The organism is Vibrio sp. T3Y01, from assembly GCF_013114525.1.
In the GTDB taxonomy this organism is placed as follows: domain Bacteria; phylum Pseudomonadota; class Gammaproteobacteria; order Enterobacterales; family Vibrionaceae; genus Vibrio; species Vibrio chagasii_B.
In genome coordinates this window covers 346,029-461,371 of the sequence record NZ_VTXJ01000001.1, presented here as the reverse complement: position 1 = coordinate 461,371, position 115,343 = coordinate 346,029, and the positions used below count along the sequence as shown (strand labels likewise).

The 115,343-nt window shown below is 43.6% G+C and carries 100 protein-coding genes, 2 pseudogenes and 1 riboswitch (2 of these 103 cut by a window edge); of the genes and pseudogenes, 34 read left to right on the top strand and 68 right to left on the bottom strand.

The genetic code is table 11. The features are described 5' to 3' along the window. Positions 1-575, bottom strand: partial view of an NADH:flavin oxidoreductase gene (locus F0232_RS01970; RefSeq protein ID WP_105058308.1) — the 5' portion only. The gene continues 538 nt to the left of window position 1, outside the view; 575 of the gene's 1,113 nt are visible here — the first part of the coding sequence; the start codon lies at positions 573-575; its stop codon lies off the left edge, out of view. Between the two features lie 254 nt (positions 576-829). Continuing rightward, complete coding sequence (locus F0232_RS01965) at positions 830-1,465, bottom strand: SDR family NAD(P)-dependent oxidoreductase (protein ID WP_105058309.1); 636 nt, start codon at positions 1,463-1,465, stop codon at positions 830-832. A gap of 101 nt (positions 1,466-1,566) precedes the next feature. Between F0232_RS01965 and F0232_RS01960 the strand changes: the two are divergent. Beyond that, positions 1,567-1,947, top strand: a pseudogene (locus tag F0232_RS01960) (aminotransferase class I/II-fold pyridoxal phosphate-dependent enzyme); the annotation flags it as partial. A gap of 111 nt (positions 1,948-2,058) precedes the next feature. On the opposite strand, the gene F0232_RS01955 reads toward F0232_RS01960, so the two are convergent. The 7 genes from F0232_RS01955 to F0232_RS01925 all read right to left on the bottom strand — a co-directional run bounded on the left by F0232_RS01955 (position 2,059) and on the right by F0232_RS01925 (position 11,311). Next, entirely contained in the window at positions 2,059-2,748 is a 690-nt protein-coding gene (locus F0232_RS01955; protein ID WP_105058310.1) for a hypothetical protein, read from the bottom strand. Then, complete coding sequence (locus tag F0232_RS01950; RefSeq protein ID WP_105058311.1) at positions 2,748-3,908, bottom strand: OmpP1/FadL family transporter; 1,161 nt, start codon at positions 3,906-3,908, stop codon at positions 2,748-2,750. The genes F0232_RS01955 and F0232_RS01950 overlap by 1 nt, the downstream gene beginning before the upstream one ends. Positions 3,909-4,001: 93 nt before the next feature. Further along, positions 4,002-4,814: a crotonase/enoyl-CoA hydratase family protein gene (locus F0232_RS01945; protein ID WP_105058312.1), complete on the bottom strand. Its 813-nt coding sequence runs from the start codon at positions 4,812-4,814 to the stop codon at positions 4,002-4,004. A 223-nt stretch (positions 4,815-5,037) separates the two neighbouring features. After that, positions 5,038-7,032: a Fe(3+)-hydroxamate ABC transporter permease FhuB gene (fhuB, locus tag F0232_RS01940; protein ID WP_105058313.1), complete on the bottom strand. Its 1,995-nt coding sequence runs from the start codon at positions 7,030-7,032 to the stop codon at positions 5,038-5,040. After that, positions 7,032-7,985: an iron-siderophore ABC transporter substrate-binding protein gene (locus F0232_RS01935; protein ID WP_105058314.1), complete on the bottom strand. Its 954-nt coding sequence runs from the start codon at positions 7,983-7,985 to the stop codon at positions 7,032-7,034. The genes fhuB and F0232_RS01935 overlap by 1 nt, the downstream gene beginning before the upstream one ends. An 86-nt stretch (positions 7,986-8,071) precedes the next feature. Continuing rightward, positions 8,072-10,195 carry a TonB-dependent siderophore receptor gene (locus F0232_RS01930; protein WP_105058315.1) on the bottom strand — a complete coding sequence of 708 codons (2,124 nt, stop codon included), beginning with the start codon at positions 10,193-10,195 and terminating at the stop codon, positions 8,072-8,074. A gap of 207 nt (positions 10,196-10,402) precedes the next feature. Then, positions 10,403-11,311 carry an AraC family transcriptional regulator gene (locus tag F0232_RS01925; protein ID WP_061032385.1) on the bottom strand — a complete coding sequence of 303 codons (909 nt, stop codon included), beginning with the start codon at positions 11,309-11,311 and terminating at the stop codon, positions 10,403-10,405. A gap of 219 nt (positions 11,312-11,530) precedes the next feature. Between F0232_RS01925 and F0232_RS01920 the strand changes: the two genes are divergently transcribed. Further along, the gene (locus tag F0232_RS01920) at positions 11,531-12,289 is read left to right on the top strand and encodes a siderophore ferric iron reductase (protein ID WP_061032384.1); all 759 of its coding nucleotides are present in this window, start codon (positions 11,531-11,533) and stop codon (positions 12,287-12,289) included. 97 nt (positions 12,290-12,386) lie between these two features. Next, the gene (locus F0232_RS01915) at positions 12,387-13,172 is read left to right on the top strand and encodes an ABC transporter ATP-binding protein (protein ID WP_105058316.1); all 786 of its coding nucleotides are present in this window, start codon (positions 12,387-12,389) and stop codon (positions 13,170-13,172) included. Positions 13,173-13,274: 102 nt separating this feature from the next. On the opposite strand, the gene F0232_RS01910 is transcribed toward F0232_RS01915, so the two are convergent. Next, positions 13,275-14,468 carry a multidrug effflux MFS transporter gene (locus F0232_RS01910; RefSeq protein ID WP_105058317.1) on the bottom strand — a complete coding sequence of 398 codons (1,194 nt, stop codon included), beginning with the start codon at positions 14,466-14,468 and terminating at the stop codon, positions 13,275-13,277. A 267-nt stretch (positions 14,469-14,735) separates the two neighbouring features. Between F0232_RS01910 and F0232_RS01905 the strand changes: the two genes are divergently transcribed. From F0232_RS01905 to F0232_RS01885, 5 genes are all read left to right on the top strand, one after another. Further along, the gene (locus tag F0232_RS01905; protein WP_105058318.1) at positions 14,736-15,827 is read left to right on the top strand and encodes a PQQ-dependent sugar dehydrogenase; all 1,092 of its coding nucleotides are present in this window, start codon (positions 14,736-14,738) and stop codon (positions 15,825-15,827) included. Between the two features lie 445 nt (positions 15,828-16,272). Then, the gene (locus F0232_RS01900; protein ID WP_004737278.1) at positions 16,273-16,482 is read left to right on the top strand and encodes a cold-shock protein; all 210 of its coding nucleotides are present in this window, start codon (positions 16,273-16,275) and stop codon (positions 16,480-16,482) included. 556 nt (positions 16,483-17,038) lie between these two features. Further along, positions 17,039-17,587, top strand: a complete 549-nt coding sequence (locus F0232_RS01895; protein WP_061032380.1) for a hypothetical protein — start codon at positions 17,039-17,041, stop codon at positions 17,585-17,587. A gap of 348 nt (positions 17,588-17,935) precedes the next feature. Then, the gene (locus F0232_RS01890) at positions 17,936-18,475 is read left to right on the top strand and encodes a YaeQ family protein (RefSeq protein ID WP_061032379.1); all 540 of its coding nucleotides are present in this window, start codon (positions 17,936-17,938) and stop codon (positions 18,473-18,475) included. After that, complete coding sequence (locus tag F0232_RS01885; protein WP_061032378.1) at positions 18,468-19,067, top strand: hypothetical protein; 600 nt, start codon at positions 18,468-18,470, stop codon at positions 19,065-19,067. The genes F0232_RS01890 and F0232_RS01885 overlap by 8 nt, the downstream gene beginning before the upstream one ends. A gap of 757 nt (positions 19,068-19,824) precedes the next feature. On the opposite strand, the gene folE is transcribed toward F0232_RS01885, so the two are convergent. Beyond that, positions 19,825-20,478 (bottom strand): GTP cyclohydrolase I FolE, encoded by a 654-nt coding sequence (folE, locus tag F0232_RS01880; RefSeq protein WP_004737232.1) that lies wholly within the window; start codon positions 20,476-20,478, stop codon positions 19,825-19,827. 216 nt (positions 20,479-20,694) lie between these two features. On the opposite strand from folE, the gene moeA reads away from it, so the two are divergent. From moeA to F0232_RS01845, 7 genes and pseudogenes are all read left to right on the top strand, one after another. Beyond that, positions 20,695-21,930, top strand: coding sequence for a molybdopterin molybdotransferase MoeA (moeA, locus tag F0232_RS01875; RefSeq protein WP_061032377.1), 1,236 nt, complete (start codon positions 20,695-20,697; stop codon positions 21,928-21,930). Positions 21,931-21,942: 12 nt separating this feature from the next. Continuing rightward, positions 21,943-22,692 carry a molybdopterin-synthase adenylyltransferase MoeB gene (gene moeB, locus F0232_RS01870; protein ID WP_061032376.1) on the top strand — a complete coding sequence of 250 codons (750 nt, stop codon included), beginning with the start codon at positions 21,943-21,945 and terminating at the stop codon, positions 22,690-22,692. Positions 22,693-22,944: 252 nt separating this feature from the next. Further along, a pseudogene (locus tag F0232_RS01865) lies at positions 22,945-25,080 on the top strand (LruC domain-containing protein). A gap of 11 nt (positions 25,081-25,091) precedes the next feature. Further along, positions 25,092-25,700, top strand: coding sequence for a hypothetical protein (locus F0232_RS01860; RefSeq protein ID WP_105058320.1), 609 nt, complete (start codon positions 25,092-25,094; stop codon positions 25,698-25,700). Between the two features lie 161 nt (positions 25,701-25,861). Beyond that, complete coding sequence (locus F0232_RS01855) at positions 25,862-26,176, top strand: hypothetical protein (RefSeq protein WP_105058321.1); 315 nt, start codon at positions 25,862-25,864, stop codon at positions 26,174-26,176. Between the two features lie 50 nt (positions 26,177-26,226). Continuing rightward, a complete protein-coding gene (locus F0232_RS01850) occupies positions 26,227-27,075 on the top strand; it encodes a sulfurtransferase (RefSeq protein ID WP_105058322.1) in 849 nt (282 codons plus the stop codon). Between the two features lie 328 nt (positions 27,076-27,403). Beyond that, a complete protein-coding gene (locus tag F0232_RS01845) occupies positions 27,404-29,704 on the top strand; it encodes a bifunctional diguanylate cyclase/phosphodiesterase (protein ID WP_105058323.1) in 2,301 nt (766 codons plus the stop codon). A 155-nt stretch (positions 29,705-29,859) separates the two neighbouring features. Here F0232_RS01845 and F0232_RS01840 read toward each other — a convergent pair whose 3' ends face one another. From F0232_RS01840 to F0232_RS01780, 13 genes are read right to left on the bottom strand one after another with little or no spacing between them, the layout of a single operon-like run. Then, the gene (locus F0232_RS01840; RefSeq protein WP_061032348.1) at positions 29,860-30,426 is read right to left on the bottom strand and encodes an OmpA family protein; all 567 of its coding nucleotides are present in this window, start codon (positions 30,424-30,426) and stop codon (positions 29,860-29,862) included. A 1-nt stretch (position 30,427) separates the two neighbouring features. After that, positions 30,428-31,744, bottom strand: a complete 1,317-nt coding sequence (locus tag F0232_RS01835) for a TadE/TadG family type IV pilus assembly protein (RefSeq protein ID WP_116871397.1) — start codon at positions 31,742-31,744, stop codon at positions 30,428-30,430. Between the two features lies 1 nt (position 31,745). Next, on the bottom strand, positions 31,746-32,330 hold the full coding sequence (tadF, locus tag F0232_RS01830) for a tight adherence pilus pseudopilin TadF (RefSeq protein ID WP_061032347.1): 585 nt from the start codon (positions 32,328-32,330) through the stop codon (positions 31,746-31,748). Then, on the bottom strand, positions 32,320-32,856 hold the full coding sequence (locus F0232_RS01825) for a TadE/TadG family type IV pilus assembly protein (RefSeq protein WP_061016700.1): 537 nt from the start codon (positions 32,854-32,856) through the stop codon (positions 32,320-32,322). The genes tadF and F0232_RS01825 overlap by 11 nt, the downstream gene beginning before the upstream one ends. Continuing rightward, entirely contained in the window at positions 32,853-33,983 is a 1,131-nt protein-coding gene (locus tag F0232_RS01820) for a lipopolysaccharide assembly protein LapB (RefSeq protein ID WP_081090324.1), read from the bottom strand. Before F0232_RS01820 ends, F0232_RS01825 begins: the two co-directional genes overlap by 4 nt. After that, positions 33,980-34,846: a type II secretion system F family protein gene (locus tag F0232_RS01815; protein WP_061032346.1), complete on the bottom strand. Its 867-nt coding sequence runs from the start codon at positions 34,844-34,846 to the stop codon at positions 33,980-33,982. The genes F0232_RS01820 and F0232_RS01815 overlap by 4 nt, the downstream gene beginning before the upstream one ends. Further along, positions 34,846-35,760: a type II secretion system F family protein gene (locus F0232_RS01810; RefSeq protein WP_061032345.1), complete on the bottom strand. Its 915-nt coding sequence runs from the start codon at positions 35,758-35,760 to the stop codon at positions 34,846-34,848. The genes F0232_RS01815 and F0232_RS01810 overlap by 1 nt, the downstream gene beginning before the upstream one ends. Then, positions 35,757-37,022, bottom strand: coding sequence for a CpaF family protein (locus F0232_RS01805; RefSeq protein WP_061032344.1), 1,266 nt, complete (start codon positions 37,020-37,022; stop codon positions 35,757-35,759). Before F0232_RS01805 ends, F0232_RS01810 begins: the two co-directional genes overlap by 4 nt. After that, positions 37,019-38,212, bottom strand: coding sequence for an AAA family ATPase (locus tag F0232_RS01800; RefSeq protein WP_060980417.1), 1,194 nt, complete (start codon positions 38,210-38,212; stop codon positions 37,019-37,021). Before F0232_RS01800 ends, F0232_RS01805 begins: the two co-directional genes overlap by 4 nt. Positions 38,213-38,214: 2 nt before the next feature. Beyond that, positions 38,215-38,676: an ATPase gene (locus F0232_RS01795; RefSeq protein WP_105058324.1), complete on the bottom strand. Its 462-nt coding sequence runs from the start codon at positions 38,674-38,676 to the stop codon at positions 38,215-38,217. Next, the gene (locus tag F0232_RS01790; protein WP_061032341.1) at positions 38,676-40,001 is read right to left on the bottom strand and encodes a type II and III secretion system protein family protein; all 1,326 of its coding nucleotides are present in this window, start codon (positions 39,999-40,001) and stop codon (positions 38,676-38,678) included. Before F0232_RS01790 ends, F0232_RS01795 begins: the two co-directional genes overlap by 1 nt. Position 40,002: 1 nt before the next feature. Beyond that, on the bottom strand, positions 40,003-40,779 hold the full coding sequence (locus F0232_RS01785; RefSeq protein WP_061032340.1) for a hypothetical protein: 777 nt from the start codon (positions 40,777-40,779) through the stop codon (positions 40,003-40,005). A gap of 54 nt (positions 40,780-40,833) precedes the next feature. Beyond that, on the bottom strand, positions 40,834-41,046 hold the full coding sequence (locus F0232_RS01780; protein WP_061032339.1) for a Flp family type IVb pilin: 213 nt from the start codon (positions 41,044-41,046) through the stop codon (positions 40,834-40,836). 211 nt (positions 41,047-41,257) lie between these two features. Here F0232_RS01780 and F0232_RS01775 point away from each other — a divergent pair, with 211 nt between their 5' ends. After that, positions 41,258-41,716, top strand: coding sequence for a prepilin peptidase (locus tag F0232_RS01775; protein ID WP_061032402.1), 459 nt, complete (start codon positions 41,258-41,260; stop codon positions 41,714-41,716). Here F0232_RS01775 and F0232_RS01770 read toward each other — a convergent pair whose 3' ends face one another. The 3 genes from F0232_RS01770 to F0232_RS01760 all read right to left on the bottom strand — a co-directional run bounded on the left by F0232_RS01770 (position 41,717) and on the right by F0232_RS01760 (position 47,434). Next, complete coding sequence (locus F0232_RS01770) at positions 41,717-42,601, bottom strand: LysR family transcriptional regulator (protein ID WP_061032338.1); 885 nt, start codon at positions 42,599-42,601, stop codon at positions 41,717-41,719. A gap of 568 nt (positions 42,602-43,169) precedes the next feature. Continuing rightward, positions 43,170-46,187 carry a M6 family metalloprotease domain-containing protein gene (locus tag F0232_RS01765; protein WP_105058325.1) on the bottom strand — a complete coding sequence of 1,006 codons (3,018 nt, stop codon included), beginning with the start codon at positions 46,185-46,187 and terminating at the stop codon, positions 43,170-43,172. Positions 46,188-46,441: 254 nt separating this feature from the next. After that, positions 46,442-47,434 carry a sugar-binding transcriptional regulator gene (locus F0232_RS01760; protein WP_008216278.1) on the bottom strand — a complete coding sequence of 331 codons (993 nt, stop codon included), beginning with the start codon at positions 47,432-47,434 and terminating at the stop codon, positions 46,442-46,444. 458 nt (positions 47,435-47,892) lie between these two features. Here F0232_RS01760 and tal point away from each other — a divergent pair, with 458 nt between their 5' ends. Further along, positions 47,893-48,843, top strand: a complete 951-nt coding sequence (tal, locus tag F0232_RS01755) for a transaldolase (protein ID WP_105058326.1) — start codon at positions 47,893-47,895, stop codon at positions 48,841-48,843. Between the two features lie 78 nt (positions 48,844-48,921). After that, on the top strand, positions 48,922-50,913 hold the full coding sequence (tkt, locus tag F0232_RS01750) for a transketolase (protein WP_105058327.1): 1,992 nt from the start codon (positions 48,922-48,924) through the stop codon (positions 50,911-50,913). 93 nt (positions 50,914-51,006) lie between these two features. On the opposite strand, the gene F0232_RS01745 is transcribed toward tkt, so the two are convergent. The 3 genes from F0232_RS01745 to F0232_RS01735 form a co-directional block, all read right to left on the bottom strand. Beyond that, the gene (locus F0232_RS01745; protein WP_258166815.1) at positions 51,007-51,555 is read right to left on the bottom strand and encodes a hypothetical protein; all 549 of its coding nucleotides are present in this window, start codon (positions 51,553-51,555) and stop codon (positions 51,007-51,009) included. A 272-nt stretch (positions 51,556-51,827) separates the two neighbouring features. Then, entirely contained in the window at positions 51,828-53,390 is a 1,563-nt protein-coding gene (locus tag F0232_RS01740; protein WP_105058328.1) for a PAS domain-containing methyl-accepting chemotaxis protein, read from the bottom strand. 166 nt (positions 53,391-53,556) lie between these two features. After that, positions 53,557-54,024, bottom strand: a complete 468-nt coding sequence (locus F0232_RS01735) for an Lrp/AsnC family transcriptional regulator (RefSeq protein WP_105058329.1) — start codon at positions 54,022-54,024, stop codon at positions 53,557-53,559. A gap of 153 nt (positions 54,025-54,177) precedes the next feature. On the opposite strand from F0232_RS01735, the gene F0232_RS01730 reads away from it, so the two are divergent. The 3 genes from F0232_RS01730 to F0232_RS01720 all read left to right on the top strand — a co-directional run bounded on the left by F0232_RS01730 (position 54,178) and on the right by F0232_RS01720 (position 58,774). Next, the gene (locus F0232_RS01730; protein WP_061032334.1) at positions 54,178-55,143 is read left to right on the top strand and encodes a hypothetical protein; all 966 of its coding nucleotides are present in this window, start codon (positions 54,178-54,180) and stop codon (positions 55,141-55,143) included. Between the two features lie 537 nt (positions 55,144-55,680). Continuing rightward, on the top strand, positions 55,681-55,980 hold the full coding sequence (locus F0232_RS01725) for a hypothetical protein (RefSeq protein ID WP_061032333.1): 300 nt from the start codon (positions 55,681-55,683) through the stop codon (positions 55,978-55,980). A gap of 37 nt (positions 55,981-56,017) precedes the next feature. Then, positions 56,018-58,774: an immune inhibitor A domain-containing protein gene (locus F0232_RS01720; RefSeq protein ID WP_105058330.1), complete on the top strand. Its 2,757-nt coding sequence runs from the start codon at positions 56,018-56,020 to the stop codon at positions 58,772-58,774. A 247-nt stretch (positions 58,775-59,021) separates the two neighbouring features. Here F0232_RS01720 and F0232_RS01715 read toward each other — a convergent pair whose 3' ends face one another. Beyond that, complete coding sequence (locus tag F0232_RS01715) at positions 59,022-60,197, bottom strand: MFS transporter (RefSeq protein WP_061032331.1); 1,176 nt, start codon at positions 60,195-60,197, stop codon at positions 59,022-59,024. Between the two features lie 263 nt (positions 60,198-60,460). Here F0232_RS01715 and F0232_RS01710 point away from each other — a divergent pair, with 263 nt between their 5' ends. Next, positions 60,461-61,351 carry a LysR family transcriptional regulator gene (locus F0232_RS01710; RefSeq protein ID WP_105058331.1) on the top strand — a complete coding sequence of 297 codons (891 nt, stop codon included), beginning with the start codon at positions 60,461-60,463 and terminating at the stop codon, positions 61,349-61,351. Positions 61,352-61,423: 72 nt separating this feature from the next. Here the strand turns inward: F0232_RS01710 and F0232_RS01705 are convergent, their stop codons facing one another. From F0232_RS01705 to F0232_RS01680, 6 genes are all read right to left on the bottom strand, one after another. Beyond that, on the bottom strand, positions 61,424-66,325 hold the full coding sequence (locus F0232_RS01705; RefSeq protein WP_105058332.1) for a transporter substrate-binding domain-containing protein: 4,902 nt from the start codon (positions 66,323-66,325) through the stop codon (positions 61,424-61,426). A gap of 25 nt (positions 66,326-66,350) precedes the next feature. After that, positions 66,351-67,376, bottom strand: a complete 1,026-nt coding sequence (locus F0232_RS01700; protein ID WP_105058333.1) for an HD-GYP domain-containing protein — start codon at positions 67,374-67,376, stop codon at positions 66,351-66,353. 276 nt (positions 67,377-67,652) lie between these two features. Then, a complete protein-coding gene (locus F0232_RS01695) occupies positions 67,653-68,417 on the bottom strand; it encodes an ABC transporter ATP-binding protein (protein WP_061032327.1) in 765 nt (254 codons plus the stop codon). Positions 68,418-68,429: 12 nt separating this feature from the next. After that, a complete protein-coding gene (locus tag F0232_RS01690; RefSeq protein WP_105058334.1) occupies positions 68,430-69,380 on the bottom strand; it encodes an iron chelate uptake ABC transporter family permease subunit in 951 nt (316 codons plus the stop codon). Then, positions 69,373-70,326, bottom strand: a complete 954-nt coding sequence (locus tag F0232_RS01685; RefSeq protein WP_105058335.1) for an ABC transporter permease — start codon at positions 70,324-70,326, stop codon at positions 69,373-69,375. The genes F0232_RS01690 and F0232_RS01685 overlap by 8 nt, the downstream gene beginning before the upstream one ends. A gap of 97 nt (positions 70,327-70,423) precedes the next feature. Further along, positions 70,424-71,356 (bottom strand): siderophore ABC transporter substrate-binding protein, encoded by a 933-nt coding sequence (locus F0232_RS01680; RefSeq protein ID WP_061032324.1) that lies wholly within the window; start codon positions 71,354-71,356, stop codon positions 70,424-70,426. 955 nt (positions 71,357-72,311) lie between these two features. Here F0232_RS01680 and F0232_RS01675 point away from each other — a divergent pair. Next, entirely contained in the window at positions 72,312-72,521 is a 210-nt protein-coding gene (locus F0232_RS01675; protein ID WP_008216316.1) for a hypothetical protein, read from the top strand. A 315-nt stretch (positions 72,522-72,836) separates the two neighbouring features. On the opposite strand, the gene F0232_RS01670 is transcribed toward F0232_RS01675, so the two are convergent. Further along, positions 72,837-73,430: a hypothetical protein gene (locus F0232_RS01670; protein WP_061032323.1), complete on the bottom strand. Its 594-nt coding sequence runs from the start codon at positions 73,428-73,430 to the stop codon at positions 72,837-72,839. Positions 73,431-74,073: 643 nt separating this feature from the next. Here F0232_RS01670 and F0232_RS01665 point away from each other — a divergent pair. Continuing rightward, positions 74,074-74,613: a DUF3332 domain-containing protein gene (locus F0232_RS01665; RefSeq protein ID WP_008216319.1), complete on the top strand. Its 540-nt coding sequence runs from the start codon at positions 74,074-74,076 to the stop codon at positions 74,611-74,613. Positions 74,614-74,683: 70 nt separating this feature from the next. On the opposite strand, the gene F0232_RS01660 is transcribed toward F0232_RS01665, so the two are convergent. Genes F0232_RS01660 through F0232_RS01645 form a run of 4 tightly spaced genes read right to left on the bottom strand, consistent with a single transcriptional unit; the run spans position 74,684 to position 78,599 of the window. Next, positions 74,684-75,343 carry a potassium channel family protein gene (locus F0232_RS01660; protein ID WP_061032322.1) on the bottom strand — a complete coding sequence of 220 codons (660 nt, stop codon included), beginning with the start codon at positions 75,341-75,343 and terminating at the stop codon, positions 74,684-74,686. Next, positions 75,344-76,444: an AI-2E family transporter gene (locus F0232_RS01655; protein WP_061032321.1), complete on the bottom strand. Its 1,101-nt coding sequence runs from the start codon at positions 76,442-76,444 to the stop codon at positions 75,344-75,346. A gap of 24 nt (positions 76,445-76,468) precedes the next feature. Beyond that, positions 76,469-77,488, bottom strand: coding sequence for a DUF2955 domain-containing protein (locus F0232_RS01650; RefSeq protein WP_061032320.1), 1,020 nt, complete (start codon positions 77,486-77,488; stop codon positions 76,469-76,471). After that, the gene (locus F0232_RS01645; RefSeq protein WP_061032319.1) at positions 77,478-78,599 is read right to left on the bottom strand and encodes an HlyD family secretion protein; all 1,122 of its coding nucleotides are present in this window, start codon (positions 78,597-78,599) and stop codon (positions 77,478-77,480) included. The genes F0232_RS01650 and F0232_RS01645 overlap by 11 nt, the downstream gene beginning before the upstream one ends. A 158-nt stretch (positions 78,600-78,757) precedes the next feature. Between F0232_RS01645 and F0232_RS01640 the strand changes: the two genes are divergently transcribed. Next, positions 78,758-79,753 carry an AraC family transcriptional regulator gene (locus F0232_RS01640; RefSeq protein ID WP_105058336.1) on the top strand — a complete coding sequence of 332 codons (996 nt, stop codon included), beginning with the start codon at positions 78,758-78,760 and terminating at the stop codon, positions 79,751-79,753. An 82-nt stretch (positions 79,754-79,835) separates the two neighbouring features. On the opposite strand, the gene F0232_RS01635 is transcribed toward F0232_RS01640, so the two are convergent. Both F0232_RS01635 and F0232_RS01630 read right to left on the bottom strand, forming a co-directional pair. Continuing rightward, on the bottom strand, positions 79,836-80,897 hold the full coding sequence (locus F0232_RS01635) for a sensor domain-containing diguanylate cyclase (protein WP_061032317.1): 1,062 nt from the start codon (positions 80,895-80,897) through the stop codon (positions 79,836-79,838). Positions 80,898-81,015: 118 nt separating this feature from the next. Then, positions 81,016-82,020, bottom strand: coding sequence for a Solitary outer membrane autotransporter beta-barrel domain (locus F0232_RS01630; protein WP_105058337.1), 1,005 nt, complete (start codon positions 82,018-82,020; stop codon positions 81,016-81,018). Between the two features lie 379 nt (positions 82,021-82,399). Between F0232_RS01630 and F0232_RS01625 the strand changes: the two genes are divergently transcribed. Beyond that, positions 82,400-82,867: a hypothetical protein gene (locus F0232_RS01625; RefSeq protein ID WP_105058339.1), complete on the top strand. Its 468-nt coding sequence runs from the start codon at positions 82,400-82,402 to the stop codon at positions 82,865-82,867. Between the two features lie 97 nt (positions 82,868-82,964). Here the strand turns inward: F0232_RS01625 and F0232_RS01620 are convergent, their stop codons facing one another. From F0232_RS01620 to F0232_RS01600, 5 genes are all read right to left on the bottom strand, one after another. Then, positions 82,965-84,164 carry a carbohydrate porin gene (locus F0232_RS01620; protein ID WP_105058340.1) on the bottom strand — a complete coding sequence of 400 codons (1,200 nt, stop codon included), beginning with the start codon at positions 84,162-84,164 and terminating at the stop codon, positions 82,965-82,967. Positions 84,165-84,329: 165 nt separating this feature from the next. Then, complete coding sequence (locus F0232_RS01615; protein ID WP_061032314.1) at positions 84,330-84,995, bottom strand: DUF3299 domain-containing protein; 666 nt, start codon at positions 84,993-84,995, stop codon at positions 84,330-84,332. An 86-nt stretch (positions 84,996-85,081) separates the two neighbouring features. Then, entirely contained in the window at positions 85,082-86,458 is a 1,377-nt protein-coding gene (locus tag F0232_RS01610) for an amidohydrolase family protein (RefSeq protein ID WP_061032313.1), read from the bottom strand. 351 nt (positions 86,459-86,809) lie between these two features. Beyond that, positions 86,810-87,790, bottom strand: a complete 981-nt coding sequence (locus tag F0232_RS01605; protein ID WP_105058848.1) for an AraC family transcriptional regulator — start codon at positions 87,788-87,790, stop codon at positions 86,810-86,812. Positions 87,791-87,985: 195 nt separating this feature from the next. Next, positions 87,986-88,414, bottom strand: a complete 429-nt coding sequence (locus F0232_RS01600) for a PACE efflux transporter (protein ID WP_061032312.1) — start codon at positions 88,412-88,414, stop codon at positions 87,986-87,988. 137 nt (positions 88,415-88,551) lie between these two features. Here F0232_RS01600 and F0232_RS01595 point away from each other — a divergent pair, with 137 nt between their 5' ends. Both F0232_RS01595 and F0232_RS01590 read left to right on the top strand, forming a co-directional pair. Further along, entirely contained in the window at positions 88,552-89,454 is a 903-nt protein-coding gene (locus F0232_RS01595) for a LysR family transcriptional regulator (protein ID WP_061032311.1), read from the top strand. Positions 89,455-89,835: 381 nt separating this feature from the next. Then, the gene (locus F0232_RS01590; protein ID WP_004738871.1) at positions 89,836-90,180 is read left to right on the top strand and encodes a hypothetical protein; all 345 of its coding nucleotides are present in this window, start codon (positions 89,836-89,838) and stop codon (positions 90,178-90,180) included. 99 nt (positions 90,181-90,279) lie between these two features. Here the strand turns inward: F0232_RS01590 and thiE are convergent, their stop codons facing one another. Then, on the bottom strand, positions 90,280-90,897 hold the full coding sequence (gene thiE, locus F0232_RS01585; protein WP_105058341.1) for a thiamine phosphate synthase: 618 nt from the start codon (positions 90,895-90,897) through the stop codon (positions 90,280-90,282). Between the two features lie 262 nt (positions 90,898-91,159). Between thiE and F0232_RS01580 the strand changes: the two genes are divergently transcribed. Further along, positions 91,160-93,103, top strand: a complete 1,944-nt coding sequence (locus F0232_RS01580; protein WP_105058342.1) for a methyl-accepting chemotaxis protein — start codon at positions 91,160-91,162, stop codon at positions 93,101-93,103. A 136-nt stretch (positions 93,104-93,239) separates the two neighbouring features. Here the strand turns inward: F0232_RS01580 and thiM are convergent, their stop codons facing one another. The 11 genes from thiM to F0232_RS01525 all read right to left on the bottom strand — a co-directional run bounded on the left by thiM (position 93,240) and on the right by F0232_RS01525 (position 103,408). Beyond that, entirely contained in the window at positions 93,240-94,025 is a 786-nt protein-coding gene (thiM, locus tag F0232_RS01575; protein WP_105058343.1) for a hydroxyethylthiazole kinase, read from the bottom strand. Between the two features lie 28 nt (positions 94,026-94,053). Further along, entirely contained in the window at positions 94,054-94,734 is a 681-nt protein-coding gene (gene tenA, locus F0232_RS01570) for a thiaminase II (protein ID WP_105058344.1), read from the bottom strand. An 8-nt stretch (positions 94,735-94,742) separates the two neighbouring features. Beyond that, positions 94,743-95,699: an ABC transporter substrate-binding protein gene (locus F0232_RS01565; RefSeq protein WP_105058345.1), complete on the bottom strand. Its 957-nt coding sequence runs from the start codon at positions 95,697-95,699 to the stop codon at positions 94,743-94,745. Positions 95,700-95,819: 120 nt separating this feature from the next. Next, positions 95,820-96,635 carry an ABC transporter permease gene (locus F0232_RS01560; protein ID WP_105058346.1) on the bottom strand — a complete coding sequence of 272 codons (816 nt, stop codon included), beginning with the start codon at positions 96,633-96,635 and terminating at the stop codon, positions 95,820-95,822. Then, on the bottom strand, positions 96,628-97,392 hold the full coding sequence (locus F0232_RS01555) for an ABC transporter ATP-binding protein (RefSeq protein WP_061032304.1): 765 nt from the start codon (positions 97,390-97,392) through the stop codon (positions 96,628-96,630). The genes F0232_RS01560 and F0232_RS01555 overlap by 8 nt, the downstream gene beginning before the upstream one ends. Beyond that, positions 97,382-98,266, bottom strand: coding sequence for a bifunctional hydroxymethylpyrimidine kinase/phosphomethylpyrimidine kinase (gene thiD / locus F0232_RS01550; RefSeq protein WP_061032303.1), 885 nt, complete (start codon positions 98,264-98,266; stop codon positions 97,382-97,384). Before thiD ends, F0232_RS01555 begins: the two co-directional genes overlap by 11 nt. A gap of 98 nt (positions 98,267-98,364) precedes the next feature. Further along, positions 98,365-98,476, bottom strand: a riboswitch (TPP riboswitch). Positions 98,477-98,573: 97 nt separating this feature from the next. Further along, the gene (locus tag F0232_RS01545) at positions 98,574-99,491 is read right to left on the bottom strand and encodes a DMT family transporter (RefSeq protein ID WP_105058347.1); all 918 of its coding nucleotides are present in this window, start codon (positions 99,489-99,491) and stop codon (positions 98,574-98,576) included. Between the two features lie 85 nt (positions 99,492-99,576). Continuing rightward, positions 99,577-100,305, bottom strand: a complete 729-nt coding sequence (locus tag F0232_RS01540) for an AraC family transcriptional regulator (RefSeq protein WP_105058348.1) — start codon at positions 100,303-100,305, stop codon at positions 99,577-99,579. A 173-nt stretch (positions 100,306-100,478) separates the two neighbouring features. Further along, a complete protein-coding gene (locus tag F0232_RS01535; RefSeq protein WP_105058349.1) occupies positions 100,479-101,507 on the bottom strand; it encodes a DUF4382 domain-containing protein in 1,029 nt (342 codons plus the stop codon). 421 nt (positions 101,508-101,928) lie between these two features. After that, entirely contained in the window at positions 101,929-102,180 is a 252-nt protein-coding gene (locus F0232_RS01530) for a DUF2999 family protein (protein WP_105058350.1), read from the bottom strand. 130 nt (positions 102,181-102,310) lie between these two features. Beyond that, complete coding sequence (locus F0232_RS01525; protein WP_105058351.1) at positions 102,311-103,408, bottom strand: YdcF family protein; 1,098 nt, start codon at positions 103,406-103,408, stop codon at positions 102,311-102,313. A gap of 496 nt (positions 103,409-103,904) precedes the next feature. On the opposite strand from F0232_RS01525, the gene F0232_RS01520 reads away from it, so the two are divergent. Beyond that, complete coding sequence (locus F0232_RS01520) at positions 103,905-104,579, top strand: glutathione S-transferase family protein (protein ID WP_105058352.1); 675 nt, start codon at positions 103,905-103,907, stop codon at positions 104,577-104,579. 446 nt (positions 104,580-105,025) lie between these two features. Here the strand turns inward: F0232_RS01520 and F0232_RS01515 are convergent, their stop codons facing one another. Next, complete coding sequence (locus tag F0232_RS01515) at positions 105,026-105,997, bottom strand: hypothetical protein (RefSeq protein ID WP_105058353.1); 972 nt, start codon at positions 105,995-105,997, stop codon at positions 105,026-105,028. A gap of 455 nt (positions 105,998-106,452) precedes the next feature. On the opposite strand from F0232_RS01515, the gene F0232_RS01510 reads away from it, so the two are divergent. Next, positions 106,453-106,776 carry a hypothetical protein gene (locus F0232_RS01510; RefSeq protein WP_061032296.1) on the top strand — a complete coding sequence of 108 codons (324 nt, stop codon included), beginning with the start codon at positions 106,453-106,455 and terminating at the stop codon, positions 106,774-106,776. Between the two features lie 215 nt (positions 106,777-106,991). After that, positions 106,992-107,978 carry a hypothetical protein gene (locus tag F0232_RS01505; RefSeq protein ID WP_105058354.1) on the top strand — a complete coding sequence of 329 codons (987 nt, stop codon included), beginning with the start codon at positions 106,992-106,994 and terminating at the stop codon, positions 107,976-107,978. A gap of 59 nt (positions 107,979-108,037) precedes the next feature. Here F0232_RS01505 and F0232_RS01500 read toward each other — a convergent pair whose 3' ends face one another. From F0232_RS01500 to F0232_RS01485, 4 genes are all read right to left on the bottom strand, one after another. After that, on the bottom strand, positions 108,038-109,081 hold the full coding sequence (locus tag F0232_RS01500; protein ID WP_061032294.1) for a GMP reductase: 1,044 nt from the start codon (positions 109,079-109,081) through the stop codon (positions 108,038-108,040). 776 nt (positions 109,082-109,857) lie between these two features. After that, a complete protein-coding gene (locus tag F0232_RS01495; protein ID WP_008216396.1) occupies positions 109,858-110,298 on the bottom strand; it encodes a PAS domain-containing protein in 441 nt (146 codons plus the stop codon). Between the two features lies 1 nt (position 110,299). Beyond that, a complete protein-coding gene (locus F0232_RS01490; RefSeq protein ID WP_032498090.1) occupies positions 110,300-111,304 on the bottom strand; it encodes a response regulator in 1,005 nt (334 codons plus the stop codon). 293 nt (positions 111,305-111,597) lie between these two features. Next, positions 111,598-111,843, bottom strand: a complete 246-nt coding sequence (locus tag F0232_RS01485) for a hypothetical protein (protein WP_061032293.1) — start codon at positions 111,841-111,843, stop codon at positions 111,598-111,600. 212 nt (positions 111,844-112,055) lie between these two features. On the opposite strand from F0232_RS01485, the gene F0232_RS01480 reads away from it, so the two are divergent. Then, complete coding sequence (locus F0232_RS01480; RefSeq protein WP_061032292.1) at positions 112,056-112,493, top strand: Spy/CpxP family protein refolding chaperone; 438 nt, start codon at positions 112,056-112,058, stop codon at positions 112,491-112,493. 125 nt (positions 112,494-112,618) lie between these two features. Here the strand turns inward: F0232_RS01480 and F0232_RS01475 are convergent, their stop codons facing one another. Further along, entirely contained in the window at positions 112,619-113,971 is a 1,353-nt protein-coding gene (locus F0232_RS01475; RefSeq protein ID WP_061032291.1) for an MATE family efflux transporter, read from the bottom strand. A 100-nt stretch (positions 113,972-114,071) separates the two neighbouring features. Here F0232_RS01475 and F0232_RS01470 point away from each other — a divergent pair, with 100 nt between their 5' ends. Further along, positions 114,072-115,046 carry a LysR family transcriptional regulator gene (locus tag F0232_RS01470; protein WP_105058355.1) on the top strand — a complete coding sequence of 325 codons (975 nt, stop codon included), beginning with the start codon at positions 114,072-114,074 and terminating at the stop codon, positions 115,044-115,046. A 105-nt stretch (positions 115,047-115,151) separates the two neighbouring features. Here the strand turns inward: F0232_RS01470 and F0232_RS01465 are convergent, their stop codons facing one another. Beyond that, on the bottom strand, positions 115,152-115,343 hold the end of the coding sequence (locus F0232_RS01465) for an alpha-amylase family protein (protein WP_105058356.1). Its footprint extends 1,209 nt past the window's final position; the window shows 192 of its 1,401 coding nt (coding positions 1,210-1,401); the start codon falls outside the window, past its right edge — the gene reads right to left on this strand; it ends in the stop codon at positions 115,152-115,154.

Genomic DNA, 115,343 nt, shown 5'->3' with positions numbered 1-115,343 from the left:
TCCAAGCTACCACCGTATTCATCTTCACGCTGGTTGTAATAAGGACTCAAGAACTGGTTAATTAGGTAAGTGTGAGCGGCATGAATTTCAACGCCATCAAAGCCTGACTTTTGTGCTCTCAAAGACGCTTGAGCAAACGCATCAACAATGTAGTCGATCTCGTCTTTGGTCATTGCTTTACCGAGTGTTTGAGTCCCTTTTTCAGGAACCTCACTCGGTGCGAAGATCACTCGCTCCCCAAGGTCATACGTGGTTTTCGTACCGCCATAAGCCAATTGCATTACGATTTTAGAATCGTTGTCATGTACCAACTGAGTTAGCTTTTTATACTCCTCGATAAACGAGTCGTTATACATACCCATCATGCCAGCATTCGGTTTTTCTTCTTCAACGATGTTCGCGTAACCCGTCACGATCAAGCCAACCTCACCTTGAGCTAGCTCTTCATAGATAGCGTAAAGTTTATCTGTCATATGACCATCTTCAGTCGCCATATTTTCCCACGTTGCACTTCTCATAAAACGGTTCTTCAGTGTCATGGTGCCAATGCGGGTTTCTGCAAACAAAGTACTCAAATCTAATCCTCATTTAATCGTGTTACGCCATTGCCCCATCTAGTGTGAGGCTGATTGCGCGGATACTACAGAGAATAAGACAGGCAAAACTTAATCTAGATTAAGAGAGAGGCACTCTCATATAAGAAACAGGCAACATTTGCTTAGAATGGAAGTCGTTGAGGACAGAAAACAAAAAAAGCCGTTCAGTGAGACTAAACGGCCTTAAAACTTTTCACTAGATAGGAATGCCTTCAGAAAGCAATGCCGGGCTTTTATCCATACTTAACCGTAGGATCAATACATTGATACACTTGCCCGATACTCGCGTCGTTTGCCAGTAAGGTTTCGATAAGACGAGCCACTTCTTGTCGGTAAATCACACCATGTACTTCCACTCGTTGAGAAAGCTCACCGTTACCCGTCACTTCACCGTCTAACAAGCCACCGGGACGTAAAATCGTGTAATCCAGCGAGCTCGACATTAACCACGCTTCCGCCAACGATTTTTCACGAACGGCGGCGCCGAACCCTTTTCTAGAGCGTTCTGATAGGTACTGCCATGAATCACCACAACCTAAAGACGTCACCAGCACAAAGCGTTTGATTTCATTGGTTTCCAGAGCATCAATCACATGTCGGTGACCAATGTAGTCAACCGGAACATCCGCTCTAAAACTGCCCATACTTGAAACCACCAAGGCCGATTTTGGTAACTCAGCCACCGTCTTTTTCACTTGTTGCTTGTCGGTCGCATCGCAGCTCAGTGTTGTTACGCCAAGAATAGCCAAGCGAGGGTTCTTTTCTGGATTTCTAGCAATCGCAATCACTTCAAAATCTTGCTGATGAAAGTGCTCAACCATTGCTGCGCCCAAGCCACTCCCCGCTCCCCATATAACGACTGTACTCATAAATACCTCACAAAAATCATGTTGTTCCTAATACTAACGACACAATCTAATCGGTTCTTTCGCTCAGATCAATTAATGCGAATAATTCTCAATATTAAATTTATAAGCGCTTAGCAAAGCAAATCGTGCGTCGTCGTTACCATACATTGATGGAGAAGAACTTAGCCGCTCCGATCATCGCAGAGGGCGATCAAACAGGGGCATTTTACTATGTAGAAATTGATCTCAAAGAAATCGCTCAAACCGTTCATAGCGAAGGCTTCTTTACCTGGTTGGAGGAAATGTATGAGCCTTTAGATTTCTTGGTTCGCCTTGCCGAAGAGCATGGCGTGATTGTGATGCCAGGTGCGGGATTTGATGCGCCAACGTGGTCCCTGCGCGTCTCTCTCGCGAATCTAGAGGAAGCACAATACGCAAATATCACCAAAGCGATGAACGCGGTAATGCAAAGCTATGTTGAACGTTACCAAGCGGCTTGCTAGCACGGCTTCAAACTAAAAAGATCCTAGAAAAGCGATAAGTTCTGAGTGTAGATTCACTAAATCAGTGGGCCTACACTCAGTTCTTTTATCTAAGATGATATGTGAGAATAACTATTTGAATTCATAGGTGTAAGAAGCGCCAACACTGTTATTTTCACCGAAGTCATCCTCAGCAAATATAGTGAAAAAGTTGAAGGATTGAGCATCACTCAACTTGTAGCTAGCGCCGACGCCAGTCCAGTAACCTGAATAATCATCAGAACCCATTGAACCACCACCAAAGGCCATAATCGACCACTCATCCGTAATCGCTTTTAAGCCAAACGCGCCAATGTAACCACCGTGTGTTGCACTCGGCATCAATACATAGTCAGAGCCAACGTTATCATCATCGAAAACCGCCACTTCGCCATCATTATAACTGTAGCCAGCCATAGGGAAGATTTGCCAACCGAACGGCTCAATGTCGAAATAGCTCAGTGGTATAAACGTACCAATACTGTAGTTGTTCTTGTAAGCATCGTTATCATACTCAGAGCGACTAAAGTTGAAATTGACGATCCCCATAGGCAACAGCCATGAACCGCCTATTCGCCACTCTTCGCCATCTGCGTTAACACGAGCATTGATCATTCGTGCTTCATCTAGCCCAATAGACCCAGAGAACTGCAAATCTTCGTTATAAGCAACGCCCGCTTTGGTTACGATTTTAGTCGGATCATCAGGGTGCTTCTCTTCAGCCAAAGCACCCGTTGAGCCCAGTATTACCGAAGTAACAATTAATAGATTACGTAGTGTCATTAGAAGGTCGCGCTAACACCAACAAAGTGGATACGGCCATCGAATGAACCGTCAACCATGAATCGGTCCATATCTACTGAACCCAAGTCAGCATATTCGTAGAACACATCAATTAAGATGTCATCCCAATAGGTAGATGCACCCACTGAGTAGCGATACTGCTCACCAACGGGAAGATCAACATACTGCATTGTCGGGTCGTCTTGTGGAGAAGTTTCGTAAGAGAAACCGGCTTTCAAACGCCAGTCTGAGTTAAGTTGGTAATCTGCGCCAACCGCGAATTTCCACACATCATCCCAATCGCGTTCAATTGGAATTCCACCCAATTGAGTGCCAAAGTCTAGAACTGTCGTATCCCATTCGCTCCAACGATGTAATTGAACACTAGCTAATAGATCAAGCTGAGAATTCAATGCATAGCTCGCACTCACATCAACAATTTCAGGAAGTGCTATGTCGGTAGACAAAGAGCTGAGCAATCCAAACTCTGTAGGGCCATTTACATCGTTATTGAACTCATGCTCGAGCTTAGAACGATAGCTGGCGCCAAGCTTAAGTTTGTCTGTTGGTGTGTACATGACACCTAAGTTATAACCGTATGCCCAATCAGTATCTTGCTTTATCGTTAATGCAGACGTCGTTTGTTGTAACGCGGCCCAACTTAACTGAAGACCTGCACCAACCGACCACTGATCATTCATCTTATAACTTAGTGATGGGTTAACTTGCATTGCAGTGAGAGTGATATCTTCTAAAAGTGCTGCACCCGCCCAATTGCTGCCGTAATCTAAGCTAGAGCCACCAACAGCACCAAGTGCAATACCAAGGTGTAATTTGTCAGTGACTTGATGAGCGTGGAAGGCACCAAACGAAGGCATCACTGTATGTGCTTTACCGTCTTGCTTATTGCCGTTGTCTTGATACTGCATCTCAAGATCGAACGCCATGGTGTTGATGGTCGTCTTACTTTCGCCCATGTGAGACATAGTGGCAGGGTTTGTCCACATCGCCGCTGCAGATCGAGTGTAAACACCGTCGCCAGCACCAGTAGTACCAGCGTTGGCAACGACAGCTTCTTGCAAAAACAGGCCACTTGCGAATGCATTTAAGCTCGTAAAAATTGCAGTGGCAGCTAGAGAGTAAGTAAAAGTTTTGTTCATCAGAGCGCTCATTTAGCCTTAGACATTAAATTGCTCTAAGGTTACCGCAAAGCCCCATAAACAAAGGGAATATCGATTATTCCTGTACAAGCGTTATTTGAACTTTCTTGCTAAGTAAGAGCGTGGCTTATCAGGATGAATTTCACGCTGTGCTGCTATCGCCCTGTTCTTACCTAACCCAACCTTTATCTGATACCAGGTCTCGTAGAACACAGCCATACCCGGGCTTAACCACCAAGTCTTGTTGTAGAGTTTCTTATTAGCAGCGACAACATCTGGTGACCGATTCGCGCACTCAAGTGCCAAGGCATAGGCTTCAGCGTAGGGGTCTTCAGCAATCTTGGTCACCAACCCATATTCTTTCGCGGTTTCACAGTCGATCACTTTGGCCGTCATCGCCATTTCTAAGGTGTGATCTTTACGCATCAGCTCTCTAAATGCGATTGCACCTCCCATGTCTGGAATTAGCCCCCACTTTGCTTCCAGTATCGAGAAGTTCGCATCAGGGCTAGCAATTCTAAAGTCACCGCCACTGACCAATTGCAGACCGCCTCCCCAACACCGACCATGAATCGCAAAAACGACAGGGCATGGAATGTCTCGCCAACCCAATGAAAAGCGTTGTGCGGCATTAGGCAATGTCGGAAGCCATTTAAACAACAGCTTCATCGCCCCAGACTTACTGGTTAAAAGAGACTTAACATCAAGCCCTGAACAAAAATCAGGTCCCTCGCCCTTCACTATTACAGCTCGAATCTCGGTGTTCTTTTTCAACTTATTGACCATGTTGTTCACACCTTGGAACATTGCCATATCAATAGCATTCAGCTTATCGGGTCGATTCAACACAACCGTCGCAATTTGGTTTTCATCGATAGAACAAGTAATACGAGCGAGGTTTGGCATGGTGGCTACCTTATGAGTGGTCAGACCTTTAGATTATACATTTTATTAACATATGCCAAACTTGCACATTAAGAAGCGAGACCTGTGTTGCTTAACACCTCCTCTTTGCACAAACGATACGAACAAAAAAGCAGTGATGGATCGCTCCACTCACTGCTTTTTTATTCATAGCTTTGATTGCCAGTAGCTTTGAATACCAGTGGCTTTAGGTCATGAGCAAAAGCTATGTTGTTCGAGATTTCAGTAACAAGAAAATGAAATAACTGCCACCAATAATGGAAACCAACGTCCCTGCCGCAAGTTGCGCTGGGAACACCACCACTTGCCCTAACCAATCAGCAAATAACATCAATGCCGCACCAATCAAAAACGATAAGATGATCTGTTCACGAACCAAGCGAGCACCCACCATCGCCGCAATATGTGGAGCCAGTAGACCAACAAAAGCGACAGGCCCCATGGTGGTTGTCACGACCGAACATAAGATCGCAACAATACATAACAATGCCACGTAGGCGACATTGATATTCAACCCTCTGGCACTCGCGAACTGACGGCCCGTCGCAATTAAGGTCACCCAACGACTCAACAGCAAAGCAGCCCCGATAGAAGCCGTTATCACCATGGTCATAATCATTGCTGACTCTGGTTCAACACGATACGTAGATCCTGCCAACCAAGCCAATAAGGTGTATTTTCCCTCTCCCACTCGCGTTAAAGAGAATTGCACCAAAGCTTCCAATACCGCGGTCAGCGAAATACCAGTAAGGATCAATATCGAAGGGGCGAACTGATGCTTCTTGCCAAGAAATAGCAATATACAGAGTGCAATCGCGCTGCCTAAGAAAGCAACCCAAGGGCTTAGCGAATGAATCGAGTATCCCATAAACAGGCTACTGAATATCAACGCCAGAACCGCACCTGCAGACACACCCAGAATGTCCGGGCTTGCGAGCGGGTTGTAGACCAATCTTTGTAAAATCACACCCGCCACTGCTAGGCCGCCACCAGCGAATATTGCGGTTAATATTCTCGGCCAGCGAATCGACCAATCAAATGCGTCTGGGATAACAAAATAGCCCATATCAGAAGATGGCTGTGACAGCGTGCTTAACGCCAACAAACCAAAGATCATCGCGCCCAACAAGAAATAAGCCACAGGTGAAATAAACTTTGGCCCTTTAGGCATCGAGAAAAATAACTGATCTTGAGCAGATAACTGCTTTCTCGCAATAATAATCAACGCAGGAGCACCGATCACCGCGGTTGCCGTCCCTGTTGGAATCATATCCAAAGACCATTGCGCCAAGAAAATCGCCAAGCTGTCGGTCACACAAAGCAACAGTGCACCTAACACGCAGCTTGCGATGAGTTCAGATTTCGCCTTTAAAAAGCCCAAATGTCTCGCGATGTTTGGCGCAATCAATCCAATAAAACTGATCACACCCACCGAGGTAATCGACACGGAAACCAGCCAAACGCCGATTGCCATTAACACAAAGAAGGTCGTGCCAATATCAAGCCCGCGTGCTGCTGCCCCTTCATTGCCAATAGAAAGCAGAGTCAAAACTCTTGGAGCCAACAGGAAAATAGCAAAGATTGGCAGTAACTTAGGCATAAGCCAAAGCACTTGTTCCCAACCGTTCTGTCCGAGATCACCCGCTCCCCATACAAACAGGTTCTGCGCATATTGGTCGTTAAGCAAAATAATCGCAGTCGCGAATGCGCCCAGCAGTAAGTTAACCGCCATGCCCGCCAAAACAATCGGTAAACCGCTCATGTTTTTGATGCCAACAATCGAAACAATCAGACCCATTGCAAGCAGCGCGCCTATCAGCGCAAACCAAACCGAATATTGAGCAACCAACATCGGCGCGACCACATTCAGAATGACCAGACCAAGCCACGCCCCTGATGATGTACCGAGTGTAAGGGGAGACATCATGCGGTTTTGCGTTAACTGTTGGAACAAACTACCTATGGTGCCGAGTATTCCACCAACCAGAATCGCCATCACTAAACGAGGTAAGTTGACATAGATTAATGCCATCAACTCGAATGAATCATCGACCATTTTATTGAATGTAACGATGTCACTGATCTGTGAGGCTTGCTGAAGCAACTCACCAATAGGGCCAAATTCAGACTGACCTAACCATAAATGAATAAGGGCGGCGATAAATAACGCCGCTCCCATCATCAAACCACTGGATTTCATTACTGCTCCGCTAGCGTCAACAACGATTGCGCCATAGCTTCTGCGTTATACAAAATAGACATAGCACCGCCGTAACTCCAACTTGCTGCTACAGGGCTAAATTGACCATCGCGAACAAAGGGCATGCTCTTCCAAACCGGAGAGCGATCTAACTTGTCTTGATATGGGAAAGGTTCAAAGTACAGCGCAATGCCACCCTTAACGTTCTTAAGCTCAGTCATACGCTTTTGACTGATGCCCCACTGACTCACAGGAAGATCCATCGCATTTTCGAAGCCTAGCTGCTCAAGCGCATATTGAGGAATCGAGTTATCACCGTAAATGTAAACCGAAGTAGTACTCGCAAAGCGGAAAGATGTCACTTTCGGCTTGTCTCCCGAATACGCTTTATCTAGTGCAGCCTTAAGAACATCAAGACGCTCATCCATCGCAGCGAGTTTCTTGTTCGCTTGTTCTTCTTTACCAAGCAATTGGCCTATCTTCTTGAAGTTCTCAATAGCAGCTTCAGCATTACTGTGCTGTTCACTGTATGTTTGGTAGTAAAGCACGGGGGCGATTTCAGAAAGTCGCTCATGAAGATCTTTCTGGGGTGACGCGATAAGAATCACATCTGGGTTGAGTTTCTTAAGCGCAGAAAAGTTAGGTTCAGTTCGAGTACCAATATCCGCCACGCCTTCTGGTATCGCAGGTTGCACAACCCAATCGCTATACCCTGCAATATCAGGTACTGCGACGGGTGTTACACCGAGTTCAATCACTTGTTCAGCAATGTCCCAGTTCAGTGCTGCCACTCTAACGGGTTGAGCTTCAAGGGTTTTAACCCCCTCGCTGTCTTCAGCTTGGTAATTAGCCATTGCATTTAACGATAAAGCACTCGCTAACATCGTTAGAACGAGTTTTGTATTCAAATTTTTTACTTTAGAAAAATGAGAAGCTATTGATTTTAAGCTCATATATTTGCCTACTTAATCTAAATTCTATATTTCTTCAAACGACAAAAGCAGCCTTGTGAGGCTGCCTTATTAAGACTCTAACTTAGTTAGAACTCGTAGTTCACGCTTAGCTCTACAGACTGCTCAGCACCGAACCAACAGTTCGATTGGTCGTAACACGCGTAATATTCTTCGTTGAAAATATTGTTCACCGCTAAGTTAGCAGTTGCACCAGATAGTGTGTCGCTGGCTGCGCCTAAATCATAACCCACCGACAAATCAACAACCGTGTAAGACGGTACTTTGCCTTGCGTGTTGCTTGCATCCATTTGCATTTCGCCTACGTAACGAGCGCCTGCACTGAATCGAGAACCCGCTAGTATGCCGTTAAATACGTTGTAGTTAGCCCACACATTAGCCGTATGTTCCGGTACATAGATCGGTGTCGTACCCTCTAAACCGTTACTAGAGTCTTCAGTGATTTCCATGTCAACATATGTGTATGCACCCGCAATATCGAAGCTTTCTGTCGCGAACCAACGTCCTGATAGTTCCGCACCTTGCGATACCACTTCACCCACTTGGATTCTTGGGCCATAAACGTTAGTCGGGTCTGTCATCAACATGTCTTGCTTAACGATATGGAATAAAGAAACCGTTGCTTCTTTCGACATATCGTCAGACAGGTATTTCACACCAATCTCTGCTTGTTGTGCGTTCTCTGGATCAAACTCATTGCCTGCTTTATCAACGCCCGGAGCTGGTTCAAAGCTCGTCGCATAGCTTGCAAACGGTGCTAAACCATTATCAAACTGGTACAAACCACCTAAACGGTAAGTGAACTGCTTGTGATCAGATTCATGGGCGTAGTAATCACTCTCAGATTTGTAGTGATCAAATCGCGCACCGGCAATCAGTACTAATGCATCCAGACGAACTTGGTCTTGAACGTAGAACCCCAGCTGGCTTGACGTCGTGTCATCTAGATATTCACCCGTCTTAGTCACATCACTGCGGTCTAGTAGATCATTGTTCGGATTCAACGGATCAAAGCTATTAAACCCGCTGCCATTCGCACTATACGATGAGTAGTTAACATTACCGTCTAGATCTTGGTAATCGATACCAAGCAACAAGTTATGCTCTACTGAACCAACATCCACAATACCGCTCAATTGGTTATCAATAACAAACCCTTTAAAGCTCTCATCGGTAGAGTACAAGTATCGATCCAGCTGATTAGGTGTGCTTGGGTCGTAACTCACATGATAAGTGTTCTCTTGGTATAAGGAAGCATCGGTATAGCGAGCGTTCTGTAGGAATGTCCAATTGCTATTAAACTCATGGTTGATTTTATAGCCGACCATAAGAACTTCACGCTCAAATTTGCTCCAGTTCTTGTCACCCATAGAAACCGATGGATCGCTTGCTTTCAACACGTCTAGTGGCATTGACGAGTTGATACCCATTGAAGGATCATTTTGGTAGTACAGGTTGAAGTTAATCAACGTACTGTCTGTTGCTTGCCAGTCCACAGAAGGAGCAATTAGGTAACGCTCTTCTTCTGCATTATCAACTTGACTGTCCTGCTTACGAGCAAGTGCGATCAAACGGTAAGAAAAATCGCTATCACCAAACTGACCAGTAGTATCGATCGAAGCTTCTTGTAAATTACGTGAGCCTGTCGCAACGCCAACTTTAGTCGACGGTTCCGTTTGTGGCGCTTTAGCGATCATATTCACCATACCACCCGGTGGCATCGCGCCATAAAGTACAGAGGTAGGCCCTTTGAAGATCTCGACTTGCTGCATTGCAATCGGATCTATCTGTGGTTGTAGGTTCCAACCATTTAAGAATTGAAGCGAAAGACCATCGTAGTAGTTAACGTTATTCGTGCTAAAACCACGAATAGAATAAGAGTCAAACATTGCTACCGAGCTACCACGGTTTTCAGTTACAACACCCGGTGCATAACGAAGGGCTTGATTCAGAGATTGAACACCACGTTGCTCTAACTGTTCTTCATCAATAACGGTAATACCTTGAGGCGTTTCTTCTGGCTCAAGTGCCGACTTAGTCGCGGTATTACGATACGCCTTGCCCATAATTGTGACAGTTTCTACATTCGAATCTGCCGCTGTAACGGTTTCTTCCGCCAACGCTTGCGCTGAAAATGCAGTGAGCAATGCAACTGCAAGTGATGAATACTTAAAACGAGTGTGAGTGGTCATGATTCCCTCGGTACCAATGCTTATTGTAAATAATAATAAATATCATTTGCATTGTATGTATCTATAAAAGGGATAATTAACAATTTGGTGCAAGTTCACGAAGAACTTGGCCGATTTATAACGAAAAAGGGTCAATTGATGATTAAAAACACAATTGACCTTATTGAGTAAGAGGCTTTACAAAGAATACGTAAAACACAGATATGACTACGATTTAATAATGGGAACCCAGTATTCCATAACTGCATCTGTGGCATGAGCTTGATAGGCTAATGGGTATACTTCGAGCTCATAACCATCGACACCTCGATAGCCAGAACTCGGTAGCCAGTTAAGTACAAACCAACTCAGAGTGTGTCTAAGGTTCTCAATCGGACCACAGTGTTTGACCACGGCATAGGTTTGCTTTGGAATGGTTAATACGTCTAACTTATCAGAGATAATGCTCGGCAATTGAGGAATTGAAATCTCATCATTAAGCTCTACTCCCGCCCAATAGTGAATATTGGTACCATCAAAGCAAGACTGAGTAAGGTCAATAACACCAATAAACTGAAGTGCGTTATCGTCTGGCAGGCTCACTTCGCCTTCCAAGCGCGACCACAATTGAGGGACTTTCTCTGCAAAATCTTGTGTCAGTGAAAATAAGCCACTTATTTCTGAGGTAATACCTTTAACAAGGAATGACTCTCTCTCATCAATGCGTACCTCAACAAAACTGAGTGGACCGTTATCAGCAGCGCTTACCGTTTCAGATACTTGTATCGGTTTTCTAAGCCCTGCTCTTTTGCCCGCTTTTCTATACTGACTGGGGCTGGAGCCAAACATCTGCTTAAAAGAACGACTAAAGCTAATTTCTGAATTGAATCCGAGTTCAAGTGCGATATCGATCACTCGCTTTTTGCTGTCCAACAGTTCTTCAGCCGCTTGGCTTAGCTTTAGCTCCCTCACGTAGTTTGCCACGGTCAGTCCCGTTTCAGCTTGAAACACTCTTTGCAGCTGCCAGCGAGACCAACAGCTCTGTTTCGCAATATCTTCTAGCGATAGTGCCGAGCTAAGGTTCGCATGGATATAAGCCAATACGCGGCTGATACGGTCAAATGCAGGAGTGTTCATAGTCACGCTTTTATAATCTCGATAGTGGTAACAATTAAGTCTATACAGGAATACTTTTTAACATTTAAAGCGACTTTTATCACTCAATAATGGCCAAGGCGTATTCAATTTATAAATTTTTCAAGCCAAGAGTTCTCTGAAGAGATGCACCATTTTGTATGGTTATCGTCAATGAGGTTCGCTATGATAACGCAACTGATTATCATTTAATGGTTTAAAATGCTTTCCCAGCTGCACAATATTGCCACTCGTCGCAGAGCCCCCTCCCTGCACCAGAAAATCTTCGCTTACTCAAAACAAATAACGCCTTATCTAAGCGGAAGTTATGGCTCTCTGAGCAGCAAAAGCATCGCAATGACAAACGATAAGAGCCATATCGAGATCAAACGTGTTTACGATGGATTAGCGGAAAATCACACAGAAGCAGGCAAAGCTTATTGGTTAACCAGAACTTGGGATCTAGTCTGCTGGCAACCCATCTATGTGACCTTCATTTCTATCTACGGCCTTCACTCGTTGCCTGATATTAAGAATATCGGTCAGTTTAGGTACAAAGAGTTCGTCGCAGGATACCGATTCTTTAATGGTGATCATCAACACGGTTCACCTGAGGAATTGATACCTAAAGCGGGCGAAGCCATACTTGCACTTACTGAGTTTTATCGCAGCCAAATAAGTGAATGGACACGCATCCGCCCTGGCTTTACTAACCATTTGTTGGCGGATCTACTGTTAGGCAGTCTGATCAAATTACAGCAACATGAGCCCAGCCTGACCAACGAATACATCACCACACAAGCTAAGCTTTGGTTAGAAGCATGCCAATTACCTGAGAGTCACTTAGACAGCCTAGAGGTCGATTCCGATTCTGGAATGCTTAAACTGATTAGAGTCAGCTGCTGCCTAGTCTACAAATGCGACTCCGGTAAATATTGTGACGATTGTCCTAGACACCCAAACAACAAGAAAACCGTTTAATTTCACCATCTATTTTTAGAGACCAGTAAAGCTGCTTTTAGAGACTAATAAGGCTGCTATTATTGAGCAGCTTTATTGGTCTAGAGACAGGACTGACATGTTTCAGCTTTCAAACATCAAAATCGTTCGTGATGATCGAACCATTCTCTCAATTGACGAGCTTTCCATCCCGACCAATGAGCTTACGGTAGTTCTTGGTCACAATGGCTCTGGTAAATCGACATTGGTTAACTTGCTTTCAGGACAGATGTCACCAGACTACGGCACTGTTGAATTAAACAATGCATCTCTTTCTTCATTAAAAAGCAGAGACTTAGCAAAGAGGATTGCGTATTTGCCACAAAAGCTCCCAGCTTCTGCAGGATTAACAGTGGAAGAACTGGTTCGTTTAGGGCGCTTTCCTTGGCGAGGTGCGTTAGGTCGTTGGAACTCAGAAGACAAATCCATCATCCAACAAGCAATGGAGAGAACGGGCGTTGCTCAGTTTTCACAGGCGCTAGCGGACGATTTATCCGGCGGTGAACGCCAACGTGCTTGGGTTTCTATGTTGCTTGCTCAACAGTCTCCGGTATTGATCCTCGATGAGCCAACATCAGCACTGGATATTCATCACCAATTCCAACTGATGGGTTTACTGTCTGAGCTGAACAAAAAGGAAGACGTTGGTGTTATCGTGATTCTTCACGACTTGAACCTTGCACTGCGCTACGCAACACACATAGTCGCTCTAAAGAAAGGTCAGATTGCCTTTGAAGGCAGCGCCGATAAGTTACTTGATGAACAAGTACTGTCTGCCCTGTATGAGTCCCCGATCCGACTGATCGACCACCCGGTTCCAGCCAAAACAGCCGCAAGCGAGAAAGTCGCCGTGGTCTGCGAATAGCCAATATTCTGGCAATTTAAACCAAAACGCTGAACATTAAAAAAGCCATTGAAATTCATCACTTCAATGGCCTTTTTAATTTGAGTTCGCTAGCTAATTTGACTAGCTAAGCTGTGCGTCTCTGGCTTCTTGGCTACTAAAACCTCGAAGGATATTAAACAGCGTAATCACAGTGAATAACGCAATGACCAGTGATAAATGCCATGCCTCTCCTAGGCCAAGCTTAACCAGCCCCATACTGACAATCGAAGACACAACCATTTGACCACCGCCCGACATCGCAGCCGCCGCGCCTGCATTCTTCTTGTAAGGCAGCATCACCAAAGCTTGAGCACAAGGAAGCGCAATACCATTACCGAGTATCATTAAAAACTGACCAATCATTAGATATAAAGGTTCAAGTGGGCAAAAGAAAAGCCACAACGCAGCTGAGATGTGTAGCACTGGCGTACATAACAGTGTTTTCTTATTGCCTAACATTGGGCGAATACGGTTACACAAGCTGGTACCACCTAACATGCCCAACGCAGGTATCACCGCCCACATCGCGTACTCGTCAGACGTCATGCCGATCTGGTTCTGCATGATAAACGGCATCACCGACACAGTGGTGATCATCAAACTAAAATTAAGCCAGCCAATGCTTGCAAAGCTCATAAAGTAGCGAGAAGTGAGTAGCTCTTTGTATTGCAACGCCATTTTCTTCGGTGAGGGAATCGCTGAGAACTGAGTGACGGTTTCTTTGAATTTGAACGCCAATACCCCCCAAGCCAATGAGACATACCCAAGTAACGAGATGAATACCATACTCCAGCCAAAGTGGAAGTTGATAAACCCACCGATAACAGGCGCAATCAGGGGAGTAATAGACGCTACCATGGCGATATAGGACATCGCCAAGGGTAAGTCAGATCCGCTGAATCTATCTCTTGTGGAAGCGCGAGCAAGCACCGCACAACAACCTGTTCCTAATCCTTGCAGGAATCGACCCAACACCATGCTGGTAAATGAATGGCTGAAGAAGATGATCATCAACAGGCCAAGCATGGCGAGCAACAAACCACTCAGCAGCACTTTTTTACGCCCTAAAGCGTCTGAAATAGGTCCATAAATAAACTGAGATGGACCAAACCCCAACAAATACACACTCACCAGAAGCTGAGCTTGCTCTAGCGAGACATCAAAATCTTTCGCGATCCAAGGTAAAGACGGAAACACCAAACCCATACTGAGTTGGCCGATACTGATGACCAAACACGCCAGTAAGATCGACTTAAAATCAAATCGACGGCTCATGATGTGGTACACGTAGTTAAAAGGCTTGGAATATCAACCAAACAACATTGAGGTGTAGAAGATAGAGAGAATGTTGCAGGTGTGGTATTCATGGTGCTCCGAAAGGATCAATTAGAGTATGGCAGGGTAAACATACGTGAGCTTGTATAATCATACAATACTGACTGAACTAAATATGTGAATAGTCACTTTTCACACTCCTTAACTTTCCGCCTGTCGCTGACACACGCTAGACTAACACTAGATCGTAATAATGAAGGGGCTTCAATGAACACTTATCACCGCATTCTCTCCTCTGCTTTGGCACTTATTGTGTCTGGTCCCCTTGCCTCAACAACCGCTTTTGCTTGGCAAGCTGAGAAGATCACCGACGGTCTCGTAATCCCATGGGGCCTAGCTTATGTCAATGACGACTCTATGCTTCTCACAGAGAAAGCAGGCGTTATTAAACACGTTAATTTAAAAACGGGTGACCAGAGCACGCTGTTCAGGCTCCCTAATATATGGGCAAAAGGACAAGGTGGTCTGTTGGATATCACGCTATCACCTTTCGAAGAAGATAAGTTCTATGTTACCTACAGTAAAGACATCGATGGCGAAGGCGTAACCACACTCGCTTCTGCTACATACAAAGGCAATGAAGTGTCCAATTGGCAAGATGTGTTTGTTTCCAAGTCGAGAACCGACACAGGTCGTCACTTTGGAAGCCGCATTACCTTCGATGATAACCACATCTACTTTTCCATTGGCGACCGTGGTGACCGAGACAACGGTCAAAACACCCTAACTCATGCTGGTTCGATATTGCGCCTGAATGCTGACGGGAGCACACCAAGCGATAACCCATTTGTAAATAACGACAAGGTTCTCGACGAGATTTGGAGTTTCGGTCACCGCAACCCACAAGGACTTTTCTATGATTTCCCAAGTCAAAAGCTTTGGTCTATTGAGCACGGCCCTCGTGGCGGTGATGAAATTAACCTAATAAAAGCAGGAGCCAACTACGGGTGGCCTGTCACATCACATGGTAAAGAGTATTGGGGCCCTATCAGCGTTGGTGATTCGGAAACCAAAGAAGGCATCGAAGCGCCTAAAAAGGTCTACATCCCCTCAATTGCACCTGGCAGCTTAGTGGTTTATCAAGGGAATAAGTTTCCTGAACTCAAAGGGAAACTGTTAGCGGGGGCACTTAAGCTTACTCATATCAATGTGGTGACGGTCAATGAACAAGGTGAGGCAATAAAAGAAGAGCGCCTACTAGAAGAGTTAGGTGAACGAATAAGAGACATAGAAACTTCACCAAACGGGGACATTTATTTTAGCACTGACAACGGCAACCTTTATCGACTGAAAAAGTAAGAATAGCTCCTATACGAGAAGACAATATTCGACAATGATTTTATAAATGAAGCCGTTAAATACTGGGGTTCAAAGCAGTTTAACGGCTTTCTTGTCTCAAAGCAGAACGTACCAAAACCGTGCAACGACTCTAATTTTGTCATCAAACATACCTATGTTTTTCACAAAAACGACAAGAAATCACCATACAACTGTAACTACATGATATTTAAGGAATGCAAAGTTTGACTACCTCCAAGTTTCTGCAACCTTTCCCTATGTATTCGATTGACTATCCCCTGATTTGATTTAGACTCGATTCCGGCTAGAAAGAAAGTTCTTTGTATATAAACATTTCGTTGGATTACTAGTAACCCCGTTGTGTTGTACGCAATAGCAATAAACTTTTCCACGCTATCAGTGCCACAATTGGCTCACTATAAAAATTAATTTTAGGGATAACATCATGTCTAACACAGTTACTGGTACAGTAAAATGGTTCAACGAAACTAAAGGCTTCGGTTTCATTCAACAAGAAAACGGTCCAGACGTATTCGCACACTTCTCTGCAATCACTGGCGAAGGTTTCAAAACTCTTGCTGAAGGCCAAAAAGTTGAGTTCGTAGTATCTCAAGGTCAAAAAGGCCCACAAGCTGACAGCATCAAAGTACTTTAATTTAGTATTTTAAAGCTTTCTAAAAATAGCCAGCCTCTGCTGGCTATTTTTTTACCCGGCCAATCGTTTGAGTGACAATTAAGACAAGGCATTATGCGCTGAGACCAAACCATAGCCCGGAGAACAAAAAACCAAACGAAAACCTCTGGTCAAAGCCGCTACTAAGTCAAAGCTCCTTTATCTAACATCTAAAGTTCACCTCAATATTCATCACTTAACCACCACGTAAAACTAAGCCTAGTTCATTACATTTGGTCGCCAGCACAGTAAAAATATTCGACCACCCTCACAACTCACTCAAAGGTAGGAAATCAGCATATGGGCGGCTGTTTGTTTGTACTTGCGCTCACTTTAATCCCTGCCTGTTATTCCTAGAAAACCTAGAAAATTGTACTGAGGATACGAATATACAACGAACGTTATACATGTATGTTAAAAATTAAGCATTAAGCATTAAGCATTCATTTTATAAATTCACCTTCAATCAACATATTAATCTTGATATGCTACCAGGTGAATAACTGAATAAAAACATCAATAAAATGAGTGCATTAGTATGAAAAAAACAATATTTACCCTTTCTATTACCGCTTTATTTTCAGTCGCCGCTGTTGCTGCAGACTCTATGTTAGGTGAACCTAGAGAACTTTTGCCAAATGAAGATATCAAGAGTTTTTCAATGGTAGATCTTAACGGTGACAACATTGAGGAGCTGGTTTTCGTTACTGAAAGTGGTCAACTAAAATATTCGCCGCTGACTGGCCTTGGACAGGGTTTGGTTGATTCTAGTGCTTATCAGCGCTTTAGAGACCGCCGTGGGTCGTATACCATGAATATCTCGCTGAAAGGAGGTAGAAGCTCAAATCCGAAACTCGGCGTATTAAGAAATAGTATACTTGGTATATCTTTCAATTCAGGCTACATGTGCGAGGCTAGAATGTCTTTAAAAAATAATAAAATCGTCGCTAAAGACAGTTCATTCTATGATGCAGCCTATGAAATAACATATATTTCTGATGATTACATAGCAGGAAAAGTGAGATGCTCAGGTCCCAGTGGTTTAGAGCAAAATGAATTCGTGCCATTTACAGCGACACGTAATTAATATTAGTTAAGAATAACCTAGACTTACCAAGAAGTGTCAATACCTTCAATGTTGACACTTCGTGTTTACTTATACTTCTGCAATTCTTTTGTATGACTCGGGGGCGATCACTTCTCAGTCACATAATCGTTAAACGCTCACGTCATAACCACCTAAGTTGACCCCGTGTTCTTCATTGTTAGTTCACCACAAGTGCTTAAAATAATTATGGTGTAACGAAAGCCTCATCTTGCTAGCCAACTGCTCTACTTCGTTTATACTAGGCGCAACTTACCTATAGGCTGTGATTTCAAAAAACGCATTGGTACAGCTATAGTACACCTAATCCGATTGGAACCCTTACATCATATGGCCCTCAAACCGACAATCTACAAGTTTCGTATCTCTTTAACTGATATGAACCGCGACTATTACGACTCTTTTAATCTAACGATTGCACAGCATCCTTCTGAAACAGAACAGCGTATGATGGCTCGCATCATGGCTTTTTGTATCAATGCTTCACCGGAGCTTCAATTTACTAAAGGGTTGTCGACTATCGAAGAACCTGATTTGTGGCAAAAGTCTTTAGATGACCAGATCCTAGAATGGATCGATGTGGGCGAACCTGACGCTGAACGTGTTAAGAAAGCCACTCGCCTATCAAAGTCTGTTCGTGTGTTCAGCTTCAATACTAAATCAAACGTTTGGTGGGAGCAGAACAAAGGTAAATTCGGTTACCTTAAAGCCCAAATTGTTCGTCTAGACAATGATGGTATTGAGCAATTAGCTGCAATGACAGAGCGCACCATGGACCTTTCAGTTATGCTGACGGGCAACTCTGCATTCGTGAATAGCGACACGCAATCAGCTGAAGTTACGTGGGAAGAGCTACAGAGTAATGACTGAGCTTCCAACCAGTAATCAGCAAAAGCTTGAAGAAAACCAACAAGCTAGAACCAAACTTCACGTTTGCTTGAAGGAGTCTGGCTTAGATTCGGTAACGGCGATTGCAACGGGTTTCGAGAAAGAGCTCTCGTCTTTTATCGACGAAAACCACGCTCTGTTTAAACATGCTTGTGAGAATAAGCCTGATAATTCAGCACGTCAGACACTGCTTGGCCTACTGACAAAAGAACATATCGATGCCAGCTATCGTTTTGAGAGCAATAAAGACGCTAGCGAAGCGATGCAAAATGTCTTCGACAATACGGTAGGCAGTGAGCATAGCGACAAGTTTCAAAACTCTAGCTCTCTGCAGTTAAAGTTAGTGACACATTTATGGTTGTTCATTCAAGGTCGACTAGGCATGGATTACAGCCTAGCCAATGATCACGCAGCAGCGACTGCCAAACTGCTGTCTCGCTTATCAAGAAGCACAGATGATGAAATCCGTGTTGACTTCATGGCAAGTTTTTACGATGGCTTGAACACCTACCAAGCAGAGAATAAGCCGTCCGGTTTCATTCATAGCTTAAAGCGTTTGTTTAACCTGTCATAAGCACCCCACCAGCTAAAATCAAATTTGCGCTTTGCACTGTGTAGAGCGCATCTCTTTCCAACCATTTTTCCCACTATGACCTCTGAGCATGAGATTCCCTATTACACTCGTCCCTCGCTATAGGGAATGACGGGGTTATGTGCTCAAAACTTCTTGAGTGCGTTTCACGCAGACACTTTCGCCAGTATTCTAAAGATTCACCTGAATTAACTCGTCGAAATTCTCCGTCACCCTCAACATACTCTTGAGTCAAATCCCCCAATATTCTCCGCCATCCCCGAGAAGTAGGAACGACTGAGTCGGGGATCTCATACCGAACCATAGATACAAAAATAGATTCCCTACTACGCTCGTTCCTCGCTATAGGGAATGACGGGGTTATGTGCTCAAACGTATTGAGTGCGTTTCACAAAGGCACTTTCACCACTGTTCTCAAGATTTATCTGGATAAACTCGTCGAAATTCTCCGTCACCCTCAACATACACTTGAGTCAAATCCCTTAATATCCTCCGTCATCCCCGAGAAGGAGGAACGACTGAATCGGGGATCTCATACAAAGTCAGAAAACTGCGCAGACAAGCAGGTCCCCTACTCGTTCATTCTTCATTCTTCATTCTTCATTCTCGGTAATGACAACATTCGTAGTCATTGCAATTAACTTTTCTACAAGCACAAAAAAGCCCCGCTGAGAGCGAGGCTTAGAATCTTGTTTGCCGATTTACTGAAGCTAAATCGTACTTATCATATCACTGGAGATTAACGTAGACCGTGCAAGAACTCGTGACGTGTCGCTGGGTTAGATTTGAAGATACCGCCCAGTGCTGTAGTGGTGGTTTCACTGGTTGCGTCCATTACACCGCGTGATTTCACACAGTAGTGAACCGCATCCATGGTTACAGCAACATCTTCTGTTTCAAGCAAGGTTTGCAAAGCGACAAGGATCTGCTGAGTCATACGTTCTTGAACTTGTGGACGCTGTGCAAAGAAGCGCACGATACGGTTGATCTTAGACAGACCAATGATTTTACCACGAGGGATGTAAGCGACAGCTGTCTTACCATCAATCGTCACCAAGTGGTGCTCACAAGTACTGGTCACGGTAATGTCTTTTACACGTACCATCTCACGAACGCCCATCTTGTTTTCAATTACGGTAATTTTAGGGAAATTTGCGTAATCTAAACCAGAGAAAATCTCATCCACATACATTTTAGCAATGCGGTGTGGCGTTTCTTCCAGACTATCATCCGTAAGATCAAGTTCGAGTAGAGTGAGAATCTCACGCATATGGTGCTCGATTCGTTCCTTTTTCTCTTCTCGGCTAACCTGGTTAGGACTCATTGGCGTCTCTAAACCGCGGCTTGCTAGCGCATCTTTAACCAACTTCGCTGATTCGCTAAGACCTGACATTGAACTTCCTCTTTTGTTACCCCTTCTGGATGGTAAACAAGGATACTCGGAATTTTGAATAAATACACCCATATTTTAAGGGAGGTCATTATTTACGGGGGCTAAACTGTGCTAAAGTGGCTTCAATTTCGTTGACGAAAAGCGTGTTTTAATCATTATTGAACCACCATTGCCAACCACAAAAATCAAAACAATAACGATCAAAGGATTTCAATTATGGGCTGTTGCGACGCTCCGGGCTTAATGCCAATTGAAGAAGCACTAGATAAGCTGCTGTCACCAATCAAACCTATTCAAACGACTCTAACTCTGCCATTGGCAGATGCTTTGGGCTACGTTCTTGCTGAAGACATACTCTCCCCTATTTTTGTACCTCCTTTTGATAACTCAGCAATGGATGGTTACGCACTGCGTTTAGCAGACCTAGAGAATGGTAAAGTACTGCCATTGGCGGGTAAGTCTTTTGCGGGTCAGCCGTTTGAAGGCGAATGGCCAGCAAACACCTGCGTGCGCATTATGACTGGCGCTAAAATCCCGGAAGGTTGTGATGCAGTCATCATGCAAGAAAATACTCGTGAAACCGATGCAGGTATTGAAATTCAGCAAGACGACATCAAACTGAATAATAACATTCGCCCTACGGGTGACGACATTAAGCAAGGTGACATCGTTCTTAGCCGCGGTGAACGTTTAACGCCTCGTGACATTCCAATGATCGCTTCACTTGGTGTGAGCCATGTGATTGTTGCACACAAACCGAAAGTCGCTTTCTTCTCTACTGGCGATGAGCTAAAACCGCTAGGTCAGCCTCTTGAAGATGGTCAGATCTACGACAGCAACCGCTACGGTATCAAACCACTGATTGAAGCGTTTGGTTGCGAAGCCATTGACCTAGGTATTATCCCTGATTGCCCTGCAACGCTTAAAGAAACCTTTGTAAAAGCGCAAGAATTGGCAGACGTAGTTGTCACTTCCGGTGGCGTAAGTGTCGGCGAAGCGGATTACACCAAAGACATTCTCGAAGAGCTTGGCGAAATCGGCTTTTGGAAATTAGCAATCAAACCAGGTAAACCATTCGCATTTGGTGAGCTAGACAACGCTTGGTTCTGTGGCCTACCGGGTAACCCAGTGTCTGCAATGATGACGATGTACGTGTTAGTTCAACCTATGCTGGCTAAACTTGCCGGTCATACTGCGTGGACAGCGCCAGAATCTATTCCTGCAACGACTAAGTCTGCATTCAAAAAAGGCCCTGGCCGTACTGATTACCAACGTGGTATCTACTCGATTGAAAACGGTCAATTTGTCGTAGAAACAACAGGTAACCAAAGCTCTGGCGCTTTCCGCTCAATGAGCTTAGCAAACTGCTTTGTGGTACTAGAGCGCGAACGTGGTCGTGTTGAAGTCGGTGAAACGGTTCAGATTCAACTGTTTAACTCGACGCTTTACTAACGAGGCTTGCTGATGGAAATTTTGTCTGATGCGGAAATGCTTCGCTATAACCGCCAGATCATTCTCAAGCAGTTTGATTTTGAGGGTCAAGAAGCGCTGAAACAGAGCTCGATTTTGGTGTTAGGTGCAGGTGGCTTAGGCTGCGCCTCTGCTCAATACCTTGCGACTGCAGGCATTGGTAAGCTGACATTGATCGACGATGATATTGTTGAGCTTTCAAACTTGCAACGACAAGTGCTTCACACCGATGCTGATATTGGTAAGAAGAAAGTCGTTTCAGCCGCTGAATCATTACAGGTTTTAAACCCACACCTTAGAGTTGAAACGGTCGACCACAGACTTGATGACGAGGCACTAGCAAAGCTCATTGAAGCGCATTCGTTAGTACTTGATGCCAGCGACAACGTTGAAACGCGCAATCAATTGAACCGCTTATGTTACGCATCTAAAACGCCTTTAGTTTCTGGTGCTGCAATTCGCATGGAAGGTCAGATTAGCGTATTCACTTATCAAGATGACAATGCACCTTGCTACCAGTGTTTGAGCGCTCTGTTCGGCAACGCTGCACTTAGCTGTGTGGAAGCTGGTGTAATGGCTCCTGTTGTCGGTATGGTGGGCGCAGCTCAAGCTTTGGAAGCGATCAAAGTTATCGCTAAGTTTGGACAACCAAAACAAGGCAAACTTTTGATTCTCGATGCCATGTCTCACAGCTGGCGTGAGATGAACTTAATGAAGATGCCTAACTGTTCGGTGTGTGGATAGACTAAACCATATCCCCCTATCGAGAGCCTAAGCCTTGACGATAAGTCAGGGCTTTTTTATGTCTGAAGTTTAGCTTCTACTCAAGGTTATCAAATTGAAATAGTTATTAAGAGATTAGTTTCATTTGAATTCTCATTTTGAGAAAACAACAAAAACTTGAATTATCAAAAATAAAAAGCATTAAAATCAACAACTTAAAAATGGCACATTACTTGATTAAGTATCTAGACCTTCCATCACAAGGATGTAGATATGAGAATTACAACGTTAAGTTTGCTATTGAGCGCGCCACTGGTCGCCAACGCAGCGCCATTCGATACTTGCCCGAGTAAGGCATACCTCTTTCAATCCACCCCCGTTGAAGTTTGGGGCGTTAACCTAGTGACTGGTTCAACGACCCTTCTCGAAGACGACACGGGGATGAACGCTAACATTAACGGTGTCGGTTTTGATTTCGAAGATAGATACATATACGGTTATGACACCACCAACAAACGTTTGGTGCGCCTAGGCAAGGATTTCCAAGCAGAAGTCATCAACACCAGTGGACTGCCAACAGACCATACCTTCTATGTGGGTGACGTTTACGATCATGTTTACTACCTGTACCGCACTGGTAAAGGGCTGTTCACGGTTGATCTATCGCCTTTAGATACCGATCCAAATGCGACAGTTACCGTTAACAAAATTGTAGGCAGCCCAGCAACTGTCAAATTAACTGATTTCGCTTTCCACCCAAGCGATGGCTCTCTATATGGTATCGATAATAACTCTGGTGGCTTATACAGCTTCAACCCTACAACTGGTGCCGAAACCTACATCGGCGACACCGGCGAGTTAGGTACGTTCGGTGCTGGCTATTTTGATGTCAATGGCTACTATTACGTATCTCGAAATCAAGACGGTAAAATTTACCGAATCAACCTATCTCCCGACAACGCTGCCAATATCGCAGCAGGTATTGTTCCAGCCGATGAATTTGTACCGAATGGCCCAATTTCTGGTCAAAACGATGGTGCTCGTTGTGCTAATGCACCTGTTGTTGATGAAGACTCAAACATCGACTTCGGTGACGCGCCAGACAGCTACCTAACTCTTCTCGCTAGCAACGGTCCTCGACATGAGCTTGATGGCATCACATAGTTAGGTACAACGCCTCCAGATGCGGATTTGGATGGTTATGTCACACCTCAATCAGATGAAACCGTTGGAGTGGATGATGAGTGGGCGAACGGTGGTATCGGTTTTGTAACCGCACTTGAAGCTGGCCTCGATTCGAAGGTAATTATTGAAGCTTCAACAACGGGCTATCTTTCAGCTTGGATAGATTGGAACCAAGACGGTAGTTTCGACGGCGCCAACGAACAAGTCTTTACCGACTACTTATTGGCGGCCGGTGAGAACGACTTATTCTTAAATGTCGATATTAATGCCTTAACAGGTACCACTTGGGCTCGATTCAGATTCAGCCAACAAACTAACCTGAGCTACTTTGGCGGTTCTACCTCTGGTGAGGTGGTCGATATTCAAGTCGATGTTCTTAATGATGGTGCAACGGCTCGTTACTTCCCAAGTGCTTCTGGCTACGCCACCCTAGCATATGAAGACAATTGGCCTTATAAAGCCGACTATGACATGAATGATGCCGTTATCATGTATCGCATCACTGAGATCTTAAAAGACGGTAAGGTTGTTAAGTCTACCATCGATGGTCGCCTAGCGGCTGTAGGGGCAACCTACAAAAATGGCTTTGCGATTCGCCTACCAAACCTTGCACCAAGCTCGGTAGATACCGTTAACTCATACATGAAACACAATGGCGTATTCACCGATTTAGGTATGGAAGACGGTCGTAGTGAAGCTATCTTTATCGCCGCTGAAGATTTGTCTGAAAAAGCGAATACTTCATGCGCCTTCTACCGTACAAGCAACGCTTGTAAAGAAGATGAACAGTTCGCATTCCAAATCGGTATCAACTTATCAGGCGACGGTGTGAGTACTGCGTCGTGGACAGACATGCCTTACGACCCCTTCATTTTTGCAACACCGGGCTACTATCACGGCGACAACCTACCGATGCACCCAGGACGTAGTTGGGAAGTTCACTTGCCAGACCAAGCACCAACCGAGGCCTTTGACACAGTGAACCTATTTGATTCTGGAATCGGTGTTGACGATAGCGACCCAGCAACAGGTAAATATTTCAAAACAGCAGAAAACCACCCTTGGGCACTGATTATCACGTCAACAGAAGAGTGGGAATGGCCACAAGAATACGTGGATATCGTAACTGCTTACCCAGAGTTTAAGCAGTGGGCAGAGTCAGGTGGTGACAATAACCAAACTTGGTACACATCACCAGCAGACAACCAATGTTACGAGCCATAAGGAGAGACGTCATGAGTATCAAAGATAAACATAATCGCGAACATCATAACGTTGAGTTGAGAAGCAACCTCTCTAAGGAAAATAATATGTCTGCACAAAGCTCTTGGAACATGAAGAAAACAATGACCGTAGTTTTAGCTACAGCCCCACTCCTACTTGCAGGTTGTGGTGGGGGCGGAGGTGGCGGTGGTGGCAGCACGGCTTCTCCTTCACCATCATCACCGGCGACACCTGCAACGCCAGTAACTGCAACGCCATCACCGTCTCCAGTAGCCAGTGCAGCAGCGGAACCAACTTACACTATGAGTGATTTAGTGGTACCCGATGGTTTTGATTACAGCTCTGTCGAGCAGTTCGATATCGACATCGACATCAGTAGTATTTCAACAGACCGTTCATTTGTTACCGTGTATAGCCGTTTTAGTGCTCGTGACGACTCGACATTGAAACCAGACTACTCAAGCAAAGTGATTGCAGGATCATTAAACAATGGTGTGTTCGCCTCTAACTTCGCGAGCCCAGTCAACCACGATTCACTTCTCGTTGAGATTTGGTTTTACGATGGGCAGCCACCTCTACAAAAAGTAGTATCGAGCAGCAACTCTCAGATCGTGTGGTAATGAAAGTTTAGTTTCGAATATCAGCAACTAAAAGTGAGCAGCAATGCTCACTTTTTTGATCGTTTCAAACCAATAACACTGAAAATTATCTGATAGGCGTTCATTCACTTTATTTCGAATCTAACTTATATTTTCAAGATAACCTTCAAAGACTTACTCTCATGAAACAGTTAAAAATAGGTCTACTTATTTTAATGTGTGGTGTCGGCGTATTAATTGCCCTTACCCATTTCCCGTTAACGTCAAAGACGGGGCAACGTATTGAAGCCAAAGTGATTTCGAATACACTCACTCAGTCATTAGATGGCCACAGGCGCTATCTTACGGTTCAAACTCGAGACAACAGTGTATTTCGCGTATCCATTGCACCGACCACAGACTGCCCTATTGATTCTGTAGTCTCACTTGATACATTAAGTAACCAAATCACCGGACAAAGCAGCTATCAGTTCATCCACTGTAGAGCTGCACCTTAGCCGTCGATATAACAACAGCTATAACTACAACAAGAATGGATACAATAAGAATGAATCAGCCACTCATTTCACCAGAACAACTTCAACAACGTTTGTTAGAGCAAGACAACATCATCCTCCTAGACGCCAGTATCGAATTTCAAATTCCAAGTGAGTCTGAAAAGATCAAAGGGCAAATGATTCCCGGAGCAATTCGTTTCGACTACGACAAAGACTTCAGCAACAAACACACCCTACTTCCTCACATGTTCCCTTCCGAAAAACACTTCAACACTCGTGCACGTGAAATTGGTATCAACCAAGACAGCACCATTGTGGTTTACGATAACTCGGGTACTTTCGCTTCGCCTCGCGCTTGGTGGATGTTTATGGCAATGGGACATCAGGATGTTTACATCTTAGATGGTGGCTTACCTGCATGGATTGAAGCGGGTTACGCAACAGACACATCGTACAGAGCAGAAGTCACGCCAGGTAATTTCGAAGGCAACATTCAAGACAACTACTTCGTGGATGCAAAGCAAGTCCTAAGCTATTCAGAGGAGAAAAGTGCCAATATTCTAGATGCGCGGTCTCAAGCTCGTTTCGATTCAGAAGTGCCTGAGCCAAGAGCAGGATTACGCAGTGGACATATTCCAAACTCAGTTTGTCTACCATTCGCACAAGTGCTGAATAACGGTAAGTTGAAACCTCAGAGCGAGCTTGTGGAGGTCTTTTCTACGTTGGACTTAACACCAACTCAACCGATGTTCTTTAGCTGTGGTTCAGGTGTGACTGCCTGCATCATTTTGTTAGCCGCTAAATTGGCGGGATACTCGGGCGAAATGGGAGTTTACGATGGCTCATGGACAGAATGGGGCGCTAACGAAAACCTGCCTATCGCCGTAACTAACCAGTAATTCAACTTCGCTTACTGCCACTATTAGAATATACTTCGCATGCATAATGAGCTTACTCCAAACATGGGTAAGCTCTTTGTTATTATATCGTAACGGCTCTCGGCTAAACTCCCAGTAATGCACCAACAATAAACTTCGATTAATCAAACACTAACCATTATTGTTGATATGAATGTTAATTTTTTACTCAAGAATCCCGATATCTAGTCGTTACACTATTTAATCATTAGTCATTATCGATGTGTCTTACAAACTTAATACATCATATTGGCGCCCAATAGTTTGTCTCGTGCACTCTGTTCAAAGTCGTAACCAAAAAAGGCATTCCATGGCTCTATTTAAGAAAAATATCTGGTCGCTGTACGCTCTAGTCGTACTGCTCACCTTGATACTTTTCACTGTGCTAGGTGTAACAAAGTGGCAAGCCAATAGAGAAGACTTCATTGAGCAGCAGCATATCCAAGTAGAGCTGTTTTCTAGCTCTGTCAGTTCACTGCTCACAAGCCAAGAGGCACTCCTAGAAGTCGTTGGACACCAATTGGCCCAACAGTCTGACTTCACTCGTACCGCCGCTATTCAGATTCGTCCAATATTGGATAAGTTGCTTGAGACTCATCCAGCGATTGCTGCATTTGGCCTACTTAACACACAGGGCGATTACTTATCTGTTAGCTCAAACCTCAAACTGGCAGACCAAGACAACTTACTTGAGCTTCCACAAACTCGAGACTCCTTTCTAGAAGCGCTTTCAAGTGACAGGATGGTTTTAGGGCGAACCTATTTTCAAAAGTCCCTAGATAGCCTAGTGATTCCGTTAAGAAAATCGATTTCAGTGGATGGTAATAGCATTGATGCCGTGATGACCGCGGGATTACGTTTAGATAGCACCATAGTATTTGAAAACAACGCGCATGCTGGCAGTTACAACACACTGACCTTGTTACGACAAGATAAGTACCGTCAGTTCTTTTCTAGTGACATCGAGTCTCTTGATGCTTACCTAAAACCAGTAGACAGCGACCTGCTTCAGCGCGTGAGCGTTAACTTTTCAGAGCAAGTCAGCGCTACTGTACAAGAAGCGAAAACGGGAAAAGAGACCTACTCATTTGTTGTTAGTGATAATAAATTCCACTCTCTACTGAGCGCTAAGTACCTGCCGGATTATAAGCTTTGGGTCGTTGGTCGCACCGACCTCGCACACGTCGATACCGTCTTTATCGAAGAATTTGGCATTCTTTTCATTATTTTTATTTTGATCCAGTGTGGTTTCTACATTTTGGTTAAGTCTATTGCGAAGAATGAGCAGCGCACTCGCAGCCAACTTATCTACCAAGCGAACCACGACCCTCTCACTACGCTGCCAAACCGTTTATACATGCGTAAGAACATCGATAAATGGGTGGCAAGTGAGTCAGAGCAATTCTCACTGCTGTTCATCGATATCGATAACTTTAAATGCGTAAACGATACGCACGGGCATGATTTTGGTGACAAGGTTCTTAAACAAATAGCGTTACGTTTAATGCGATTCCGCTCTCGATTGAGCCTATTGGTACGTGAATCGAGCGACGAGTTTCTGTTTTTAACTCCAATAACCAGCGAGTCTGAAATTAAACGACTCGCAGAGCGTATCATCGAGGTACTTTCTCAACCCTATGAAGTGCAAAACTCTCAATTCCTATTGGGCTGTAGCATCGGAATTGCACGTTTCCCTGAGCATGGTAAAGATCTCGATAGTCTGCTTCGCTCTGCCGACATCTCAATGTACAAAGCCAAACAGCAGCAAAACTCATACAGCATTTTCACTACAGCAATGCAAGATGCCCACCTCTACAAGATGAAAGTTGAACAAAGGCTGCGTATTGCTATCGAGAAACAGACACTGTTTATGGCTTTCCAACCTTTAGTACGAACAGATGAGAGTATTGATGGTGTGGAAGCTCTTGTGCGCTGGGTTGATGACGAGTTAGGTTTTGTTCCACCCGATGTGTTTATCCCCGTCGCAGAGAGCACTGGCTTAATGCATAAACTCGGCACGTTTATAATCGAGTCAAGTATTATGCAAATCGCTCATTTGCATAGAACGACCGATCAAGAGATCGGGTTATCGATCAACATCTCGGTTAGGCAGTTCTCGCATAAATCGTTCTCTGAACACCTGTTATCCACGCTTGAGAAATACCAGTTCTCACCAAGCTGTTTAACGCTAGAAATCACAGAGAGCTTGTTCATCGAAGATGTTAATTTGGTTAAACCAATTTTCGAAGGCCTCAAAAAGAACCACATTAAGATCTCTCTGGATGATTTTGGTACCGGTTATTCATCATTGAGTATGTTGAAAGCACTGCCTATCGACGAGCTTAAAATCGATAAAAGCTTCATAGAGAATATTGCGATAGACCAGCAATCATTGACTATGGTGCAGAACATTATTGCTATCGGTAAGAACTTCGGAATGGTGGTGTTAGCAGAAGGTGTGGAATCGAGCGAACACTTCGCGATCCTTAAAGACTGCGGTTGTGATTTGATGCAAGGCTACTACTTCTCACGCCCTATCCCATACGAAGAGCTGTGCCAATATCTTGCGCCCTCAGAGTCAATTCAAGAGCAAGCAGAGCCTATGGCTTAGTAGCTTAGTAGCTTAGCGGTGTAGTAATTCACAGATATAATAAGACTAAAAAGGGAGCCTATATTTGCCCCCTTTTGGTAGATTCGAGTATCGTTATACACCACTCAAGGCCGCAGCCCAGAGAATAAAAACACAGACAATGAAAACAAAACCCATTATGACTTAACGGTGATGACAACTCGTCGATTGCAACCTGTTGCCTTGTTGTCCGCAACCTTACATATCGGCGCACTTTCTCCGTAAGCATATTCGACGATGCGAGTTCCTTGGCGAAGATCTTCCTTTAAGTAGCTAGCGACCTGCCCCGCACGACGTGACGAAAGGGCTTTGTTGTAGCTTTCACTACCAAGACTGTCAGCGTGCCCTTCAATAAAAATCTTTGACTTATCGCCGACTAAACTTAGGTATTGTTCTAGTACTTGTTTATGACTTTCATCCAACTGATACACGTTGATTGGATAATTAAGTACTAGAGATTGTGTCGCTTTATCATAGAAACACACATCGTCTTGAGCCGCGACTTGGATCACCTCGCTCTCTTTATTGAGCAGCTCATTCTTCGGTCTTTCATCACGCTCTAACAATTTACCCGTTACTTGAGTTGTCACAACATGAGAAGAGACTAACGTGGTCGATGTTATGTACTCATCGACATTGCCCAAGCAATTCGCATAGCCCATTGGAGAGAGCAACATCATAGAAATCATCACTAGGTATCTCATGTTAATCCTTAAGTTTTCCTGTTTCTTCATTAATCAAATTCAAAATATACTTGTACACATCTTCACCATCTTTGGCGTGATAAATGTTTTTCTTGCCGAAGCAGTCTCCAAAACCATCACTTGCTTGGACGCGGTAGTTAATACCAATAACACCCATTGTCACTTTCGTTTTCTCAGCTTCAGTTGGCGCATTGCTTTGGAAACGATTCCGTTTCGCTGAAATGGTTGAGCGCAGCTTTTTACATAACCCCTGATCCACTAACTTCTGTAAATAGGTCTCGTCGCTGTCACTACCATCGGATAACACAATGAACACCTGTTCAGGGTTAAGGTTGGTCGCTTTATTGGCTTCTTGTGCCGCAGCAATGATTCCATTCCAAGAAGAGGTACCTCCACCAGCTTTCAACTGAGTGCTCATTAACTGAGCTCGAAAATTGTCATAATCCTCAGTCAGTGGAATATCGTAAAACTTGTAGTAATCATCAAAATCATTGTTTCGCTTATAAAGTCGCTCTACTTCATATCGACTCATTCCATACGATGGTTCGATGATCTCGTCATACAAGATTGGTTTATCAAACATTCGTCTCACTGTTGTCCCGGGAGAGTTTCGAGCGTAGTCATAAGCGTATTTCTTTCTCCAGGCGCTCCGATAGCCATAAGCGTTAAGCCTCACTATCTCATCGTCTTGTTTAACATGAAGAGGGTTGTACCCAAGCAAGGCGACTCTGCTTTTTTCTTCGGTATTAAACTCTTCAATATCATCAACGACTCGCTTAATGGTTTCTTTCACGACATCTAACTTCATTTTGCCGTTCTTCCACGAGTTGCCCATAGATCCACTAAAGTCACCAATAAAGTAGACGTCTACTGGCTGAGGAAGATATTTGCGCGTCACAGCTCGGCCACTGACTGAAAATTCAGGCTTTAAATTTACGTCTTCGTATGCAATCCAAGACGTGTATTTGGCCGTCGCACTCACCACAAAGTCGCTGAACGGTGCAAGCTCACCACTTGCTTGTACACAACCATCTTTGTACTCACATTTACTGGTATACACCGCTACATCGACATCATCTGTATTATCGACAACATAACGATCAACTAAGTAGCGTGCATACTTAACGTTGTTCTCTTCATCCTCTCTAGGGCTTGCGATAAGAGCAAGGCTCGCTACCTCTGCCGCTTCCAGTAACCTGGTATGCGCAAGCATCTGTTGCGACATCTGCATCGAAAACGCCATAAAAATAACCATCATTGGTAACAGGCCGACGAACAGAATACCCGCTACTCCCTTATTTCTTTTTATTGAACGCACCTTAAACCCTCGCAAATGAATAAGAAGAGCTCACAAGACGGAAGACCTCACCGTTCGCGATACCAATCAGGTTTGTTGGGATCTCATAGCACAATGAAACCTGATACATGGGTAATCTGCGCCCTCTGGAAGTGACGGGAAGCATTTCAATCGCTTTTTCTTTGGTGATATCGCTCATATCAGGAAAATCACAACCCTGTATGTTTCCTTTGCTTAGTGTCTTTTGAACCCTTCGGTAGTTCACTTTACTTCCAGAAACAGCAGTCTCTTCGAGCCTTATCTCATCAATGCGCATTCCGAATTTGGTTTTGTCAAAGTTCGGAATCATCCGCTTCATCGAAGCCGACGCAATTGCAAAGGCGTTGTGTTCTGTTTTCCTGCAATCACCTGCGCAAATGTCCATGTTGGCGTTAAATAACTGCTTCCGCTCTGCGAAAATCGTGGTCATTGAATATGTGGCTCTGTCCAATTGGCCTTTCTTGTTAATCGCTAGCATGTGGTTCACTACAACTAAGAAAATGCCAGAAGCAAAGACAAGCACCATCGCCAGTTCAACCGCAAACGATCCTTTTTGTTTAACTTGCACAGCCTGCCCCCTGACCAATTTTGAAAGAGCACCTTTCATACTCTTGGATCGTAATAACTTCACGCTTTATCGGCATATCAGGGAACCAAATAGACACAATGGGATCGTAAGTGTATTCCAAAGCGTAAACTGCAAGTGCCATGTCTTCTGGTTCATCTTTCTTATCCGGGCACTTGTCTGCAGAGGCATAGGTGTCAGTGCATTTCAGAAAACCTTCGTAGTCTCGGAAATAGTTCACATGAATGATGACGCTACCCTCTTTAACGACGTTACTCCATAATGCTCCACCGGCTTTGTTCAACTCATCTTTGATCATTTGCCCGTAGTTAATGGATTGACTACTACTTGAGTCACCCGCTTTTTTGGTTCGCATCACTGCCGTCGTTAATGCGTGGTCAGTCATACTCATAGAAAACGTCAAAATGCAGATCTCAACCCATCCGAAGACAATCGCGAGGAAAATCGGAATACCCATAGCGACTTCAACCGTCAATGCACCCTTTTGCTTTCGTTTAAACGATCTCATAAACGGACATACCTTTTCTTGGTGTAATCAACAACAAATGCTCCTTTGATATCAATGCTATTGAGAAACGCCTTGGCTTCATCCAGATTATTGAAATCACCAATGCAGTAACGCTTCCACAGCCCGTGTGTATAGGAATAGACAGAGCCATAGTTTGTTTTTAAATAATTCAAAAAGTCTGAAGGAATCGCAGTGTACGTTGCCAAAACTTGTACGCGATAAATTGGCTTTGCGTTTGGTTTAAGTTTTCTAGGATCAAGTACCGAACCGTCCACACTGTGTTTAGACGCTTGAAAGTCTTTGGTAGCATCAAGCTTGCTCACACGTGATGTTGGGGCAACAAAGCCACCTGAATTAGCTTGAGAGCCAATAAGCTGTTGTTCCATCTCTATTGTTGACTGTGTCACGGTCTTGTTCCCTCCGCTTTTAGATATTGACCTCATTAGCGCCTTGAGTTGCTTACGCGCTTGTTCATCACTATTTGAATGTTTCAAAACCTCGAGTGCGATATCTGGCCTTTGAGATTTAACTGAAGAAAGAATCAAGTTAGAGCTCACTCTTTGATCATTCGGATTCGAAAGATATAGGTCATATAAAATGTCCGTCGCACCTAAATAATCAGCCTGCATTATTTTCACCACGGCAATGTTATTACCGGCCTCTCTATCAGATGCACCTTGTTTACGACTCTCTTCAAAGTGTTCGATGGCTTGGACAAACTGCTTCTGCTGAGCCAAAATTTTTCCGGTTAAAAGTTGATACTCATATTCGGTACCACCCTCGTCACGGTATTTATTTAGTTCTTCTAGCGCGCGTTCAAAGTTCTTTTTCTGATAGTAAATACGAGCATTAGTTAGTATGTATTCCGGATCATCAAGGTTGCTCTCGCTATAGGTATTGCGATATAGCTCCGCCGACTTGATATCCTTTAGGTCTAAATACAGGTTAACGAGTTTTACTTTATATATAGGGTCAGACTGTATGTTTGCTTTGTAGAACTCGATAAGTTTCTGCGAATCGCCGGCCCCTATGAGTAGTTGTTCTTTGGTCTCAAGTTGATTATTCACGGTTGTACAACCAGAGAGTAAAGCGAAGAGCACAGTGATAAATAAATACTTTTTAATCACATCAACATCCTTAAAATACCTGGGGCAGCAATGAGAACAACAATAGGAACCATGATAAAAGCGATCAGAGGGATGGACATTTTTGCCCCCATCTTCCCAATTCTTTCTTCCAGATCCATCATGTTCAATTCTCTAATATCGGTCGCTAGCGTTGCCAATACAGGGCCTACAGATGAACCAAACTGCAAGCTCTGCACCATGGTCATCACAAAGCTTTGCGATTCACTGGTTGGTACAAGGTCGTAAAACTCCTCTAGCGCCTTTTCCAAGCCAACAAGACGTGAGCGTTCCACCGTAACTCGAACGACGTGCGCAAGGTTGCTATCGACCGAATGAAGTTCCTTAGCTAAGTATTCCAGGCTCGATTCGATAGTCATCCCGGTATGAACACACACATTCATCAGGTCGAGTAAAAAAGGTAATCTCGAACTAATGTGTTTGATATTGGCTTTACCCCGAGCAGACACATAAGTATCGGGCGCAATAACAAACGCTAATAACGCGCCCAATAAATACAACAAAGAAAACAGTACTTCGGTTTCTCCGCTATAAAAATCAAAGCCAATAAGAATCAAGCAGATACTAAAAGGAACGATTTTAAGTAGGTAATAAGCATCAGCGAGAAAGTCACTATAAAAACCCGCGGCCACTAACTTGCGTTTAGTTTCATCTTTATTAAAACTGATTCGAGATAATATCGATTTAAATAAGTCGGTTCGTTTCTTCTCTTCGCGTGTCGAACCAATGATCTTTCGGGTTTCAATATTTGCTCTGGTGTTGTCCCAAAATCGCAAGCAGTACGTGGCAAGCACCATTGAAACTATAAATATCGCCCCCCAAATGCCCAGGGTTTTCATGTCCATTAGTTAACACCTCGCAATATCAGCCAAATGCAAAAGAACCCGAGCAACTCACTTACTAGAACGTAATAAAAAATCGGCTGACCAGCTTCTTCGAACATAACGAAGCTATAGTTCTCTGGGCTAGTGAACTTTAAAATGATCAGGAATATTACTGGTAAGCAAGCAATAATCTTTGCTGATGCGCGCGCTTCAGAGGTCAACGCATTCTTTTTCTTCTCCACCGCCCTCGAATCAAACATAAGTCGGTTAATTTTGTTGATCACATCTTTCAGCTGACCACCTCGTGCTAGGTTGATCCGGATTGTTGAAGCGAAGAAAAAATATTCTAAATAAGGGAATGTATTGCTGCTTCGTTCCAGTACGTCATCAGGGTCCTCACCTATCAGTAGGCGCTCGGCCATAAATTTGAACTCTTTCCCTACCTCGTTATCAAGTTGCTTACCAACATATTCAAATGCATGGATAATACTTTGCCCAGAAGATATCGCCCCACTCAAAATGTTTAAGGCATCAGGAAAGTTGGTTTTAAACCGGTCCATCTGTCTCTGCTTGAGCTTGTTATAAAAAACGAAGAACAAAACGGGCTCAGCGATCATCAGGCAAACAAGGTAATCCTGTCTTAAGAAGAACTCATTGATGGCATACACCGCTGACGCAGAAACACAGACAAACAGAATAAGCTTCAGCGACATATTAGGCTGAAATACCTTGACTATCTTCTTGTAGCTTTTCCGGAATCTGGCTTTGTAGCTCTCTTCAAACTGCTGAGAATCAATAACAGATCGAACGCCCTTTACCCCTTCGAATTCAGCCTCCATCTCGATCAAGCTACTCAACTTTTTGTTTTGACGAGAGCGATGAATAAGAAAGTAGATCAGCAACGCGCTCCATGACGCAATCAGAATGAATGTCATGAGAAGATCTCCCTGACCGCTTGCTCTAGCCCGAAAAACTTAGCACGTTCATAAATGACAGAGCGGGTAGATAAGCCAGGCGTTCTAAACTCACCGACCATTTTCCCATCTTTAAAATCGGAGCTCGCCTCGTAACGAAAAATATCTTCCATCACTACGCTATCCCCTTCCATGCCGATAATTTCCGAAATATACATCACCTTACGGCTGCCATCATGAAGACGCTTTACCTGAACAATCAGGTCTACTGCACTCACGATGGTTCTGCGTATTGCAGATATCGGCAGGCTCGCGGTTGCCATCATCACCATGCTTTCAGTACGAGCAATCGCGTCGCGTGGCGTATTGGCGTGCAATGTCGACATAGACCCATCATGGCCAGTATTCATTGCTTGAAGCATCTCGAACGCTTCTCCGCCACGACACTCACCCACAATGATTCTGTCTGGGCGCATACGAAGAGCGTTGATCACGAGATCGCGCGCAGTAATTTCTCCCGTACCTTCAACACTGGCTTGTCGAGTTTCAAGCCTAACGATATGCGGTTTTTGAAGCTGCAATTCGGCAGCATCTTCTATGGTAACGATACGTTCGCCTTCACCGATGAAACCAGATAACGCATTGAGTAGCGTTGTTTTACCTGAACCTGTACCACCAGAGATCAATATGTTGCATTTACAGTGGCTAGCAATCGACAATAGCTTTGCCATCTCAACAGACATAGCACCAAACTCTGCAAGATTCTCGAGCTTAATTTTCTGCTCTTTGAACTTACGAATAGAAATGGAAGTACCATCAATCGCCAGCGGAGGTATTACGATGTTGACACGGCTACCATCCATTAAACGTGCGTCACAAAGTGGCTTAGATTCATCAATACGACGCCCTACGTTAGAGGCGATCCGCTTAGCTATAGTGTTTAACTGCTTTTCGTTAACAAATTGAATCGGCGACTGTTCTACCTTGCCATTGATTTCAATGAAAATATCCGAAGGCCCGTTGATCATAATATCCGAGATATCATCGTTATCGACTAAGGCTTGCAGTGGTCCCAAGCCTTTCAGTTCATCAAGCAGTGCCTTAACCAAATCAACCCGTTTCAAGGAGCTGACTTGCAACTGCTTCTTATCGATCAAGATATTCACAGAGTCTTTAAGCTGGTCTTCGAGCTCTTGATTACTGATTTCGACGAGTGTCGCCGCATCCAACGCATCGAAAATTTCATCGCGAAGTTGAATGTAGATTTCTTTTAATTGATTCATTTTCTAAACAAACTAAAGCGTGATTTAGGTTTAATTTTCTTACCCGTCAATGTCGCGACCATACTCAGCACAGCGGACGAGGACTTGGATTTAAGCAACTCATTGATACCTTGCTGGACCACCATCTTCTCAAGCGACGGTTCATACATGAAGTCAATGCTGTCTTTGGCTTTGATCCGCTCTTTAGCGCTAGCAAGCGTCACCATAAAGTCCTTTGCTGGCCTATTTAAATTGAAAATGATTTGGTGTTCAGATTTACCTATCTTTTTCTTCAAAGAGTTATAGGAGCGCAATGAAGACACCGACGGTTCACAAACAATAAAGATGCGATGGTACTTATCTGACAATTCCTGATCGTGCATCTCTTCGTAACAAGACAGCGGCGCTGAATCGATAATAAAGTTATATTGATCAATCAGTTGATTAGAAAGGTTGTAAAGCGTTGACGCGTGATCAGAGAGGCAAGCGACGTTCTTCTCTAACACCAAATAATCAAGCTTGTCTTTCACCGGATGTACGTAGGTCTTGGCGATGGCACTGTCGATATCAATTTGATTCAAATCGATACTGTTGTGTTTGGCTTTTAATCCTTTCACACCAATATAAATGTCGCTATTCAAAGCCCCTGAGTCATGATCGACCAAAAGCGTTTTTAAATTCGCTTGTTCAGCCAAAGAGTGAGCCAAGACTGAACTAACACACGAAACACCAATTCCACCCTTTGTTCCGAGTACTAAAATACGCTTAGCAACACGCGTTTTTTTAACGGTGCTTTCCCCCTCTTGCGTCGACTTAATTGCCGCAAGTAACGCATCAAGTTCAGAATCCCACAGCACATATGTCGCACCTAAAGCGTGCACTTGGTTACGCAGCTTTATCGAGTCAACATCACATAGAACGAGTAAAGAGATGTTCACATCCAGTCGAACCGAAATCTCTGAGACTTGCTCTATTACGTTTGGTGCACTGCGAAGGTCCAATACAACATGGTTCAACTTGATGTTTGACTGATTCCAAGCGCCGTCCAAATCAATATCAGTCACTTCAAGAGGTTTGGGAAAGCCTTCGATTGCGTAAAGATCTTGGATCGATTCAGTTAACGTGCTGTCGTCAGAAACAACCAAGTCTGTCGCTTGAACCGACGATTTCATTTTCGACGACGAGTTACGAAATAAAATATCTAAGTCCATCGCTACTTCGCCTTTTTGATTGGGTTAACCAAACTAATGTTGCGGTTGTGCTCAACACTACAGCCAAATTGGTAGTCTTCACGTTTCGAAAACACCATCACGCCACAGTCACTGCTTTTAATGCGGACGTATCGCCCTATGATCAGGATATTTTTCTGCTGATCGTCAGCGGCAAGTTCGACTTTGTATCTGTCTTTGGCAATCGACTCCGATTTAAACCTGTCTCGTAACTTAGCCACGAACTCACTCGCATCTGGTTTGTATTTGACGTAGAACGTTGACTTAGGCTCTCTTGCATTAAGCTCTCGAATAAAAGCCACAGAGCGTGACATTGAATCTTCGCTGCTCGTCGTATCAAACTCGAAGCGTTCTTCTAGCTGCTCAATAATACTGGTGTTCGTGCTATCAACATGTGAACAAGCTGAGGCAAGCAGTGCTAGTAGAGTAATAGCGATCCATTTCATCAGTTGAACCCTCCTTGGTTAATTGTGTTTTCTAGCTCTGGCTCATCAAGTTCAGAAAGGTCGATTCTCAGGAGTCGTTCAAGGTCGCTGGTACGCCTAAAGCTCGGCAGCTTGACCTGCTCTTGCTCAACTGGATCGACTAAATTAACTGTAGCGACGATAATGAGTTCAGTTTTAGAGCGGTTAGTAGAGGTGTGACTAAACAGTGCACCCAAGATTGGGATGTCCCCCAAAATTGGAATCTTGGTTAACGATTCGCGCTCTTCTGATGTCAGTAATCCAGCGAGTACAAAGCTTTGTCCATCTTTCAAATGGACCGTGGTTTGGGCTCTTCTGGTGCGTAACGAAGGCACGGAAATAAGCCCTGTAGTGGTCTTGTTTGATTCATCAATTGAACTCACTTCAGGTATCAAGGTTAAGCGGATGTTCTCTGTATCCGTGACCTTCGCCACCATCGCCAATTTAACACCATACTCTTTATAGGAGATGGTAATGCCGTCTTCGTCTCGCACCGCGATTGGGATTTCACCACCCGCTAAGAAGCTAGCCTGTTCGCCAGAAATAACGGATAGATTTGGCTCTGCCAGTACGCGCCCAATCTTGTCATCACCGCTCGCAGAAATAACAGCAACAATATCTTGAGCAGTAAAGTCGAGCAGCTTATTAACAAAAGTACCTGGCTCACCGCTGTCACTATAAGTCACACCCAATTCTGTTAAAAATGAACTCGAGACTTCCGCAACCGTTAGTTTTACGTTGATCTGCTCGGTAGTAAGCACTTTCAAGTTATTAATCACTTGGTCGTAGTTATATTGTGCGGTGTACTCGAGTTCGTCTAGCGCTTCGCCGTCTCCATCTTTGAGTTCGTAAGCGGCACGACGACGTTCTTTATTAAGCATTTCACCAACAAGGCGATTAATCTTCTGTTTAATCTCTTCGCTGCCAACAATGCCATCGAGTACAACTTGATCACCGACATTGGAAACCACTACGTTTTCATCAGGGAATCGCGCGATTAGCGTCTGCTTTAGTAGCCTTAAGCTTTGATTCACCACCAATTCAGCATTGTAAATTTCGTTTCCTCCACGATCATAAACAATCACTGAGGTAGTGCCTTGGCCAACGCCATAAACGACAACCTTGTTTTCATCAATAATTTTATAGTCAGCGATCTCTTGGTTCGCTACAAATACTGTCGATATCTGTCTCTTTAAATTAATGGTCTTCGCCGCACCTTGATCTAAGTTCATCAATTCAGATGCGAGCAATGGGCAAGAGAGAATTGCAGACAATAGCAAGGCTATATGTTGTTTGTTTAAATTCATGTTAGTCCTTACCACGTAGTTCTCTGACACCAAACTGTGTTTCTAATAAGTCACTACTGCGAATAGATAAATAACGGTTTTCAATTTCTGAAGGAATGATATTTACATCCCCAATTTTTTGAGCCATTTCGAGTTTCAATACACTGCGCATATTTAGAGCAATAACTAAGCTGTATTTTTTATCTTCAGCATCTTGTGAGTCGGTATCTTCGCTACCTTTAATCACCTGTAATACTCGCGCTCCACTAATAATGACTCGACTGACCAAATCACCGATGTCTCCATATCCACTCTCTACGAGGTTTGATTTTGAAGATGTAGTAGAAACAAAGCTCACTTTATCGCCAGGAGTGAGGGTCGATGTTTGTACAACCCCAATGCCCGTTACTTCATAAAAATAAGGTAATTCACCATCATTAAGCGACAGATACATATAATCTCGGTCGCCCGGGTTTGAAATCATCTCTTGTGTTAAATAAGTACCTTCCCTGATGTCTTCTTTAAAAAGAGCCCCAGGTTGAACAACGATGTCTTTTTCTAAGGTATAGTAATAGCCGTCTAAGTCCGATATATGGACAAACTTCTTCTCGTAAAAATTGGGAGTCAAGGGTTGAGAGCGTTTGATCTCTTTTTGAGCGACTAAAATACTCACTTTGGGTTCTTCTTTTTTCTGGACTTGTTGTGGCTCTTCGTCCGATGAAATATAGTTGCTGTTGATATATATCAATGTTGAAAAAATAGAGAAAGCGATAAGAAGGAGAATGATAATTCTGTTCATATTAAGCCTAAAATAGGGGCCAAAGCCCCTTAATATATTATTCTTAGTGGCCGTTTATTTGCCTGTAGTCGCAGTAGTCAAGTTGGTTGTAACCTTGGTCAAGGCACCAGTAATTGCATTTTTAAGCGCATCAGTTTGAAATGCAGCAAGTACTAAAGCTGACATTACAACAGCAATAATTGCATATTCCACCGCAGTAACACCGCGAATATCATCTTCGAACTTCATTTTTAGTTCAGCTAGTTTTGCTAAAGTTTTGTAGTACATAGTAATCCTCTAAAAAGTATATCGACCATTGGTCTTATTGAAATTGCGAAATGAAAGTTACCGGATTGAAAAATATACATCCAATTAATAGTTATTATGATCGCATAACAGAATCTTATTTAAGAAATAGATAAACTATTTTTATGACTTCATAATGATTTTTAATTACAATTTTATTGATATGAGACATAATCATAGATACCCTTTATTTATGAATATAGAAATAATCAATTACTCATTTTTAATCGCTCTAAATCTCTCAATATTTTCTTGTGTATGCATTTTTGATTGGAAACACAGGAAAATACCAAACAACTTAAATAAAATTGCATTGGTAGTTAACCTGGTTGTAGCCTTATCAAACGGTTATTTGGCTTCATCCCTGCCGATCTCTATTGTGTGTTTCGTTGTTGGAGTTTTACTTTGGTACCTCAAGGTAATCGGTGCTGGCGATGTTAAGTTACTGACAGCATTGGTCGTTGGGATTCAACCTAATTTAGTCATTGCAACCTTGATTTCTATAGGTTTTATGGGAGGGGGGTTAGTTTTAATAATGTATATAATCGGTAAGATAAAGCGTTTCAATAGCTACAAAAAAGGTATCCCTTATGGGATACCCATTGCTTTAAGTTGTTTTATTTTCAGCACAATTTCAACACTATCAAATTAGTCACATAATATTATGCTTTATTCCCGGTTCGGAAATATCACTAATCTGAAAAATTTGCTGTATTTTATCTTTTATCCCTAAAGTTTCTAGTTCTTGTGAAATTTCATCACTGCACCAGACATACATATTAACTTTCTGACGTAACGGGATTGTCTTACACTTTTCATCACATACCGACCACTCAGGAAATATTAAAACCGTCCCATTGGTCTCGAGTTCATTTTTAAGCAACTGGCATGAACTTGTTTTAACCCAACTCGTTACGTGAGACGAATCAATATTATAATTGTTAAGTAATTCTTGAACATATGACTTAGACAAAGAGCTACAGAAAACAACTCTCTGTGGATAGCACTCATAAGGGTCAAGTGAATTTGAATGTGCGATCACATAGTTTACCGTTTTTAATTGATAAGATTTTCCGTTTCCTTGTGAAATTCTATCCATAGTGAATATTAAGTCATAACGCGACAGGTCCAACGAAGAAGACTTAGTAAAACTGTTTATGGACAAGTCGATGTTGTTCAGCATCCGAAATTCATTAATGACTCGATTGACCATATCGAAACAAAACGACTCAGCGATCGCTATGTTAAATTGATCTCGTAGTTCAACTTTTTCTAGGTCTTCAAATAACCTTTCATACATGGACATGGTTTGGTCAGCATAATCCAGTAATACTTTTCCATGTTTAGTCAGTAAAAATCCTTCTTTTCGGTCAAAAATACTTGCCCCTATTGTACTCTCGATCTTTTTAATGTGCTGGGATACAGCAGGCTGTGTCATAAACAAAGACTCAGCAGCAGCTGTAAAACTTTTGTGCTTAGCAACGTGTGAAAATGTTCTTAAATATTTTACGTCGATAGACCTGTTGACGTTTTTCATGGTGCAAACTACCCCGATGTTGCGTTCTTTTATTAATTATTCTTATTAAAAATCAGCGTAAAAGTAACAATAGTGCCATTGAGATACAAAAAAACATTATTTATAAAGTCATAAATAATGTTTATATGCATCTCAATAAATACAGATATCTTTTTGCAACAACAACTGATTCACAAGTCCTTATGTGCTTTTACAAACAACATATTTTATTTGTCATTTGTCCACCAGGCCCCTTACAGAACACCTCCTCCAGACAAATGACAATCAACACAATTATAACCAAAACGTATGCAGTCACCACCTTAAAGCGCTACAAAAGCTTTGAAATTTATGCAAAAAGTCGACATTTATAAGACTTCAGGTCAAAAATCACTCAAGAGAATGATTGTTCAAATTTGTGATCTAGATTGCCATCAAATGAAACTAAACACCTATTAATATTACTTAATTCCAGAAAATGCGACAAAATACGCTGTTTTTACTCTGAAATGAGGTTAAGTCAGGCGCAAAAAAAAGGGCTGATAACTATAGCCCTTTCGTATATGCATAATTATTTTATGGTTTTATTTCAGCGTTTCGTTCGTAATCTAGAGAGTAAACAAAGTATAAAAAGAATAGACAATGAAGAGCTGCCTCCTGACGATTCTCCTTGATTCAATGTCACCTCTGATTCGTTGGAAACATTAGGCAAAACTTCTATATCAAAAGAACCAACCCACTCATCACCACCGGACAATAAAACCTTATATTTAATATTGTCATATAAAGCCAGCCTGCGCTCTGCAGGCGCATTATAAACAATCTGAGCATCGATTATATTAGCTACCCCATTACGCGGGGCTTCAAGAATATTTAATGCTTTCACCTCACCATTAATATTTGGAAACAATTGGACTTCATCACCATATTTGACTTGTAGAGATTTCGTTTCCAACAACAATGCCTTCTTTCTTCGCACATCAATAGTGACCGACTGTTCGGCATATCCACCTACGGGGTCCGCCACCTTAACACTCAATCGATACTTTTCACCTTCCAACGCTCCGTCTGGTACATGTATAGTCAATGTTTTCGATTGTGTACCACCCAATACTAATCTAGCACCTTCTGTCTGAGTCCAAGTGACCTGATGTTCAGCTGAATCAACATCCGTAATCGTCGTTACTTCGAATACCACTTTCTCACCAGCTACAGCACCAACCTGAATCTTATTGAGCTTAAATTGGGGAACATCATTAACCGGCCTAATTTCAACCTCAACAGTCGCGTAATCACTTTGGTATCCACCACCATCAACAAGACGATAAGTAAAACTATCTCGTCCAAACTGGTTGTTCGAGGGGAAATATGTAATACCTCTGATAACACCTTTAGCTGGCTTACGACCTATCTCAATTGAATACGGGTGAGATCTAGGCAAGTTGAGGTCATTGGCCAATAAGTTGAGCATAAACGGACTGTCTTCTTCCGTAACGACAGAGTCATCTACCACAATAGGCTTGGATTGGCTTGGTTGTTCAAAAAGTACCGCAAAAGGGAAGTTTTGGCCGAAGCCACGGCTCAAACCTCGAGTTTTATACTCAGATATTGCGCCTAAGAATTGCGTTTTCCTCTGTCCGTCACCCAAGTAAGCATCTAAAAACTGTGTTGAATATTCAGGTGTCCCGTTTTCAATTTCTAACACCAGTAACTTGGATCCAAGTCCAAGCTTTACAGGCTCATCAAAAATAATCTGCCCACCACCTTGCTGCGCAACACCTCGATGCAATAGACGGCCAGCAGCTTCATTAATCACTGCATTACCAAACCTTGATTGAAACGGGTATTCAACCAGGCGATAAAACATCGGCATAGCAAAACTCGTCGCCTTAGCGTAGAAGTGCAGCCCTACGATATCCTCACGCCCCTCAACAACGTCAATGGCGAACCCAAGTACGTTTGTATTTGTACTATAACGTGGATAAGTTCGGCCAAATGACGTGACCCAAGACGACTTAGTGGTCGCATTGGGAATAGCTAACGAAAATGTCGCCTTATCAGCATCACTACTAATATTTGAGATAGTTACATCGGTACTTCTTCCCGCAGTAATGTCAGTCAAAGATGGTTCAGAATCATCAGAGAGATTCGTCACTGTCTCTCTGCCGGGGAAAATATCGCCCGAGTCACCGGATGAAAACCCACTCTCGAGTTGCCCATCGCCATCAGCCTGAAATATCTGAACCTGCATCGGCCCATCACTATTGAACTGGTTATCTATATTTACCGCCGTAATGAGCAAGCCTTCGCCACGAAGTGCTTGGTCATAATCGGTTTTGCGTCGGTTCTCTATATAAGCTCGAGGCCCAAACTGCTTTAAGTATGGGTCAAGGTGAATCACACTTTCTCCCTTAATAGTGTCAATTTGGACCTGGCCATTCTCCGAAAGAACGGTTGGCTTAAGAAAACCTGACGCCTCTTTACTCCATGCCAGCATGTTTACTGGAGTCTGACCTGCGTACTCGTCGCTAGGCTTTCTTGCCCAGCTTCCGCCTCCCATCAACCCCCAATGTCCAATTGAGCCGTCATGTTTATAAGAGTAAAGATCCGGCAAACCCAACATTAAATGCCCAAGTTCATGCGCTATTACTCCCATGGTTGACTGATGGTCGTCTTGATAATCAGCAAACAAGCAATAAGTGCTGATTCGCTTTCCATCAATCTCGACGGTACTGTGAGCGTACTTATGAGGCCAAATCGTTGGAGTCTTTCGTGTACCGCTAGATTTATCATTACCCGCAAAGACGAACATAACGGAGAGTTCTTGAGGCGAGATGCTGCCGTCATTGTTCGAGTCGTATTGAGCAAGATTGAAATCCACGTCTAAAGCTTCATACGCTTTTTCAAACACATTATTGAGTTTAGTTTGGCAATTACGCTCTGATTTGGAGTGGCAGTTTGGATGTTCAATATCTAGAGTGACATTAATGACACCGTCATTCTTTGTTCCTTCACCCTCTTTCGCTGGAACAACTTTATAGTTACCGTAGCTATTTTTTAGAAAGTAATCTTGGACGCTTTGTTGATTGATTCCAAATATCGTCGACTGAAAGTCATGGTCCACTTTTTCGTTTGAAAAGCTAACCTGTACCACTAATAATGGCTGCTCTATTGTTTTATTATTTAAAGCTCGACTTTCATGCGAACTTTGGTTCCTTATATAATTAAACCTCTTGTTGTTAGCCGCGGGTGATTGAATTAGCTCATTGAAGTATGTTGGCTCTATTTTTATATGCCTAACATTAGATTCAGAAGGTACATCTGTCTCACTCGAAGCTAGAACTCCAGTGGAAACTATTCTGCCTTGCTCTTCTTCATTCTTTTCATATCTAGCAAAATACCATTGACTGTCAGAGTCTTGGATATAGAGGCTACCTGTTTGGTCTTGATACCAAAACATATGCTGAGAGCCCATTAACCGCAGTTCTTTAGAACTGCCGTCAACAAAAGTTATCGTATGCCAAATTGGTGCAGGTAAAGTGCTTGCTTGTACTGTGCTAACAGCTAATAACGCTGTTATGAAGGTACAAATTAGTTTTGTCCTCATTAGGATAATCCCATTAATAATTCTTTCTCAATAAGAGATAATTGATGCGTTAAATGCAACGCGACTTTATCAATGGGGATTTACGTAAACCAATTAAGTTTCTAACTAAACCTATAAATAATAATTATACCTAATCTTATATAAATTTAATTTATAGCAATATAAATAATATAGTTAAATGGGTAGGCTAAATAACCCACCCATTTTTAATCAGAATAAAAGCGCATTAAAAAGGAAGAACAACAATAAATAATTTATTTATCAATTAATGTCATCTGCTCATCTAAGTTCAGTACGGTTAGTGCATTACTTACGCTGGTTGCTATTACATCAACCACGCCAGTTCTTAGAGCACCTAACAACGCGAGCGGCTTACTGTTCTCGGCAGCTATCGCAATCACCTCAGCGATTGGGCGAAACTCTTCTAACCCTAAGCCGATGACTCGGTCACTCATAACGGTGTTTGCCGCTTTACCGTGAACGTCAAAAAAGTCATAGCCAGCAAAGTCACCAACAACGCCCTGTAATAAACGAGATTGAACCACTTCGCCTGCGGTAAACCAACCTAGGTCAACCATGTAACTGTTTTCGCTCATGTCTCCGATACCCACTAAAGCAACATCTGCCTTTCGAGCGAGATCGAGTGTTTGCTTTACTGTGCTGTTTTCCATAAAGGCGGTTTTTTGCGCTTTATTCTCTGCATAAGCAGGCGCATACAAAGTTTCAGACGAACCACCGTACTTTTTCGCTAGCTGTCGACAGATGTGGTCAGCATTGAACATACCGCCTCTAGGGTGAATGCCGCCTATGCCACACACGAACTTACAATCACGAGGGGTAATTACACCAGTATGGTGAGCAACAGAAGACACGTTACGACCTTGGCCTACTGTTACCACCATGCCGTTTTTTAGTGTACTGGTTAGGTAGTTAGACACTAAGCCTGCGACCTGAAGTCGTTGTTGCTCTTCATTCGGCTGATCCAGAGCGACAAGTGCACGCTTAACACCAAAACGTTCAATTAAGCGTTGCTCGATTTTGGCGCTGAAGACTGGGTGGTACTTAACGGTTATCTCAACAATACCTTCATCACGGGCTTGCTTGAGCATACGACCAACCTTTGCACGAGAGATAGAGAACTTTTTCGAGATCTCTTCTTGGGTGGCACCGTCCTGATAATAAGCAACCGCGACTTCAGTCAGGAGATCAGTGTTTTCTTCGGAAACATCTTGGATATTCTTACTCATATACCACTCAACCTATATTTAACAATTATTTTACCTGCTTGAAGAACAAATGTTCGATGGCTAAGCAAGTGATACACAAGTTTACACCCTGAACATATGTAACAACAAGGAACATTTGCTCAAGGTGATAGCCATGGTTTTATTGTTGATTAATTCGCCTCACTCCGCGTATTAAACGTTTGCTTGCATAGCCCATGATTACTAGAGCGAAATATATTTGACTGAAGTCACCATACCGCACTATTTATCGTTGACTTTGGTGCTAGATCGGATAAATATGGCTACATCATTTACTCATCGAGCGATCAAATGTTCTGTGCAAATGTTCGTTCGAAGAAAAATTTAAATTAATGTAAGTTTGGCTCACTGGAAACTCCACTGAGAACTTCATTAGTTAGCTTGCAAATGCCCACATCTCTCTTCTCACGAGATGTAATGCGATAGATAGGATGATCAAAATGAGCAACAAATTAGAGCAACTTCGTAAACTAACGACAGTAGTAGCAGACACTGGTGAAATTGATGCAATCAAAAAGTACCAGCCAGAAGACGCAACAACTAACCCTTCTCTGATTCTTAAAGCGGCTCAAATCGAAGAGTATGCACCGCTTATCGATGCTTCAATTGAATACGCTAAAGCACAAAGCTCTGATAAAGCACAACAAGTTCAAGACACTTGTGACATGCTTGCAGTAAACATCGGTAAAGAAATCCTGAAAACAATCCCAGGTCGTATTTCAACTGAAGTTGATGCTCGTCTTTCTTACGACACTGAAGGCAGCGTTGCAAAAGCACGTCAACTAGTAAAAATGTACAACGATGCTGGTATCACTAACGATCGCATCCTAATCAAACTAGCTTCAACTTGGGAAGGTATCCGCGCTGCTGAAATCCTAGAGAAAGAAGGCATCAACTGTAACCTAACGCTTCTATTCTCTTTCGCACAAGCTCGTGCATGTGCTGAAGCTGGCGTATTCCTTATCTCTCCATTCGTTGGTCGTATCATGGACTGGTACAAAGCGAAAGAAGGTCGCGACTTCGAAGCATCTGAAGATCCAGGCGTAATCTCAGTAACTGATATCTACAACTACTACAAAGAGCACGGCTACAACACGGTTGTTATGGGCGCAAGCTTCCGTAACATTGGCGAGATCCTAGAACTTGCTGGTTGTGACCGTCTAACTATCGCTCCTGCTCTTCTAGCTGAACTAGAAGCTGCTGAAGGTGAAGTTGTAGAGAAGCTAGTTGACTCTAAAGGCTCTAAAGAGCGCCCAGCTCCAATGACTCACGCTGAGTTCTTATGGGAGCACAACCTAGACGCAATGGCCGTTGAGAAAGTTGCAGAAGGTATCCGCAACTTCGCAGTTGACCAAGGCAAACTAGAAGACATGATCGCAGCTAAGCTGTAATCACAAAGAATTAAAAAAGGGGAACGTTTGCGTTCCCCTTTCAATTTCCAATCCAATATTTAAACACTGGTAGTTATTATGGACCGTAAACATTTAGCTAATGCTATTCGTGCTCTAAGCATGGACGGCGTACAACAAGCAAACTCTGGCCACCCAGGCGCACCTATGGGTATGGCTGACATCGCTGAAGTTCTTTGGCGTGATCACCTAAACCACAACCCGTCAAACCCAGAGTGGGCTGACCGCGACCGTTTCGTTCTTTCAAACGGCCACGGCTCTATGCTGATTTACTCTCTGCTTCACCTAGCAGGCTACGAGCTATCAATCGAAGACCTTAAGAACTTCCGTCAACTGCACTCTAAGACTCCAGGTCACCCAGAGTACGGTTACGCTCCGGGTATCGAAACGACAACGGGTCCACTAGGCCAAGGTATCACTAATGCTGTTGGTATGGCGCTTGCTGAGAAAACTCTAGCTGCACAATTCAACAAAGAAGGCCACGACATCGTTGACCACTTCACTTATGCATTCATGGGTGACGGCTGTCTGATGGAAGGTATCTCTCACGAAGCATGTTCTCTAGCAGGTACGCTAGGTCTTGGTAAGCTTATCGCTTTCTGGGATGACAACGGCATCTCTATCGATGGTGAAGTGGAAGGTTGGTTCTCTGATGATACGCCTAAGCGTTTTGAAGCTTACGGCTGGCACGTAATTCCAGCAGTAGATGGCCACAACGCTGAAGCAATCAACGCAGCAATTGAAGCTGCTAAAGCGGACCCACGCCCTACTCTAATTTGTACTAAGACTATCATCGGTTTTGGTTCTCCAAACAAATCTGGTTCACACGACTGTCACGGTGCACCACTAGGCGCTGAAGAAATTGCAGCTACACGTAAAGAACTTGGTTGGGAGCACGGTCCTTTTGAAATTCCGTCGGAAGTTTACGCAGAATGGGATGCGAAAGAAGCAGGCGCAGCTAAGGAAGCAGCGTGGAACGAGAAACTTGCAGCTTATGAAGCAGCACACCCTGAGCTGGCAGCTGAATTCAAACGCCGCGTAAACGGTGAGCTTCCTGCACAGTGGGAAGAGAAAGCAAACCAAATCATTGCTGACCTTCAAGCTAACCCAGCAAACATCGCATCACGTAAAGCGTCTCAAAACGCACTAGAAGCGTTCGGTGCTATGTTACCTGAATTCCTAGGCGGCTCTGCTGACCTTGCACCTTCTAACCTAACTATGTGGTCTGGTTCTAAGTCTGTTTCTGCTGAAGATCCAGCGGGTAACTACATCCACTACGGTGTACGTGAATTCGGTATGACTGCGATCATGAACGGTATCGCTCTGCACGGTGGTTTCGTACCATACGGCGCGACGTTCCTAATGTTCATGGAGTACGCTCGTAACGCAATGCGTATGGCTGCTCTGATGAAAGTTCAGAACATCCAAGTTTACACGCACGACTCTATCGGTCTTGGCGAAGATGGCCCAACTCACCAACCAGTTGAGCAAATCGCTTCTCTACGTCTGACGCCAAACATGAGCACATGGCGCCCATGTGACCAAGTTGAGTCTGTAGTCGCTTGGAAATTGGCTATCGAACGCAAAGACGGCCCAACGTCTCTAATCTTCTCTCGTCAAAACCTTGCACAGCAAGAGCGTAGCGAAGAGCAAGTAGCTAACATCGCGAAGGGTGGTTACATCCTGAAAGATTGTGAAGGCAAGCCAGAGCTAATCCTTATCGCGACAGGTTCTGAAGTTGAGCTAGCGGTTAACGCTGCGGCTGAACTGACAGCTGAAGGTAAGAAGGTACGCGTAGTATCTATGCCTGCAACTGACGCATTCGACAAGCAAGACGCTGAGTACCGTGAATCTGTACTTCCTTCTGAAGTAACAGCGCGTATCGCAGTAGAAGCTGGCATCGCTGACTTCTGGTACAAGTACGTTGGCTTCGGTGGCAAGATCATCGGTATGACAACGTTCGGCGAATCTGCACCTGCAGGTGAACTGTTCAAGATGTTCGGTTTCACTACTGAAAACGTAGTAAACACAGCGAAAGAGCTTCTAGCTTAATCTTGATTCAATTGTCTCGCCTTGAAATAGGTTGATGCATACCAAAAGCCCTACATTTTCATGTAGGGCTTTTTTGTATCTCGCCTTTCACCGTTAAAACGTAAACCTTGCCCCAAGACGAAGCGTGTTCTGGTTTAGGCTTTTACTATAAGTGTGTTCATACCCAGCATCGACCGCGAGCCAAGAAAGAACGTCAACCGAGCTCACAATCCCAAAGTTGTTTAAGCCATGCTTATGCGTGTCAGAATAGCTATAAAATGGTTGCAACGACCAACGCTCGTTAATCGAAACAATCGCCCCAGCCTCACCGATAAAGCCCTCATCGTAGTTTTTGGTGGTTTCTCTATCACACGGTCCAAGGATAGTGTCATTTCGGCACGAAGAACGCCTCTGCGGCCTAACCCAATTCACCCCACCAGAAGCGTAAAGCTCAACCTGCGAAGTAATAGGATGATACCAGCCCAACTGAACAGACAAATCAGACAGTGTCGTCGAAGAGCGTGTGGTCACAGAAGAGTCGAAACCGACGAAAAAAGTATCCTTTAAGGCATAGTTACCGCCGACATAGCCACCGTAAAGCTGCTTACTCCCCGAGTTATTGTAAGCACCATCAAAGTAATCTTGAAAACCATCGTCGCTCACCCTCGTATTCTGATATCCCGTATAGAGATAATTTGATCCTTTGGAGGCTATACAAGGAACACTAATAAAACTTAAGCAAATGGTGGTAACAATAAGGGGGCGCATGCTGATGCTCTGTCTTTTGATTGGAATATGAGAAGTGTAACTCAACCTCAATTGAACGGTGTTTTATTTTTGTTTCAAAGCTTTTCTAACCTTCACTTCACCTACAAAAAAGCCCTGCACATCATGCAAGGCTTTCTTTTATTTTTTCATAAAGTTATTTAAGGTCGCTACTTTTCTTCAAAACGTTTAGCTAACTGATAGAACTCGTTTACTTGTTCTTTAAGCTCAGTCGAATGATCCTTCACTGAGTGAGTAGCAACTAAATTCTGCTCTGCTGTCGACGCGATAGATTGCATGTGAAGATTCACCTCACTCGACAGTGTGCGTTGCTTATGGGCTGAGTTTTCTACCGACTGCATCAACTCGTTCATAGATTGCATCAAGTTTTCAACTTCAGATAAACGCTCTGCGCTCACCTTAGCCACATCACCGCACGCATCGGTCTGCTCTCTGTTCGCCAGTATGTCTTTCTGCCAACCTTCAATGGTAGTGAGCATGGTTTCGATGCTCTCTTTGATTTGTACTGTCGCGTTCGAAGTACGCCCAGACAGCGCACGTACTTCATCAGCCACTACGGCAAAGCCTCGACCTTGCTCACCCGCTCTCGCCGCTTCTATTGCTGCGTTGAGCGCCAGCAGGTTGGTTTGCTCCGCAATGCCACCAATCTCTTCCATTATCTTACTGACACTTTGCGCTTGATCGCTCAGTTGGTAAGTCGTTTGTGTCGCTCTTTCAGCTTGTGAAGCTAAATTTTCAAGGTTGCGATGAGTTTGGTTAATGCTCTCTTTAGCGCCAGCACAAGTCTCTAGAGTCACATCGACAATCCGATGCGCTTCTTCTGTACGAGACGAAACTTCATTCGCGGTTAATTCAACCTCTTCGGTTGCCTCACGTACTTGCAGAATGTCTTTGGTTTGTTGATCTAACGCTTCAGACACTTCAAACGACGTAGCATTAAGATTGTCAGCCAAATCTTGCAATGGTTTCGCTGAGTCAGTCATTCGACCTAATACAGTGCGTATACGAGCAGACAGAAGTTTTAAGTGAAAATCAGCCACAGAAAACTTACTGTTCCCTGAATAAACTAGGCGGCTCACGCTATCGAACTTTGATTGCAGTTTTTTCAGCTGTAAAGGTGTGTCGATGAGTTCTTGGCGGAACAACAGCGCAAGAGCAGAGACAGGTAGTAAACTCAGAAGCCATTGGGACACTTGCCCTACTTCGACAAGGTTTGAAATCAGCGGTGCAGCCAGAGAGCCCAGCAACACAGCATAACGAACACTATCACTGATCTGTAATGACCATTGGCGACCAGATTTCTCAGCCTTCAATAAACCTTGGTATGCTTTATCGGCAACTTGTACCCATTCGTTTTTAGGCTTCACACGTACCGATTGGTAACCACTCACCTTCCCATTATCGTAAATTGGCGTCACATAAGCATCGACCCAATAGTATCCACCCGATTTGGTTTTGTTTTTTACGATACCCCGCCACGCTTTGCCTTGCTTAAGGTTTAACCACATATCGGCAAACGCCGCTTTAGGCATATCGCCATGCCTAACGATATTGTGGTGTTGCCCTAGTAACTCTTGCTGGCTGTATTCTGCGATACGACAAAAAGCATCATTACTGTAAGTAATCACGCCTTTGAGGTCCGTCGTGGATACGAGTTGTTCGTGTTCGCTGAGTAACGTTTCACGAGATAGAGAAGATGAGCTGACAGTCATTATTATTAACTTTGGTTAATTATTATTTTAGGCGAGGAATATATACAATTATTAAAGTTATGACAAAATGTGAACGTCACATTTTGCGTAAATGCCTGCTATTTATACGAATTTAAGCTAGTTACCTCACATAGCTGCAATTTTGTACTAAACGTCCTACTCTCGGTTACGCCTCTTCTAAATTCAATTCAGTACTAAACTTCACCGTTCTCATTGATACAGAGGTGTGGAACTTACGAATATTGAGATCTTTGCGTAGCACTCGCTCAACAAAGTCTTCGTAGGCTTGGATATCTTTAACAGTCACGATAAGCATAAAGTCATAACTGCCTGAGATCTGATAACACTGCGTCACTTCTGCAGCCTTCGAGATAGAATGGCGAAAAATTTGATAAATATCGCCTCTATCTCTCTCCATTTCGACAGACACGACCAAAGTCATCTTATGACCAGCAAGCTCAGGGTTAATAATAGATACATCGCCCACGATCACTCCCTCCTCTCTCAAACGTTTTACACGCTTTAAACAGGCAGGCGGTGACAAACCAACAAGCTCGGCCAATGCTAAGTTGGGAATACGATTATTCTTTTGAAGTTGGATAAGAATGCTTCTATCTATGCGGTCGATTTCCATAATTTCTCAAATCCATTATTTATTGACTAATAATTTCTCAATTAAAGGTAACTAAAAAATTATAGCCGAATTTATAACGAGATTTAGAAATCACGATCACAGCAATCACGATAAGATCTTCTTAAATCAAACAGTCGCAACATGGACGTATCAATGAAATCCACTTATCAATTTTTTAAAGAACTCTTAAAAGAGATTTTCGATGTTACCTCAACGCTTTTTCGGATCATGATTCCAATTATCATCGTCATAAAAGTCGTAGAAGAGCTTGGCGGCATAGTGATTCTGAGTGAATGGTTAAGCCCAATAATGGAAAGCGTTGGGTTACCAAAAGAGATGGGCCTAGTGTGGGCTACTACCATCCTCACCAATATATACGCTGGCTTAATTATTCTCATCAACTCCGATGTTTCTTTAACGGTTGCTCAAGCTTCTGTGTTAGGCAGCATGATGCTGCTCGCTCATTCGCTACCAATCGAAGGCGCAATCGCGAAAAAAGCAGGGGTAAGTTGGCTTGCCACCTTATCAGTCAGAGTCGGCGGCAGCTTGGTATTGGCATGGCTACTGAATCTCAGCTATCAATACGGAGATTTACTCAACTATCCAGCAACCGTCTTATGGCAGCCAGAAGTATCGTCAGATAACAGTTACATCGGTTGGGCTATCGAACAACTCAAAAACTTTGCAGTGATATTCATGGTGATTTCAGCACTGCTACTGTTACTTAAAGTTTTAAAGGTTCTTGGCATCGAGAAGTTAATGGCTCTGCTGCTACGACCATTTTTAAGACTACTAGGCATCAGCAAAGATGCGACCAATCTAACCATCATAGGGATCACGCTCGGTCTTTCGTTCGGAGGAGGTCTATTGATCAACGAAGCAAAGAAAGGACATATAGCCGCAAGAGACGTGTTTACCGCCATTATGCTACTCAATCTGCTCCACAGTTTGATTGAAGACACCTTGTTGATCTTACTGATCGGGGCTGATTTTTACACCATATTCTGGGGAAGAATCGTATTCTCAGTTCTCATCGTCGCTTTAATTTCGCACGCTATTAAACGTGTCAAACCAACGATTTGTGAGCGTTACTTTTATCGCGACGTATCCCAATCATAACAGCGAAAACTCACCTTAAACCTTTTAGTAAAAGAGCCGGCACACAGGCTCTTTAATCATCAGCTTTTTCACTACCCAACTTGTTCGCCACTACCACCAGCCGCTCCAACCCAAAAATTTGCGTAACATTGCGCCCACAAGCGCTTTCACCTCTCCTCAATCGAAGAAATCGTGATAATTCGAGTGAAAATAATTTAAACACGAATAATCCATCATTGGGCTGACAATAAAATTCATTATTCTTATATCAACACAAAGTATAACGGTATTTTTATTACTATCTAAAGCCTTACCTCTATTAACATGAGAGACAATAACCATATTATCTACACTGATACTTACTATTAAAACCATCAACTATAAATTCACCAAAATTCAATAAATAAGTGACAATAAGATAATTACCTGAGGGTATTTGATATTAACTCTTAATGTTGAAAATAGGATAGACAATAACTTGTAAAAATTTACAGTTTGATTGGTTAATTTTATAAATATATTTTGTTACATAATCGAAACAAATGGCTAATTATAACAATGTCTCATAAAACAATGGCTTTAATGGTTCTGTCCTTATCCTCACTGTCACAGGCTTACACTATAGAGAATGATGAACCATTGCTGAAGTCATTGATTGAACAGGGCATTATCTGTCCAGGCTTAAATTATGAGGAAAACCAAGAAGCTTTGCGTATCTATCTCAATGCCAAAGCAAATAAGAACCATCAGCCTAATCTCGATTTAAATAAAGATATAGAAAACCAACGTCAGGTAAATAAAGCACCAAAAGAGTGCATTAGACCAATATCGGTGAATAACACCGGTGAAGGAAGTTGATATTAATATCGACATGGAAATATAAAAAGGAAATGTAATGAAGATAATGAGAAAGACGTTGCTGGCTTCAGCAATGATTACTCTATTTAGCGTCAACAGTTATGCTAAAACACCTATTGATTTAGGTGTTGTTAATGAAGATAAGCTAATTGAAATGCTAGTAAGACAAGGCTTAGTAGATGAAAACGCTAGCAATCAAGAAAAACACAGCGCCCTTGATCGTTACCTAAAAAATAAAATCAATTCGGGTTTTAAAGGTGATGCGCAATTTGGCAAAAAAGCCATGGAGCTGAGAGCAAAGATTCTAAAAGCCATCGAAAAAGAGTCCGGCGTCAAAAAAGCGAGTGTTTTCGCACTGGAAGTGGGTACCAAGCGCACGGACAAAGTACTCGCGCTGCTTGTCGACTTCCCTGATCTAAACTGGGACGATAACAAGCTCACTAAAGAGCACACACAAATGCTCTACGAGAGCTACAACCCAGAACACTACCAAGAGTTACTGTTTTCTGATTCGGGCTATACCGGACCAAATGGTGAAAACTTAATCTCGATGCGCCAGTATTATCAAAGTGAGTCAGGCGACAGTTACAGTGTGGCGGGTCAAGCCGCAGGTTGGTATCGAGCTTCTAAGCCAGCAGCTTTCTACGGTGGTAACTCCCCGACTACGGATAACGACCTAAATGCTCAAGAGCTCGTTCGCGAAGCCCTCAACCAGTTAGCTCAAGACCCTAGCATCAACCTCGCTGATTACGATATTGAGGATCGCTACGATTACGATGGTGACGGAGACTTCCGTGAGCCAGACGGCGTAATTGACCACCTAATGGTGTTCCATGCTTCTGTAGGTGAAGAAGCCGGTGGTGGCGTGTTAGGTCCTAATGCAATTTGGTCTCACCGATTCAACCTTGGACGCACACATGTGCTAGAAGGCACCTCTAGCTCGCTTCCAGACCGCTTTAATGGCCAGTACGCGGCGTTTGATTACACGATTCAACCGATTGACGCAGCAGCCGGTGTTTGTGCTCACGAATATGGCCATGATTTAGGTCTTCCAGATGAGTACGACACGCAATACACGGGCAAGGGTGAACCAGTCTCTTATTGGTCTATAATGTCTTCTGGCAGCTGGGCTGGTCAAATTGGCGGTACTCAACCAACCGCATTCAGTTCTTGGGCAAAACACTTCCTACAGAAGTCTATTGGTGGTCGTTGGATTAATGATGACCAAATCTCAATTGATGACCTGGAAGACAATCCACAAATTTACACCTTGTTCCAAACGACAGATAACTCCCGTCCGAACATGATTAAGGTCGACCTTCCAGAGAAACAAATCGAAGGTTTGAAACCGTTCGAGGGTGAGTACTCATTCCACTCTCAAAAAGGCGACGACCTGAAAAATAGCATGACCCGTAAGCTGAAAATCCCGGCGGGCGATTCTGCAATTCTTACCTTCAAAACTTGGTACCAAATCGAGAAAGACTATGACTTTGCTCGTGTCCTTGTGAACGGGCAAGCCATCGCAGGCAACATCACCTCTATGGATGACCCCTACAACACCGGCCTAGTGCCTGCGGTAGGTGGTGAGTCTGACGGGTGGATTGATGCTGAATTTGATGTTTCTCAATGGGCTGGACAAGAAGTCGAGCTTTCGTTCGAGTACATCACCGATGGCGGCTTAGCCATGGAAGGTTTCTACTTAGACAACCTGAGCCTTATCGTTGACGGTGACACAGTTGCGCTAGATGACGGCGAAGATAACTCTAGCTTTGCGCTTAATGGCTTCAAATTGAGCAATGGTTTCCATCAAGCTCAACACTACTACCTACTGCAATGGCGCAGTCATATGGACGTGGATGAAGGCTTGGCTAATATCAAGCGCATGGGCCAGCTCATGTCGTTCGATCCAGGTCTGATCATTTGGTATGTCGATGAGTCGCTCACTGATAACTGGGTAGGCAAGCATCCAGGAGAAGGCTGGTTAGGTGTGGTCGATGCAGACCAAAATGCCATGATTTGGCAAAACTCAGGAAAAGTCGCTCAAACACGTTACCAAGTCCGTGATGCCGCGTTTTCACTGAAAGATCATACTCCTATGCGTCTTGTGAACAGTGACAACGATGTGCTTCAGGACACAAGCCTAGTGGGTACAGCGAGCTTCTCTGATGACCAAGATTACACATCACCACAAGCTCCTGATTCGGGTCGTATTTTGACTAAGTTTGGCTTGGTGGTAGACATTGTTAACCAAAGCGATGTCAACGAATACGGTGTAGTACGTCTGTCGAAAGTAAGCCAACACAACATCGCGCCAACAGCGAACTTCGAACTCAATACAGATGGGTTGAACGTCTCAGCTCGCAACTTCAGTTCGGATCAAGATGGCGAAATCATCAGCTACCTATGGGACTTCGGCAACGGCGCAACAAGCAGTGAAATCGCGCCAACATGGACTTACCAAGAAGCCGGCGAATACACAGTCAGCCTTACGGTAGTCGACGACAAAGGTGCTAACGCATCGTTTAGCTCAATCGTTAATGTTGAGGTTCCAAACGCGCTTCCTCAAGCAAGTGCGAAGTACATTCACTTAGGTCGTTGGGTCACTATGTGGTCAACAAGCTCAGACAGTGATGGGCGAATTGTCGATACAGAGTGGACATTACCAAATGGAAAAGTGAAACGAGGTCGTACATTCACTTCTATCTTCCCTTCATACGGAAAGCATGAAGTGAAGCTAAAAATCATCGATGACCAAGGCGGAATCACGACTAAGACCATTATGGTCAACCTATAAGTCGCTTCTAGCTCAAATCATTGAAATAAGTACGTAGACAATAACGTGCGTACTGATAAACCAACTTAAGTACTGCTGTCTTTGGCATGAGTCAGGACAGCAGTTTTAAGAAAACGTTATTATTTAAGCCGTAAGCAAAAGCCCTACCGTCATCGGTAGGGCTTTTTATTGGTCTGTGCTTCGGAAAAGCTAGCCTAACGCTCTGTTCAAATGAAGAAGTTAATATCTCCAAACAAGCGATAACTCATCATACAGGTTGATTTTGAATGCGAGATTTACGTGCGCTAAATGCAAACAATATGATAACGGCTAACACAAATGGCAATACGTAGATATTGAGGTTTTGCCAGCCCGCTGTCGACTCTAACCAACCAGAAAGCAACGCCGTTACTGTCACACAGCCAAAGACAATAAACTCATTAAACGCTTGAGCCTTCGCTTTGTTCTGCGGTTGATAAGATTGACTGAACAAACCGGTTGCCGCGATGAACATAAAGTTCCAGCCTACCCCGAGTAAAACCAAAGCCGCTCTGAAATGCCAAATCGACTCACCATGGATGTTGATAGCAATACAAAACACAAACAGTATCCCACCTGCCAAGATCATCATTCTTGAACCAAACTTCTCGATGAGTGACCCAGTAAAGAAGGCAGGGACAAACATACCCAACACGTGCCACTCAATCACACCAGCCGCTTTGGTAAAGTCGAAACCACAGCCAATCATCGCTAGTGGTGTTGCAGTCATTAGAATATTCATCACCGCATAGGCGACCATCGCTGCAAATACAGCTCCGACGAAATTAGGCGCCTTTACAATTGCACTCAAAGAATCCGACTTCGGCGCTTGGTGACTAAACGACACTTTAGGGAATTGAATGGTCTGTAAGATAACGAGTGCTAAAATGTTTAAGCCAATCAATGAAGCGAATGCTCCAATGTACAGACCATCTTGCGACCATTGCTGAGACATAATCGCTAAGTTCGGCCCGAGTACCGCCGCAAGGACACCACCAGCCATTGAAATCGAGATTGCGCGGTGTCGTGCATTTTCATCACACACTTCAATAGCCGCGAAGCGATAAAGCGTTCCAAAACCAATACCTATGCCGAGTAAGAAGGTGGCGAAGCAGAACAGATAGAAGTTTTGTTGTGATAGCGCGTAAGTTGCTAGGCTAGCCCCCGTTATACCGACGAGATTACCGATACTAAAGCCTCGCTTACGGCCTAACTTACCTGAAATCAAAGAAGCGGGAATGGTTGCAGCCATCAAACCCAAAAACTGCAACGCAACTGGTAAGGTAATCATACTGGCACTGGGCGCAATCTGTTTTCCTATCAAACCAATCACGGAAATCAGTAAGATATTCCCTGTCATTAATAAGGCCTGACACAGTGACAGCAGCCAAACATTTCTATTCATCTTCGTTCCTAAATATGAGCGCGGCTGATCACTAGACCAAATAACCAACAAAGTCTCAACACTTTGTTACAAAAAATGAAACTCACCTGCTACCAATGTATTGCTTTAAAGCCATCTCCTTTTGGATCTTCAACGATATCGAATGCGTCGCTTTCTATATTTTCAATTCATTCTGTATTTGCATTTATCATTAACGGAGATAATAATAATTTTCTGTTATTCATTAGGGCGTGTTTTACAAACTTCGGCATTAAGAGGCGAGTATGATTAATCCACTTTGGCTCAACACATTTAAGACTCTGGTAGAAGTCGGCCATTTCACCCAAACGGCTGAAAAGTTGTACATGACTCAACCAGGTGTTAGCCAACACATCAAAAAACTTGAGCAAGCATGTGACTGCGAACTACTCTCTCGAGAAAATAAGAGCTTCGAGCTGACCGAGCAAGGTCGGATTATGTATCGCTATGCACTCAAACTAGAGAAAGACCAAGAAGACCTTTTCGAATCACTTAGTTTTGATAACCCTTACTCCGGGCAATGTCACCTATCCTGTTCAGGCTCGCTTTCCCTACGCTTATACCCCAAGCTTCTTGAACTGCAGCAGCAACACCCAGATCTAAGCATCAATCTAGAAGCAGCGCCGAACAAGAAGATATTAAATGACCTGCTGCAAGGCACGACTGATGTCGGTATCGTGAGACACTCACCGAACGACAGCTATTACCAAAGCCAAGTTATCGGCAAAGAAGCATTGTGTCTTATCGTGCACCACAGTCATGCCGACCTTGAGATAACGCCACAAACGCTGCATGAGATTGGCCTGATTGCTCACCCAGATTCTGCGCATTACCTCTCTTTGTACTTCGACCTGTGTGGTGATAAAGAGCTCGCGAACATCAACATTAATGAGATTCCGAAATCAGGCTACATCAACCAACTTCATCAGATACTGCTGCCCGTATCCAAGGGATTAGGGTTTACCGTGTTGCCAGCTGGTGCCGTTGAACATTTTGCTGAAAGAGATAAGTTGCACGTCGTCCCGCCAAAAGTAGAAGTTGAGGAAACGCTGTACTTAGTCCAAAAGCGAAACCGCAAGCTCCCTCATCGATACAACACCGTGATTAATTTAATCAAACACAATGTCAGCAATTAGGTTAGTGCACAGATAAAAAAGCCTTTAACCACGATAGTTAAAGGCTTTGAATACTAGCAAAAGGCTTTGGTTCTATGGCTGTGAAGCGCTGAGCACCTCAGTGGCACCTTCAAAATCGTAACTCTCTAGCAATCTCAGCACCTCTTTTAAAGCACTCGAGTCAGGGTGTTCAATGAGTAACTCCGAAACGTATTGAGTCGCATCGTTATCGTAAGCCTCAAGAAGAGATAGCAGCTTAGCGATTTGCTCAGGAGCAGCCTCAGAACAGTCCGAAGTATCATCTGAACCTCTATCTGCTGTAGTTGCGCATGGTTTGCCAAAATCGCGCTCGACCGCTTCAATTAACCCCGTTAAGCCAATTTCGCCATGCTTAAGATCTTGCTCCACGCATGTCCTATTGTGAGCTCGACTTTCTAAGTCACTGAGTAATTCAGCGAGCCTCTGCCCGCCAATTGAAGCCGCCATACTTTTTAGGGTGTGTAGATTCCGCTCTAACGTCACCCACTCTTCTTGCGCTAGATTATCGAACGCATCAGACAGCATCGATGGCGCCCCTTGGCAGAACCTATCCAACACCTTATTTTGCAAGGATGTATCGTTATTAGTGAGCTGGTCAAATCGAGCTTGTGAGAAAATAGGCAAGCCAGAGTTGTCAGAAACTGATTCATCAACTAATTTAGGCGCAGATGCTTGCCCCTCAATCAATACCTCTGGAACGATATACTTTGAGATCAAAGACGTCGCTTTATCAATAATGATCGGCTTATCCAAGAAGTCCGTTACGCCTGCGTCCCTCGCTCTTTGTTTTGCATCACTAAACACGTTTGCCGACATCGCAATAATAGGTACAGTTTTATTGAATTCACGGATCAACCTTGTAGCCTCAAACCCATCCATAATTGGCATTTGCAGATCCATAAAGATCATTTCATAGTCATTATTCTGCGCCAACGCTAATGCCTCTTTTCCGTTTTCGGCAAGGTCGGCATCTAACTTAGATCGATTGAAGAAGGCCAATGCAAGATCTTGGTTTAGCTCATTATCTTCCACTAGCAGTATCTTCTGACCTTTAAACTCTATCTGATAATCCAATTGCAATTCTTGAGCTTTAAACTTCGCGAGTTCTTCATCCGTCGACCTTGCAAGTGTCACAATAAAAGAAAACTCACTGCCTTGCCCAAACTCACTCTCAACCGTAATTTGGCTACCCATCGCGTTAACAAGCTTCTGGCTAATATTGAGCCCTAACCCTGTGCCACCAAACCTGCGCGTTGTTGTTGTGTCTGCTTGGCTAAACGCTTGAAATAGTTTGTGGAGGTTCTCATCAGAGATCCCAATACCGGTATCCACAACGCTGACTCTCATGGTCAAGTTGTTATCATTCGATTCCATTACATCGACGGTTAACGTGACGCTGCCTTTTTCGGTAAACTTAATCGCATTACCTATCAGGTTAAGTATCACTTGGAATAATCTGAGTGGGTCCCCCATAAGAGGGGTATCCAGTTCTGGGTCAACCGACATCGACAAGTTGAGCTGCTTTTCAGCGGCTTTCGATTCCATCAACTCAATCACGTCTTGAAATGTCGTTAGTGCATTAAATGGAATATTATCGATAAACAACTGACCCGCTTCTATCTTAGACAAGTCTAAAATATCGTTGATGATGCTTAACAGAGAGTGCCCAGAGCGGTGCACTTTTTCGATATAGTTGCGGGCTGTAGGGTTAGTGATCTCCCCAATCGCTAGATAAGACAAGCCAATAATTGCGTTCATTGGCGTTCTAATTTCGTGGCTCATGTTCGCCAAAAACTCTGATTTAGCCTGACTTGCGAGGTTTGCTCTCTCTTTCTCTTCAGCCAATTGCTCATTTAGACGTTTCATTTCAGAAATATCGAATGCCCAAAATAGCGTTGCGATTTCACCATCAAGCTCAAACAAGTAGTAGCTTACTAGTGCGACAAAACGAGTGCCGTCTGACTTTCTAAGCACTAACTCTTTGTTAACGACTTTTCCGTTCAGCTTGAGCTCTTTATGAATGTCATCACGAACCTCGAGAGAATCATGAATAGCAACTACATCGATAGACGAGAGTTCCTTATTTTCAACGCCAAACAAGCGTTTTGCAGTGTCATTGGCATAACGAACCTGCTCCTCAAAAACCACAGCGGCTGCGATTGGAGAACTATTTAACATGCTATAGAGCTGGTCTTGCGCCTTTTTGAGTGCCTCTGTTGCTTGATTGGCTATGCTAATCTGCTTAGCGAGTTTTCGGTTCCAGAAGACAATCAGCAAAAGAATCACTAACGAAAAAGCGGAGATGGTGTAAACCAGATGATAGTCAACTCTTTCTATCGCTTTTGGTGCCGCCCACTTCGCTGATATCTTTTGATGCTCTTCTGCAGAGATCTTATCAATAGCTTTATTCAAAATAGAAAATAGAAGAGGTTCAGATTTGATCACATGTAAGGTCGGTGACAGGAAAAAGTCGAGTCGGCCGATAATCCCAATATCTCGGTGTCCAAATGAATCAATCAAATAGTTTAAGACATCAACCGTATCGATCATTCCGTCTAAGCTTTGATCATCGAGCAAGTTCAACCCCTCAGCGGTCGAGTCAACAAATACCCACTCGACGTTTGGATACTTCTCTACTATCGCCTCAGTATTCGCTGCATTTCTTAAAATACCGATTTTCCATCCTGTCGCTTCATCGAGCACTAAGCTGCTCACCTCTCGCCTTGAGGCTATAGCTAAACGGCTTGAGAAGAGGCTGTTTACCGCTTTGACATTCTCGCCCAAGGAGCGATTTTCTTGCGCCGCAGAGACAAGTTCCACTTCTTGATGATCGACTAAACTTCGAGTCTCTGACCAATTCACCACATCAACATGTTCAATGTTCAAGCCTGTTTTCTGCGCGATGAGTTCCAGGTAATCATCAATCATACCGATGTACTCGCCAGTACTAGAAACAGCCTCATACGGGAGTGAATTAGGATCGATACCGATTCGCACCGTTGGATTATTTTTAAGCCACTCCCTCTCATCTTCACTTAAATTTAAGATCTCTCCCGTTAAGTTATTTGCTTGATATATCTCTGCAATATACCGCTTAGCGGGTTCACCAAACGAATTAAACTGCTCTATATCTGGGAAGTAAATATGGTTTCGCTGTTGAGATCGAGTGTCAAAGTAAAAGGTCATGGAGCCCGAATTAGTAATACCACCTTTCGTGCGGTAGCTGGCGACTTTGGTCACTGATGCAAAATGGGAGGTATTGCGCTTCTCTCCAAAATCATCAACTAGGTTGCCTATGTACCAGGCTTTAATTGGGCGATTATTGTTGTCTGCTTGGGCTGTGATCACCTGAAATGAACTGTCTGTATCAAATACTTCAAAGAGCTCAGACAGGTCGTCAAAGCGGTCATTTACGATAAAATAAGCCGAGATTTGAGCAATAATACTCGCTTTCTTCAGAACCTGGCTTAGGTCACTCTGGATATGAGTCTCAATGATTTGGTTTAAACCATCATCGACTTGCTTAAGGTTGGCCACCGCAGCGTTAAATCGGTCTCTCAGTTCTTCACTCTTAAAATCGACATAGATTGGATACTCCACTCGGTAGTCATCGTGTAATCGAAGCTCTGACATTTCAATAAAGCGAGTATTAGTAATAAACCACTCCAGTACTCGCCTCTCGACCATTAAGACATCTACGCTCTGAGCTCTTAACTGTGCGAATGCCGACTCTAACGTACCGATATCTTCAACTCGTTCGATATCAACTTCCTTAGAAAGCATCTCTATCGAGTTTTTTATCGGTGAGGTGTCATCAAATAGCAGCGCCCCTAGAGACAAGCCTTTCTGAGATTTAAGATTGAGTTGGCGCCTTGCCAGCGACACAGGGACGAATTCAACGTTAATAACACTATCACTTAAAAAGTGGGCATCCGGATCGTCAGCCTGAACGCCTGAGACAAAAGAGATCGAGTTATTATTATCAATGGCCTTCCTCGCGGCACTCGGCGGCAAAGTGACAACGTCACCAAGTTTATGGCCCATATCATTCAATGCGCGCTGTATAATGTCGTGCTCCAAGCCAACAGCGGTGCTATCTGGATACATGTAAGGAGGGTTGCCAAAGCCAAACACGCCTTTGAGTGGCACACGATAAGGCGAGATATCTAACCACTTAGATAAAATTTGGTTCTCTTTGTGAACATCAAAAGAATGTATCTGTTTATTGAGTAAGGTTAGGAGTTCTACATCGCCGCTACGAACCACCATAGTGGCCTTAATTCTTTTCCAATGCTCTAACACGTAGTTGACTGCTAAGTCATGAACGCCCACCTTCTTTGCAAGATCCATAGTGGTGATAGGTTCAGCTACAATCCCTTCAACTTGACCTTCTCCTAACGCCCTGACCGCATCGATAACGTTGTTAAAATCGACGCGCTCGATAGAACTTAATTGAACACCCGCTTTTTTTAAGTCAATGTTTTCATTAACCATAGCAATTCGGCGCTTACGGTTTTGGTCCAAACTCGTAGTAAGTTTATTATCAATAGGGACAATCACCGCAACCTGATAAGGGATATACGGGTCACTCGAAAGAAAGCGCCCTCCATCACTTGGATCAAACTGTTGGAAAGGAAAAACATCACCTCGTCCATCAAGCAGTGCAGCTTTGGCTTCACTGCGCGAGCTGACGCTTATAAACTTCACATGAACGCCAAACCGCTCTTCAAGATCCTCTGTCCAATCTTTAATAATGCCCGACACCTTCCCATTGTCGTCAAGGAAGGAGTATGGGTAATGGTTAGTAAGGGCAATGAAAGTCACCGTTGGTTTGTTGTCTAACCATATGTCTAGCTCGGCATCGCTCACTTCAGAGGCATAAGCACTGCCAACAAACATAAGCACGGACAGCAACCATACCGTGAATGAAATCACTGAACTTTTTAGCCTCGACATAAAAACACGACATCTATTGGATCGATTACTCATCTTTGAATTTTTCTTTAATCGCTAAGATCTTAGGTAGATTTTCAAACAGCAATTCAACGATTCTAGGATCGAAATGTTTGCCCTTTTGCTCTTCAAACAAGGCCAGCGCTTCATCTACGCTCCAAGCTTTTTTATACGGTCTCTCTGCTGTCAGGGCATCAAACACATCCGCTACCGCTGCGATGCGCCCTACCAGAGGGATCTCCTCGCCTGCTATTTGATTTGGGTAGCCGCTGCCATCCCACTTTTCATGGTGATACTGCGCGACTTGAATAGCCATTCGCATCAATTTAGAGTCACTTTGCCTGCCGAGTATCTCAACACCGTATTCGACGTGCTTTTGCATGATTGCCCATTCGCCAGCATCCAACTTGCCTGGCTTGAGCAGCACGCTGTCGGGGATACCAATCTTACCGATGTCGTGCATCGGCGCTGCGTCTCGTAGGGTCTCGGCATCTTCGTCTGTCATACCCAGTGCCTTCGCCAATATTTCACAATAGTGGCTCATACGCATAACGTGCATGCCCGTTTCATTGTCTTTGAATTCAGCCGCCCTACCCAAAATATTCAGAGTCTCTAACTTACCAAGATTGATCTCTTGGGTTTTCTCTTTCACTTGGCTAAATAGCGCTCGCTGTTGGTCATACAAAGCAATATGAGTCTTAACACGTTGCAGCGCGATCTCAGGTGTGATCGGCTTAGTAAGGTAATCAACAGCGCCTAAAGATAGCCCTTTCACTTCGGCTTCAGGGTCTATTTTGGCGGTCACAAATATAATGGGAATATGCGCGGTATTCGGCTGTGCTTTTAGTTGCCGACACACTTCATAGCCGTCAATATCGGGCATCATGATATCGAGAAGAATCAGGTCTGGCTGAGGGACCATTTTGGCAATTTTAATACCAATGGTTCCGTTAATAGCTACCTTAACTTGGTAGGTATCTTTGAGTATTGCCGTTAACACATCCAAGTTACTTGGGGTGTCATCCACGACTAGCACTATTGGTTTACGACTCATTGATACCTCGTATAAAAATCAAACAGTTATAACCCAAGTGTAGGACGTTTTTGGAATGCAAGGCACAAAAAATGGCAAATGATTTTGAAAAATGAAGAGCAGATCTTCGAGTGACATCAAACTATCACTTTCGATGTAGAAACCTGTCAATATTACGTCGATTAAGTGGTTATAAATAAAAGAGAAATCATAAATACAACCTTGCAACTAAGGTTGATTACCTAAAAAAAGAGCTCCTCATATGGGAGCTCTTTCTTTGGATCAAAGGGTAGTTGACTAACGACCAGAGTAGTACATACAGACTCGGACACCATCAAACTCACGAATCTCAAATGGAATCTCATAAATCGATTCCATTACTGACTTTTCTACCACTTCAGAAACCTTACCAGATTTCACTACTTGGCCTTTTTTCATCGCTACGATGTTGTCTGAATAGCAAGAAGCAAAGTTGATGTCGTGAATCACAATAACGATCGCTTTATTGAACTCATGCGCCAAACGACGAAGCGTCTGCATGATCTCAACAGAATGCTTGATATCTAGGTTATTAAGCGGCTCGTCCAAGAAAACATAGTCGGTGTCTTGTGCAACAACCATTGCAATGAATGCCATTTGACGCTGACCACCACTGAGCTCATCAAGGTATTTGTTTTGAATATCCGTAATACCTAAGTGCTCTAGTGCTGTATCAACAATCTTGTTGTCCTCGTCTTTCAAGCGACCTTGCGAATGCGGAAAACGCCCAAAACAGACTAATTCGCGAATCGTAAATCGCATATTGATGTTGTTTGATTGTCGGAGTACCGCCAGGTGTTTCGCTAGCTCTTTGGTATCCCACTCAGCAAGCAGCTTGTCGCCAATTAGCACTTCACCGGCATCACTCTCTGTTAGACGACTTGCCATTGAAAGCAGTGTACTTTTACCCGCACCGTTTGGGCCAATAATAGAAGTCACTTCCCCTTTTGGGAACATAGCGCTAGCATCGTCCACAACCAGTGACTTGCCATACTTCTTACTTAAACCTGTTAATTTAATCACTACTTACTACCTTTACTGAATTCTGGTGCGTAACAACAAGAACATAAAATACAAACCGCCGACCAAATTAATGATCACACTGACTGTGGTTTCAAACGCCATCACTTTTTCAATAAACCATTGGCCAGAAACAAGCAAAACCACCGCTAATAAGCTACTTGCAAGAATAAGTACACGGTGTTGATACGAGCTGAATATCTGGCGCGCTAGGCTGACCGTGATTAAGCCGAAGAAAAGCACAGGGCCAACCAAAGCAGTTGATACCGCAACCATTACTGACACAATCACCAGAATCATCTGAGTTAATCGCTTGGTATTCACACCTAAACTTGTCGCGTTATCGACGCCCAACCATAGAACATCCAATTTTGGAGCTAATACCCAAAGCCCAAGCAAACACAAACCTAGCGGAAGAATACTCAGGTAAACCAGCTCGCTTTTCACATTGTTGAAGCTTGCAAACATAACGTTCTGCAGCACCGCAAACTCGTTCGGATCAATTAGCATAGCTAAGAAATTCGATAGGCTTGAGAACACGCTGCCACAAACAATCCCGATCAGCAGCAGGGTAAATACGTTGTTACGCTTGCTCTTAAAGTAAAAATGGAACAGAGCAAACGAGAACAATATCATCACAGAGACAGATAGGCCGAAGTTTGCAATGGAATCAATCACCCAAAAGCTCGTGCCTCCAAATACAAATAACAACGACGTTTGAACCAACATGTACAAACTATCAAAGCCCAAGATTGAAGGGGTGAGAATCCGGTTGTTGGTAATGGTTTGGAAGACCAGTGACGATGCAGAAATCGCCACTGCCGCCAGTACGATGGACAACAACTTAGGCATTCGTAGCGACAAGAAAAATTCGTAGTTATCCCAGGTTAGCCCCTGTCCTACAAAAATAGCCGTCATACCCAAAGACGCGATAGCCAGAATCGCGATTTTTATTGAATCACGCATTCGACTTGTCTCTCATGATTAGGTAAATAAAAATCAAGCCACCGAAGATGCTGATGACCATCGAGATTGGAATCTCATAAGGGAAGATGACAATTCGAGCTAACAAGTCACAAGCCAGCACCAAGATCACGCCCCAGTATGCTGTCCAAGGCAGGATTCGCTTCATGTTGTCACCCATCATCAGCGATACAATGTTTGGCACGATAAGACCAAGGAAAGGAATGACGCCAACGATCATCACCACTGAAGACGCGCATATCGCCACCAAAGCAACACCAATGAACACGATCTTCTGGTAGTTCAAGCCGATGTTTTTTGCAAAGCTCTCACCAATACTCGCCGCGCTGAACTGACTTGCGAAATAGTAAGCCAACATACAAGCCGGGACGGCAAGGTACAGAATTTCATAACTTCCCTGTAATACGCTCGCGAAGTTCGCCATAGTCCATGCAGACATGGTTTGTACTAGGTCGTACTTGTAAGCAATAAACGTTGTCAGTGCTGAGACCACGTTGCCATACATAATACCGATCAAGGGCACTAGCACCGCATTCTTGAACTTAAGGTGCTGTAAGAAGCGAACCAACAACATGGTGCCAAACACTGCAAACGCGAAGATGAAACCTAGGTAGCTCCATTGAGCAGCGTTACCCAAGACAAGAATACCAACGATGTAGCCCAACATCGCACAGTCAATCGTGCCCATCGTAGACGGTGCTGCGAACTTGTTCTGAACAATCTGCTGCATGATTAAGCCAGAGACACTCAGACCGGCGCCTGCGAGCACAATGGCAAGCAAACGAGGGATTCGACTCACGATATAAATAGAGTTGGCGTGTTGGTTGCCGTTAAAGAAGTCACTAAAACTGATTTCAGCGACCCCTATCATCAATGACGCAACGCATAACACGACAAGAAATACAGCAGCTGCAATGGGTTTCAACATAGAAATAATACTAAAGGTAGGTCTCGGGTAGCCCGTATAAAAAGTGAAAAAGGGCTTATAAGAACGTTTCTTATAAGCCCGAAAAACTCATTAAAAATTACTGTTGAATGGTACGTTCAATGTCACCCAACATTCTATGAATAGCCGTTACACCACCACCTGCTAGGTACCATGCACTTGAATCAAGGTAAACGATGTTGCCTTGCTGTGCTGCTGGAGTCGCCGCAACCAATGGGTTGTCAAACAGTTGAGGTGCACGACCTTCAGAGCGGCCAATCGCTTTTTCACGATCTAGGATGTAAAGCACTTCAGGTTTTGCATCCGCAATGTACTCAAAAGAGATAAGGTTACCGTGCGTGCCTTTGATTGGTGCGACTGTCGCACTCTTTGACTCAACGTAACCAAAATCATCAAAGATGATAGAGAAGCGGCTGCCTTTGTTGAACATCGCAATATTGTTACCGTTGTTCATTAGCATCATCGCCGTCGTTTCACCCAAGGTTACTTTGTCATTCACAGCAGTAATTGAGCCTTGAGTCTCTTTGATGATAGCTTCCACTTCAGCCTGCTTACCAAATAACTCACCCAGTGAACGCCAATTTTGTTGAGCATCAGCCCAGTACTTATCACCTTCAATAGAGAACATGATCGTCGGAGCAATTTGAGCTAACTTGTCGTAAACCTTAAGCATGCGGTTTTCCGCAATGATTACGTCTGGCTTCAACATGTAGATAGCTTCAAAATCAGGTTCGCTTAACGAGCCTGTGTTTTTCGTTGTTTCTTTGTATGACTCAAGGTAATCAGGCATTAGGCTGTGAGGTGCACCGACTGGCTTTACGCCAATTTTATCAAGTACATCCAAGCTACCAAAACCAAGAACAACAACTCGTTGTGGTACTTCAGTAAACTGCGCGGTGCCCTTTACGTGTTCGATAGTCACGGTTTCCGCATGAGCGGTCATCAGCGATGATGCAAGAACGATGGCAAGCCCGCTCACTAACTGGCGAACTGATTTGATTGTTTTCTTCATGTTTCTTCCTTTGCCATTGAGACAAACCACCACTCATGACAATGAAAGTCAGAATACTCATAGGTGAGCCTGGGGCGTACACAACTGCTAGATAACTATAATTTAAAGTCTGTCATTGTTTTGACAACAAACTTGTAACGCAAGTGAGAATTATTATCAATTATATTTGCAGTTATTTAGGTACACAACAACTTTGTTATTCAGAAACGTAAAAGTGATTATTCATATTTTGCTAAGCGACTATCCAAAAAGAACATAGCTGTACAGCATTGAAGAACAGAAAGGATAAATAGCAATCACATTGAGGAAAGAATGGAAGATAAGTAGATAAGGCTGAAAATTTCAACGAGTGATATCACTATGAGTCACAACATACGCGCCTTGAGCCTTGAACAAGGAGAGAAATTTACAATGTAAAACTTCTATATAACAGCAAGTTAATTGCAAGTGACAAAATAAGAAGACAGAAAGCGCTTGTGAAGAGCTTATCTTTAAAAAGCACAGGCAGTGACACCGCTAAAGAAAAAGTAAGTCCCTACTCATTCCTCTCTTTCCTGCTAAATAACGGTGATATTTCAATCAAAATTATTTTCAAATTTAATTAAAAATAGGGTTGTAATTTAAAAAACTAGGCGTATAGTCCTTCACCTGGCTCTAATCTATAGAGCTGTTAATGCTAAAGTAAGTCCAAGTTCCACAAAGACAGTTCTCGATACCTCGTTACACCATCTCTGCGTCAGCTTTCACCTAGATAGTCATTCAATAGCTTTTTAATTCGATCCTAATTCTCGATCTATCGTCGTTCGCTTTCTTATATGCGAATCCAGATTAGATCGTTCACTTAAATACAAATGTAATAAACACAAGGCAAAGTTATGTCACGAAGAACAACACGACAAATCCATTGGTACCAACTATCACGCGATAAATCAGTCAATAAACTAAAAGGTAGTAAATGCTCAAGATCAAAATAGACTTACACAAAGAACAACTTTCATGGGTCGCCGAGATTCGACAGCTCAATAGCGATATACTCCACCGCCACATATTGCCCAAGCTACAACACAACAGTTATCTCATCGACTTTGAATTTAACGAAAGAGACAGCATCGGAACTATCGTTTCGCGCAACGGAAACACCCTAGGACATTTCACACTCCTATAGCTTTTCCCCTCAGGCAATAGAAAGAAACACAGTTAGTCCCACAGATGTCACCCTCAATTCGCTCTAGCAGAACAAAATAGAGTAGAACTGGAACAAAATAGAAACCTAGCCCTTTTGCATTTCACTCGCGGCTTACGCTAGCTAGGTTATCGTGTTTTCATTGGATAGACGCTTGTATTGAAAGCGTAGAATTTGAAAGCGTAGAATTTGAAAGCGTTACGTTAAATGGACGCTTCTGATGAAACCAACTTCTATTTCAACTCGCTCTTCTTGAAATCAATTAATACCGAACCTTGAATCATCAATGACACATTATCATTGAGTTAACGGCATAGACCTTAGCTTTTGATCAAGACTATATAGATGTTCTGCAGCTTGCATGTGTTGAGGGTAATCACTGAACTTTTCGCGATTTTCTTCAGTCATCTTACATGTTTCATCTACCAGCATTAACTTCCAGTAAAGCTTCGTAGTGTGCAGCATAGCCAATAAAGGTTTGAATACCTCTTTCTCATAGGCCTGAATCAACTCCTCAATCAACTCATCACGCTCATCTTCACTTGCGATAGAAGTCTTGGTCGCTTCCAATACCTTTTGATATTTAGGGTTTAACTTGAGCTTTTCTATCACGCTTTGATTGTCTTCAGCTAACTCAACCAGATTTAAGCGAATGATATTCACCCAATTAGCTTGGCTAATCACACCCTCATCAACATTTGAAAAATCTTCACGAATTTGGCGTTCAATATCTTTCTGGGCGTTTTTTAAAACAGTACGCACCTTTTGAAAAGGCAACTGAAACTCCTTACTTAGCTCGATAATCAGTTTATGAAAACCACCGTTTGGAAGGTGTAAGTTTTCCTTAAACATCGCCATTGCAGCTTCTTGCTGTTCTGTAAGGTGGGTCATTCTCTTTCCTTTTCTTTCAAACTCATGGTGCTATCTCTCGATCATACCATTATTGGCAGCGATTTTTCGGTTACTTCACAGGGTTAACCGAGTTGTGCGCTTAAATTCCCTTGCCCCTCGTTAACTTGGTTTATTTTTAAGCTAAATGGCATTAAATGGTAAGTTTGCTCTGGCGAATATTTGTACATTACGCACTTAGGGGAGACAGCCAGACAGGAGCGTCGTTACTTACCTAGCATAACAACAGCGAGAAATGAGAGAAAAACCATGACCTATTCAGATTACAAAGAATCCGATTTACACAAGTGCGTAAACATTGCTTGCGAAGCAACGGTCTCAATTGCCAAGTTTGTCTTTAAAGCTACCACCCTTTTATTACGATTTTTCCGCTGGCTTATAGTGAAGACTTACAACTATGTCATGAAGTAACGATAGTTATTATCTCAATGCTTCCTTTCCAAACATCAAGCGCGCCCTTTTAGGTCGCGCTTTTTTTATGTCTAGATTTTTAGCTCATTTTTATATGTCTAGTTTATAAGCACTTTTATCATCGATGGCGTTAAATGGTAAAACTGTTCTTCGAATAAAAACCATACTACACCTGTTCCAACGAAACAGACTTCTAACTTATACAGGTACTAAAATGAAAAAGATTGCACTTAAAATTGTAGGACTAACGGTTTTGGCTTCTGCGCTAACTGGTTGTATCGGCAGTAACGCCGTAACAGGGAAAGTGATGAAATTTAACGTTGAAGTTGTCGATAACCGCTATGCTCGTGCAGGTGTGAACTTCCTATTAGCGCCTGTGTACGGTATTACGACAGCAGCCGATTATGTGGTATTCAACTCTCTTGAATTCTGGACAGGCAAAAACCCTATCAGTGGCGCACCACACGTATTTGACACCAAAACAGACACTCACTTCAAGGTTAACGATGACCTGGACCCAAGCCTCAAAGAAGCGCCTGTAGGTCCAATCTCAAACAACCGCACGATTGAAACTGGTGAGATGATTAAGATCGATGAAAATACTATCCAAATGGACATCGTTTACAACAGTGGTGAGACCGCAACACTTACTGGTATCAAAGAGGGTCAAAACGTGACTTACTACATGGACGGCCAGCTAGTATCGCAAACCACTATTGCTGAATTAGAGAAAATACAAGCGACTGCATCATAAGGTTTGATCTCTGAGAAGCAGTAAAAAGCCCGGCATTGCTAAGCAATTACCGGGCTTTTTTATACACGCTCTAATCTGATTGGGACTGGGCCAGCCGAATACTGACTAAACTTGCCACCATAATAGCTAGGTAAAAACTACCAATTATCGATTCCATAAACACAAAAAATTGAGCGATCGGTAAAGCGGGTGAAATGTCTCCATACCCTACCGTTGTCAAAGTGATAAAGCTGAAATACATCGCATTAAACAAGTTCGTTAGCCAAATTTGTTCTTCTAAACCATTAAATGCGTTAGGGAAGATCTCTAAAATTAACAGATAGATAGTCGACCACGCGAAGCCCAACAGCAAATAAATACAAATGGAACCTATGATGTGATTGGGGGTGACGGTTTTCGCTTGTATTACCTGCTTTAAAGCCGAGTAAATATGTGAAAACAGAAATACCGCTAGCGCCGATAATGTCACTATCGACAAGTTGTAACCTTCTAAGAAGGAAAACACACCCGACACCGACGCTGTAATCAACAACAACCCATACCAGGAGCGATACAAAGAACGCTCTTTATGAATGCCGACAATCGAAACCGCTAAGGTAATGATGATCAAAAATAGAATCGTTTTTTGGCCTTGCGGATAAAACTGCTGCATCACCGCGCAACCAAAAAACAACACCAACAGTGCATAAAATAAGAAGTAGAAGTTGTCGTCTTTCGAGACTGCCTTCATCTATTTCTCCTCGGTCTCTGCTTGCTTTGCCTCAGCTTCTTCTTGGTTTTTATCTTCAAGCCCAAGCCACGCCATCATCAACTCGTAGGTCAAACTCAGAATCACGGCACCAACAAACAAACCGACGATTCCTGACATCGCCATTCCGCCAAGTGCACCCAATAAAATAACCAGCATTGGAATATGAGAACCGCGGCTCAGTAGTACAGGTTTCAAGATAGCGTCACTACCACTCACCAGAATACACCACACCAAGAACAAGCTAGCAGCCAACGTTGATTCAACGCTGAACATGTAGATAATTGCAGGTAACAGAGCCAGAATCGGTGGAAGTTGAATAATTGCAATTAACAATACCGCCAGCGCCCATAACGCGGCAGCAGGTACGCCCGCAATGACTAGACCAATTGCTGACATAATAGACTGAATGACAGCAACACCTATCACACCTTGAACTACGCTGCGTACCGTTGTCTTAGACAGTTGCACCAGTTCAACACCTTTGCCATCCGTTAAGCGAGCCACTAAGTGCGTTACACCCGTTTGACATTTGTCGGCATTACTCATAAATGCGCCAGCGATAATGGTCGAGATAATGAATTGAATAAAGCCACCGCCAAGAGAACCTAATATCGAAGCCGCTTTAGTAGCAAATACCTTAAGTTCTTCCGCATACTTAATAAACACCCCCTCAATATTTGAAGAGGCATGAACCAAGGCGGCATACACTTTTTCACCGATGAATGGGATCTCTTGTATGGACTCTTTTGGTTTCGGCAGAGACAAGGTTCCGTCCTGAAGCCCTGTCATTAAGTCGGATGCACTGGTGTAGATGCCTGATGAAAGAGCGACTAAAGGAATCAACAGCAACAACACACCAATAAAGCTCAATAATGCGCTGGCTTTACCTTTCGACATTCCGGTTTTATTTGAAATCGCCACCGCTACTGGATAAAGCGCAGTCGCAATAATCGCACCCCACACTACCAATAGAATGAATGGGCGTAGAATTGAAAAACACCAATAGACTAGCATCGCAATGGCAGCAATCTTTATTGCGGCATCAATCGCCTGTTTAGAAAAATCATCGGTTAACTTCATGGGACGTCCTTGTTAGGGCAAAAATTAAGTCTGGTTTTGTAAAAACTTCCAATTCCTAGTTTCAAGGAAGAGCGAAGCCAAAATCATATAAATTCCAATCAACACTAATTGGAATATGCGTATAAATGTGTTGCTGTCGATATCGCCTGAGCTCATCAATGTGCTCCCGACCAGCACTAATAAAGTACTGAATGCAGTCGCGAAAATCGGCGCTTTTTCTGGAACGGTATATATCTTGGTCGCCATAAGAATGGCGATCAAACCAATAAACAAAGAATAGAAGACAATATTAGGAACAATAGAAAGAATTGAGAAAGCCGCAATCGCTAACAAGCCCCCAATACCATTACTGATCACCAGAAACGCACTCAACTTTATCGATTTCTCTGACGTAATCATTAACGATAACAATGCAATAAACATCATTGTCAGTAACGCTTCAGAGATTTGAAAAATAAAGAAAAAACACACAACAGGGTAAGAGATAATCATCGCCCTAAAGGCCGCATACCAACGCTGCTTCTTATCAAGTGGCGCTGCCGCAAAACCGGAAAACTCTGACTTAGGTTCAGGGAAAAACACATGTACCAAAGCAAAGATCATGACTGAAACCACACCCGAGGTTGCCAAGCCTGATGCCAGTAGCACAGAAACACCTGGGTTATCAATCGCCATGAATGGAAGCATCAATACAGCAATTAATAAGACGGTAGCGAACAGATTCCATTTAGGGTCAACAAACAAGTAATAGCCCCACAGCATCATCAAACCCACCAATATCAACAGAGGGATGGGATAATGCGTAATACCGCGAGACAACAACAAACCTAACGCCATAGTGGTAACCACCGCCAACAAAAGCTCGTAAACGGTTTCTTTATGCAAATTAGGTTTGTCGATTAAAAACTTAGCGGTGAATACCGGTGCGACGAACGCAAGTGGCCAGTTGATCCATGCCGCCAAAAAGACAGCCAACGTGACCCCGACGGTATACCGCAGGATCCGTTGCTGTGTTTGTTGGTCGAGTACGGGCTTATCGGACATAAGACAATACGCTTATAATTCGAATCCAAACTTTACCTATTGCGTTGAAAACAAAGTTATCACCGCTATAGACAATGACATCGGCCTGACCACCGACACGCAACATACCTTGCATCGCATCACGTTCAAACTCGATAGTAATTGGCAACATTTGAGTTTGACGCAACCAGCCTGTTTGTTGGCTCGCTTGAGCAAGCTTACCTGCCTGATCGTTTTGCCCCCAATCGACCCCCCAATCGATACTGCTCACACGGCCCTTAACAATTTTGCCTGGAGCAAAATCCAGAGCCACTTCCACTTCATCACCAACCGTGACATTACCTAAGCTATTTTCTCGATAGTAAGCTTCGATCCAGATGTCTTCCGTCGACACAAACGTCATGATCGCCTGACCTGCGGAAGCATAGAAACCTTCGGATAGGCTGAAGTTAGACACACCGCCTTGCGTTGGCGCTTTGATAACAGTACGTTCAAGGTTCAACTGAGCTTGTTCAAGCGCCAATAATGCTGCTTTCACTTGGCTGTTTTCTTCACCCTGTTTACCCATTTGTTGCTTAGCACGTTCCAAATCCGCTTCAGCATTGGTCACGTTAGCTCGTGCTGTTGCCAAAGCCGCTCGAGCTTCGTCTGCATCCGATTTGGAAACCACACCTTTGTCTGCCATCTCCAAGATACGCTTGGCCTGCAGCTGAGTATTTTGTTTCTCAACCAAAGCAGAAGTGAGCTTAGCCTGTGCAGAAGCAATACTTGCGGTTTGAGCACCGACATTTTGCCCTGCAATTTCAAGATTCTGCTCTGCTTGCTGTACCGCAATTCGATAATCTGAGTCATCGAGAACGGCTAACGTGTCACCTTGATTAACCAGTTGATTGGGCTGAACCAAAATGTCCAACACTTTGCCTGACACCTCAGGCTTAACAGGAACAATGTAACCTTTAACACGAGCATTATCGGTAATTGGAATAATTCGATCGGCAATGATGCTGAACAACAGTGTGAATGCGACGAAAGCGAGCAGATAATTGGTTACCTTTCTCACTTTATCTTTGCCCTGTTCCGGCTGAGCGCTTTCTTCTTTTACATCCTGCTTGTTCCCTTCGACTTCTGACATGGGACTCCCTTCTCAATAACTAAAATCAACAAAATTAATACCTTAAAAATAAACCTGACCATGGAAAACTCAAGTAATTAGGGTTAGATTTACTAAACAAAGTGTCGTAAATGATATGCACGTCCAATTATGTATCAATACACAAGGATTGATTGATCATGGCCAATAGCCCCTATCAAGTACCAGTAATACAAACCAGTTACGCCAAGATCTTAGTGCAAATATTCACGGACCATGGGCTAGATCTACACAAGCTACTCGAAGACTCAGGGCTGCCGCCGGACCTGATAGAGTCAGAAAGTGACTTTGTGCCATCAGAGTCGATCAAGCGATTGATTTATCTAACGTCGTCACAATTGGGGGTATCCCGCTTTACGGATGTACTTGGTCTTGCTTTCAGACGAAGAATCATCCCATATGTCTTGCATCAATTTACCGAGTTCGAAACCATTGGCGACGCACTAAAACACATCAACACAATCTTCGCTTATGACTCTCCAGGCAGCAGTGTCGATTTCGTTGTCGAACACGGGCAGAGCTGGTTTTGCCGAACATCGCGAGACGAGCCTTCATCTATGTTCCAATGGGGCGAAGTGTTTGCCATCACCTACATCATTGAGCTGATCACGATTTTATCTCAATCGCCTTGGCAACCTACCAAGTTACGTTTGCAAGGGCATGACACCGATATCGTCAAAACCTTGGTTCCGAGCAATTGCCAGTTGTTTATTGACCACAGTTCAACCGCCGTGATGATCCCAGATGAGATTCTACAACTGCCAATTCGCCTCACAGCTAAAGACTTAAGTAATAAGCCTGCTATCGTTGAATGGCACACCAGCTTTACCGACAGCGTTTATGAACTGCTCCAACCCTATATGAAAGAGCAAGACCTCTCGCTTGAAGAGGCGGCGGAGCTGCTTAATTTCTCAGTGAGAACCTTTCAACGTAAGCTTAAAAACGAAAACACGACCTATCGAAAAATTAAAGAGAACCTGATGTTTTCCGTAGCCTGTGAGCTGATGGAAGAGGGCCACACCCTGACCTACATCTCTAGCCAATTGGGTTACACCAACATTTCGCATTTCTCACGTGCTTTTAAGCGCGTTTCAGGACTGACGCCAAAAATTTATCAACGCTCAATCTCTGGCTAGAAACCTTCCTACCAGAATCTCTTCCCAGCCTGAAGATAGTTGCTCCAGAAAGGGAAGAGAATGGTGGTAACACTATATCCAGCTACCCTAAAACGATAGGTGTCGGGTAGCCTGAGCTAGAACTACATACTCGGTTTCGGCCATTACCTTTGGCACGGTAAAGCGCCCTATCTGCACTGCGATAAGTCGCTTCAGCTTGAGCCTGTATTTCAGACACCCCACTGCTCACAGTTAGGCTCAAGGTCGTTCCTTTGGTAATCACTTCTTTCAATCGATACATGGCTTCAAACGCATCGGCCAGGTTGGTCTCTGGCATTAGGATGGCAAACTCTTCACCACCCACTCGTGCCACAATGTCAGTCTCACGGCTGTTGTTTCTCAGTAGTTCTGCAACCTCTTTAAGTGCCGCGTCACCTTGGTCATGACCATGATTATCATTAATGGCTTTAAAATGATCTAAATCGATCAATGCCAAACAAGAATGTGTATAGCCGTAACGCTCCGCGAGATTTGCATAGTGGTTCAAATCTCTATCGAAACGGCGTCGGTTCCAACAACCAGTTAGTGAATCGGTTTCCACCAGCACTCTTAAACGACGCTCTAAAACCTTTCGTTTGCTGATATCGGTAAACGTGACCACGTACTTTTCGTTATGTGGTAATAGTTCCGAGAGTTTTTCAACCACCACGTTAACCGTGAAATGCTCGCCAAGGCGGCTAACACCGCTCAACTCCCCTTTCCACCTTTGGTTTTGTTTAAGGGAAGTAGCGATGGTCGATACCAGACCGCTGTTATTCATAAAACAGAGATCAGAAATGGGGCGAGCTTCGACCTGGTCAAACGCATAACCAGAGACTCGAGAAAACTGCTGATTAACCTGAATTATTCTCAATTGACTATCGAGGACAATAAAGCCAGCCACGCCATCAATGATCGCCTCAGACAGACTGTTCTGGCTTTGATTAACTTCGTGTCGATACAAGCGGGCTGTGCTCAATGTGCATAAGAGAAATAGCGCGCACACGGAAAAAACCATGGCTGCAGTGGAAGCGATGCTCAGCAACCACAAGCTAACTAACGTATTTAAGACAAGCACAGAGACAACGTAAAACGGTGCTCTGCGATCAAAACTTAACTTGTTCATAGTGTGCTCGGGTGATGGATAGAGCGCTATGATGACTAAGTTTTACCAACAAGATTTACCATTTTACGACACATACAAATTCAAATTAGATGCTGAGCCGCGCACTCTACGACTTATGCTAGTTATTGAGCAAAAATAGCAAACTACCCCCACTCAATGAACTGCCGTAGTTAAAGTTGATCCCAACACCAAAGTTATCAAAGAAGTAAGAGTCGTAAGGCACATCAAAGACTAACCCTGCGCCAAATTCATAGTAATAGTGCGTATCAAGCGGGTCTGTTAGATCCCCTGCTACATCGATTCTTCGAAAGTTGTAATGAATTTGAGGGTTCTTTAAAGACCAAGCATCTAATTCCACATTCTGTCTGAATTCAATCTCATTGATAAACCTCAAACCTTCAGGGTTGCCGATATCGCCATCATTGGCTTCGCCCCATCCCGTTCCATAGAAATAACGCGCTCTTGATGAAACATTCCAACTTCCCCACTCTTGTTTCTGTAGGTATTTGAGTTTGACCGACGGCTCGCCAATCAATGCCCATGCAGAAGTATTCAACGCGTATCCATCGAGCTGAGATTGAAAGGCTTGAGAGTAGCTATTTTTATATTCGTATTTATTGCGGTAGTAGAGTAAATGAGTGCCCAAACCATACGCGATAGACCAATGTTGATTTAAATGGCTTTGAGCGCCGAAAAAGCCATACAGACCCAATACTGAGTCTTTATTGGGGTTAACTCTGCGGTCCGATGTAACATCAGGTGAAATCTCAATATCTTGCTCAGAGAGCGCATAAGACCCTCGTACCGACCAAATCAAATCTAAGTCAGGATCATCGGTTTTAACCACGGAAGAATAAGGAATAGAACCAACGCTAACTTGGCTCCGGGTGTCGATAGTTTTATCAGAACCAAAGCCATTGTCGTTTAGATTGATGAACGAGTTCGGGTCAAAATCGACAAAACCAATTGAAACGGCATCGCTGTCAGTAAGCGCAATAGAAACGGCGAAGATCTTCTCTAGCCGATGTTGAATCGCTTCGTTGGATGCATAGGCGGAACAAGAAATAAGGCCCGTTAAGAGTAAAGCAATAGAAGGGGGATATAGCGACTGGGGTGAAAGCATTAAGTTGACTCCATTCAAACTTATGCTTCAAGTGTAATTGGTAATTTCGCTATTTCAATCAGATAGTTAATTGTGTGCTTGATACCCCTCTCAGTTCTAATTGTAAGAGTGTTGCCAAATCTATTGATCCCCAAAGCTCTTCTACGTCTTGGATTCTAAAGTGAATAATCATATCTACCTCTGTGTAAATCGTAGGCTCATGTCGAGAACTCTCCGAGAACTCATCCGAGAACTCATATTGAATCATTCCCACTCGGGATACTTACCATAATGCGCCACGCACACTTTAAGAGCTGTTTCGCATCCTGAGCAGTAAGCGTTTGAATATTCTGTATTTATCTCCTAAGTTTTTTATAACCCTTTACTCAGGAAGAAGTAGATGAGCAATATTGAAAAAGTATATGGATTTAATACGCCCCAACGACTCTTTGTCGGATACACCCTTGCGGTACTCGTCGATTTAACCGTTCTTAATTTTTTTGATGAATACTGGGACTTCGTCAATATCGAGTCATTCACCATCTCGTTTGCTGCCGCGATTTTGCTACAGCTGTTGCTCAAACTGTCTATTGGGTTAGAGCATAAACTGGCAGATTACTTTAAGTCGAAACCGGGCACTGCGCCTAAGATCTACAGAGGCTTGTCTAGCTATGTCATTCTGGTCGGTTCAAAGTTCGTGATGCTAGAAGCGATCAACATCCTATTTGGTGACAGAGTCGATTTCAGTGGCCCTTGGAATGGCGTGGTCGCCTTCTTTGCTGTGGTATTTACGATTCTGATTGCCGAAGTGATTGTTTCTAAGATCTACTTTGCATTGGACGATACGCAGAAGACTGAAAAAGCCTAAGGACTCGATTACATAAGGTTTAATCGAACTAGAAACAAAAAAGTGAGCCACCATGGGCTCACTTTTTAGTTCTAAACAAGATAATTAAGTAGCGGAATTAGATAAACACTCTCGCTCTAATACCAAACACCCACGCGCTGCTTTCATTGGAGAACGCTGGATCTTTAATGTACTGAATGTCAGGTGTTACTTGGAAGTGATCACCAAACTGCATGTTGTAGTAAACCTCAGCGGTCCATTGTTCTGTGCTGCCGCTTATTGCTTTGGCATCAGCTGCAAAAGAATCACCATTCACTTCTGCCCAGTTCAGTGCCACACCTAAGTTGTTGGTTGGCTTTCCTAATCCAAAGTAACCCATACCAACAGAAATCGATTTATCGTAAAGGGCTACATCCCCTTCTGATAACCCACCGCGAACAAACGGCATCACTTGGTCACTCGTGAACTGACTCCACGAGAAATTAACGCCTGAGCCACCTTCCGCAGATAAACTATTACTATGACGCGTATCGTCACCGAAGTCCCAGAAGGTCACATGAAAGTTATCGGTATAGATCTGCTCTTGCGAAGCTGTCCAACCTAATTCCAGCGTGGTAAAGTAAGAAGCATCGCTACCAAAGGCTGTGTCAAAGCCATCAAAAATCTCATCAGACTTACCATTAGCGTCAGCAATACCACCGACAACATAGAAGTTCTCACCCAGCATATGACCAGCAGAGAGCGCTAATACACCATCATCCGGTAGACCCATTGCGCCAGAGCCTGTCGAGAATGCTAAGTTCGTAAAACCAGACCAAGGGCTTGCGAGAGCGTAGACATCGGCATAGTTCGTCACATCTTGCCAACCGACAACGATAGTGCCTTTACCGTCATTTATTTTTTGCTTCCAGTTCAAGTCTGTCACTCGAAAACCTTGGTCGCTGTATGCTGGACCAATCGCCCCGACGTAACCAAGAGGTCCAAATGAATAGTCTTTTGGCGCAGTATCGCCATAAGCATGCCTATGCTCGACCTTCCACACCAAGCTACCTGAGTTCTGTGTATCTTTGCCTAGCAGGTGCCATGAACCATAGAGTCGAGCGACACCTGATGAGGCATTAACGCTATCACCACCAGCACCATCCCCAGAGGTTAACCCTAAAGCAAAGTAATCGGCACCAAAGGTAAAACCATCCTCGGCTAATGACTCTCGCCAAGATTTCTTTTGTGCTTTCTGCTCTGCAATTGTATTTTCAACAGAGTCAGGGCCCTCAAAGTTGGCGCCATAAACAACGCCGCTCATTGGGCTAGCCGCCATCACAATTGCCATACTTACTTTAGATAATCTTGAATTCATCATGTCACCAGTGCTTTTTAAGTTAGTTTTATTTTAGTTATTACTCACATTGAAAATTGTCATTTGATGACACTGGGTGATTTAAATACTTCCAACATGAGATTGGAGCGCACTAGGTGCGTTAGCTTAAGGTTGATACTGTTCTATACCGTCCGCTTTCATTGCATATACCGACTGTACGTTGGCTGCGCCGTCAGAGTAATTCACATTTTCTTTCGATTGATGCCCAGTTAACTCACCTTCAACCCAAACCGGCGTCATTAAGCTCACTAATTCAATGCCTTGAGGGTAATCTATCAGCACCAATTGATTCGCTGGAGGTGGCGGCGTGTGGATACAAGCTCCGGCAGAAGGCACTAAGAAGAACTTAGTAACTTTAGTTCCGTCCATTTCAATCGGAGTGATATAGCCAGGGATTCGATGCTTACTACCTACAACCTCATTATTTGGTTTAGAACCTAACGCTTCTCGCTGCTTCATAATCTGCTCACGAGCAACAAACAACGCTTCAACATCCACGTCCTGCTTTTTAAGCCTTTCTGTTACTTCCACTATTTCCTGTTTTGCTTCGTCACTTGCGACAAAACCGTCTTCAGTTTGCGCGTCTTTAAAGCGAGCAATGGTCGCCATATCAAACATCTGATTCCGATCAAGCTTTTGAAATGGGTCTTCTATCAACTCCATGCTTGGAACTAGCTCGTCCCAGTATGTAACCTTCACTTCGTTAGCTAGTGCTGGAAACGACAAACAACAAAATACAAACAGCGAAAAAATTGGCTTCAAAATAACCATGAAACTTTACCTCACAAAAACATCGTTAAGCTAAGTTTGGTAGAGGAGGCACTCCCCTACCTAACTATTAAACATCAAGCCAAAGATTACATTTCATTGCGGTATACAACGCCATCTTTCATTACCAATTTAATCGTATCGATAGTTTTGTATTCAGGATCGGCGTCAAACCACTCGGTGGTCGCACCTAATACCTTTATGTCTTCCAATGGGTTACCATCTACTAATAAGATATCTGCAACGGCACCTTTTTCGATAACACCTAACTTGCCTTGGGTTGTGCCTCTAGGGCCTGACATTGCTAACATTTCACCAGCTGTAGAAGTCATTTGTTTTAGCACTTCGAAGTTGCTACCAAACGCTTGCGTTCTCCAGTAGATTTCGTAACGACGAGCTCGCTCGGCATCTGAGTCTGCACCTACATAGTCTGATGCAAAAACAACCTTCACGTTATTTTCAAGTAAGCGTTTACCGTAGTCACCGTACTGCTCTTGAAGCTGAGCAACCATAGGAAGTTTTTCTGCAGGCATAAGAGGGTTCTTTGCTAGATCTGGCGATAGCCCCCACATTTGTGGAACAACATATCCGCCCTCTTTTGCAATTCTCTTCATCGTGTCGTCATTAATAAAGAATCCGTGCTCAAAGGTTTTTACACCACAATCAAGAAGACGGTTTACCGAGCGATCATTGAATGTATGCGCAGCAACATAAGTGTTCCAATCTTTTGCTGCTTCAACGATGGCACAGGTTTCGTCTACCGAGTATTGAGTGGTATCAATCGGGTCAAATCGAGATGAACCACCACCACCAGCCATGATCTTTATCTGAGTCGCACCATTGCGTAAGTTCAGTCTTGTCGCTTTGAGAACTTCAGGCACGCCATCGGCTACAGCGCCAATGCCCATTCTTTCAAAGTTAGAAATATCCCCTACCGAATTAGGCGTGAAACCGGGATCACTTCTATCTCGGAAATCACCATGACCTGATGTTTGAGAGATAAATGCACCAGACGGATAAATTCGAGGACCAACAACATTGCCACTCTCAATTTCGCGAGCCAAACCGAAGGCAGGTCCGCCCATATCACGAACGGTTGTAAAACCATCATCTAAGTAGCGCTTAGCCACTTGCGTTGCATGAATAGAGATGTCAGTGAGATCTTTATTGGATTCGATGTCACCAAAATTATAGTTAATCATAACGTGGGCATGGCCATCGATTAAGCCAGGCATTAACGTTTTACCTTCACCTTCAATGACGGTAGCTTCACTGGCTTCAATTGGGTTTGCCGAAATTTGTTTGATTAGGTTGTCTTCGACTAATACGTGATGGTCTTCGTACAATTTGTTTTCAGTACCATTGAACACATCGACGTTAGTAAATAGCGTTGATGCTGCATTTGCAGAAAGAGCAAATGAGCACGAAAGAGCGACAACAGAGAGCTTTAAGCCTGCATTTTTCATTTTTACACCTTGATTCCGTTTGTTAGTGGCGTCCACTTCCCATAACGATTCCGTAACTACTAATGAGTGTTATGAGGTTTCAAAGATGTTTTTATTGGTTATGACACTCACAAAAATCTAATCAAAATTCTGTGAAATAATCGAGGCAAAAACAACTCATCCACATTCAATAACTTAGTAGTGATGTTGCCAGCATTCAAGGTTGATAAATGGCCATTTGGTGACAATAAATAATTCTGCGTTCAGGCTGGAATTTTTAGTCACTGGCTAGAGTTTCACTTCGGAGTTGTTATTGCCGGATCTCTTACTGATAGCTTTGTACTGCTACTTATAGACTGTTGCTTACCGACATTAGCTGTGCTCTTTTCGGTACTGTCTTGGCGTCATGTTCATTTGACGCTTAAACGCACGAGTGAAGTGAGATGAATCGGAATAGCCCATCTTTGCCCCTACTTGTGTAATCGACAAATCTGGCTGCTTAAGCAATTCCAATACTTGCTCCAATACCATCTCCTCTATCAGAGTTTTGTAGACGACTCCTTCTTGCTCCAAACGGCGCTGGATAGTCCTGACATGCATGTTTAAGATTTCAGAAGCGAGACTAATCGGGAGTTTTCCCATAGTCAGGTACGGTTTAATGACAAGTTTAAAAGCACTTAAGAAAGAGCTAGGCAAAGGAGCACTGGATTCAAGAACAGGGGGGGCTTTAGGCAAAATAATTGGCTCAAGCATGATCGCTTCTGGGATTTCAAAAGCCGTAACTGGCCTGTGTGTGAAAAACTGAGCGCTACCCATTTGAGGCAAAGATTGGAAGCATTCAAGGTCATCACTCTGAATACCGACTTCCGATGGCTTCCAACGCCCCTGCGTTAACACTGAAATCAGTTCATTAATAAAAATAACCGAGAACAGTTCAGCAAACTTAAACCAAGGAGCGTTTGTAAATGGCTTCTCACGAACAAACCACCACTTACCGCCTGCGTGTTTGGTATAGACGTGAGCACCATTGGATACCAACTTTAGCTGTTCACTAAATTGGTCAAGTGCACTTTTCAGGGAGTCCTGTTGATTCAGTTTTGCCACAAACCTAGGCACATAGGTTTGCTTGCAAAAGCTCCACATAAACAGCGAAAACTCTTCTCGTGATGCTGACTCTCCCATAATCTTGACCACATTTTTTATAGTTGTCTCTGGGAGATAATCGTAATGATCATTACTAGTAAGAATATCGTTGGGGATTTTTGCGCTACGTAACAAGGTGTAGATTTCGCCATCGATGTGGCTCAGTAGTTCAGCGAAAAGCTCAACCTCTTTCTTATCGACCACTGCCATTGTATGAGGGGTATTAGGCATCCTTTCCTCTTATTCTGTTCATTCATGAACTTAAATTGTTTCCTTACTTAAGATAGCAGATTTAACACAACTTCACATAGGCTTACTAACCAGAACAGTTCATTAAACTCACCAATAAACAACTGGTTAGTAACCATGACACGTGTAACTTGTGAGTATTAGTATCGAACCCTTTTATTGAGTTAGAGGCTGAGCTTTACGCACCAAAATAACTCGAACATGGTCGTATACCAGATTGAACAGAAACGCGTAAATGGTAATAAAAATGGTCACGCCGATATCCATCAAGAATGCCTGCCAAACTCCTACATTGAGTAAGTAAGCCATGACGGGGATAGTTGCAATGAGCAAACCCGCTTCAAATAACACGACGTGAAACACTCGTAATTTCAATGAACGCTCTGATTTCTCACCGGTGAAGTAGCGATCAAAAATGCGATTAAAGCAGTAGTTCCAAACCATCGCGATGGTAGCAACAACTATCATGGTTCCTGATAAGGCACTCACATCGTGATCGGTAAATATTGCTAAGCCGATTATTGAAAGCGTTACGGCCAAAACTTCGAATAACACTGAGTGAAACACTCTTTCTAACGTACTCATACATTCCTCTAAATAATCAAGTATGTGTTGGATTAGCTAGGATTATGTCACCCGAAATAATAAGAGAAAGTTAACAGCCATCACGAATAGTGATAGCCTGAGCAATTCAGTCTAATCCCAAAGTCGCGAGAGATAACATGTACAGTTTTGAGCAATTAAAAGTCTTCGTCACTGTGTGTGAAAGTGGCTCTTTTTCTGCGGCAGCGCGTAAGTTAAAACGAGCTCAGTCCGGTGTTAGTCAGTCGATCGCCAACTTAGAAATTGCCATCGACCAAGAGCTGTTTAATCGAGAGAAGAACATCCCCGTTTTAACCTCTACAGGTAAAGCTTTATTGCCTGTCGCTAAATTGATTCTTGATCAACAAAAGTACTTCGACCAAAAAGTAGAATCACTGGCACAAGAAGACGAGCATGAGCTAATTGTTGCTATCGATGAAAGCATCATAGATAAAAATTTCATCAAGATAATCAGCTCCCTAGCCGATCAGTTTCCAATCACACACTTCGAAATTATTACGACATCCACCTTCGATGTAGAGGATTTAGTAAGACGAGGAAAAGCACATATCGGCATTATCTATGCGGATGGAGAGCTCAAAGTTGATATGGATTTCTTTTTGTTGGGCCAAGCACGCTTCCTAACCGTCAGCTCTGCCGATCATGAGCTCAGCAAGCTACCAGTAGTTCAAGATTCAGACTTAAAACGCTATCGACAATGCGTACACCGCAGCTCAAAGCAACGTGAGCTGTGGTTCACCTATGGCATCAGCTCAATGCTTTGGTATGCCAACACGCACAAAACCATCATCGACCTAGTAGAACAAAACGTAGGTTGGGCAAATGTGCCTGAAATGATGGTCATGGAAGGCATAAATAAAGGAGAACTCGTTGCCCTGCCTGTTGCACACGAGCATGGTGGCTGGATAACTCCGGTAGGGTGTCTGGTGTCACGCCGTCACATCAATGGCCCGGTGCTCACGAGTCTAATTGAGAAGCTAGAAGGATACTCTTTGCAATACAATCAATGGCAAGCAAACTAGCTAAAACTACACTGCAATATCGGTAGTGCGTTTCGCCGCACTACCGCATTTCGACACATTTCACCGATAAATATCTTTGTCGTCTGGACAAAACACCCTAGTTGATGTCCCAAAGTGACATAACTAAACTGCGATCCGAAAGGGGTTGTCGTGCCTATACATGGTTAACGAATCAATCCAAGTCGCTCTTTAACACTACTGACCTAACCTCAAATCTCCAGCATGGGCATTGCTAACATCGCCTATGACAGCTTCAAATAGATCACTTTTTGAATTTAATTCGCCCCAGTTTATGAGTGCTCTTCGAGTGCTTTTTTATATCTAAATGAACCTTTTGGAAAATTTGTCGTGAACGTTTTAAGAAACATTTGCCCTGAGAAAATGGGTAAAGAGCGTAACAAACGAGAGTATGATTTACGCGTACTTAATTGTGTCAGTGAAAGTGAATATGAATCGCGTATGGCGGTTTGGAACAGCCTAACGATGGCTGCAACGCCGTCAGCTTCGGAAACAAAAGGCTTCATCGATGAGGCTTTCAACAAATTACAAAATGACTTAAAAGAGACAAGTCGTGAGTTATCCATTAACTACACCGACTTTATTGCGATGGCACATGAAGAAATCAATTACATCAAGATTTTCGTTGCCGATAAAACCTCGCAATACGGTTGGTACGCAGCCATCGCTCTGATGATCATCGGCACCATTGCTCTGTGTATTCAGTAAGTTAGGTTCTATCTTCAGCTGAAGATCCCTTGAGCGCTTTCATACGCGCTAACTAGAAAACAAATGACTCGCTTCATTTGTTTTCTAGCCACCACAAACTCACTCTCCCATCAGATTTAGCAAGTCTTGCGTCGCCTTTTTAGGATCTTCGGCGTGACAGATTGCAGATACTAACGCTAAGCCGTGAATACCCGTTTCAGTCAGCTGAGGGATGTTCGACTCGTTGATACCGCCAATCCCAACAATCGGAAGCTTGGTCGTTTCTAACGCCATTTGAATGCCTTCGTAACCCCAGTGTTTCTTAAGGTTTGTCTTGGTCGGTGTCGCAAACAGTGCACTAAGACCAATGTAATCAATCGGCAAGCTATCGGCTTCTTGTAGCTGCTGTTCAGTTTCAATTGATAACCCAAGAATCTTATCCGCACCAATCAGCTTGCGTGCTAACACGGCAGGCATATCCGATTGCCCCAAGTGCAAACCATCGGCATCAACGGCCAATGCCACATCGACTCGATCATTAATGATCAACGGCACGCCCGTTCCAGCTAAAACCGATTTAACGGCTTCTGCACGCTCAATGAATGCTCTTACGTCCCCATGTTTTTCTCTAACTTGAACCATAGTGACGCCACCAGCAACCGCTTGCTCAACTACGAACTTAAGCGTTTCTAAATCTTGTTGGTCGTCAGTCACTAGATATAGTTTATAAGGGTTCATCGCATACCTTTGAAGTCGATTTCTAAAATTGATTTTCTGTCATTTTACCGACAAATCACATCCTATGCATGGGAGTTAGTACTTAAATCCATAAATTAGATGGTTCAATTCAAATACGCAACTCGTTGAAAGCATATCGAAAAATCTGAACTTTTTAACTAAAGCGTTACTTATTACACAAACTATTCACTTTGAGCATGCCCGATACACAGTTTTATGGAATACTCCAAAATGAAGGAATCAGGTAAATATAGGGATAGTTATGCGCCACCTTTCTATAGCGCTTAAGATCAAGCTGGGGTTTGCCATCTGCTTGCTCTTTTTCGTCATTTCAGGCCTTGTGAGTTACAAAGGCATTCAAACCTTGTCAAACGGCTTTAGCCAATACAGCGAACTCAGCCACAAGGCGACTCAGTCAGGCAACATTCAAGTGCACTTTCTTCAGATGCGTTTAGCCTCTGAACGTTACTTAGAGTCATTGGATGATCAATATGAAGCGAATTATCAATCAAGCAAATTGGCGATCGATGATCTGCTCAATAACTTAATCGAAACCACCACTAACACTGACAGCCTATCAAGCTTACAACTGGTCCAAGACAGCGTTGCAGCCTTTGATACTGCTTATGGCTCAATGAAGCAAAGCCAGCTAATGATCGACCAGCTTGTAAATGTTGAGATGGTCAAAAGAGAGACTAACGCGCTAAAAGCCGCGCAGAGCTTGTTGTATGAGTCATACAATAACAACGATCCAAACGCGAGCTTGTACGCGGGTATGCTAATGGAGAACTTCCTCGCGGCTAAGATCGCGGTGATTAGCTACTCGAACAACAACGATCTCAAAACCTACGAAGCGGGTAAAGATATTTTTGAGTATGCTCTGCCAGGTATCGAGGGCGATATTGAGTCTCTTAAATCATCTCCTTATCAAAGTGAACTGATTGAAGATTTCTCTAACCAACGTGAAGCGTATGCGAAAGGCTTTGAACAAGTTCACCAACAGATGCTGGAGAACACTCAAAGAACCGCTACCCTTTCCTCGATTGGTGATAGCTTGGCTATCGCTGTGGCTGATGCTCAGAGCATTCTAGAACAACAGAAACAAGCGCTAACACCAGAGCTGCAAGCCAGTGAAACGCGTTCAATTCAGATCATCATCTTGCTAACGGGGGTCGCGTTAGTTATCGGCATGACAAGCGCTGTGTTAGTCACTCGCTCAATTACGAAAGGCATCGCACAGGTTAAGCAAATCACCAATGAGCTTTCTCAAGGCAACCTGAATGTTGAAGTAAACATTGAGAGTAAAAACGAGATTGGTGAACTGCTGACTAACATGGAGATCACCATTGAATCTCTGCGCGATATTGTAGGTCAAGTGAATCGCTCTAGTGTGCGTATTGGCGAGATGTCTGAATCACTTAATCAAGTAACCAATAACAGCTCGACCAACGCAACACAGTTGAACAGCGAAATGATGAACATCTCTACCGCGGTTGACCAACTGGCTTCAAGTACATCTGAAATTGCTTCAAGTGCTAACCACGCTTCTCAAGTTGCTAACCAAGCGACTGAGAACGTCGCGATGGGTCTCAAGGAAGTAGACAAGACACTGCACGAAATTGGCAGCGCCGATGAAAGCATGCAGGTCAGCAGCCAGAAAGTGACCGACCTGCACAAAGAGTCGATGAACATTGGCGCAATACTGGAAGTAATCAAAGGTGTATCTGAGCAGACCAACCTTCTCGCGCTGAATGCCGCAATTGAAGCCGCTCGAGCAGGCGAACAAGGTCGTGGATTTGCCGTCGTAGCCGATGAAGTAAGAACGCTCGCTAAACGCACCCAAGACTCTGCTAGCCAGATTGATGAGCTCATCACCTCACTACAACGTGGTGCTAAAGATGCGTTAGAGTCAATTAAAGAGAGCCACAGCACGGTTTCAGATGCTTCAACTCAGGCACAGCAAGCTTCTCAGAACTTACATGTGATTAATCAGCACATCCAAGATCTGAATCAGGCCAACAGCCAGATCGCAGTGTCGGTTGATGAACAAGATCGTCTCACCAAATCACTGGGTGAGAACGCGCAAGGTGCCAATAGAATCGCGCAAAGTAACCAAGAGTCAGTCAGCAGCATTTCAGGTGCAGCAAGCGACTTAACCGAGGTTGCACATCACCTAGAAAGTCAAGTGAATCGCTTTAGAACCTAGCCAGCTAGTCTGTACACAGCTAGCACAGTTCCAAACCAATAATAAAAAGCCCCCAGCACATAAGTGTCGGGGGCTTTTCTTTATCTAAAGAGTTTTAAGTTAGGCTTCTAACTTGTGGCTTAGAGTGAGATTAATCCTACTGAATCTTCAATCGTTGAATCAGAGTCTCTTCATCTAGTTGATACAACTCATCAAGCAAGTTCATTTGTAGGCTACCCGGGCCGCGTGAGTTCTCAGCAGCAATTTCACCAACCACACCTAATACCGCTGCTGCCGCCAAACCACTTTCATCTCCAACAGCAGCAAATGCGCCCGTTAATGCCGTTAAGGTACAACCCATGCCCGTCACATAAGGCATCATTGGGTGTCCGTTGTTTAACGTCACAACGCTGTCCTTCGTGACAACGTAATCTGTCTCACCAGAAATCACCACATTCGCGCCGTATTCAGCCACTAAACACTGTGCAACGCCTAATGCAGCATCACTGCTATCTAGCGCATCAACGCCTTTACTCTGCGCTTGTTCGCCCGCTAGTGCGATAATCTCAGACGCATTACCACGAATGATCAACTTATCTGCTAAACGTGCGATTTCACGAGAAGTCTCGGTACGTAGTGTGCTTGCGCCACAACCTACAGGGTCAAGCACCACCACCTTGTTGTTCGCATTCGCTTGTTCAACAGCAAAACACATTCTTGGTGTCCAAACGCTGTCGAGCGTGCCGATGTTGATCACCAAAGCGCCAGAGAACGACATCATCTCTGCCAACTCTTGTTGTGAGTGCGCCATAATAGGCGAAGCGCCAATCGCTAGCAGAGCATTGGCCGTGTTATTCATCACTACATAGTTGGTGATGTTCACAACCAGTGGTTTTTGCTCTCGTACTACGCGCAGCGATTGGATGATTTGTTCAGTTAGCATGGATTAATCCTTATTCGTGAAAGTCGCTTTAAGCCGCAGTTGAGTCATTAAGTGCATTCAGACCTTGCTGCCAGAAAGCCACTTCCATACGTGTTGCGGTTTTGAAGATATGAACGATGTTCTGACCGCGCTCGCTGTTAATATCAATTTCAGCCAGTAGCTGATTGAAATACTCAGCACCCGTTGCCACGCCAGACTGGAACTCTTCTCCGCCGTAAAGCTGTAACCAACTCGCGTATGGGTTGCCTTCTAACACAGTATCAGTGCTTTCTAACAGCGCTTTACCAATCACGGCATAACCAATTGAGCACGGAGCCAGCGCCGCATATAAGTCGACAAGATCACCCGTCATACCTGCATCCAAAACGTAGCGCGTGTAAGCCACAGTACCGAAATCTTCAGGTTCGTTTTCTAAATCAGATTCCGTTAATCCCCACTGACCACAGTAAGTCACGTGGTGTGAAATTTCAGAATCTAACAGCGCATGAACACTTGGCAGTGCACGACGCATATCAGCCAAGGTTTTAGCCTTGTAAATGGCCAATGCATAAGCGCGAGCATACTGCTTCAAAAACAGAAAATCTTGCTTCAAGTAATGCAGAAAACACGGCTGAGCAAGAGTGCCGTTTGCCAGCGTTTTAACAAAATCATGCTCGGTGTAGTCTTGCCAATCTTGCTGACAGGCTTGGATTAAGTCTTGGTATTTCATGAGATTCCTTAGTCAAAAGTCGGTACGTAATCAGCGGCTTTTGGTAGTGATTTGATAATGCCTTTGTCGAACATGAACTGCGCGTAATCATCGTAACGCTTCATATCTACTGCTGAAGGGCGAAGCGCAAAACGAGTCAATGTGTCGTTCCATGCGCGTTGGTTTAGCTCGTTGTTTAGCGTATCTGGTGAATACGCTACAAACTCACTCCATGAATCTTGTGGGTGGTTCACAATGTAAGTGGTTGCTTGCTCAAGTGCTTTATTGAATGCTTTGATGGCTTCATCGTCGTGTTTCTTCGCGTTCGCCACAAAAATCAACTCATCGTAAGCTGGCACACCGTGCTCTTCAGGGAAGAATGCTTTGGCTTTATAACCTTCAAGGGCTAGTTGGTTCGTTTCGAAGTTACGCAAGCCACCCCAGATTGCATCTACCTTGCCTGATGCCAGTGAAGATGACAGTGCCCAACCAACATTGATGGTTTGGACGTCAGTAAACGCAACATTTTCTTGAGCTAGCATGGTGCCGATCGTCGCTTCTTCATTACCTGCAATCGCAATTCCGATCTTCTTGCCTTTCAGGTCCGCTAGTGAATCGTTCTTGCCGTTATCCAGCACCATCAACGTGTTCAGTGGTGTGGCGATTAGGGTTGATGCACGAACCAAAGGCAAGCCTGCAGCGACATCCATGGTTAAACTTGGTTGATAGGTTACTGCGAGATCGACCTTACCTGCTGCAACGAGTTTTGCTGGCGTGCTTGGGTCAGCTGGCTCTTGGATTTCAACCTCTAGGCCCTGCTCTGCAAAGTAACCACGCTCTTGAGCAATCACAATTGGGCCGTGATTCGGGTTTACAAACCAATCCAACATCAGTGTCAGTTTCTTGTTTTCCGAATCCGCGAATGCATGATCTGAAACTAGCGAAGCAAGCAGTGCCACTGCACCTACCAATTTGGTGTTTTTCATAGTTAACCTTTCCTTTTGAATATTATTATTGTGTTTGTCGATCTAATTTCTAACGAGGTTTTGTTTAGATAAATAGCCTTGAGCAAAGCTTTATTAAACAAAGAGTTATTTAGCGAACCATCACTGGTTCTCCCAAGGGATAGCTTTTTTGAGTAATTTGTCTGTGATGAAGTAGAGCGAGATAGAGAGCACCGCCAAGATAAACAATGCAGCAAACATCTCATCAATGATCATGCGCGCATTGGCTTGCAGCATTAGGTAGCCTAGCCCTTCACTCGAACCCACCCACTCACCAACAACCGCGCCAATTGGAGCGATAACCGCTGCCACACGAATGCCTGACGCCAATGTTGGCAGAGCAGCAGGAAGTTGAATGTGGCGTAGCAGTTGCCATTTCGATGCACCCATCGTCTTAGCGAGATCAAGATACCCAGTCGGAGTATTTCGCAGGCCGTCATAACAACAGGTAGTTACAGGGAAGAAAATTATGATCGCCGCCATCACTACTTTTGAGGCGATACCATAACCAAGCCACAGCATCAGTACTGGCGCAATCGCAAATACAGGAATCGCTTGGCTAGCAATCAAGATCGGCAACAGCCAGCGTTTCAATGGGTCAAACATCAACATCTGCAGAGCGAAAAACAGCCCCATCGTCAGACCTAGTAATAGCCCTAGCAAGATTTCTTGTGCAGTTACCCAAGTGTGTTTGAGCAACACGTCATAGCGTTCAATTAGCTTGAGGAAAACTTCAGCAGGAGCCGGCAGAATAAAGCTTGGCATTTGGAAAACCACGACCACAAGCTGCCATAAGCCGAGAATCACAACACTGCTAATTAGCAAACGCGTGACAGGATTCATCTGACTTGAACGCTCAGTGCTAGTCTGTACGTTCGTTGGCTGAGTGGCAGCTTCAGTTCGCGTTAAATCAGTCATAATCACGCTCCAACTGCTCTAAGATGGCTTGTTGCAACTCGGCACACTCACCATCGAGCACTCGTGGCGTTGACGTGTGAGGCACAGATAAAGAGTGAGCACTCGCAGGCGTGCCTTGCAGCACATACAAGTTATCCGCCAAACGCACCGCTTCTTGTGGATCATGGGTGATCAACACAACGGTTTTATCTCTTAACAGTTCATACGCTAAGCTCTGTAACTTGTGTCTTGTTACCGCATCCAACGCAGAGAATGGTTCGTCCATCAGCACGACTGGCTTGTCTTGCATTAAAGTTCGAGCCAAAGCAACACGTTGGCGCATACCACCAGACAACTGATCCGGCATAGTATCCGCGTAATCAGCCAAACCAACCGAAGCGAGTAACTCGAACGCTTGGTTCTTTTGCTCTGTGTTTAGGTGCTTGTTCGTGGTGTTCTGAAAGCGATGGCTCAGACACACGTTGTCGATAACCGACAACCATGGCAATAACAAATCTTGCTGTGCCATATAGGCAATGCGATCGGTTAGAGGCAGTTCATCAGACGTTGCCAATACGCCCTGCCATTCCACCTTGTCGCCCAACAAACCTGCCAAGTAACGCAATACCGTGGTTTTCCCACAACCGCTTCGCCCAAGCAGCACTGTCCACTTACCCGCGCTTAGATTAAGTGACAGTCCCGACAGGGTCGCGCGCTCGCTATCTCGGTAACGCAGCGTCGCATTGCTAAGTTGAACACCAACCGTATTAACGGACATTACCGTGCCCAGCGAAAAAGTGATTTACCGGGCCATGACCTTGACCGACTTTCAATTCGTCAGCATGTGCAATAGCGCGTGAAATGTATTGTTTACCTAGGTCGACAGCCTCTGGAAGCGTATTACCTTGAGCTAAGAAAGAAGCAATTGCAGAAGATAGCGTACAACCCGTGCCATGGGTGTTTTTGGTAGGGAAACGCTTCGCGCTAATCAAGGCAGATGTGGTTGGCAGAATCAGTAAATCGTTACTGTTTTCATCTTTCTCCAAGTGACCGCCTTTTAGCAGGACTGCTTTAGCACCTAAAGCGCGCAGGTCTTCAATCATGTCCTGCATTTCAGCTTCGCTTTCAGGCACGGCCTTGCCTGTAAGTGCTGCGCCTTCCGGCAAGTTAGGGGTAATGATATCTGCAAGCGGAATCAGCTCTTGTTTTAGCGTGGTGATAGCTGAGTTTTCTAGAAGAAGGTCGCCACTTGTTGCGACCATTACAGGATCAATCACTAAGTGTTTTGGCTGGTATTGTTTTATTTTGTCTGCAACGACTTCGATGATTTGCGAATCCGCCAACATACCAACTTTTACTGCCACTATGTTCAGATCGGTGAACACCGCATCTAATTGGCTGGCAACATGCTCAAGTGGGATTGGAAAAATGGCTGACACGCCTTGGGTATTCTGAGAGGTAATGGCAGTAATCACAGAACAAGCGAAGCTACCCGTTGCAGACATGGCTTTAATATCCGCTTGAATACCAGCGCCGCCGCCACTGTCAGAGCCTGCTATGGTTAAAACAATCGGAGTATTGACCACCGAAGATTGGTTGTGTGGTGTTTGAGTATTCTTGAGTGGCGCTTGAGTGTTGGAATGCTGCGTCATGGTCGCTCCTACTATCTAAAAGACGTAAGAGAACCGAACTTTGGCCGTAAAGAGAGTGTGGAAATGAAACCAATGAGAGATCATTGTTGGACCACATAGACAAAGTCATCATAGTTCCCTACGCCAGTGTTAACTGAATCAGGTTCAACGGGTCTCGAATAACGATCTCAGCAAATACCAATTAAGGTAGATGCCCCCCGACTATTGATAACGATAGTAACAGCACTCTTGCAACTGAGATACTCATTTTATTCATTTATAAGATACAAGCATGAATAAAATTCAATTTAGCTTTGTTAACAAGCACTTAGTTTCGCTGATCATTTGGTTGTGATTGAATGAATAAACACTTGACTATCAACAACATACCAATCCAACCGACAAAAGGTATGCGCTCCCCCACAATCCAGACAGCCAATACGGCGGCAACAACTGGCTCAAGCAAAGTAATCAAATTCGCACTACTTGCCGTGACATGTCTTAACCCGAAACTGAACGCGATATAACCCAAACATTGAGGAAGTAACACCAAGTAACTCACCACGAATATATTAGTACTTGAAGCGAATAGACTGTCCCCAGTGAACCACAGCGTTGGTAATAACAACATTGCACCTAGACCAAATATGCTACCCATCGCCGCTTGCGACTTGATGCCCTGGTCTATCAGAGCTTTTGTCGCCCACGAATAAATGGCATAACAGAGACCAGCAACCAAACCTAAACCAATACCTAAAAGCTTCAGGTTATCATTAGGTTCGCTCCCCACTGACGACTCAGAAAATACCAATAATCCAATGCCAACCACGCCAATGGCAAAGCTCGTTAGCCAACGTTTATTAATATTGTTATCTTTGCTGATAAGACACTCTAAAAGTGCAGAAAAGAACGGAGCAGTAGCTATCGACACAACCGTTCCCATCGCGACACCCGATAATTTCATCGAAGAATAGAAAGCCAAAGGATAGATCGCCAAAGCCAATGCACTCGCAGCTAACAGCTTTTTGTTGAGCAAAAGCTTATCAAGTGAAGATAAGATCTTTCGATACGCCAAGCCCGCCTGCATTAGGCCGCCGACGCCCATAGAGAAAGCACCAATCGCTAAGGGGCTTAGATCAGGCGCAAAACTTGCGGCGGTGCCTGTCGTGCCCCATAAAATAGAAGCAAACAAGATGGCCAAAGTGCCCGTTTGGAATTCGTTAACGCGATTGATGGCAAGATTCATTTCTATTACCCAATTTTCATTTCTGAAATAGATAATAGTGAAGATTTATAAAAGTTAGTTTGCCGAAAGGATGCTATTATTGTTTCTAAAGACTCTCTTTCATTGAGCCTAGAAACGCCCTTGGAGACATGCCAAAGTGCCGAGAGAAGCGTCGACTGAAAGCAGACAGGTCGCTATAACCCACATTCTCTGCGACCAATTGAACCGGTAAATCGGTATGGCTTAGCAAGGCTTGAGCTTTCTCCATACGATATCGAGTGATGTATTTAAGCGCACTGATACCCAAGCTCTCTTTGAAGCGTTTTTTGAATTGAGTGGGACTCAAACAGGCTGTTTCTGCAAGTTGAGATATAGAGAGAGGTTGGGCGTAATTATCCGCTATCAATCTTTGTACCGCACGGATTCTTGGGTCGATGCTCTTGCTCACTTGTTGTTGCTCTAACAGCAATGAAAACACATCCAAAACTGATGACTCAATGCCACTATCGACCTGATATTCCAGCTGCTTCTCAACAAACAATAAGAAGCTCATCAAAGGTGGCGTTATCGTGAAAACCGAGAGCTCATGCTCCAACAAGTGCTGCGGCAACTCTGCCATATCCGCGACAATAAACCGCGCTGCTTCATCCGCCTTAAACGCATGCGCGGTGGTTACTGGAATCACCACGCATTCGCCCACTGCCACCTTGCCAACATACCCCACCATCTCGATATTAATACTGCCTTGGATCGGCAATACCAGTTGATGATGGTCATCATGAGCATGGGTATTAAATTGCTTAGTGTAAGATCGAATGCTTAAGCTAGATTTCATGAGCAACGCCGGAGTACATTTCGCTAGGTTAAAGTAAGAGATACAAAGTTACATTATCACTTCCCTAGAGTCACACTCAATGCGCATCAAATTCATGCTAGCTAGGTGACATGATCAAAAACGGCCTCTAAATAAGAGACCGTTTTGATTAAAAATCGTCATTCACCTCAAGGCTAGAATGACACTTGGCTATCCTGACCAACCACTACCTGAACACTGTTTTGAACATCATAGATTTCAAAACCATCAGCAACCGGATCAGCATTGTCTTCATCACTGTCGAACTGCGCAGTACAGGTATAACCCAATGAATAAGTACCTGGATCAATGAAGCCCAGAGAGAACTCATAGTTAGTCTGTGCTACATTCATTACCACTGACGCTGAAGTGATCGGTTTCACTTCATCGCTGCCGCCAATCGGAGCCATGTCAGCTTTATCGACGTTGCCTTCATACAGATAAACCGACTGAACGAACGTGCTATCGTCTGTAGGATTACAAGCTTCGAAAGTTGTGGTTGCAACGGTACCTTCAATGTTTCCTGTCTCAACCGTATTGATAAGGCTTACAGACGTTCTTTGAATAGTGTAATCAGGGAAAGTCGAACTGTTCTTTAGGCCGCGTCGAAGATCGAACTCGACAACAAAATCGTTACTTTGTTGGTTCACATTAAATGAGTTATTAAAGTAAAGCACGCCAGCGTTATCTTCTTTACCCACACCTTGCGGACACGCACCTTCACCTTTCACCGTTAACTCATGGGTCGTATCATCGTTTTCTATCACGTAAGATGGATCTGTTGGATGATCGCCATCATTAGCAAACACGCACAACTTATAGCTGCCTACCGGAATGACCTCATTTTCAATCAAAGGAAGCGCATCGCTGCCTTGGTAATCCAACAAATTAACACTTAACGGAATAGGAGCTGCGCCATCAGGTAATGGATCGCCATTTTCATCAACGTAGTTACCGTTTTCGTCCGTTTTATACACATCATAAATCAGAGGCGAACCTCCCCCTTGAGGAAGTAAAGCGACCTTACTGAATGTCACAGTGACGTCTTTAACATCATCAATGGGCGCATCACTCACACTCAAGGTAATCGGTGTCGTGCTGCTTGATGAACCTGAATCACCACCACAACCGACAAGCCCGGCCAGCACAAGGCTCGCTAAAGCGGTTTCTTTTAAATACTTCATAACTCATTTCCTATAAATCACTGCTCAATAAAGGGCTTAGTTTGTTGCCCTCTTATTCTTTTCCTTAATGTGGCCTATAGAAGAACAGCGCTTGTACCAAAATCAGTTACCCCTATTATTTAGGGATTTCTCCATCCAGAAACTCTGTTCATCAAGGTGCACATATCAGGTCGCACATAGGTTAATTAAGTCTAGTAAGTAAATTGTCAGTAGTCGCACGTATTTGGCAAGGTTGCTGTCAATTGTGGTGAAATGGTCGGTATGTATAGAGTCGAAGAGGATGAGTGTAAGCAACTTGACCGAAGTTAATCATCGCCACCAAGATCAAAAAAGGCCGTTAAGACAGCCTATTGCTGAACTTAAACGACCTTTTCATTGAATTTTGATTAAGCTAAGACGATATCAGCTCAGTCAAACTCACTTATTTTTGAAGTTGCTCTTTAGCGGCTTCAACCTTAGAAAAATCTAGGCCAAGCTCTTCAACTGCTTCTTTGATTAGCGCAGGGTTTTGCATTACCTGACCCATCAGCATTTGAAGTTTTTCTTGAGGTAAACCAAGTTGGCTGATTGTCGCCATTGCTGCAAGAGGGTTCTCGGTCAACGTCTTGAATATCTCGCTGATCTGCTCGTCGCTAATATTGTTCTCTTTCAACATCGCTAAAATCGGGTTCATTTTTTTGCCTTTGAAACACTAAATTAAGTAGGAGCACAGCATACCATCTAGCTGTGCTCGATTGTACTAGCAAGTGAAGCTTTGGTTTAACGCGAACTGTGCTTTTCCCAAACGCAAATAATGCTTGGGCCTAGCGAGACTCTAGTGGGTAAGAGCGGTAGCTCCACATACCATACGTTCTCAGTGCGTCACGGTAGATGCCTAGAAGCTCACCACTGCTCGCTTTCTTAAGATCTTCTAGCGGCTTATCTGGGTAAGAGACCGTATCGAAGGTAATGCCCTGAGGGCCAGTTTGCCAGCTAGCGATTTCAAACAGAGTTTGACCACGACGAACGTGGCTCGCCGAACTAATAATGGTCGCGTGCTTAATTTCATGACGAGCAAGTGCATAGCTACTGAATAAAGCATTACCTACCGTGCTGGTCGCGTAGTTCTCTTCAATGATGCGGTCTTTGCTTACTCCTTTTTCGATAAGCCAATCCGCCATTAACTTGCCTTCAGTCTTATGGTTCTTGGGCACGCCGCCGGTTAACACGATCATCGCATCTGGGTTCGCTTTCGACATTGCTAATGTGGTTTCAAGACGTTCAATCAAGATTTCATGCATAGAGCCATCAGGGTTAAGCGCGTAGCCCAAAGTGACGATGGCACCGTGCTCATCCAATAAACCTTTGTCCGCCGACTCTTTCAACGGGGTTTCCAACACGCGGTCAACCGTAGCAAAAATGCGTTTGATGTCTTCTGCTTTACCTTTGTTCAGGCTTTCTAGCTTCTCCATGTGCTTGTTGGATTCACTTTCATTGCCTTCAAAACGCTGCCAAACCGCAAGGTAAGCGTGAAGGTCAACATCGTCTGGTGCAACCGTCAGCGCTTGTTCAAACAGCTCAATCGCGCGCTCTGCGTTCTTGTTGTAGATCTGAGCATTCGCTGCCGAGATCAGCAAATCGGTACGGTAAGGTTCTAACTGGTAAGCTTCTAACAATCGGTTAGTCACAATTTCCATGTTACTTGGCATTTTTGCCGTGAAACCGGCGTGAGAAATTCTTGCCGGAGACTTAAACGCTTGCAACGCATCGAGAAGTAATTGGTCGACCACTTGTCGCTTCGTTACTAACTGCGCGTAATCCGCAGAAGCTTGAACTGCGCCATCGTTAGCAGCAAACGAAAATGGGGTTGCGCCAAAGGCCAGCATGCCACCAAGAGCGAGGGCGAGAATGTTCTTTTTCATGAGGGTATCCTGTGTAGATAAGTGTTCACATCAGATTTGTCCCCCAATGTAAGTCCCCAAAATTAAAAAACTGTGAACCACACCAGAATCTCTAAGGTTAATATTCATTTGTTGCATAAGGTGTGGCAGCAGATCACGATTTCGAACCTCTCAGTAAGTCTAATGATTAAGAAAACTCTGATTTTGAAAAGAAATTACTCATTATTTTGAAATATATAACTGCAAGCTCTACGCCCTCTAACCCCTCTAAAATTCATCAGCGAGAGATCCGGAATCCACATTAGAAATAGGTCTAAGCCTCTCTTTAATGCTCACTTATTCAACAACTTATAGCCTATCTTAAACGATAAATCGATTTTGAATTTCTCTCTGAGAACGAAGTTCTAAACACATGGGCTTCAAATACAAAATTGAAGATTCACAGAGAAATTAAAATCAATTATTGAACGATCGTTCAAGCGGTGTTTTAATGAATTACCAATACAAGGAGTTACCCATGCTTAAATTCTATTTTCACCAAACCCCAAACCCAATGAAGATCGCTCTGTTTCTAGAAGAGACAGGCCTAGATTTTGAACTCGTTCCAGTTGATACCTTAAAAGGCGAACAACACACGCCGGAATATCGCTTAATCAACCCGAACGGAAAAACACCCGCCATTGAAAACGAAGGACAACGCGTGTTCGATTCGAACGCTATCCTTCTGTATCTCTCAGAGAAAACAGGCAAGCTTGGTGGTCAGCCAGAAGACAGAGCTGAGCTGCTCTCTTGGATGATGTTTATTGCGAGTGGCCTTGGCCCATACTCTGGCCAATCGGTTCACTTCCGCCATGCCGCACCAGCAGGCCTAGACTACGCGGTAAACCGTTACCTGCGTGAAGCGCAGCGTCATTACGAAGTGCTAGAAAAACATATGGAAGGACGTGAATTTATCGTCGGGAATGAGTACACCATTGTCGATGTAGCCGCATGGGGCTGGATTGATAAAGCGCCTGTCGTGCTTGGTGAAGAAGGCTTAGAACCTTACCCGAACTTGAAGCGCTGGTTTAACGCCATCAACACTCGCCCTGCCGCACTGCGTGCCCGCGAGATTGGTAAAGACATTGAGTTTAAAACCGAACGTGATGAAGAAGCGAAGCGAGCGCTGTTTCCTTCAAACTATGCAAAATAACTGAGCTCAACAACATCACTAAGCGCAAATGACGAGGCCCTACGTAGCCTCCAATTCCAAAAGTACCACTCAAACAAAAAAGAGCGCCTAACGTGCCGCTCTTTTTTGTTCAATTCATATACGCTGAATCGGCTTACTATTGAGGTCTCGCCACAAAGTTAATCTCTCCAGAACCCGTTAAATATCGGTCTCTCATCTTACCGCGTATCTCATTCTCAGAAACAAAGTCAATCAGCAATCGTGACGTAGACGTGGAGTAATACAAACTCTTAAATGTGCCATCAGTTAACCACATTGAATCTGTCGAGCGACATATGACACGTCATAAGCCGCAGCTTGTAGTGAAATAAATGAAATTAAAGACGTCAATAATACTCGAGCATTCATTGTTACTTTCCTTTATATATTAGTGTTTTTTTAAATTCACGAACTTAAAAGCAAAGCACTTACATACCAAGAAGAGCTTTTATGTCACCAGACATATTAAGCATCCAATATTCACCTTCACTCTTAAGTGTAATAATTTCATATTGAGTAGTGATTCGGTCCCCGAACTGCTCTTTTTTCTCGACCGTAATATACTTTTGACCTTGGTAATCAAAGTCATTAATTACAGTGAAGGAAGATAATTTAGCAATATTGGAGCCTTGAGTAATCTTGCGAATATTTAGGAAAGTATTCATAAAGACTTTATCATCCATAACCGCGATGTCTTCTCTAGCAGCTCCGGTACCAAAGGCAATATTCACGATATCAAGAACGTTCTGATTTCCATTTTGAAGGCCTTCCATAATGATTGATTTGAGTTCTCTAATGGCATCCGTATGATAGAAACTTGCAGACTGGTTAAAACCGACCTTTGTGATGAAATCAAAATACTGCTCAACAAACTCGACAGGATCTTGAGACAAAGATAAGTCTCCTTCAACCACGACATCGACATTTTCAATCAATGCGAACGCTGAGCTATAAGGGGTAAAGTCGATACGTTTGTCTGCCAACCAATTATCATAAACCCATGATGATTCGTCCAAACAATGCTGCGATAATTCTGCCAACGGTATTCTGTCACCGATAGTAGTGTTGTGCGTTTTTTTACCTTGAGCATTTGTCGCATACGTATAGACCAAAACACCGGATTGCGGGTAACGCTCCTCTCTATCTATCTCGCTAAAGGTAGTACTAATACACACTCTATCTATGCTATTAAGCGCTATTGGTAACAAGGCACTGGCTTCAGCCCTCTGTGCCAAATACCCCTCACTAAAGTCGAAAAAGTCAAAACTAGGTGCTTGATACAGATTAGGTTCTTCAGTCAGGGTTGGGAGCCCGTGCTTTGTATTCGGGCTAACAATATAGGTTTCACTCGCAGCGCTCGCTGAAATTAATAACATTACTAGTGGGGTGATATTCTTCATTATTTACTTCCTTCATATTTTGGCGAGAATATCTTTTATCCTGATAAAAAGTTCAACCCAGTAAAGCATGAATTAAAAAATAAAAAATCCATCTGTGATTACAATCAACTATACAAGAAGAATAAAATACAATTAAAACAATAAATATACAAAACACTGTGAGCCATAATTAACTAATGATAGTGTTAATTAAAGTTAAAACTATAGATATAGACCTTTATTTATCTCTTTCACATTCCAAATAACTGAAATTAAAATAAAGGATATCAAATTAAACATTGATAAAGTTGAAACCATGCTTATATTAACCTCCAATTAAATTAAGGTATCACCACCATTAAATTTAACATCTAAGATTTCTAATTTATTAATGACTAATTTTATCTCTCACACCATAAGTGAAAGATAAAATCTAAAACTGCGCAACTTAACGTTATTTTAAAGAGCTACTCCCAATGAAAATTAAACTCGCATTATTAGCACTACTATCGCTCAACACAGCTTCAGCCAGCGAATTATTCTTATTTGATCAAGTCACCGCTTTCAAACTCGGTGGTGAGCAACATAGCCTGAGTGGCGTTGAAAAGTACACGGGGCAGAGAATTCGCATCGAGTGGCGACAAAGCGCTTACGAGAAACCACAACGTTTAGATAGGTGCATTGGCACTTTCCTACAGGCGATGAACCAACCGGAGCGCTATTACTTGCATGTAGAACTATCCGAATCGACATTTGTAGGTTGTGAAATCGGAATGAAGGAAAGCTTGTTAGCAAACTGATCCAGACTGTTTGATAAGCTACGATTAGTATTCGGTATTACTAATCGTATCTTAGCTCATTCAGGTTCAGCTTCTACGATTAGACACCAAACACTTGAATCGACAATTCATTCATATTTGTGATATGTGCAACCTAATTCATATGATTATATTGCATACATCCGAAAGACTAACTAACTTCGCATGCTCCACAAAAAACTAAAGGAATCATTTACGTGCGACGTTTATTACCACTCTTAACTGCCTCTATACCAGTACTCTTTTCACCAACGCTATTTGCTCACAGCTACTATTCTGTAACTAGCTGTGATCAGCTAGTAGACATATACAATGAAAAAAACAGACCACTGTACATCGATATTGTCGATAATCTAGATTGTACAAGTGCCCCGACCTTAGTTGAAAGCCTATCGGGAGTAATTAATGGTAATGGCCATGCCATCACGAACCTGAACTTCAAAAGTGAAAGAGGATATAAATTAACCAAGGCAAATTTAAATAACATCACATTTAAAAACACTTCTATCCATAATGAAAACAGCTTTGATCACTTGTTTGACATCGATGACCATTGGCGAAACGTCAAATTCATAAACATAGAAACCACAGGTGCACCATTCAACCAGCTGTTTTATTCACTTGATAACAAAGAGCTTACAGATGTCTCAATTGATCTTGTGGGGGTAAAATTGGCAGCCATTAAAGACTTACTCTCTTCACGTATTTCTCGCTCTAGTATTAACAACCTAGAGCTTTTGAATGCATTTGTAAGCCGCCACTCGTCATCGCCGCTATCTCTGCTTAGTAGGAATGTATCCAGGTCAACCTTAACGAACGTTACACTAGCTGATATAACAGTTATCGGTGAACCTACTGGGGACAATGGGAAAACCAGCATAGTCGATAAGATAGCTGACTCACGCATCAACGGGCTAACTCTAGAAAACGTTACATTCTCACGTTCAGAAGAAGATGCATTCTTTTATTATGAATCCGATAACAAAAGTACCTACACAAACATCTACCATAACCTGTTCGATGACACGACAAATATTGGGTCTATGCCATTAGTCTCAAAACCTAAAGACGACCCGCTAAACCGTACGATCAATTTCCAATCTATGAACCAACCAATGCAAGCTCCGGCAATGTGTACCCCATATTTACTTCAAGATAGTTACTTTGGCATTAAAGCTGAATAAACAAAAAAGAGCCGCTAAAAAGCGGCTCTTGATTTTCAAACTATTCGAATTCGTTCAGATTACTCTTTACCGAATACGTTGTTCTCTTGCTCTTGTACACGGATGAAAGTCGTACGCTTAGTTAGCTCTTTCAGCTTTGCTGCGCCTACGTATGTACAAGTTGAACGTACACCACCAAGGATGTCAGAAATTGTGTTGTGAACTGAACCACGGAACGGAAGTAAAACAGTTTTACCTTCTGCAGCACGGTACTTAGCAACACCACCTGAGTGCTTGTCCATAGCCGACTGTGAAGACATGCCGTAGAACTTCATGAACTGCTTGCCGTCTTGCTCAACAACTTCACCGCCTGACTCTTCGTGACCTGCTAGCATACCGCCTAGCATTACGAAGTCAGCACCGCCGCCGAACGCTTTAGATACGTCACCCGCACATGAACAGCCACCGTCACCGATGATCATGCCACCAAGGCCGTGAGCAGCATCACCACACTCGATGATTGCAGAAAGTTGAGGGTAACCTACACCAGTTTTAACACGTGTAGTACAAACTGAACCTGGGCCGATACCAACTTTAACGATGTCAGCACCTGCTAGGATTAGCTCTTCAACCATGTCACCCGTTACAACGTTACCAGCAGAGATGACTTTGTTCGGGAATTCTGCACGTACTTTTTGCACGTACTCAACTAGGTGCTCTGAGTAGCCGTTAGCGATATCAATACAGATAAATACGAATTCGTCGCTAAGCGCCATGATTTGCTTAGTTTTCTCAAACTCAGCTTCAGATGTACCTGTTGAAACAAATACGTTGTTCAGCGTTTTCTTGTCTGCTGTTTTTGCGAACTCAGCCCACTGCTCTACTGTGTAGTGCTTGTGTACTGCAGTCATTACACCGTGCTCTGCTAGAGCCGCTGCCATTTCGAAACTTGCTACCGAATCCATGTTCGCTGCGATTACTGGTACACCAGACCATTGACGACCGCTATGCTTGAATGTAAACTCGCGGGTTAATTCAACTTGAGAACGACTTTTAAGAGTAGAACGCTTTGGGCGGAATAATACATCTTTGAAGCCTAACTTAAGTTCTTGTTCGATACGCATGATAATTTGTCCTGTAATCATATTACGTGTCGTGCGTTTTCGGTAAGCGTTGGCAGACGCTTTACTGAGTTTCGGACACAAAAAAACCGGAGCGTTGGCAGACGCTCCGGTTTTCAGCATTATAGGCTGTGATTTACTAACAGCAAGTCTGATATTTCATTTTTTTTTGTGCTATCCTCTCAAAGATTCCATATCTGGTAAAAGCTCCCGCCCCTAGTTTTCAACTAAATTCTTAGCAATTAAGAACTTAACAACACATTCGCGCAAACGCTGTCGGTTTATTGCGCAAACGTTTTCCTTTCAAATTCGTCTAAAAAACCTTCGATAAGGCAAATTTGTGAAAAAAGTGCCCTTTAATCACATAAAAATCACACTTTTCTTTAATCAAAAAATGCATTTTTTCTTAAATAATTTCATTTTTTTCTGACTTTTTTCACTTCGTGAGCCAATCTCAGCCCTCTTTCATTACCTCTAAAATTTATAAAGTATAAAGGCAAGCTCGATTAGTACGTCCGAAACTTGGATGAGCGGAATGAAATCGACAAAATATGGCAGGTTTGATGTGCTTACTTATGAGATTCCAATGGGCACAAACCGCTGTTGATAGAGCTAAGTAGCAAGTCGACTAAAGTTAACGAACACAAAACGCCTTCTGTAGTTTGAAATCATTGCTACATCATCAGATACAAAAATGGCCAAGGGGATTAACCTTGGCCATTTTTATTTAGTTTTCAGAGTGCTCTTCTAAGGCGATTCAATTTTCACCTTAAGGTACGCTAAGCCTTTTTCTGAGACATTAGAGCTTCTGCAGTCGCATCCTGAATAGACAAGAACAATGATGTCACTTGTCCAGTTGGAGAACGCATTGGGTTAAGCGTGACGTTCTGATACATAAAGTCCGCTTGCTGAGTTACTGGCCTCACGTTGCGACACTTAAACAGATAAGGTCTTTGTTGCCACGTAATAAAGCTACGACAGCCTAAGTCATAAACCGGTTTTGTTTTAAGCCTAAACCACTCTTCTGGGATTTCAGGAAACAGTTCAAAGATCGACTTGCCAATAGCGTCGTGCGATTGCTTACCACTATGGTGCGTCATGAAACCGTTCCACACTTGCACCTCAAAATCTCGATTGATGACCACCAGCCCCATATCGACGTTTTGAACCATGTCTACCATCCAGTGAAACTGTTCAAATTCAGCAGGAAGATTCAGCATATTAAAATTCCTCCATTAGGTAGGCTAATTTGTTGTCTAAAAGAGGCAGAGACTCATCAACAAACATAAACAGAAGATCACAGCGAATAGAAGTGCCATCAATGTTGTAACTGACTTCAAAGGTCATGGTCTTCTTGAACGAACCACTCGTGTTTTCGATAACAGAGTCAATTGAGATATGTTGACCTAGCAGAACCGGAGAGCTTTGGAAGAATCGAACCTCAGATTGCTCCCCTAACCCATTCAGGAAAGAGCCCACAAGGATGTTAGATACATCCATCAGCAGTTCTAACTCTTCCAGCTCTTCACTTTCAGTCGGAACCTTCATGAGCTTTTTAAGATCGCTCACACTCGAGTCACTTAACAAGACGAGCGCTTCACCGGCAATACCTTCTCCACTGAAGCCTTGGCAAACACCCGATACTTGGTCGTTGTCAGCCAAGTCACGAAGTGCCATGTGCAATTCGCTCACTTCGAAGATGTTTACGTTCGGCAATGGTAAGTGAACGAATACATTGAAATGACGCGCCAATGCATCTGCTGCTCGACCTATCGCAACGTTCGCAACTTCCATATAGATGTCACGTCGGCGCAGAATCGGTAACTCTAGCGGTGCTGGCGTAATAAGTTGAGGCTGTTTTGGTGGCTCAACATGCTCACGTAAAATCGCTTTTAACGCTTCTTTATCAATCGGCTTTTTCAAAAACGCTTTAGCACCAAGGTCCATGACCTTCTGCTGCGCTTTTGGTTGGATATCACCAGAAACAACCACAACGGGTGTGGTGTCACCTAAACGTTGCATCTCTTCCAATGTGCCATAGCCATCTAATTCCGGCATGGTGAGATCAAGAAACATCAGTTTAAACTGGTTTTGAGCTAGCTCTTCAAGTGCGTTAAGCCCATGAACAGCAAAAGTTATATCTGCATTTAGAGAACTAGGCAGTGATCGAGCCATCTGCTTCCGTGCTAACGCAGAATCATCACATATAAGGACTGGGAACGACATAAATGCACCACTGATAAATCAAAGCTAATTCGGACGAGTGTAACAGATCATTATGGTATCAGGTACGGGGTGAATAGATTTATATGTCGATTATTAATAAGAATGATAAGACGGACAGGTGAGCGATTATTTTGAGTGATTTTTCTTAAAAAACAATATGCTACAAGGGCTATAACAACTATCTTTAGTGAACATAACAGCATTATTTTATGAAGTGAGAGCCTTAACAACGACGTTTATTAAAGCTCAATACTGATGGTTAAGTTTTGATGACCTTACGCAATGACGACGGCTTACAGCTGATAGCTCGGCCATAGGATAAGCAGCGCGAAGCGAATGATCACCGCAAACACCAATAATGCAATGCCCAAGCGATACCACTTATACTCTTCAACGCTCATTGGAATCCGTTTATAAAACATAGTGATCACACCTTTCCAATCACTACTGCGTTTTCCATACTGCATCACACTCGTTAAGACAAACAGTGCACCAAGTACTAACATTCCCTTCTCAGCCCAGAACAATCCAACTTCCATTTGTATATTCCTTGATATAACGGTGAGCGACTCAAATCATTCTAGTCACCTTTTAGCTCGGTTTCTGTAAGACCAAGGTCTAAGTCGCTCTGTGCTTAGACGAGCGCAAGTAAGTGAACGCAATGAACTCGGCAAATTAAACTGAACAACATGTTCATATCGAGTTCAGCTTACTCACCTATACTCATGTTTCCACTAACAGGAGAAACTCAATGAAATCACTGAAAAAGTCGCTTTGTGTATTAACTGCTTCAGCTTTACTCGTTACCGCTCCGTTTGTGAGTGCTTCATCACCACAACAACCGCCACAACCAGCAGTGAGCCCATTGCAAATGGTTATTGCTTCTTTAAACCTAAGTGAAGAGCAACATGCGGAAGTCATCTCTCTTATTGAAGACTATCAATCTGATCGAACAAAGATTGATATGAATAGCGCGATAGAACTTAAGAAAAAGCAGGTCGCCCTAGTGACTCAGCCTGACTTCAATGAAGCTGAGATGGAAAAGGTCATTGATACGGTTCAAGCGACCGAGAAGTCGATGGTGATGCAAGAGATGCGTCTTAAGAACAACATCTACAACGTGTTAACTGAAGAGCAAAAAGAGCAGTTCAAAACCATGATGAAGTCTGCGCTCTCTGGTGGAAAGTAGCCTGGTAGAAACTAACTGCCCCTAACCCTGATATTGACTCCTTCCCCCGAGAGTCAATTTAGACAAACAAAAGCCACAGTTTTAATCTGTGGCTTTCTATTATGAGTAACGTATTACTAAAAAGCTTAAGAATAAGCAGAACAACCTACATCAGGAGCCTTGCTGTTCTTATTAAGCACGACCATCAAATGAATGAGCAATAGAATACCTGTCACACCTAAACCAACGCCGATCCCACCCCAGATCCCTGCTAGCTCGAATTTTGGCATCAAGTACCAAGCAGCAGGCAGGCCAAATACCCAGTAACCAATTGCCGTCATCACCGTTGGCATAGAGACAATCTTCATCCCTCTTAGCAGGTTGATTGCTAACAACTGCCAAGCATCAACAATAAAGCAGAGTGCAACAACCCAGATAACAGAGGCCAATAGCGATGTCATTGCTCCTGTGCCATCATCCAGCTTGAAGATAGAAGCTATCATTTCCGGCCATAAGATAAAGACAGCCGACAACGCAACACTCAACACCGACACTAATATGAAGCTTTGAATCGAGGTTCGTTTAATTCCTTCATAGTTGCCCGCTCCGTAATCCCGACCAACCAAAATTGCCGCAGCTTGCGAGAATCCGAAATTGAAGTTCCAAGTAAAACTCAAGCATTGCAGTAAGATTTGGTGCAGCGCTAGAGAAGCGATACTAATGGTTCCTGCCATCAAGGTGCCACCATAAATCAAACCATGCTCAAGCAACGCTGCAATCGCGATAGGTAAACCCATCAATAGCAAAGGGCTCATCAACTTAAGGGAGTACTCTTCTGTGTGTAGCCAAGGAGCAAATTGTTTGAATTCGTCACGCTTGAATACCCAAACCGTGTATCCAATCATCACCATAAATGCCGCAATAGCCGTACCTAAGCCCAAGCCTGTTAAGCCCATATCTAACTGGAACGTGAGGAAGTAACTCACTGGCACATTTAAGATCACAGTGATAATCGACATCACTAGAATAGAGCGCACACTACCAAACGCACTGGTTAAGCCGCGCAGCACCAATAAAATAAGCGAAGGCAACATCACCCATTTTAGAGCGTGCACATACTCCATCGCTAAGGTAATCACTTCCTGTGGTTGCTTGGCAGCTTCTAACACCAAAGGTGCTAACCAGAAGCTTGTCATTAAGAGTGCACTAAGTACAAACGCCAGCATGGTTGCGCCTTTCACAGCCAACCTAATTTGGCTATTACCAAATTCAGGGCGAGCGACTCGTTGACCATAAGCAATAGCGATCAGGTTTGCCACACAACCAACTGTACTGCTCGCAATAATGAAGATAAAAAAGTAGATAGAGGCGCCTAAGCCACCAGCAGCAAGGGCTGACACGCTGATTCGCGACATCATCCAAACATCAGTAAGGACTAAAGCCATGGATATCAGCTGTGAAATGATCAAAGGGAATGCAAGAGTCAGTATTTTTTTCATGAGCGCCTCAGTTAATTTCGCCCAAAATACGATCGATGGGACTAGCGTTCAATTGATAAATTTGCGACTCTAACATTCCAAAAACTCATGCGAACGAATTATGACCCCATATCCTAGTCTGCCTTCCTCACATAATGGCTTAAAAGCCTTTGAAGCGGCAGCGAGACTGATGAGCTTTACACTTGCCGCCGATGAGCTCAACGTGACACAGAGTGCAATCAGCCGTCAGATCAAACAGCTTGAAGATGAGCTGAACGCATCGCTGATCATTCGTAAGCATCGAGCCATTGAATTAACGGTACAAGGTCATGATTTGTATGTCGCTTTGCGAGAAAGCTACGGCAATATCGAATCGGTTATCGCTTCCTGGAGAGAACCGAAGCAGAAGCGCATAGTGATAAAGGCAACCTTGAGCTTCGCTACGCGCGTGTTGATCTCCAAAGTTCGTGAATTAAACGAGCGTTACCCAGATTACGAGATCGTGATCGTTCCTGTGATTGAAGAAGATGAAGCGATCAACAGCAGCGAATACGACCTGTTGATCTTCCACACTCGATTCAAAAAACGCTATGACAACGCGCCTGACATCACTTTCTTGCGTGAAGAGTTCATGGCGCCAGTCTGCTCTTCAAGCTTAACGAATGCTGCTGGTTTGACTAAGCAAGATACCGACCTCGATTCGATCTTAACCATGCCGAGGCTGCACCCAACCTTAGATCATCATGATTGGAAAGTATGGCTAGCCGATGTTGAATCGCCACCGAAAAAGCCCGTCAGAAATACCAGTTTCTTGTCTTTGGATATGGCACTCAGTGCGTGCTTATCTGGTGAAGGCGTCACGGTGACGGATTTACTTTTGGTTTTGCAAGATCTGCAGCGCGGTTTCTTATATTGCCCAGAGAATGCCAAGATCCAGAACAGTGCGTGGACCTATTTCATCCACCAGCGCACCCACTCTGCGGTAATCAACGATCTGATTGAATGGCTTAAACAAGAGACCAAAAACGAGATCGAGCTACTTAAGTCACTCTCCCAGCAAAATCATTGGTCAGGAGTGATTGAAGACCAGCACTAGACACAAGCTTACTCCAAGTGAATAAGCCGCAACATGTGCTGCGGCTTATACTAATGAAGTCATCGCTCTTCGTTTAATGGACTAAGTGGCTTAACTCGACAGCACTTACAACTTAAACATACGCGCACTGCGTGGTGGCAGGTTAAACGTATGGTAGCGAGAAGAAATGGTTTCTGTCGCGCTGCTTAGTACGTCTTTGTATTGAACATGCCAATTGAACTCGTGTTGGTAAGTATCAACGGTCACACCACGCGTCTCTCCACACTTATTTATCCCAACGACCCCTTCTTTGCCACG

Excerpts from the sequence above, each read along its gene's own strand:
- F0232_RS01640 (WP_105058336.1), top strand. The coding sequence starts at position 78,758 with ATGGCCAATAGCCCCTATCAAGTACCAGTAATACAAACCAGTTACGCC.
- thiD (WP_061032303.1), bottom strand. The coding sequence starts at position 98,266 with ATGACGCAGCATTCCAACACTCAAGCGCCACTCAAGAATACTCAAACA.
- F0232_RS01605 (WP_105058848.1), bottom strand. The coding sequence starts at position 87,790 with ATGGCAGTGGTCGATAAGAAAGAGGTTGAGCTTTTCGCTGAACTACTG.
- F0232_RS01675 (WP_008216316.1), top strand. The coding sequence starts at position 72,312 with ATGCTCAAGATCAAAATAGACTTACACAAAGAACAACTTTCATGGGTC.
- F0232_RS01905 (WP_105058318.1), top strand. The coding sequence starts at position 14,736 with ATGAACACTTATCACCGCATTCTCTCCTCTGCTTTGGCACTTATTGTG.
- F0232_RS01525 (WP_105058351.1), bottom strand. The coding sequence starts at position 103,408 with ATGAAAAAGAACATTCTCGCCCTCGCTCTTGGTGGCATGCTGGCCTTT.
- F0232_RS01935 (WP_105058314.1), bottom strand. The coding sequence starts at position 7,985 with ATGAGCTTAAAATCAATAGCTTCTCATTTTTCTAAAGTAAAAAATTTG.
- F0232_RS01720 (WP_105058330.1), top strand. The coding sequence starts at position 56,018 with ATGAAGATAATGAGAAAGACGTTGCTGGCTTCAGCAATGATTACTCTA.
- F0232_RS01660 (WP_061032322.1), bottom strand. The coding sequence starts at position 75,343 with ATGAAGGCAGTCTCGAAAGACGACAACTTCTACTTCTTATTTTATGCA.
- F0232_RS01945 (WP_105058312.1), bottom strand. The coding sequence starts at position 4,814 with ATGCCAAACCTCGCTCGTATTACTTGTTCTATCGATGAAAACCAAATT.
- F0232_RS01780 (WP_061032339.1), bottom strand. The coding sequence starts at position 41,046 with ATGTACTACAAAACTTTAGCAAAACTAGCTGAACTAAAAATGAAGTTC.
- F0232_RS01760 (WP_008216278.1), bottom strand. The coding sequence starts at position 47,434 with ATGAGTAAGAATATCCAAGATGTTTCCGAAGAAAACACTGATCTCCTG.
- F0232_RS01540 (WP_105058348.1), bottom strand. The coding sequence starts at position 100,305 with ATGAAATCTAGCTTAAGCATTCGATCTTACACTAAGCAATTTAATACC.
- moeB (WP_061032376.1), top strand. The coding sequence starts at position 21,943 with ATGGAAATTTTGTCTGATGCGGAAATGCTTCGCTATAACCGCCAGATC.
- F0232_RS01600 (WP_061032312.1), bottom strand. The coding sequence starts at position 88,414 with ATGAGTACGTTAGAAAGAGTGTTTCACTCAGTGTTATTCGAAGTTTTG.
- F0232_RS01890 (WP_061032379.1), top strand. The coding sequence starts at position 17,936 with ATGGCCCTCAAACCGACAATCTACAAGTTTCGTATCTCTTTAACTGAT.
- F0232_RS01635 (WP_061032317.1), bottom strand. The coding sequence starts at position 80,897 with ATGAACAAGTTAAGTTTTGATCGCAGAGCACCGTTTTACGTTGTCTCT.
- thiE (WP_105058341.1), bottom strand. The coding sequence starts at position 90,897 with ATGAACCCTTATAAACTATATCTAGTGACTGACGACCAACAAGATTTA.
- F0232_RS01625 (WP_105058339.1), top strand. The coding sequence starts at position 82,400 with ATGAGCAATATTGAAAAAGTATATGGATTTAATACGCCCCAACGACTC.
- F0232_RS01670 (WP_061032323.1), bottom strand. The coding sequence starts at position 73,430 with ATGACCCACCTTACAGAACAGCAAGAAGCTGCAATGGCGATGTTTAAG.
- F0232_RS01555 (WP_061032304.1), bottom strand. The coding sequence starts at position 97,392 with ATGTCCGTTAATACGGTTGGTGTTCAACTTAGCAATGCGACGCTGCGT.
- F0232_RS01895 (WP_061032380.1), top strand. The coding sequence starts at position 17,039 with ATGAAAAAAACAATATTTACCCTTTCTATTACCGCTTTATTTTCAGTC.
- F0232_RS01595 (WP_061032311.1), top strand. The coding sequence starts at position 88,552 with ATGTACAGTTTTGAGCAATTAAAAGTCTTCGTCACTGTGTGTGAAAGT.
- F0232_RS01630 (WP_105058337.1), bottom strand. The coding sequence starts at position 82,020 with ATGCTTTCACCCCAGTCGCTATATCCCCCTTCTATTGCTTTACTCTTA.
- folE (WP_004737232.1), bottom strand. The coding sequence starts at position 20,478 with ATGTCAGGTCTTAGCGAATCAGCGAAGTTGGTTAAAGATGCGCTAGCA.
- F0232_RS01470 (WP_105058355.1), top strand. The coding sequence starts at position 114,072 with ATGACCCCATATCCTAGTCTGCCTTCCTCACATAATGGCTTAAAAGCC.
- F0232_RS01645 (WP_061032319.1), bottom strand. The coding sequence starts at position 78,599 with ATGTCAGAAGTCGAAGGGAACAAGCAGGATGTAAAAGAAGAAAGCGCT.
- F0232_RS01480 (WP_061032292.1), top strand. The coding sequence starts at position 112,056 with ATGAAATCACTGAAAAAGTCGCTTTGTGTATTAACTGCTTCAGCTTTA.
- F0232_RS01655 (WP_061032321.1), bottom strand. The coding sequence starts at position 76,444 with ATGAAGTTAACCGATGATTTTTCTAAACAGGCGATTGATGCCGCAATA.
- F0232_RS01785 (WP_061032340.1), bottom strand. The coding sequence starts at position 40,779 with ATGAACAGAATTATCATTCTCCTTCTTATCGCTTTCTCTATTTTTTCA.
- F0232_RS01545 (WP_105058347.1), bottom strand. The coding sequence starts at position 99,491 with ATGAATCTTGCCATCAATCGCGTTAACGAATTCCAAACGGGCACTTTG.
- F0232_RS01805 (WP_061032344.1), bottom strand. The coding sequence starts at position 37,022 with ATGAATCAATTAAAAGAAATCTACATTCAACTTCGCGATGAAATTTTC.
- tenA (WP_105058344.1), bottom strand. The coding sequence starts at position 94,734 with ATGAAATACCAAGACTTAATCCAAGCCTGTCAGCAAGATTGGCAAGAC.
- F0232_RS01735 (WP_105058329.1), bottom strand. The coding sequence starts at position 54,024 with ATGGAAATCGACCGCATAGATAGAAGCATTCTTATCCAACTTCAAAAG.
- F0232_RS01615 (WP_061032314.1), bottom strand. The coding sequence starts at position 84,995 with ATGGTTATTTTGAAGCCAATTTTTTCGCTGTTTGTATTTTGTTGTTTG.
- F0232_RS01965 (WP_105058309.1), bottom strand. The coding sequence starts at position 1,465 with ATGAGTACAGTCGTTATATGGGGAGCGGGGAGTGGCTTGGGCGCAGCA.
- F0232_RS01930 (WP_105058315.1), bottom strand. The coding sequence starts at position 10,195 with ATGACCACTCACACTCGTTTTAAGTATTCATCACTTGCAGTTGCATTG.
- F0232_RS01485 (WP_061032293.1), bottom strand. The coding sequence starts at position 111,843 with ATGGAAGTTGGATTGTTCTGGGCTGAGAAGGGAATGTTAGTACTTGGT.
- F0232_RS01580 (WP_105058342.1), top strand. The coding sequence starts at position 91,160 with ATGCGCCACCTTTCTATAGCGCTTAAGATCAAGCTGGGGTTTGCCATC.
- F0232_RS01710 (WP_105058331.1), top strand. The coding sequence starts at position 60,461 with ATGATTAATCCACTTTGGCTCAACACATTTAAGACTCTGGTAGAAGTC.
- F0232_RS01510 (WP_061032296.1), top strand. The coding sequence starts at position 106,453 with ATGAAAATTAAACTCGCATTATTAGCACTACTATCGCTCAACACAGCT.
- F0232_RS01685 (WP_105058335.1), bottom strand. The coding sequence starts at position 70,326 with ATGTTGAAACCCATTGCAGCTGCTGTATTTCTTGTCGTGTTATGCGTT.
- F0232_RS01825 (WP_061016700.1), bottom strand. The coding sequence starts at position 32,856 with ATGAGATCGTTTAAACGAAAGCAAAAGGGTGCATTGACGGTTGAAGTC.
- F0232_RS01955 (WP_105058310.1), bottom strand. The coding sequence starts at position 2,748 with ATGACACTACGTAATCTATTAATTGTTACTTCGGTAATACTGGGCTCA.
- F0232_RS01700 (WP_105058333.1), bottom strand. The coding sequence starts at position 67,376 with ATGAGTCGTAAACCAATAGTGCTAGTCGTGGATGACACCCCAAGTAAC.
- moeA (WP_061032377.1), top strand. The coding sequence starts at position 20,695 with ATGGGCTGTTGCGACGCTCCGGGCTTAATGCCAATTGAAGAAGCACTA.
- F0232_RS01665 (WP_008216319.1), top strand. The coding sequence starts at position 74,074 with ATGAAAAAGATTGCACTTAAAATTGTAGGACTAACGGTTTTGGCTTCT.
- F0232_RS01515 (WP_105058353.1), bottom strand. The coding sequence starts at position 105,997 with ATGAAGAATATCACCCCACTAGTAATGTTATTAATTTCAGCGAGCGCT.
- F0232_RS01650 (WP_061032320.1), bottom strand. The coding sequence starts at position 77,488 with ATGTCCGATAAGCCCGTACTCGACCAACAAACACAGCAACGGATCCTG.
- F0232_RS01795 (WP_105058324.1), bottom strand. The coding sequence starts at position 38,676 with ATGAAATGGATCGCTATTACTCTACTAGCACTGCTTGCCTCAGCTTGT.
- tkt (WP_105058327.1), top strand. The coding sequence starts at position 48,922 with ATGGACCGTAAACATTTAGCTAATGCTATTCGTGCTCTAAGCATGGAC.
- F0232_RS01565 (WP_105058345.1), bottom strand. The coding sequence starts at position 95,699 with ATGAAAAACACCAAATTGGTAGGTGCAGTGGCACTGCTTGCTTCGCTA.
- F0232_RS01500 (WP_061032294.1), bottom strand. The coding sequence starts at position 109,081 with ATGCGTATCGAACAAGAACTTAAGTTAGGCTTCAAAGATGTATTATTC.
- F0232_RS01775 (WP_061032402.1), top strand. The coding sequence starts at position 41,258 with ATGAATATAGAAATAATCAATTACTCATTTTTAATCGCTCTAAATCTC.
- thiM (WP_105058343.1), bottom strand. The coding sequence starts at position 94,025 with ATGCTAACTGAACAAATCATCCAATCGCTGCGCGTAGTACGAGAGCAA.
- F0232_RS01800 (WP_060980417.1), bottom strand. The coding sequence starts at position 38,212 with ATGGACTTAGATATTTTATTTCGTAACTCGTCGTCGAAAATGAAATCG.
- F0232_RS01490 (WP_032498090.1), bottom strand. The coding sequence starts at position 111,304 with ATGTCGTTCCCAGTCCTTATATGTGATGATTCTGCGTTAGCACGGAAG.
- F0232_RS01610 (WP_061032313.1), bottom strand. The coding sequence starts at position 86,458 with ATGAAAAATGCAGGCTTAAAGCTCTCTGTTGTCGCTCTTTCGTGCTCA.
- F0232_RS01845 (WP_105058323.1), top strand. The coding sequence starts at position 27,404 with ATGGCTCTATTTAAGAAAAATATCTGGTCGCTGTACGCTCTAGTCGTA.
- F0232_RS01860 (WP_105058320.1), top strand. The coding sequence starts at position 25,092 with ATGAGTATCAAAGATAAACATAATCGCGAACATCATAACGTTGAGTTG.
- F0232_RS01725 (WP_061032333.1), top strand. The coding sequence starts at position 55,681 with ATGTCTCATAAAACAATGGCTTTAATGGTTCTGTCCTTATCCTCACTG.
- F0232_RS01765 (WP_105058325.1), bottom strand. The coding sequence starts at position 46,187 with ATGAGGACAAAACTAATTTGTACCTTCATAACAGCGTTATTAGCTGTT.
- F0232_RS01730 (WP_061032334.1), top strand. The coding sequence starts at position 54,178 with ATGAAATCCACTTATCAATTTTTTAAAGAACTCTTAAAAGAGATTTTC.
- fhuB (WP_105058313.1), bottom strand. The coding sequence starts at position 7,032 with ATGAAATCCAGTGGTTTGATGATGGGAGCGGCGTTATTTATCGCCGCC.
- F0232_RS01590 (WP_004738871.1), top strand. The coding sequence starts at position 89,836 with ATGGGTAAAGAGCGTAACAAACGAGAGTATGATTTACGCGTACTTAAT.
- F0232_RS01900 (WP_004737278.1), top strand. The coding sequence starts at position 16,273 with ATGTCTAACACAGTTACTGGTACAGTAAAATGGTTCAACGAAACTAAA.
- F0232_RS01530 (WP_105058350.1), bottom strand. The coding sequence starts at position 102,180 with ATGAACCCGATTTTAGCGATGTTGAAAGAGAACAATATTAGCGACGAG.
- F0232_RS01790 (WP_061032341.1), bottom strand. The coding sequence starts at position 40,001 with ATGAATTTAAACAAACAACATATAGCCTTGCTATTGTCTGCAATTCTC.
- F0232_RS01740 (WP_105058328.1), bottom strand. The coding sequence starts at position 53,390 with ATGACTGTCAGCTCATCTTCTCTATCTCGTGAAACGTTACTCAGCGAA.
- F0232_RS01815 (WP_061032346.1), bottom strand. The coding sequence starts at position 34,846 with ATGGACATGAAAACCCTGGGCATTTGGGGGGCGATATTTATAGTTTCA.
- F0232_RS01920 (WP_061032384.1), top strand. The coding sequence starts at position 11,531 with ATGCTTTCCCAGCTGCACAATATTGCCACTCGTCGCAGAGCCCCCTCC.
- F0232_RS01910 (WP_105058317.1), bottom strand. The coding sequence starts at position 14,468 with ATGAGCCGTCGATTTGATTTTAAGTCGATCTTACTGGCGTGTTTGGTC.
- F0232_RS01950 (WP_105058311.1), bottom strand. The coding sequence starts at position 3,908 with ATGAACAAAACTTTTACTTACTCTCTAGCTGCCACTGCAATTTTTACG.
- F0232_RS01850 (WP_105058322.1), top strand. The coding sequence starts at position 26,227 with ATGAATCAGCCACTCATTTCACCAGAACAACTTCAACAACGTTTGTTA.
- F0232_RS01855 (WP_105058321.1), top strand. The coding sequence starts at position 25,862 with ATGAAACAGTTAAAAATAGGTCTACTTATTTTAATGTGTGGTGTCGGC.
- F0232_RS01475 (WP_061032291.1), bottom strand. The coding sequence starts at position 113,971 with ATGAAAAAAATACTGACTCTTGCATTCCCTTTGATCATTTCACAGCTG.
- F0232_RS01840 (WP_061032348.1), bottom strand. The coding sequence starts at position 30,426 with ATGAGATACCTAGTGATGATTTCTATGATGTTGCTCTCTCCAATGGGC.
- F0232_RS01535 (WP_105058349.1), bottom strand. The coding sequence starts at position 101,507 with ATGAAGTATTTAAAAGAAACCGCTTTAGCGAGCCTTGTGCTGGCCGGG.
- F0232_RS01810 (WP_061032345.1), bottom strand. The coding sequence starts at position 35,760 with ATGACATTCATTCTGATTGCGTCATGGAGCGCGTTGCTGATCTACTTT.
- F0232_RS01560 (WP_105058346.1), bottom strand. The coding sequence starts at position 96,635 with ATGACTGATTTAACGCGAACTGAAGCTGCCACTCAGCCAACGAACGTA.
- F0232_RS01770 (WP_061032338.1), bottom strand. The coding sequence starts at position 42,601 with ATGAAAAACGTCAACAGGTCTATCGACGTAAAATATTTAAGAACATTT.
- F0232_RS01495 (WP_008216396.1), bottom strand. The coding sequence starts at position 110,298 with ATGCTGAATCTTCCTGCTGAATTTGAACAGTTTCACTGGATGGTAGAC.
- F0232_RS01680 (WP_061032324.1), bottom strand. The coding sequence starts at position 71,356 with ATGAAGAAAACAATCAAATCAGTTCGCCAGTTAGTGAGCGGGCTTGCC.
- F0232_RS01520 (WP_105058352.1), top strand. The coding sequence starts at position 103,905 with ATGCTTAAATTCTATTTTCACCAAACCCCAAACCCAATGAAGATCGCT.
- F0232_RS01620 (WP_105058340.1), bottom strand. The coding sequence starts at position 84,164 with ATGGCGGCTAGCCCAATGAGCGGCGTTGTTTATGGCGCCAACTTTGAG.
- F0232_RS01925 (WP_061032385.1), bottom strand. The coding sequence starts at position 11,311 with ATGAACACTCCTGCATTTGACCGTATCAGCCGCGTATTGGCTTATATC.
- F0232_RS01715 (WP_061032331.1), bottom strand. The coding sequence starts at position 60,197 with ATGAATAGAAATGTTTGGCTGCTGTCACTGTGTCAGGCCTTATTAATG.
- F0232_RS01915 (WP_105058316.1), top strand. The coding sequence starts at position 12,387 with ATGTTTCAGCTTTCAAACATCAAAATCGTTCGTGATGATCGAACCATT.
- F0232_RS01885 (WP_061032378.1), top strand. The coding sequence starts at position 18,468 with ATGACTGAGCTTCCAACCAGTAATCAGCAAAAGCTTGAAGAAAACCAA.
- F0232_RS01690 (WP_105058334.1), bottom strand. The coding sequence starts at position 69,380 with ATGCGTGATTCAATAAAAATCGCGATTCTGGCTATCGCGTCTTTGGGT.
- F0232_RS01705 (WP_105058332.1), bottom strand. The coding sequence starts at position 66,325 with ATGTCGAGGCTAAAAAGTTCAGTGATTTCATTCACGGTATGGTTGCTG.
- tal (WP_105058326.1), top strand. The coding sequence starts at position 47,893 with ATGAGCAACAAATTAGAGCAACTTCGTAAACTAACGACAGTAGTAGCA.